Source organism: Actinomycetospora sp. TBRC 11914, from assembly GCF_012933465.1.
Taxonomy (GTDB): domain Bacteria; phylum Actinomycetota; class Actinomycetes; order Mycobacteriales; family Pseudonocardiaceae; genus Actinomycetospora.
The window spans coordinates 1-115,343 of record NZ_JABBND010000018.1; the positions used below are offsets into that span (position 1 = coordinate 1).

Annotated in this window: 97 protein-coding genes, 1 tRNA gene and 1 pseudogene (1 of these 99 running past the window's edge); 69 read left to right on the plus strand and 30 right to left on the minus strand. The window is 74.9% G+C overall.

From position 1 onward, the window contains the following. Window positions 1-105 precede the first annotated feature (105 nt). Complete coding sequence (locus HH311_RS23565) at window positions 106-810, plus strand: hypothetical protein (RefSeq protein WP_169186149.1); 705 nt, start codon at window positions 106-108, stop codon at window positions 808-810. A gap of 134 nt (window positions 811-944) precedes the next feature. Here the strand turns inward: HH311_RS23565 and HH311_RS23570 are convergent, their stop codons facing one another. Then, on the minus strand, window positions 945-3,764 hold the full coding sequence (locus HH311_RS23570) for an aconitate hydratase (RefSeq protein ID WP_169186150.1): 2,820 nt from the start codon (window positions 3,762-3,764) through the stop codon (window positions 945-947). Window positions 3,765-4,268: 504 nt separating this feature from the next. Here HH311_RS23570 and HH311_RS23575 point away from each other — a divergent pair. The 6 genes from HH311_RS23575 to fabI all read left to right on the plus strand — a co-directional run bounded on the left by HH311_RS23575 (window position 4,269) and on the right by fabI (window position 10,566). Next, entirely contained in the window at window positions 4,269-5,624 is a 1,356-nt protein-coding gene (locus HH311_RS23575) for an NlpC/P60 family protein (protein WP_169186151.1), read from the plus strand. A gap of 67 nt (window positions 5,625-5,691) precedes the next feature. Then, on the plus strand, window positions 5,692-6,816 hold the full coding sequence (locus HH311_RS23580) for a MoxR family ATPase (protein ID WP_211190712.1): 1,125 nt from the start codon (window positions 5,692-5,694) through the stop codon (window positions 6,814-6,816). Then, on the plus strand, window positions 6,813-7,949 hold the full coding sequence (locus HH311_RS23585; RefSeq protein ID WP_312030358.1) for a DUF58 domain-containing protein: 1,137 nt from the start codon (window positions 6,813-6,815) through the stop codon (window positions 7,947-7,949). The genes HH311_RS23580 and HH311_RS23585 overlap by 4 nt, the downstream gene beginning before the upstream one ends. Before the next feature lie 5 nt (window positions 7,950-7,954). Beyond that, complete coding sequence (locus tag HH311_RS23590) at window positions 7,955-8,923, plus strand: VWA domain-containing protein (protein ID WP_169186153.1); 969 nt, start codon at window positions 7,955-7,957, stop codon at window positions 8,921-8,923. A gap of 73 nt (window positions 8,924-8,996) precedes the next feature. Continuing rightward, on the plus strand, window positions 8,997-9,701 hold the full coding sequence (gene fabG, locus HH311_RS23595; RefSeq protein ID WP_169186154.1) for a beta-ketoacyl-ACP reductase: 705 nt from the start codon (window positions 8,997-8,999) through the stop codon (window positions 9,699-9,701). 97 nt (window positions 9,702-9,798) lie between these two features. Then, window positions 9,799-10,566: an enoyl-ACP reductase FabI gene (fabI, locus tag HH311_RS23600; RefSeq protein WP_169186155.1), complete on the plus strand. Its 768-nt coding sequence runs from the start codon at window positions 9,799-9,801 to the stop codon at window positions 10,564-10,566. 7 nt (window positions 10,567-10,573) lie between these two features. Here fabI and HH311_RS23605 read toward each other — a convergent pair whose 3' ends face one another. Beyond that, entirely contained in the window at window positions 10,574-13,324 is a 2,751-nt protein-coding gene (locus HH311_RS23605; protein WP_169186156.1) for a LuxR family transcriptional regulator, read from the minus strand. Between the two features lie 169 nt (window positions 13,325-13,493). On the opposite strand from HH311_RS23605, the gene HH311_RS23610 reads away from it, so the two are divergent. Beyond that, complete coding sequence (locus tag HH311_RS23610; RefSeq protein ID WP_169186157.1) at window positions 13,494-14,159, plus strand: FAD-binding protein; 666 nt, start codon at window positions 13,494-13,496, stop codon at window positions 14,157-14,159. Window positions 14,160-14,417: 258 nt separating this feature from the next. Here the strand turns inward: HH311_RS23610 and HH311_RS23615 are convergent, their stop codons facing one another. Further along, window positions 14,418-15,119 carry a M50 family metallopeptidase gene (locus tag HH311_RS23615; protein WP_169186158.1) on the minus strand — a complete coding sequence of 234 codons (702 nt, stop codon included), beginning with the start codon at window positions 15,117-15,119 and terminating at the stop codon, window positions 14,418-14,420. A gap of 139 nt (window positions 15,120-15,258) precedes the next feature. Between HH311_RS23615 and HH311_RS23620 the strand changes: the two genes are divergently transcribed. Continuing rightward, complete coding sequence (locus HH311_RS23620) at window positions 15,259-16,347, plus strand: ferrochelatase (RefSeq protein ID WP_169186159.1); 1,089 nt, start codon at window positions 15,259-15,261, stop codon at window positions 16,345-16,347. 229 nt (window positions 16,348-16,576) lie between these two features. On the opposite strand, the gene HH311_RS23625 is transcribed toward HH311_RS23620, so the two are convergent. Beyond that, complete coding sequence (locus HH311_RS23625; RefSeq protein ID WP_211190713.1) at window positions 16,577-17,368, minus strand: hypothetical protein; 792 nt, start codon at window positions 17,366-17,368, stop codon at window positions 16,577-16,579. A gap of 188 nt (window positions 17,369-17,556) precedes the next feature. Between HH311_RS23625 and HH311_RS23630 the strand changes: the two genes are divergently transcribed. The 5 genes from HH311_RS23630 (at window position 17,557) to HH311_RS23650 (ending at window position 22,876) form a co-directional block, all read left to right on the plus strand. Continuing rightward, window positions 17,557-18,408, plus strand: a complete 852-nt coding sequence (locus tag HH311_RS23630; protein WP_169186251.1) for a DUF3097 family protein — start codon at window positions 17,557-17,559, stop codon at window positions 18,406-18,408. A gap of 25 nt (window positions 18,409-18,433) precedes the next feature. Next, window positions 18,434-18,880 carry an NfeD family protein gene (locus tag HH311_RS32825; RefSeq protein ID WP_169186160.1) on the plus strand — a complete coding sequence of 149 codons (447 nt, stop codon included), beginning with the start codon at window positions 18,434-18,436 and terminating at the stop codon, window positions 18,878-18,880. Then, complete coding sequence (locus HH311_RS23640; RefSeq protein ID WP_248293005.1) at window positions 18,880-20,067, plus strand: SPFH domain-containing protein; 1,188 nt, start codon at window positions 18,880-18,882, stop codon at window positions 20,065-20,067. The genes HH311_RS32825 and HH311_RS23640 overlap by 1 nt, the downstream gene beginning before the upstream one ends. A 10-nt stretch (window positions 20,068-20,077) precedes the next feature. After that, window positions 20,078-21,739, plus strand: a complete 1,662-nt coding sequence (locus HH311_RS23645; RefSeq protein ID WP_169186161.1) for a glutamate--tRNA ligase — start codon at window positions 20,078-20,080, stop codon at window positions 21,737-21,739. Between the two features lie 87 nt (window positions 21,740-21,826). After that, window positions 21,827-22,876: a DUF3616 domain-containing protein gene (locus HH311_RS23650; protein WP_211190714.1), complete on the plus strand. Its 1,050-nt coding sequence runs from the start codon at window positions 21,827-21,829 to the stop codon at window positions 22,874-22,876. Between the two features lie 4 nt (window positions 22,877-22,880). Here the strand turns inward: HH311_RS23650 and HH311_RS23655 are convergent, their stop codons facing one another. The 3 genes from HH311_RS23655 to HH311_RS23665 all read right to left on the minus strand — a co-directional run bounded on the left by HH311_RS23655 (window position 22,881) and on the right by HH311_RS23665 (window position 27,331). Beyond that, window positions 22,881-23,609, minus strand: coding sequence for a TSUP family transporter (locus HH311_RS23655; protein ID WP_169186162.1), 729 nt, complete (start codon window positions 23,607-23,609; stop codon window positions 22,881-22,883). 106 nt (window positions 23,610-23,715) lie between these two features. Then, window positions 23,716-25,404, minus strand: a complete 1,689-nt coding sequence (locus HH311_RS23660; protein WP_169186163.1) for a DUF6777 domain-containing protein — start codon at window positions 25,402-25,404, stop codon at window positions 23,716-23,718. A gap of 460 nt (window positions 25,405-25,864) precedes the next feature. Next, window positions 25,865-27,331 (minus strand): NAD-dependent succinate-semialdehyde dehydrogenase, encoded by a 1,467-nt coding sequence (locus tag HH311_RS23665; RefSeq protein ID WP_169186164.1) that lies wholly within the window; start codon window positions 27,329-27,331, stop codon window positions 25,865-25,867. Window positions 27,332-27,469: 138 nt separating this feature from the next. On the opposite strand from HH311_RS23665, the gene HH311_RS23670 reads away from it, so the two are divergent. Both HH311_RS23670 and HH311_RS23675 read left to right on the plus strand, forming a co-directional pair. Continuing rightward, window positions 27,470-28,984 carry an FAD-dependent oxidoreductase gene (locus tag HH311_RS23670; RefSeq protein ID WP_312030359.1) on the plus strand — a complete coding sequence of 505 codons (1,515 nt, stop codon included), beginning with the start codon at window positions 27,470-27,472 and terminating at the stop codon, window positions 28,982-28,984. Window positions 28,985-29,044: 60 nt separating this feature from the next. Then, complete coding sequence (locus tag HH311_RS23675; RefSeq protein ID WP_169186165.1) at window positions 29,045-29,353, plus strand: hypothetical protein; 309 nt, start codon at window positions 29,045-29,047, stop codon at window positions 29,351-29,353. Window positions 29,354-29,415: 62 nt separating this feature from the next. On the opposite strand, the gene HH311_RS23680 is transcribed toward HH311_RS23675, so the two are convergent. Next, on the minus strand, window positions 29,416-30,084 hold the full coding sequence (locus tag HH311_RS23680; protein WP_169186166.1) for a TVP38/TMEM64 family protein: 669 nt from the start codon (window positions 30,082-30,084) through the stop codon (window positions 29,416-29,418). 15 nt (window positions 30,085-30,099) lie between these two features. Further along, on the minus strand, window positions 30,100-30,723 hold the full coding sequence (locus HH311_RS23685) for a putative glycolipid-binding domain-containing protein (protein ID WP_169186167.1): 624 nt from the start codon (window positions 30,721-30,723) through the stop codon (window positions 30,100-30,102). A gap of 77 nt (window positions 30,724-30,800) precedes the next feature. Between HH311_RS23685 and HH311_RS23690 the strand changes: the two genes are divergently transcribed. Genes HH311_RS23690 through HH311_RS23710 form a run of 5 tightly spaced genes read left to right on the plus strand, consistent with a single transcriptional unit; the run spans window position 30,801 to window position 36,142 of the window. Next, window positions 30,801-32,060 (plus strand): hypothetical protein, encoded by a 1,260-nt coding sequence (locus HH311_RS23690; RefSeq protein WP_169186147.1) that lies wholly within the window; start codon window positions 30,801-30,803, stop codon window positions 32,058-32,060. Between the two features lie 32 nt (window positions 32,061-32,092). Beyond that, on the plus strand, window positions 32,093-32,695 hold the full coding sequence (locus tag HH311_RS23695; RefSeq protein WP_169186168.1) for a DUF4129 domain-containing protein: 603 nt from the start codon (window positions 32,093-32,095) through the stop codon (window positions 32,693-32,695). Next, window positions 32,692-33,852 (plus strand): DUF4350 domain-containing protein, encoded by a 1,161-nt coding sequence (locus HH311_RS23700; protein WP_169186169.1) that lies wholly within the window; start codon window positions 32,692-32,694, stop codon window positions 33,850-33,852. The genes HH311_RS23695 and HH311_RS23700 overlap by 4 nt, the downstream gene beginning before the upstream one ends. After that, on the plus strand, window positions 33,849-34,832 hold the full coding sequence (locus tag HH311_RS23705) for a MoxR family ATPase (RefSeq protein WP_169186170.1): 984 nt from the start codon (window positions 33,849-33,851) through the stop codon (window positions 34,830-34,832). Before HH311_RS23700 ends, HH311_RS23705 begins: the two co-directional genes overlap by 4 nt. Continuing rightward, complete coding sequence (locus HH311_RS23710; RefSeq protein WP_169186171.1) at window positions 34,829-36,142, plus strand: DUF58 domain-containing protein; 1,314 nt, start codon at window positions 34,829-34,831, stop codon at window positions 36,140-36,142. The genes HH311_RS23705 and HH311_RS23710 overlap by 4 nt, the downstream gene beginning before the upstream one ends. On the opposite strand, the gene HH311_RS23715 is transcribed toward HH311_RS23710, so the two are convergent. Then, a complete protein-coding gene (locus HH311_RS23715) occupies window positions 36,139-37,089 on the minus strand; it encodes a stage II sporulation protein M (protein WP_169186172.1) in 951 nt (316 codons plus the stop codon). The genes HH311_RS23710 and HH311_RS23715 overlap by 4 nt on opposite strands. 35 nt (window positions 37,090-37,124) lie before the next feature. Here HH311_RS23715 and HH311_RS23720 point away from each other — a divergent pair, with 35 nt between their 5' ends. Further along, window positions 37,125-37,877 (plus strand): RDD family protein, encoded by a 753-nt coding sequence (locus HH311_RS23720; protein WP_169186173.1) that lies wholly within the window; start codon window positions 37,125-37,127, stop codon window positions 37,875-37,877. A 32-nt stretch (window positions 37,878-37,909) separates the two neighbouring features. Here HH311_RS23720 and HH311_RS23725 read toward each other — a convergent pair whose 3' ends face one another. Then, entirely contained in the window at window positions 37,910-40,165 is a 2,256-nt protein-coding gene (locus HH311_RS23725) for a cation-translocating P-type ATPase (RefSeq protein ID WP_169186174.1), read from the minus strand. Between the two features lie 57 nt (window positions 40,166-40,222). On the opposite strand from HH311_RS23725, the gene HH311_RS23730 reads away from it, so the two are divergent. The 3 genes from HH311_RS23730 to HH311_RS23740 are packed head-to-tail and all read left to right on the plus strand — an operon-like array spanning window position 40,223 to window position 43,949. After that, window positions 40,223-40,711, plus strand: coding sequence for a hypothetical protein (locus tag HH311_RS23730; protein ID WP_169186175.1), 489 nt, complete (start codon window positions 40,223-40,225; stop codon window positions 40,709-40,711). Next, entirely contained in the window at window positions 40,708-42,666 is a 1,959-nt protein-coding gene (locus HH311_RS33540; protein WP_169186176.1) for a cytochrome c oxidase assembly protein, read from the plus strand. Before HH311_RS23730 ends, HH311_RS33540 begins: the two co-directional genes overlap by 4 nt. A 59-nt stretch (window positions 42,667-42,725) precedes the next feature. Next, window positions 42,726-43,949, plus strand: a complete 1,224-nt coding sequence (locus HH311_RS23740; protein ID WP_169186177.1) for an MFS transporter — start codon at window positions 42,726-42,728, stop codon at window positions 43,947-43,949. A 155-nt stretch (window positions 43,950-44,104) separates the two neighbouring features. On the opposite strand, the gene ilvA is transcribed toward HH311_RS23740, so the two are convergent. Next, window positions 44,105-45,379, minus strand: a complete 1,275-nt coding sequence (ilvA, locus tag HH311_RS23745; protein ID WP_169186178.1) for a threonine ammonia-lyase IlvA — start codon at window positions 45,377-45,379, stop codon at window positions 44,105-44,107. A 356-nt stretch (window positions 45,380-45,735) separates the two neighbouring features. Between ilvA and htpG the strand changes: the two genes are divergently transcribed. Genes htpG through HH311_RS23765 form a run of 4 tightly spaced genes read left to right on the plus strand, consistent with a single transcriptional unit; the run spans window position 45,736 to window position 50,755 of the window. Next, window positions 45,736-47,652, plus strand: a complete 1,917-nt coding sequence (gene htpG / locus HH311_RS23750; RefSeq protein ID WP_169186179.1) for a molecular chaperone HtpG — start codon at window positions 45,736-45,738, stop codon at window positions 47,650-47,652. Continuing rightward, the gene (locus HH311_RS23755; protein ID WP_169186180.1) at window positions 47,649-48,677 is read left to right on the plus strand and encodes an LLM class flavin-dependent oxidoreductase; all 1,029 of its coding nucleotides are present in this window, start codon (window positions 47,649-47,651) and stop codon (window positions 48,675-48,677) included. Before htpG ends, HH311_RS23755 begins: the two co-directional genes overlap by 4 nt. Further along, entirely contained in the window at window positions 48,670-49,893 is a 1,224-nt protein-coding gene (locus tag HH311_RS23760) for an amidase (protein ID WP_169186181.1), read from the plus strand. The genes HH311_RS23755 and HH311_RS23760 overlap by 8 nt, the downstream gene beginning before the upstream one ends. 4 nt (window positions 49,894-49,897) lie before the next feature. Further along, entirely contained in the window at window positions 49,898-50,755 is an 858-nt protein-coding gene (locus HH311_RS23765; RefSeq protein WP_211190715.1) for an NUDIX hydrolase, read from the plus strand. A gap of 7 nt (window positions 50,756-50,762) precedes the next feature. On the opposite strand, the gene HH311_RS23770 is transcribed toward HH311_RS23765, so the two are convergent. From HH311_RS23770 to HH311_RS23780, 3 genes are read right to left on the minus strand one after another with little or no spacing between them, the layout of a single operon-like run. Then, the gene (locus HH311_RS23770; protein WP_312030360.1) at window positions 50,763-52,010 is read right to left on the minus strand and encodes a cytochrome P450; all 1,248 of its coding nucleotides are present in this window, start codon (window positions 52,008-52,010) and stop codon (window positions 50,763-50,765) included. 49 nt (window positions 52,011-52,059) lie between these two features. After that, entirely contained in the window at window positions 52,060-52,851 is a 792-nt protein-coding gene (locus HH311_RS23775; RefSeq protein ID WP_248293006.1) for an enoyl-CoA hydratase/isomerase family protein, read from the minus strand. Window positions 52,852-52,888: 37 nt separating this feature from the next. Continuing rightward, complete coding sequence (locus HH311_RS23780; RefSeq protein WP_169186182.1) at window positions 52,889-53,992, minus strand: cation diffusion facilitator family transporter; 1,104 nt, start codon at window positions 53,990-53,992, stop codon at window positions 52,889-52,891. A gap of 161 nt (window positions 53,993-54,153) precedes the next feature. On the opposite strand from HH311_RS23780, the gene HH311_RS23785 reads away from it, so the two are divergent. The 3 genes and pseudogenes from HH311_RS23785 to HH311_RS32145 all read left to right on the plus strand — a co-directional run. Then, a complete protein-coding gene (locus HH311_RS23785) occupies window positions 54,154-54,594 on the plus strand; it encodes an SRPBCC domain-containing protein (RefSeq protein WP_169186183.1) in 441 nt (146 codons plus the stop codon). Further along, window positions 54,584-54,967: a helix-turn-helix transcriptional regulator gene (locus tag HH311_RS23790; protein ID WP_169186184.1), complete on the plus strand. Its 384-nt coding sequence runs from the start codon at window positions 54,584-54,586 to the stop codon at window positions 54,965-54,967. The genes HH311_RS23785 and HH311_RS23790 overlap by 11 nt, the downstream gene beginning before the upstream one ends. After that, window positions 54,964-55,485 (plus strand): annotated as a pseudogene (locus HH311_RS32145) (DUF899 family protein); the annotation flags it as partial. The gene HH311_RS23790 and the pseudogene HH311_RS32145, both read left to right, overlap by 4 nt. 34 nt (window positions 55,486-55,519) lie before the next feature. On the opposite strand, the gene HH311_RS23795 reads toward HH311_RS32145, so the two are convergent. After that, entirely contained in the window at window positions 55,520-56,338 is an 819-nt protein-coding gene (locus HH311_RS23795) for a TIGR02206 family membrane protein (protein WP_312030361.1), read from the minus strand. A 122-nt stretch (window positions 56,339-56,460) separates the two neighbouring features. Here HH311_RS23795 and HH311_RS23800 point away from each other — a divergent pair, with 122 nt between their 5' ends. Continuing rightward, window positions 56,461-58,662, plus strand: a complete 2,202-nt coding sequence (locus HH311_RS23800) for an HNH endonuclease signature motif containing protein (RefSeq protein WP_169186186.1) — start codon at window positions 56,461-56,463, stop codon at window positions 58,660-58,662. A 19-nt stretch (window positions 58,663-58,681) separates the two neighbouring features. Here HH311_RS23800 and HH311_RS23805 read toward each other — a convergent pair whose 3' ends face one another. The 4 genes from HH311_RS23805 to HH311_RS23820 are packed head-to-tail and all read right to left on the minus strand — an operon-like array spanning window position 58,682 to window position 64,095. Continuing rightward, on the minus strand, window positions 58,682-59,815 hold the full coding sequence (locus HH311_RS23805; RefSeq protein WP_169186187.1) for a hypothetical protein: 1,134 nt from the start codon (window positions 59,813-59,815) through the stop codon (window positions 58,682-58,684). A 58-nt stretch (window positions 59,816-59,873) separates the two neighbouring features. Next, entirely contained in the window at window positions 59,874-61,022 is a 1,149-nt protein-coding gene (locus HH311_RS23810) for a hypothetical protein (RefSeq protein ID WP_169186188.1), read from the minus strand. Then, entirely contained in the window at window positions 61,019-62,272 is a 1,254-nt protein-coding gene (locus HH311_RS23815; protein WP_169186189.1) for a cytochrome P450, read from the minus strand. The genes HH311_RS23810 and HH311_RS23815 overlap by 4 nt, the downstream gene beginning before the upstream one ends. Continuing rightward, window positions 62,269-64,095: a non-ribosomal peptide synthetase gene (locus HH311_RS23820; RefSeq protein WP_169186190.1), complete on the minus strand. Its 1,827-nt coding sequence runs from the start codon at window positions 64,093-64,095 to the stop codon at window positions 62,269-62,271. Before HH311_RS23820 ends, HH311_RS23815 begins: the two co-directional genes overlap by 4 nt. Before the next feature lie 356 nt (window positions 64,096-64,451). On the opposite strand from HH311_RS23820, the gene HH311_RS23825 reads away from it, so the two are divergent. The 7 genes from HH311_RS23825 (at window position 64,452) to HH311_RS23855 (ending at window position 71,581) form a co-directional block, all read left to right on the plus strand. After that, window positions 64,452-66,446 carry a glycosyltransferase gene (locus HH311_RS23825; protein ID WP_169186191.1) on the plus strand — a complete coding sequence of 665 codons (1,995 nt, stop codon included), beginning with the start codon at window positions 64,452-64,454 and terminating at the stop codon, window positions 66,444-66,446. A gap of 145 nt (window positions 66,447-66,591) precedes the next feature. Beyond that, window positions 66,592-67,437 (plus strand): aldo/keto reductase, encoded by an 846-nt coding sequence (locus HH311_RS23830; RefSeq protein ID WP_169186192.1) that lies wholly within the window; start codon window positions 66,592-66,594, stop codon window positions 67,435-67,437. Between the two features lie 115 nt (window positions 67,438-67,552). Beyond that, window positions 67,553-69,025, plus strand: a complete 1,473-nt coding sequence (gene zwf / locus HH311_RS23835; RefSeq protein WP_169186193.1) for a glucose-6-phosphate dehydrogenase — start codon at window positions 67,553-67,555, stop codon at window positions 69,023-69,025. A gap of 157 nt (window positions 69,026-69,182) precedes the next feature. Then, the gene (locus HH311_RS23840; protein ID WP_169186194.1) at window positions 69,183-70,070 is read left to right on the plus strand and encodes a PrsW family intramembrane metalloprotease; all 888 of its coding nucleotides are present in this window, start codon (window positions 69,183-69,185) and stop codon (window positions 70,068-70,070) included. Beyond that, on the plus strand, window positions 70,063-70,704 hold the full coding sequence (locus tag HH311_RS23845; protein WP_169186195.1) for a hypothetical protein: 642 nt from the start codon (window positions 70,063-70,065) through the stop codon (window positions 70,702-70,704). Before HH311_RS23840 ends, HH311_RS23845 begins: the two co-directional genes overlap by 8 nt. A 25-nt stretch (window positions 70,705-70,729) precedes the next feature. Beyond that, a complete protein-coding gene (locus tag HH311_RS23850; protein WP_169186196.1) occupies window positions 70,730-71,188 on the plus strand; it encodes a GreA/GreB family elongation factor in 459 nt (152 codons plus the stop codon). Between the two features lie 222 nt (window positions 71,189-71,410). Next, a complete protein-coding gene (locus HH311_RS23855) occupies window positions 71,411-71,581 on the plus strand; it encodes a hypothetical protein (protein ID WP_169186197.1) in 171 nt (56 codons plus the stop codon). 49 nt (window positions 71,582-71,630) lie between these two features. Here HH311_RS23855 and HH311_RS23860 read toward each other — a convergent pair. Continuing rightward, window positions 71,631-71,714 (minus strand) — tRNA-Leu (locus tag HH311_RS23860). Between the two features lie 82 nt (window positions 71,715-71,796). On the opposite strand from HH311_RS23860, the gene HH311_RS23865 reads away from it, so the two are divergent. Genes HH311_RS23865 through HH311_RS23875 form a run of 3 tightly spaced genes read left to right on the plus strand, consistent with a single transcriptional unit; the run spans window position 71,797 to window position 74,840 of the window. Next, window positions 71,797-73,113, plus strand: coding sequence for a M20/M25/M40 family metallo-hydrolase (locus HH311_RS23865; RefSeq protein ID WP_211190716.1), 1,317 nt, complete (start codon window positions 71,797-71,799; stop codon window positions 73,111-73,113). Further along, window positions 73,107-73,877 carry an SDR family oxidoreductase gene (locus HH311_RS23870; RefSeq protein WP_169186199.1) on the plus strand — a complete coding sequence of 257 codons (771 nt, stop codon included), beginning with the start codon at window positions 73,107-73,109 and terminating at the stop codon, window positions 73,875-73,877. The genes HH311_RS23865 and HH311_RS23870 overlap by 7 nt, the downstream gene beginning before the upstream one ends. A gap of 3 nt (window positions 73,878-73,880) precedes the next feature. After that, the gene (locus tag HH311_RS23875) at window positions 73,881-74,840 is read left to right on the plus strand and encodes an NADPH:quinone oxidoreductase family protein (protein WP_169186200.1); all 960 of its coding nucleotides are present in this window, start codon (window positions 73,881-73,883) and stop codon (window positions 74,838-74,840) included. Between the two features lie 591 nt (window positions 74,841-75,431). On the opposite strand, the gene HH311_RS23880 is transcribed toward HH311_RS23875, so the two are convergent. Continuing rightward, window positions 75,432-75,683, minus strand: a complete 252-nt coding sequence (locus HH311_RS23880) for a DUF5703 family protein (RefSeq protein ID WP_312030362.1) — start codon at window positions 75,681-75,683, stop codon at window positions 75,432-75,434. A gap of 69 nt (window positions 75,684-75,752) precedes the next feature. Beyond that, the gene (locus tag HH311_RS23885) at window positions 75,753-76,757 is read right to left on the minus strand and encodes an aldo/keto reductase (protein WP_169186201.1); all 1,005 of its coding nucleotides are present in this window, start codon (window positions 76,755-76,757) and stop codon (window positions 75,753-75,755) included. A gap of 146 nt (window positions 76,758-76,903) precedes the next feature. Between HH311_RS23885 and HH311_RS23890 the strand changes: the two genes are divergently transcribed. From HH311_RS23890 to HH311_RS23915, 6 genes are all read left to right on the plus strand, one after another. Next, on the plus strand, window positions 76,904-77,734 hold the full coding sequence (locus HH311_RS23890; protein ID WP_169186257.1) for an undecaprenyl-diphosphate phosphatase: 831 nt from the start codon (window positions 76,904-76,906) through the stop codon (window positions 77,732-77,734). 24 nt (window positions 77,735-77,758) lie between these two features. Continuing rightward, window positions 77,759-78,490, plus strand: a complete 732-nt coding sequence (locus tag HH311_RS23895) for a histidine phosphatase family protein (RefSeq protein WP_169186202.1) — start codon at window positions 77,759-77,761, stop codon at window positions 78,488-78,490. A 68-nt stretch (window positions 78,491-78,558) separates the two neighbouring features. Continuing rightward, complete coding sequence (locus tag HH311_RS23900) at window positions 78,559-79,128, plus strand: DUF3090 domain-containing protein (RefSeq protein WP_169186203.1); 570 nt, start codon at window positions 78,559-78,561, stop codon at window positions 79,126-79,128. A gap of 82 nt (window positions 79,129-79,210) precedes the next feature. Then, a complete protein-coding gene (locus HH311_RS23905) occupies window positions 79,211-80,026 on the plus strand; it encodes an SCO1664 family protein (protein WP_211190737.1) in 816 nt (271 codons plus the stop codon). Next, the gene (locus HH311_RS23910) at window positions 80,011-81,000 is read left to right on the plus strand and encodes an MBL fold metallo-hydrolase (protein WP_312030363.1); all 990 of its coding nucleotides are present in this window, start codon (window positions 80,011-80,013) and stop codon (window positions 80,998-81,000) included. The genes HH311_RS23905 and HH311_RS23910 overlap by 16 nt, the downstream gene beginning before the upstream one ends. A 24-nt stretch (window positions 81,001-81,024) precedes the next feature. Continuing rightward, on the plus strand, window positions 81,025-82,281 hold the full coding sequence (locus tag HH311_RS23915) for a nitrate/nitrite transporter (protein ID WP_169186204.1): 1,257 nt from the start codon (window positions 81,025-81,027) through the stop codon (window positions 82,279-82,281). 115 nt (window positions 82,282-82,396) lie between these two features. Here HH311_RS23915 and HH311_RS31100 read toward each other — a convergent pair whose 3' ends face one another. From HH311_RS31100 to HH311_RS23930, 3 genes are all read right to left on the minus strand, one after another. After that, the gene (locus tag HH311_RS31100; protein WP_211190718.1) at window positions 82,397-82,864 is read right to left on the minus strand and encodes an excalibur calcium-binding domain-containing protein; all 468 of its coding nucleotides are present in this window, start codon (window positions 82,862-82,864) and stop codon (window positions 82,397-82,399) included. A gap of 31 nt (window positions 82,865-82,895) precedes the next feature. Further along, on the minus strand, window positions 82,896-83,579 hold the full coding sequence (locus HH311_RS23925; RefSeq protein WP_169186205.1) for a class F sortase: 684 nt from the start codon (window positions 83,577-83,579) through the stop codon (window positions 82,896-82,898). 82 nt (window positions 83,580-83,661) lie between these two features. Then, a complete protein-coding gene (locus HH311_RS23930; protein ID WP_169186148.1) occupies window positions 83,662-84,384 on the minus strand; it encodes a hypothetical protein in 723 nt (240 codons plus the stop codon). A gap of 196 nt (window positions 84,385-84,580) precedes the next feature. Here HH311_RS23930 and HH311_RS23935 point away from each other — a divergent pair, with 196 nt between their 5' ends. The 4 genes from HH311_RS23935 (at window position 84,581) to eccB (ending at window position 91,092) form a co-directional block, all read left to right on the plus strand. Next, window positions 84,581-86,038 carry an ATP-binding protein gene (locus HH311_RS23935; protein WP_169186206.1) on the plus strand — a complete coding sequence of 486 codons (1,458 nt, stop codon included), beginning with the start codon at window positions 84,581-84,583 and terminating at the stop codon, window positions 86,036-86,038. Further along, on the plus strand, window positions 86,028-88,028 hold the full coding sequence (locus HH311_RS23940) for a VWA domain-containing protein (RefSeq protein WP_211190719.1): 2,001 nt from the start codon (window positions 86,028-86,030) through the stop codon (window positions 88,026-88,028). Before HH311_RS23935 ends, HH311_RS23940 begins: the two co-directional genes overlap by 11 nt. A gap of 318 nt (window positions 88,029-88,346) precedes the next feature. Further along, a complete protein-coding gene (gene mshC / locus HH311_RS23945; protein WP_169186207.1) occupies window positions 88,347-89,597 on the plus strand; it encodes a cysteine--1-D-myo-inosityl 2-amino-2-deoxy-alpha-D-glucopyranoside ligase in 1,251 nt (416 codons plus the stop codon). A gap of 73 nt (window positions 89,598-89,670) precedes the next feature. Beyond that, window positions 89,671-91,092 (plus strand): type VII secretion protein EccB, encoded by a 1,422-nt coding sequence (gene eccB / locus HH311_RS23950; RefSeq protein ID WP_169186208.1) that lies wholly within the window; start codon window positions 89,671-89,673, stop codon window positions 91,090-91,092. Window positions 91,093-91,103: 11 nt separating this feature from the next. Here the strand turns inward: eccB and HH311_RS23955 are convergent, their stop codons facing one another. Further along, window positions 91,104-91,964: a PAC2 family protein gene (locus HH311_RS23955; protein WP_248293027.1), complete on the minus strand. Its 861-nt coding sequence runs from the start codon at window positions 91,962-91,964 to the stop codon at window positions 91,104-91,106. A gap of 126 nt (window positions 91,965-92,090) precedes the next feature. Here HH311_RS23955 and metH point away from each other — a divergent pair, with 126 nt between their 5' ends. The 4 genes from metH to hisG all read left to right on the plus strand — a co-directional run bounded on the left by metH (window position 92,091) and on the right by hisG (window position 97,755). Beyond that, window positions 92,091-95,636, plus strand: coding sequence for a methionine synthase (gene metH, locus HH311_RS23960; protein WP_169186209.1), 3,546 nt, complete (start codon window positions 92,091-92,093; stop codon window positions 95,634-95,636). Next, window positions 95,633-96,325 carry an HAD family phosphatase gene (locus HH311_RS23965; protein WP_169186210.1) on the plus strand — a complete coding sequence of 231 codons (693 nt, stop codon included), beginning with the start codon at window positions 95,633-95,635 and terminating at the stop codon, window positions 96,323-96,325. Before metH ends, HH311_RS23965 begins: the two co-directional genes overlap by 4 nt. A 122-nt stretch (window positions 96,326-96,447) precedes the next feature. Continuing rightward, window positions 96,448-96,711, plus strand: coding sequence for a phosphoribosyl-ATP diphosphatase (locus tag HH311_RS23970; RefSeq protein WP_169186211.1), 264 nt, complete (start codon window positions 96,448-96,450; stop codon window positions 96,709-96,711). Between the two features lie 63 nt (window positions 96,712-96,774). After that, window positions 96,775-97,755: an ATP phosphoribosyltransferase gene (gene hisG, locus HH311_RS23975; RefSeq protein ID WP_169186212.1), complete on the plus strand. Its 981-nt coding sequence runs from the start codon at window positions 96,775-96,777 to the stop codon at window positions 97,753-97,755. Window positions 97,756-97,764: 9 nt separating this feature from the next. Here the strand turns inward: hisG and HH311_RS23980 are convergent, their stop codons facing one another. Together HH311_RS23980 and HH311_RS23985 are read right to left on the minus strand one after the other, a co-directional pair. Next, entirely contained in the window at window positions 97,765-98,604 is an 840-nt protein-coding gene (locus HH311_RS23980; RefSeq protein WP_312030364.1) for a thioesterase family protein, read from the minus strand. Beyond that, window positions 98,601-99,518 (minus strand): PD-(D/E)XK nuclease family protein, encoded by a 918-nt coding sequence (locus tag HH311_RS23985; RefSeq protein ID WP_169186213.1) that lies wholly within the window; start codon window positions 99,516-99,518, stop codon window positions 98,601-98,603. Before HH311_RS23985 ends, HH311_RS23980 begins: the two co-directional genes overlap by 4 nt. A 507-nt stretch (window positions 99,519-100,025) precedes the next feature. Between HH311_RS23985 and HH311_RS23990 the strand changes: the two genes are divergently transcribed. From HH311_RS23990 to prcA, 8 genes are all read left to right on the plus strand, one after another. Next, window positions 100,026-100,829, plus strand: coding sequence for a tRNA (adenine-N1)-methyltransferase (locus HH311_RS23990; protein ID WP_169186262.1), 804 nt, complete (start codon window positions 100,026-100,028; stop codon window positions 100,827-100,829). A gap of 168 nt (window positions 100,830-100,997) precedes the next feature. Further along, complete coding sequence (gene arc, locus HH311_RS23995; RefSeq protein ID WP_169186263.1) at window positions 100,998-102,785, plus strand: proteasome ATPase; 1,788 nt, start codon at window positions 100,998-101,000, stop codon at window positions 102,783-102,785. Between the two features lie 20 nt (window positions 102,786-102,805). Next, a complete protein-coding gene (locus tag HH311_RS24000) occupies window positions 102,806-104,116 on the plus strand; it encodes a triacylglycerol lipase (protein ID WP_169186214.1) in 1,311 nt (436 codons plus the stop codon). Beyond that, window positions 104,113-105,405 carry a multidrug effflux MFS transporter gene (locus HH311_RS24005; protein WP_169186215.1) on the plus strand — a complete coding sequence of 431 codons (1,293 nt, stop codon included), beginning with the start codon at window positions 104,113-104,115 and terminating at the stop codon, window positions 105,403-105,405. The genes HH311_RS24000 and HH311_RS24005 overlap by 4 nt, the downstream gene beginning before the upstream one ends. Window positions 105,406-105,415: 10 nt before the next feature. Further along, window positions 105,416-106,933 carry a depupylase/deamidase Dop gene (gene dop / locus HH311_RS24010; RefSeq protein ID WP_169186216.1) on the plus strand — a complete coding sequence of 506 codons (1,518 nt, stop codon included), beginning with the start codon at window positions 105,416-105,418 and terminating at the stop codon, window positions 106,931-106,933. Between the two features lie 88 nt (window positions 106,934-107,021). Continuing rightward, window positions 107,022-107,216, plus strand: a complete 195-nt coding sequence (locus HH311_RS24015) for a ubiquitin-like protein Pup (RefSeq protein ID WP_169186217.1) — start codon at window positions 107,022-107,024, stop codon at window positions 107,214-107,216. Between the two features lie 142 nt (window positions 107,217-107,358). Further along, the gene (gene prcB / locus HH311_RS24020; protein WP_169186218.1) at window positions 107,359-108,207 is read left to right on the plus strand and encodes a proteasome subunit beta; all 849 of its coding nucleotides are present in this window, start codon (window positions 107,359-107,361) and stop codon (window positions 108,205-108,207) included. Between the two features lie 61 nt (window positions 108,208-108,268). Further along, window positions 108,269-109,063, plus strand: coding sequence for a proteasome subunit alpha (gene prcA / locus HH311_RS24025; RefSeq protein ID WP_169186219.1), 795 nt, complete (start codon window positions 108,269-108,271; stop codon window positions 109,061-109,063). A 107-nt stretch (window positions 109,064-109,170) separates the two neighbouring features. On the opposite strand, the gene HH311_RS24030 is transcribed toward prcA, so the two are convergent. Further along, complete coding sequence (locus tag HH311_RS24030; protein WP_211190720.1) at window positions 109,171-110,781, minus strand: bifunctional phosphatase PAP2/diacylglycerol kinase family protein; 1,611 nt, start codon at window positions 110,779-110,781, stop codon at window positions 109,171-109,173. A gap of 101 nt (window positions 110,782-110,882) precedes the next feature. Here HH311_RS24030 and pafA point away from each other — a divergent pair, with 101 nt between their 5' ends. The 4 genes from pafA to HH311_RS24050 form a co-directional block, all read left to right on the plus strand. Beyond that, window positions 110,883-112,241 (plus strand): Pup--protein ligase, encoded by a 1,359-nt coding sequence (pafA, locus tag HH311_RS24035; protein WP_169186220.1) that lies wholly within the window; start codon window positions 110,883-110,885, stop codon window positions 112,239-112,241. Between the two features lie 112 nt (window positions 112,242-112,353). Next, a complete protein-coding gene (locus HH311_RS24040; RefSeq protein ID WP_169186221.1) occupies window positions 112,354-114,144 on the plus strand; it encodes a serine/threonine-protein kinase in 1,791 nt (596 codons plus the stop codon). 91 nt (window positions 114,145-114,235) lie between these two features. Then, complete coding sequence (locus HH311_RS24045; RefSeq protein WP_169186222.1) at window positions 114,236-115,228, plus strand: YafY family protein; 993 nt, start codon at window positions 114,236-114,238, stop codon at window positions 115,226-115,228. Continuing rightward, window positions 115,225-115,343 carry the start of a YafY family protein gene (locus HH311_RS24050; protein ID WP_169186223.1) on the plus strand. 865 nt of this gene lie beyond the right edge of the window, so 119 of the gene's 984 nt are visible here — the first part of the coding sequence; it begins with the start codon at window positions 115,225-115,227; its stop codon lies off the right edge, out of view. The genes HH311_RS24045 and HH311_RS24050 overlap by 4 nt, the downstream gene beginning before the upstream one ends.

The following is a 115,343-nucleotide window of genomic DNA, read 5'->3' on the forward strand; positions in this document are numbered from 1 at the left end:
TCCGGGCCGGAGGACCAGGTCGCCGCGGAGGCGCTCGCCGAACGCCCGACACCCACAGGGGGGACCCGCCGGGCCCGGGCGGAAACGGCTTGCGATCCTTCACGCATGCGGGACCTGCTCTGGTCGACCTTCCTGCCCTGGGTCCGCGTGCCGGGCACGCCGACCTACCGTCGGCTGGCCGCCGAGGGCGTGCCGCCGGACCTGCCCGGGTACCGGCTGCACGACGCCGGGCACGAGCCGCCGGGCGCGACCGCCGACGAGACCCGGGCACGGTCGGTGTCGACGCGCATCCTCGCGGCCGAACAGGCCCGGGTCGCTGAGATCACCGCCCTGCTCGACCGGCTCGGGCTCGACCACGGTCCCGACGGCGAGGCCTGGGACGCCATCGGCGCGTGGCTCGCCGGCCGGCCCGCCGACCACGCCACGCCCTCGCTGCAGCTCGACCTCGGGCTGCTCCTCGGCCGGCGCCTCATCGAGGCCCGTCCCGGCGCGGCGTGGGAGGCCGACGACCTCGGCGTCCAGGCCTACCCGTGGGTGGTCCTCGGCACCGAGGTGATCGCGGTGCCGCTGCAGGCCGTCGAGCGCGGCGGCACCGAGCCCGGCGTCGCCCTGCGCCACGCCCTCGACGCGCAGCGGGCCGACCCGGAGGCGGAGTTCGTCGCCCACCTGCGCGAGGTCCTCGACGGCGGGGGAGAGCCCACCGCCGAGGACCTGGAGTGGATGCTCGCCGAGAGCGGGCTGGAGTCGCTGCCCGACCTCCCCGACGACGTCCGTGACCGGCTCCCGGTGCCCGTCGACCCGCCGTCGTGACCCGGCCCGGCATCTGACCCGGCCGGCACCCGACCCCGGAACGCACGAACGGCCGGTTCATGACCATCGAAGGTCACGAACCGGCCGTTCGTGCGGAGCGGAGCTCAGCCCACCACCGGTCAGCCCAGCACTGGTCAGCCCAGCATCTTGCGCAGCACGAACGGCAGGATGCCGCCGTTGAGGTAGTACTGCGCCTCACCGGGAGTGTCGATCCGGAGCCGGGCGTCGAACTCGACCGGGTCGCCGTCGCCGGTGGCCGTCACGTGCACGGTGTCCGGCACGCCGCCGTCGTTGAGCGCCTCGACCCCGGTGATGTCGAAGGTCTCGGTCCCGGTCAGGCCCAGCGAGTCGGCGTTCTGGCCCTCGGGGAACTGCAGCGGCAGCACGCCCATCCCGACGAGGTTCGAGCGGTGGATGCGCTCGTAGCTCTCGGCGATCACGGCGCGGACGCCGAGCAGCGTCGTGCCCTTCGCCGCCCAGTCACGCGACGAGCCGGAGCCGTACTCCTTGCCCGCCAGCACCACCAGCGGGGTGCCCTCGGCGGCGTAGTGCTGCGCCGCGTCGTACACCGCGGCCTGCTTGCCGCCGTCGGTGTAGTCGGCGGTGAAGCCGCCCTGCTCGAGCGAGCCGCCGTCGCCGGTCGGCAGCAGGTTGCGCAGCCGGATGTTGGCGAAGGTGCCGCGGATCATCACCTCGTGGTTCCCGCGCCGGGAGCCGTAGGAGTTGAAGTCCTTGCGGTCGACGCCGTGCTCCTGCAGGTAGCGCCCGGCGGGGGAGTCGGCCTTGATGGAGCCGGCGGGGGAGATGTGGTCGGTGGTGACCGAGTCCCCGAGCTTGAGCAGCACGCGCGCCCCGGAGATGTCCGAGACCGCGGACGGCTCCCGGTCCATGCCCTCGAAGTACGGGGGCTTCCGGACGTAGGTGGAGTCCTCGTCCCAGGTGAAGGTCTCGCCCTCGGGGGTGGGCAGCGAGGTCCACCGCTCGTCCCCGGCGAAGACCTCGGCGTAGCGCGAGGTGAACTGCTCGGCCGACAGCGAGGACTCGATGACCTCCTGGATCTCCTGGGGCGAGGGCCAGATGTCGGCCAGCGTCACCGGGTTGCCCTGGGCGTCGTGGCCGAGCGGCTCGGTGGTGAGGTCGAGGTCCATCGTCCCGGCGAGCGCGTAGGCCACCACGAGGGGCGGGCTGGCCAGGTAGTTCATCTTGACGTCGGGGTTGATGCGGCCCTCGAAGTTCCGGTTGCCCGAGAGGACCGCGGTGACCGCGAGGTCGTTGTCGTTGACCGCGGCGCTGATCTCCTCGGGCAGCGGGCCCGAGTTGCCGATGCACGTGGTGCAGCCGTAGCCGACCAGGTTGAACCCGAGCTTCTCCAGGTAGGGGAGCAGCCCGGAGCGCTCGTAGTAGTCCATGACGACCTTCGAGCCGGGGGCCAGGGAGGTCTTCACCCACGGCCGGCGCTCGAGGCCCTTGTCGACGGCGTTGCGGGCCAGCAGGGCCGCCCCGATCATCACCGACGGGTTCGACGTGTTGGTGCACGAGGTGATCGCGGCGATGGTGACGGCGCCGTGGTCGAGCTCGAGCCGCGTGCCGTCCTCCAGCGTGACCGGCACCGGGTTCGTCGCGCGGCCGCCCGGGTCGGTCGGCTGGCGGTGGACCACGGGCTTGTCGGCGTCGCCGTTGGGGTGCTCGGCGGGCGGGTCGGAGGCCGGGAACGACTCGACGTCGGACTCCTCGGACTGCGACCGCGCGGACCCGTCGTCGTCGACGTAGTCCGGCAGTGACGCGCGGAAGGACTCCTTGGCGGAGTCGAGCTGGATGCGGTCCTGCGGGCGCTTCGGCCCGGCGATGCTCGGCACCACCGTGGACAGGTCCAGCGAGAGCGTCTCGGAGTAGTCGGCCTCGTGCGCCGGGTCGTGCCAGAGGCCCTGCTCCTTGCAGTAGGCCTCGACGAGCGCGACCTGCTCCTCGTCGCGGCCGGTGAAGCGCAGGTAGGTCAGCGTCTCGTCGTCGATCGGGAAGATCGCGCAGGTGGAGCCGAACTCCGGGCTCATGTTGCCGATCGTGGCGCGGTTGGCGAGCGGCACCGCGCCGACGCCCTCGCCGTAGAACTCGACGAACTTCCCGACGACGCCGTGCTCGCGCAGCATCTCGGTGATCGTCAGGACCAGGTCGGTGGCGGTGGCGCCCGCGGGGAGCTCCCCGGAGAGCTGGAAGCCCACGACCTTCGGGATCAGCATCGACACCGGCTGGCCGAGCATCGCGGCCTCGGCCTCGATGCCGCCGACGCCCCAGCCGAGCACACCGAGGCCGTTCACCATCGTGGTGTGGGAGTCGGTCCCGACCAGCGTGTCCGGGTAGGCCTGGCCGCCCCGGGTCATGACGACGCGGGCCAGGTGCTCGATGTTGACCTGGTGGACGATGCCGGTGCCCGGCGGGACGACCTTGAACTCGTTGAACGCGGTCTGGCCCCAGCGCAGGAACTTGTAGCGCTCCTCGTTGCGCTGGTACTCCAGCTCCACGTTGCGCTCGAACGCGTCCGGGGTGCCGAAGAGGTCGGCGACGACGGAGTGGTCGATGACCAGCTCGGCGGGCGCGAGCGGGTTGACGCTGGTCGCGTCGCCGCCGAGCTCGGTGACGGCCTCGCGCATCGTGGCGAGGTCGACGATGCAGGGCACGCCGGTGAAGTCCTGCATCACCACGCGGCCGGGCACGTACTGGATCTCGGAGTCCGGCTCGGCCTGCGGGTCCCAGTGCGCGAGCGCGTTGATCGACTCCTGGGTGGTGACCAGGCCGTCCTCGGTGCGCAGCAGGTTCTCGAGGAGCACCTTGAGGCTGAACGGCAGGCGCTGCGAGCCCTCCACGGCGTCCAGCCGGTAGATCTCGTAGCTGGTCCCGCCGACCTCGAGGGTCCCGCGGGCCCCGAAGCTGTCGACGCTGCTGGCCTCTTCGCTCACGCCTGTCCTCCCTGGTGGGGCGGACCCGTGGTGGGGGCCCGGCCCGCGGCTGCGGTCGGCCCGTGCGTCGTGGGCCGATTCGGGTGTGGGCCGACCGGGGGGTGGTGGTGCGCCGACCGGTCGGTCCGCGGTGCGGGACCGACACCGGGGGTGGCCTTGGTGGTGCACCCTCGCGCGCCGGCTCGCAGCGTGGCCCGCCGGTGCGTCGCGCCGCCGTACCGCGCGGTGACGATCCCGTCCTGCGGGGAGTCTCGCGCACGGCCACCGCTAGCGCACTCGCACCCCCGGACCTGCACCTTCCAGGTTACGACGATCACGTCGCCGGGTCGGGGTGCCGCCGCTCACCCCGGGGCCGGCCCGTCGGTCCGTCGGGGAGCCGCCCCACGGGCCCCTCACGACCCATCCGCCCCGAGGACACGCCCACGCCGGAGTGGTGCCACCGCTGCCGCCGCCCGGGGTGATCCACTCCGGGCGACCGGGCCCACGTCGACGAGGGGGGACGCGGTGGCGCGAGCGGTCGGCCGGACCGTCGCCGGCCTCGTCGTGTGCGTCCTGGCGCTGACGGTGCCGACCGGGGTGCCCGCGCTCGCCCAGACCGCCCCGCCCCCGCCCCCGCCGTCGGGCGCGACGGCGGGGGCGGGGGCCGAGGTCGGCCGGCTCGTCGCCCAGCTCTCGACGCTGCAGAGCCAGCTCGACGACCTCGCCGACCAGGCCGGGGAGCGCCAGGAGCTCGCGAACCGCGCCGTGGCGGACGACTCCGCCGCCCGGGCCCGCGTCGAACGGACCCGCCGCGACGCGGCCGCTGCCCGCGCGTCCGCCGACACCGTCGCCGCGAACGCCGAGGCCGCCCGCACCCGCGTCGACGACTGGGTGGCCGCCCAGTACCAGCAGGCCGACGCCTCGAGCATCGCCGCCGCGCTCGCCGGGACCCACGGGCCGCAGGACGTCGCGGACCGGCTGCAGCTGCAGGGCCTCGTCTCGGCCCAGCAGTCCGTCGCCCTCGAGGGCTACGAGCGCGCCCGGGTCGACGCCGCCAACGCCGACTCGCGGGCCCGCGCCGCCGCGGCGCAGGCCGCCGACGCCGCCGCCAGGGCGTCCGCCGCCCGCGACGCGGCCGCCCGGGCGCTCGCCACGGCCCGCGCCGCCGTCGCGTCGCGCCAGCAGCAGATCGCCACCGTCACCGCCCAGCGCACCGCGGCCCAGGCGCGGCTGAGCCGGCTGGAGGCCTCGGACGCGGCGCTCGCGGCCCAGCGCCGCCGGGCCGAGGCCGCGCAGGCCGCCCAGCAGCAGGCCGCGGCCGCCTCCGACGCGGCGGCGCGTGACGCGGCCCGGGCGCGGCTGGCCAAGGCGCCCGCGCCCGCCGTCAGCACCCCCTCGCCGTCGCCCTCGCCGTCGCCGCCCTCGTCGTCGAGCCCGGGGCAGGCGCCGTCGGGGGACCGCGTCCAGACCGTCATCGACCGGGCGCTCTCCGAGCTGGGCACCACCTACGCGTGGGGCGGGGGCGACGCCGACGGACCCACGCAGGGCATCCACGACGGCGGGGTCGCGGACGCGTTCGGCGACTACGACAAGGTCGGTTTCGACTGCTCCGGGCTGATGGTCTACGCGTTCGCGGGGGTCGGGGTGTCGCTGCCGCACTACAGCGGCTACCAGGTCGACGCCGGCCCGAAGTTCCCGCTCCAGGCGCGCCGGCCCGGCGACCTGCTGTTCTGGGCCGACGGCGACGGGGTCCACCACGTGGCGCTCTACCTCGGCGACGACCAGATGGTGGAGGCGCCGGAGTCGGGGAAGGTCGTGCGGATCGCCCCGGTCCGCTTCGACGACGAGATCCTCCCGACGGTGACCCGGCCGGTCTCGTGAGGCGCCCTCACCGGGGTCTCACCTCGCCGTCCCTCTCCTTGGCGGGGCACGCACGGTGTCGGGCCCGATGGGTACGGTCACGGCCGACAGCGGACACGGATGCGGAGGGCACTCGGTGAGCGAGCAGCAGGCGCCGGACACCCCGGCACACGACGCCGAGCAGCTCGAGCGGACGGTGCTCGAGGTCAAGCGGGTGATCGTCGGGCAGGAGCGCCTGGTCGAGCGGATGCTCGTCGGTCTCCTCGCGCGCGGGCACCTGCTGCTGGAGGGTGTGCCGGGCGTGGCGAAGACGCTCGCCGTCGAGACGTTCGCGCGGGTGGTCGGCGGGTCCTTCGCGCGCATCCAGTTCACGCCGGACCTGGTGCCCTCGGACATCCTCGGCACGCGCATCTACCGGCAGGGCCGCGAGGCGTTCGACGTCGAGCTCGGCCCCGTCGTCTCGAACTTCGTGCTGGCCGACGAGATCAACCGCGCGCCGGCCAAGGTGCAGTCGGCGATGCTCGAGGTGATGGCCGAGCGGCACGTGTCGATCGGCGGCGTGAGCCACCCGATGCCCGACCCGTTCCTCGTGCTCGCCACGCAGAACCCGATCGAGAACGAGGGCGTCTACCCGCTGCCCGAGGCCCAGCGCGACCGGTTCCTCTTCAAGATCCTCGTCGAGTACCCCACGGCCGACGAGGAGCGCGAGATCGTCTACCGGATGGGTGTGCACCCGCCGGAGCCGCACACGGTGCTGGACCCGGCGGAGCTGCGCCGCCTCCAGGAGGTCGCCTCCCAGGTGTTCGTGCACCACGCCCTGGTCGACTACGTGGTGCGCCTGGTCGTCGCCACCCGGGCGCCCGCCGAGCACGGGATGTCCGACGTCGCCGGCTGGGTCGCCTACGGCGCCTCGCCCCGCGCGTCGCTGGGCATCATCTCCGGCGCCCGGGCGCTGGCGCTCGTGCGCGGGCGGGACTACGTACTGCCCCAGGACGTCGTCGACATCGCGCCGGACGTGCTGCGCCACCGTCTCGTGCTGTCCTACGACGCGCTGGCCGACGGGGTACCGGTCGACCACGTGGTCACCCGGCTGCTGCAGACGGTGCCGCTCCCGCAGGTCAGCGCCCGTCCCGTCGCGGTCTCCGGCCCGGCCGGCCAGGCCCCGCAGCACGCCGGCCCGGCGCCCGGGCGCCAGGCGGCGGCCGGCTCGTGAGCAGCGAGGAGCCCCCGGCGCGGACGTCGTGGTGGCCGCGGCTGCTCGGGCGCCTGGGGGTGGCCGAGGACGCTGAACAGGGTGACGACGACGGGTCGGTACGTGCCGGCGCCGCCGGCCCGCCGGGGGATCCCGACGGGGCACCGCGCCGCCCGCCCCGCGAGGGCCGCGGCGCCGAGCCCTTCCCGCCGAGCCTCGCGCCCGGCAGCGAGCACCTCGACGCGGCCCTGCGCACGCTGGAGCTCACCGTGCGGCGGCGCCTCGACGGCCTGCTGCAGGGCAACCACCTCGGACTCGTCCCCGGCCCGGGGTCGGAAGCCGGCGACGCGCGGGTCTACCAGCCGGGCGACGACGTGCGGCGCATGGACTGGTCGGTCACGGCGCGGACCTCCGAGCCCCACATCCGCGAGACGATCGCCGACCGGGAGCTGGAGACCTGGCTCGTCGTCGACCTCTCGCCGAGCCTCGACTTCGGCACCGGCGGCTGCGAGAAGCGGGACCTGGCGGTGGCGGCGTGCGCGGCGGTCGTGCACCTCACCCGCGGCGGCGGCAACCGGGTCGGCGCGATCGTGGCCACCGGACAGGACCTGGTGCGCCTCCCGGCGCGCGGCGGGACCGTCCACGCGCACGCGCTGATGCGCCGCATCGCGGGGACCCCGCGGGCCCCCGAGGGCACCCGGGGCGACCTGCTCGGCGCGCTCGAGGCGCTGCGCAACCCGCCGCGCCGGCGCGGCCTCGCCGTCGTGGTCTCGGACTTCCTCGGCGACGTCGACTGGGACCGGGCGCTGCGCGGGCTGGCGATGCGCCACGACGTCCTCGCGATCGAGGTGGGCGACCGGCGCGACGAGGAGCTGCCCGACGTCGGCACCGTCGTGCTCGCCGACCCGGAGTCCGGGCACTCGCGGGAGGTCACCACCACCCCGACGCTGCGCCGCCGGTTCGCCGCCGAGGCCGCGGCCCACCAGGAGCAGGTCGCCACGGCGCTGCGCGCCGCCGGGGCCGGCCACCTGCGGCTGCGGACCGACCGCGACTGGATCGCCGACGTGGTGCGCTTCGTCGTCGCGCGCAAGCGGGGCTGGTCGGGGCAGGGCTCTGCCCCGGTGCTGACCAGCACCCCGGCCGGGAGGAGCTGACCGCGATGTTCTCGCACCCGTGGTGGTTGCTCGCCCTGCTCGTCGTCGCCGTGCTCGCCGCGGCCTACGTGTGGAACGAGCGCCGCCGGCGTCGCAACACCATGCGCTTCACCAACCTCGGCGTGCTGGAGAAGATCGCGCCGAAGCGCCCGGGCCGGCTGCGGCACGCGCCGGTGGCGCTGATCCTGGTGGCGCTGACCTGCCTCGTCGTCGCCCTCGCCGGGCCGCTGGCCACCGAGCAGGTGCCGCGCAACCGGGCGACGGTGATGCTCGCGATCGACGTGTCGCTCTCCATGCGCGCCACCGACGTGAGCCCCACCCGGCTCCAGACCGCCGAGCAGGCCGCCACCGAGTTCGTCGACCAGCTCCCGCCCGGGATCAACCTCGGGCTGGTCTCGTTCGCGGGCACCGCCACGGTGCTGGTGTCGCCCACGCGCGACCGCGACACCGTCAAGCGCGCCATCTCGACGCTGCAGCTCGCCGAGTCGACGGCCACGGGCGAGGCGATCCAGGCCTGCCTGGCGGCCATCCGGTCGGTGGCCAGCCAGATCCAGGGCCCGGAGCAGCCCCCACCGGGCCGGATCATCCTGCTGTCGGACGGCAAGCAGACCATCCCGTCCGACCTGGAGGCCCCCCGCGGCGCGTTCACCGCGGCCGACCAGGCCAAGCAGCAGGGCGTGCCGATCTCGGCGATCTCGTTCGGCACCGACTACGGCGAGATCGAGATCGAGGGGCGCCCGGTCCCGGTCGCCGTCGCCGACTCCGACATGCAGGAGATCGCCCGCCGTTCCGGCGGCGACTTCTCCAAGGCCGCGAGCCAGCAGGACCTGCGCGCCACCTACGACACGCTGCGCGAGCAGATCGGGTACGAGTCCCAGGAGGTCGACACCGGCGGGGACTGGCTCATGGCCGGCACGATCCTCGTCGTCATCGGTCTGGGTGCCGCGTTCGCCCTCGGTGCCCGGTTGCCGTAAGCCCGACCACTCACTCGCCGCTACCTGTCGGTAGCCGATAGCGTGCGCCCGCCGCCGACGTTGGAGGAGATGCGTGAGCCGGGTCGTGCTCGTGACCGGAGGCAACCGGGGCATCGGCCTCGCCGTCGCACGGGAGCTCGCCACGGCGGGCCACACCGTCGTCGTGACCCACCGCAGCGGTGAACCGCCCGAGGGGCTGCCCGGGGTGCACTGCGACGTGACCGACTCGGCCTCCGTGGACGCCGCCTTCAGCCAGGTGGAGAGCGAGCACGGGCCGGTCGAGGTGGTCGTCGCCAACGCCGGCATCACCCAGGACGGGCTGCTCATGCGCATGCCCGAGGACGCCTTCACCGGCGTGCTCGACGCCAACCTCACGGGCGCCTTCCGGGTCACCCAGCGCGCGACCCGCGGGATGATGAAGGCCCGCTTCGGCCGCCTGATCTACATCTCGAGCGTCGTCGGGCTCATGGGCGCGCCCGGCCAGGTGAACTACGCCGCCTCGAAGGCCGGGCTGGTCGGGCTGGCCCGCTCGGTCGCGCGCGAGCTCGGCGGGCGCGGGGTCACGGCCAACGTCGTCGCCCCCGGCTACGTCGACACCGACATGACCGCCGACCTGTCCGACAAACGGCGCGAGGAGATCCTGGCCGCCGTCCCGGTCGGCCGGACGGCGAAGCCCGAGGAGATCGCCAAGGCCGTCGCGTTCCTCGCCTCCGACGACGCCGCCTACATCACCGGCGCCGTGCTGCCCGTCGACGGCGGCGTCGGCATGGGCCACTAGGTGCGCTTCGCGCTCGTGAGCACTCAAGGTCGGTATAGCGACCATTAGTGCTCACGGGCCCGGAGGGCACCTCACCACCGAACCGGAAGGAACCCCCGTGGGACTGCTCGACGGCAAGCGCATCCTGGTCACCGGGATCATCACCGACGCGTCGATCGCGTTCCACGTCGCCAAGGCGGCGCAGGAGGCCGGGGCGACGGTGGTGCTCACCGGGTTCGGCCGGCTCTCGCTGGTCAAGCGGGTCGCGCAGCGGCTGCCGCAGGAGGCGCCGGTGATCGAGCTCGACGTGCAGAACCAGGAGCACCTCGACGGCCTCGCCGACCAGGTCCGTGAGCACGTCGACGGCCTCGACGGCGTGCTGCACTCGATCGCGTTCGCCCCGGCGGGCGCGCTGGGGGAGGGCGCCTTCCTCTCCGCGCCCTGGTCCGACGTCTCGACGGCGATCGAGGTGTCGGCCTACTCGCTGAAGTCGCTCGCCGTCGCGTGCCGCCCGCTGCTGACCCGCGGGTCGTCGATCGTCGGGATGGACTTCGACAACACCGTCGCCTGGCCCGCCTACGACTGGATGGGCGTCGCGAAGTCCGCCCTCGAGTCGACCACCCGCTACCTCGCCCGGGACCTCGGCCCCGACGGCATCCGGGTCAACCTCGTCGCCGCCGGCCCGCTCAAGACGATGGCCGCGAAGTCGATCCCCGGGTTCCAGTCGTTCGAGCAGGCCTGGACCGATCGCGCACCGCTCGGGTGGGACCTCTCCGACCCCACCCCGGTCGCGAAGACCGCCTGCGCGCTGCTCTCCGACTGGCTCCCGACGACGACCGGCGAGATGCTCCACGCCGACGGCGGGTTCCACGCGGTCGGCGTCTGAGCGACCCTCACGAGCTCGCCACGAGCCGGGCCAGCTGGGCCCGGCTCGTGACCCCGAGCTTCCGGAAGACGTTGCCGAGGTGGTACTCGACGGTCTTGCGGGACAGGAACAGCGCCGCACCGACCTCCTTGTTCGACGCGCCGTCGGCGACGGCCAGGCAGATCTGCAGTTCCCGGTCGGTGAGCGCACCGAGGTCCGGGGCGGCCGGGGCCGCCGCCCGGCCGCCCGCGGCGCGCAGCTCGGCCTCCGCGCGGCGCGCCCACGGCACCACCCCGAGCCCGGCGAACGTGGCGGCGGCCGCCGCGAGGGGTTCGCGGGCGTCGCGGACGCGTCCCCGCCGGCGTCGGTGCTCACCCAGGAAGAGCTGCGTCCGGGCCTGCTCCAGCGGCATCCCGGCCTGGGCGTCCACGGCCTGTGCGAGCAGGTCGTCGGCCCGGTCATCGGGGGCGACGCGCGCCTCGGTGCCGAGCGCGACCGCGCGGGACCAGGCGCTGTCGCAGCGTTCCGCGTCCGCCACGAGCCCGGCGGAGACCGCCGCCGCCTCGGCGTGCCGGCCGGCCCCGAGCAGGGCCTCCACGTGGTCGGCGTGCCACGGGACGATCTTGGGGTGCTGGGATCCGAGGTCGGCGGCGGTCGCCCGCACGAGGTCGAGGTGTCGCGCCGCGTCCTCGGGGCGGCCGAGCCCGAGCTCGAGGAGCCCGAGGGTGTGGTGGGCGTAGAGCAGGATCGGCCGCAGGCCGCTCGACCGCGCGGTCTCCAGCGCCGACTCCGCCTCGCCGCGGGCCAGCGGCTCGTCGCCCTCGAGCGCCGCGGCCCGCCCGTGCATCGCGTGCGCGTAGCCGGCGAGCACGCCCTGGCCCGTCTCCTCGCAGAGCCCGATCGCCTCGGTCAGGTCGGCCCGGGCGCGGGCCACCTCCCCGGTCTCGAAGCGGAGGTCGGCCCGGAGCATCAGCGGATGGGGGAGCAGCGTCGTCGCCATCCGACGCCTGAGGAACGCGACCTGCTCGTCGACCTCGCGGAGGCCGGCCGCGCCGTGATCGGCGAGACGCCACCAGTGGTGGAGCCCGGTGTAGTACAGGGGGAACCGCCGCAGGAGCTCGTCGCGGTGGGCCGCGGGGTCGGTGCGCCGCAGTAGCTCGCGGGTCGGGCCGGGATCGCCCGCGCTGAGGGTGAAGAGCGCGCACGCGAAGTCCGCGAGGTGACGGATGGCCGGGTCGGTGATCGGGAGCTCCCGGACGCGTCGGGCCAGCCCGGTGCCCGACCGGATCTGCCCGGTGCTCCACATCGCGACGACGAGCTGCACCCCGAGGAGGGCCGCCAGGTCCGGCGCCGGTCCGACGAGCCGCTCGATGACCGGCATGACGACGAGGTGGGCCTCGCCCGCCTCGACGGTCCACACCCGCAGCGACGCGTCGAGGGCGAGTGCCTGGTCGCGGAGGCCGGCGACGACCCCGGAGTCCGGCTCCTCGGCCAGCACCGCCGTGACGAGCTCGTGGGCGAGGTCGCGGCGCCCGGCCAGGTAGGCGGCCTCGGCCGCCCGCAGCCGTCGTCGGGCGCGCTCGGTCGGCTCCGGCGAGAACTGGGCGGCCCGCACGAGGGCATCCACCCCGGCGGCCACGCCGCCGCGCTCGACCGCGACGTCGGCCGCCCGTTCGAGCGTGGCCGCGACCTCCTCCGACACCCCGACCGTCGCCCCCGCGAGGTGGTGGGCTCGCCGCACCACCGGGACGCCCTCGAGGCCCGCCCAGGCCGCGTGAGCCCGCCGTCGTGCCTGCGGGCCGGCCTGGGTGACCACGGCCGAGCGCAGCAACGGGTGGACGAAGCGGGGGAGCCCGGCCTCCCAGCGGACGACGCCCCGGCGCTCGGCGTCCTCGAGCGCCGTCGGGTCGAGCCCGCGAGCGGCCAGGGCTCGGGCGTGGTCGGGCAGCTCGCCCTCCCCGGCCACGGCGAGGACGGCGAGGGCCTCGAGGTCGCCGGGTGCGAGCTCCGCCAGCCGTCGCCCCGCCGCGGCCGTCCCCCGGGGACCGAGGGGCACCGGGTCGGGCAGCGCGGCCGCGCCCGTCCGCTGCTCCGCCGAGAGGCCGCGCACGACCTCGAGGAGCGCCAACGGGTTCCCGCCGCAGGCCGTGCAGAGCGTCGTGGCGACGTCGGGCGTCACGTCGTGCCCGGCCAGGAGCCGGACCGCCTGGTCCGGCTCGAGCCCACCGAGCTCGGTCCAGGACCAGCTCCCCGGGATCGGACAGGGCCGGTCGTCCGCGCCCTGCGGGTCGCGGCAGGCCAGGACCACCGCGACGGCGTCGCGCGCCAGCCGCCGGAACGCGAAGGCCATGGCGTGGCCCGAGACCTCGTCGACCCACTGCGCGTCGTCGACGACGACGAGGACCGGTTCCTTCTCGGCGGCGACGGCGAGCAGCGCGAGGCAGGTGGCGCCGAGGGTGAACGGGTCGGCGCCGTCCTGCGTGCCGACGCCGTCGAGCAGGGCCCGGGCGACGGCGCGGGGGGCGTCCGGGAGGTCGTCCACGCGGTCGTCGAGGGGGCGCAGGAGCGCGAGGAGCGCCGCCAGCGGGAGGTCGCGCTCGCTCTCGGTCCCGCACACGACGAGCACCGTCATGCCGGTGGCGGCGTCGATCGCGTCGTCACACAGCGTCGTCTTCCCCGAGCCCGCGGACCCGCGGAGGCCGAGGACGCCGGCGCGGGAGTCGCGGGCCGCGTCGAGCAGACGACGGACCTCCCGGCGCTCGTCCTCGCGTCCCTCCACGCGCCACCATCCTAGGTGCTCCCCTGCCGCCCGGACCCGGGGATTCCCCGGATCCCCCACGTGTCGCACGCGGTGATCCTCGTGGCCGGGCACAGATCGGGACGGACCACCGTCCCGGCCCGGGCAGGGGGGACCGCGCGATGCCACGACAGCGTCCGGGGTGGACGGCATGACCGTCACGACGGAGCTGTGGGCGCGGGGCGCGGCGATCACGCGGAGTCTGGTCCCGCGGCCCCGCGCCGAGCACGGACGGTCGCCGTCGGTCGTCGGCGGCGTCCCGCCAGCGGCGATCGTCCGGTGCCGGAGCGTCGAGCAGGTCGTCACGGGCCTGGGGATCGCACGGCGGTCGGGCCTGCGCGTCCGGGTCGGCTGTGCGGGCCATGGCGACGGTGGGGTCGCGTCGCGTGGTGCGGGGCCGCTGGTGATCGATCTGTGCGCCGTGGGGGAGGTGGCCGTCGACGCGCGCGCACGGACGGCGCGGGTGGGGGCGGCCGCGTCGTTCGCCGCCGTCGACGCCGCCACGGCCGCGCACGGACTCGGCGAGCCCCGGCTGGTCGGTGCCGAGATCGTCACGGCCGACGGCCTGGTCCGCCGGGTCGGCCCGGAGTCCGATCCCGACCTGTTCGCAGCGCTGCTCGGGGGAGGGACCGGGCTCGGGACCGTGACACGGGTCGACCTGGCGCTGCGTCCGCGCCGGGTGGGCCGCCGGCCCCACCCGGGCCTCGACGTGCTCACCGCCGTGGCGGATCGCCGCGCCCTCACCGGACGCGAGCGGGAGCGTCGGGAGATCGTCCGGCGCGCGTACGACCCCGAGGGGTTGTTCGCGCCGGTCTAGACGTCGGGGGACGGGACCGGTCCGGCCGGGGCGGGGGGCGTCGGCCGGGCCGGTTCGGGTTTTCTCGCGACCGCACGGACGGGCGCGCCCGGCCACCGACGGCGGCGTCGGGCCGGCTCGACGGTGCCGGCACGACCGAGTCGCGAGGACCCGGTCGTCCCGGGGTCGTGACGACGAGGCCGACCAGGTCCTCGGAGCGGTCACGCTCCGCCGTGACCGAGTCACGGGGACCCGGTCACGACGCGGTGGTGCCCCGATTCAGGCGGGCCCGTCGAAGGGCCAGACCCCGGCGGGCCACGCGGTGCCGGTGAACAGCAGCCGCCCGCCGGCGTAGAGGCAGACGAGCGCGACCGTGATCCAGAACGACTTCCAGACGATCGTCGGGATCCACGTGCTGCGGGACAGCCGTCCCGCGTCGGACGTGGGGCTGCGGCCCATGATCACGGCGGAGCGCACGCCCCCAATCAGGAGCCACCAGACGACGGCGGCGGCGAGCGTGATCTGCACCAGCGGACCGCCGAGCCAGAGGACGAGGACGACCGTCGTGAGGGCGACGAGGGTCACGACGAAGGCGAGTGCGTTCTCGCTGTAGAGGAAGGCGACGAACAGGAGCACGACGGAGGCGGCCAAGATCGCCCAGGCGTTGCCGTGCACGAGGATGGCGGCGCCTCCGAGGCCGAGCAGGGGCGGGGTCAGATAGCCCACCACCACGGTGAGCAGATAGCCGATGCCCCAGCTCTGGTCCTTGACGGAGGTGCCGCCTCCCCCACCGTCGGCCAGCCCGAAGCCGTCGAAGCCGCGGAAGGTCACGACGGACATGAACATGTGCCCGCCCTCGTGGGCGACCGTCACGATCGAGCCCGCCCACGACCCGGTGAACACCACGAGCAGGAGGGCGAGGAACCCGGCTGCGTACACCACGGGCTGCCCGACCACGGGCACACCGATGAGATCGTCCATCCCGCATCCCCCCAACGGCGCAGAGCCCCCTCGCGCCGTGAAGGAAAGGTAAAGCCGATCACTCGCCCGAGCGATCGGCCGTTCGGAGCAGTTCGGGGTCACAGGTGGCAGGTGGGCCCGGGCGGGGAACCATGACCGGGTGAGCACGAACCCTGCCGGACCCGTCGACGCGGTCCTGCTCCTGTCCTTCGGCGGACCGGAGGCCCCGGACGAGGTCCGGCCCTTCCTCGAGAACGTCACCCGCGGTCGCGGCGTCCCGCCCGAGCGGCTCGACGCCGTCGAGGAGCACTACCACCACTTCGGCGGCCGCTCGCCCATCAACGACCTCAACCGCGAGATCATCGCCGCGCTCCGCCGCGAGCTCGCGGCCGCCGGGTACGACCTCCCGGTCTACTTCGGCAACCGCAACTGGCACCCGTTCGCCGAGGACACCGTCACCGAGATGGCCCGCGACGGCGTCCGGAACGCGCTGGTGTTCGCGACCAGCGCCTACGGCGGCTACTCGGCCTGCCGGCAGTACCACGACGACATCGCCCGGGCCCGGGCCGCGGCCGCCGAGCGCCTGGGCGACGAGGCCCTGGTCCCGGACCTGACCAAGCTGCGGCACTTCTACGACCACCCGCTGTTCGTCGAGGCGGTCGCCGACGGGGCGCGGGCCGCGAGGGAGACCCTCGACGCCGGGCACGACGCCCGTCTGGTCTTCACCGCGCACTCGATCCCCGTGTCGGCCGACGAGACGGCCGGGCCGCCCGAGGAGGGCGGGCACCGCTACTCGCGGCAGGTCGGCGAGGCGGCGCGGCTCGTGGCGGCGGAGCTCGGGGTCGCCGAGCACGACCAGGTGTGGCAGTCGCGGTCCGGGCCGCCGCAGATCCCGTGGCTGGACCCCCAGATCGAGGACCACCTCGACGCGCTGGCCGTGGCGGGCGTCGAGGACGTCGTGGTCAGCCCCGTCGGGTTCGTCTCCGACCACATCGAGGTGGTCTTCGACCTCGACACCGAGCTCGCCGAGCAGGCCGACAAGCTCGGCGTCCGGATGGCGCGCGCCGCCACCGCCGGGTCCGACCCCCGCTTCATCCGCATGATCGTCGAGCTGATCGCCGAGCAGGTGGAGGGCGCGGCGCCGCGGGAGCTGGGGAACGGCCCGCGGGGTGGGGTCGGCTGCAACGGGTCGTTGTGCGCCCCCGGCTGCTGCGAGCCCCCGGCCCGCCGTCGATCCGCGTCCTCCTGAGTCGGTCCGAGCGGCCCCCGCCCCGGTGATCAGGAGCACGTGGGGCAGGTCTCGCGGCTGGTCCGGGTGCGCGATGTGCCCCTCGTCGTCGGCGCGGCCGGCTCGGCCCGCGCCCCCGCGCACCACCCCGGGAGCACGAGCGGCCGGTTCGTGACCATCGAAGGTCATCAACCGGCCGTTCGTCCGTTCCAGGGACGGGTCCACTGCCGCCCGCGACGCCACGGGCCGGTCAGGCCGCCGTCAGGACCCGCACCGTCTCGGCGACCGCCGCCACCCGCGCCGCCCGCACCGCCGTCGCGAGCGGGCGCAGCGCGTCGGTCCGCGCCAGGGCGGCCGCCGAGGTGAGCGCGCCGCCGGGGTCGTCACCGGAGGCCGCGAGGAGGATCGCCTCGACCTCGTCGGCGTGCTGCAGCACCCGCAGCGGACGCCCGGGCGTCCCGGCGGGCCAGGACGGCTGGGGGCGACGACGCAGCGACGCGGCGATCTCCTCCCGGACCCCGGCCCGCGGCCGCGCGACGTCCATCTCCGCCAGCGTGGTCGCCGCGTCCCGGACGCCGGTCCGCAGGTCGTGCTCGGCGTCGGCGAGGCTCGGGTGCGCCTGCGGCGGGACCTCCCCGACGACGTGGGCGGTCCAGCGCAGCACGCCGTCGGCCACCACCGCGGGGACCACCGCCAGCCCCGCCCCCGGGAAGACCGCGCACTCGCCCGCCGCCATCGCCGCCGTCCGCAGCGCGTCGGGCCCCGGCAGCCCCCGGACGTCCCCGGCCACGGGGAGCACCACCCGGGCGTCGAGGTCGCCGCCGGCGTCCCGCTGCCGCAGCAGCACCAGCAGCGCGGCGAGACCGGCACCGGCGCGGTCGGGCGTCGGCAGGTCGGTCTCCGCGGCGACGCCCGCGTCGGCCGCGACCACGTCGTGGGCCTCCGACCACGGGGCGAGCGCGTCGAGGACGTCGTCGGCGGCGGCCGCACCGGCGATCCACGCCGCGCTCCACACCGCCAGGGACGCGCTCGCAGCAGGCATGTTCTCCAGCCTAGGCAGACGTTCCGCGGGCCCACCAACGCGGCCGGGGCAGCGCGCGTGTCGGAGCCCCGTCCGGCCACGGATCGCCACTACCGTCGTCGGGCGTGGCGAGGACGCAGGGCCGCGGCATGAACGGCTCCTCCGGGGAGGCCGGGTTCCGGACGACGGGCGGGCTCGGTCGTCCGTCGATGGGGGCGCGGTCCGGCGGGCCGTCGAGCGGCGCGGGCCGCTCCGGCGGGCTCCCGGGCCTGACGAGCCACCGGCCCACCCAGGAGATCCTGACCGTCGAGGCCGAGCCCGGCCTCGTCGTCGAGGACGCGACCGGCTCCTTCTGCGGCGCGGTGATCCGCGCCGACGTCCGGGAGGTCGTGCTCGAGGACGCCGCCGGCCGTCGTCGGCTCTTCCCGATGAAGCCCGCGTCGTTCCTGTTCGAGGGCCGTCTCGCCACGCTCACGCCGCCCCGGCCGCGGGAGAGCCCGGAGCAGCAGCGCTCGGCGTCGGGCTCCGTGCGCGGCGACGACCGGCGGGCGAAGGTCGCGAGCCCGCACCGCATCTGGGTCGAGGGCGTGCACGACGCCGCCATCGTCGAGCGGGTCTGGGGTCACGACCTGCGGGTCGAGGGCGTCGTCGTCGAGCCGCTGCACGGCGCGGACGTGCTCGTCGAGGCCGCGCACGAGTTCGGGCCCGGCCCGGACCGCAAGCTCGGCGTCCTCGTCGACCACCTGGTCACCGGCTCGAAGGAGACCCGGATCGCCGAGGGCCTGCGCCGCGACCTCGGGCCGGCGAGCGAGCACGTGCTGGTCCTCGGCCACCCCTACGTCGACATCTGGGAGGCCGTGAAGCCGGCCGCGGTCGGCATCCGGGAGTGGCCGACGGTGCCGCGCGGGATCGAGTGGAAGAAGGGCGTGTGCGCCGCGCTCGGGTGGGGCGACGAGCGCGACGGCGCCCGCCGCGTGCTCGGTGCGGTCTCGACCTGGAACGACCTGCAGACCCCGCTGATCACCGCGATGGAGCAGCTGATCGATTTCGTCACCACGTGACACCCGGCGGGGGCACACTGGTCGTGTGATCCCGCTCATCTGGGCGATCGCGGGAGTGGTGCTCGTCGTCGCCGAGGTCCTCACCGGTGGCCTCGTGCTGCTCATGCTCGGGGCGGCCGCCCTCGGCACCGCGGCGGTCGCCGCGGCCGGGGCCCCCCTCGGCCCCGACCTGGCGGTCTTCGCCCTGCTCGCGGGGCTGTTCGTCCTGGTCGCGCGGCCCGCCGTCCGTCGGCGGATGCAGATCCACGACCCGGTGAACACCGGTACGCGGGGGCTGCTCGGGTCCCGCGGCGAGGTCGTCGAGCCCGTGGGCGTGGGCGCGGGGACGGTGCGGCTGGCCGGGTCGTTGTGGTCCGCGCGCTCGCTGCACGAGGACGACCTCCCGGCCGGGACGCCGGTCGTCGTCGTCGAGATCTCCGGGGCGACCGCCGTCGTCACCGCGACCGGGTCCGTCAACCCAGTGGAGGAGTGATGGACGTGTCCATCGTCGTCACCGTGCTCGCCGTGCTCGTGGTGATCCTCGTGGTCACCACGATCGCGAAGAGCGTCACGGTCGTCCGCCAGGCCGAGGCCGCCGTCATCGAGCGCCTCGGCCGCTACCAGCGCACGGCCGAACCGGGCCTGACGCTGCTCGTGCCGTTCATCGACCGCATCCGCGAGCGGGTGGCGCTCTGGGAGCAGGTCGTCTCGTTCCCGCCCCAGCCCGTGATCACCCAGGACAACCTCACGGTGTCCATCGACACCGTCGTCTACTACCAGGTCACCGAGCCCCGCAACGCCGTCTACGAGATCAACGACTACATCAACGGCGTCCAGCAGCTCACCACGACCACCCTGCGCGACGTCGTCGGCGGCATGAGCCTCGAGCAGGCGCTGACCTCGCGGGAGACCATCAACACCGGCCTGCGGCGCGCCCTCGACGACGCCACGGGTCCCTGGGGCCTGCGGGTGGTCCGGGTGGAGCTCAAGGCGATCGACCCGCCCCCGTCGATCCAGGACTCCATGGAGAAGCAGATGCGCGCCGACCGGGAGAAGCGCGCGATGATCCTCACCGCCGAGGGGCACCGCGAGGCGTCGGTGGCCGAGGCGCAGGGCAACAAGCAGGCCGCGATCCTCAACGCCGAGGGCGCCAAGCAGGCGGCGATCCTGTCCGCCGAGGCCGACCGCCAGTCCCGGATGCTGCGGGCGCAGGGCGAGCGGGCGGCGCGCTTCTACCAGGCGCAGGGCCAGGCCAAGGCGATCGAGAAGGTCTTCGCCGCGATCAAGGCGGGCAAGCCGACCCCGGAGCTGCTGGCCTACCAGTACCTGCAGACGCTGCCGCAGATGGCGCAGGGCGACGCCAACAAGATGTGGGTGGTGCCCAGCGACTTCGGCAAGGCCCTCGAGGGCTTCACGCGCATGCTCGGCGCCCCCGGCGAGGACGGCGTCTTCCGCTTCCAGCCCTCGCCGGTCGACGACGAGGTCGTGGCCCGGCGCCCGGGCGACCCCGACGACGACGTCGCCGACTGGTTCGACACCTCGACCGACCCCGAGATCGCGAAGGCGGTCGCGCACGCGGAGTCGATCGCCACCCAGGGGGTCGCGGACGCGGCGCCCGGCGCGGGCCCGGGCTCCAACGGCGCCGGGCGGCACGCCGGGGGAGAGGACGGTCCCTCGTAGGATCGGGTCCGTGCTGGATCGCGCCGCCGTCGACTCGCTGTTCCCCTCCGACCTGCCCGAGACCGAGGAGTGGGAGCAGCGGTACCCGGCGCGTGACGTGCCGGACGGGGCGTTCGTGACCCGCTTCGGGCCCAGCCCCACCGGGTTCGTACACATCGGCGGGATCTACACGGCGATGGTGTCGCGCGACCTCGCGCACTCCTCGGGCGGCGTGTACTACCTGCGCATCGAGGACACCGACCAGGCGCGGGAGGTCGCCGGGGCGGACGCGCAGTTCGCCCGCGCCTTCGACGCGTTCGACCTCCGTCCCGACGAGGGCCCTACCTCCTCGACCGGCGACGGCGGGCCGTACGCCCCCTACCGCCAGTCCGAGCGCAGCACGATCTACCTCTCGTACGTCCGTGAGCTGATGCGCCGGGGCCGCGCCTACCCGGACTTCGCTACCAAGGACGAGCTCGCCGAGATCTCCGAGCGCCAGCGCACCCTCAAGCTGCCCACCGGCTACTACGGCCGCTGGGCCCCGTGGCGGGACGCCGACGACGCCGAGGTGCTCCGCCGGCTCGAGGCCGGCGACCCGTACGTGGTCCGGCTCCGCTCGGAGGGGAAGGTCGGCGAGCGGGTCGGGTTCACCGACCGGCTGCGCGGGCGCGTCGAGGCCGAGGACAACCACAACGACGTCGTGATCCTCAAGACCTCGGCCACCGAACCGCGGCTGCCCACCTACCACTTCGCCCACGCCGTCGACGACCACCTGATGCGGACCTCGCTGGTGGTGCGCGGCGACGAGTGGCTCTCCTCGGTCCCGACCCACCTGCAGCTCTTCGCCGCGCTCGGCTTCTCCCAGGTCGAGTACGCCCACCTCGCCCCGCTGATGAAGCAGGAGGGCAGCTCGCGGCGCAAGCTCTCCAAGCGCAAGGACGCCGAGGCCTCCGTCGACTTCTACCTCGAGGCCGGCTACCCCACCCCCGCCGTGCTGGCCTACCTGCGCGGGCTGGCGAACTCGCCGCTGGCCGAGCTCGGAGTCCCCGAGGCCCTGACGACCCCGCTGCGCCTCGACGAGTTCCAGTCGGCGGGCCCGCTGGTCGACACCGTCAAGCTCGCCGACATCTGCGCGGACCACGTCGCCACGCTCCCGGCGCCCGAGGTGCTCGCCGGCGTGCGCGCGTGGGCGCGGACCTACGACCCCGAGCTCGTCGAGGTGCTCGACGAGCACGAGGCGCTCGCGCTGGCCGCGATCGACGTCGAGCGGGTCGGGGTGGAGAACCCGCGCAAGGACCTCGCGCGCTGGTCGGACTTCCGGACCGCGTACGGCTTCTTCTTCCCGGCGCTGTTCACCGATGTCACCGACCCCGCCGACGAGCGCTTCGGCGGCCTCGCGCCCGAGATCGTGTACGCGCTCGCCGCCGACCTCGCGGCGGTCTACACCCACGAGGGCGACCAGCCCACCTGGTTCCAGCAGATCCGCGACCTCGCCGAGCGGCACGGGTTCGCGCCCAACCCGAAGACGTACAAGAAGGACCCCGACGCCTACGCGGGCATGCTGCGCGACGCCGCGAACGTCGTGCGGGTCCTCGTCACGGGCGCGCAGCGCAGCCCCGACCTCTACGAGGTGACCCGGGTGCTCGGCGCGGAGGAGGTCGTGCGGCGCCTGGAGGCACTGGAGCGCCCGTGAGCAGCGCCGCTTCGTGACGGGCCGCTTCGTGACGGATGTCCCCGATGACCGGATGATGGGGTTCCGGACGTCACGAGGGGATCCGCCGTGCCCACGACCCGCACCACGCTGCACCTCGCCGAGCACACCCACACCTACGGGCTGAGCCTCTCCGGGCTCGCCGTCTCCGGCGACACCATGCTGCTCGCCCCCGACGAGGGCGCCGCGCTGGTCCGCCTCACCCGCCTCGCCGACGGCAGCTGGGGCGACCCGGTGGAGCTGCCGCTGGCCGACGCCGTGGACCTCCCGGGGGATCCCGACGACGAGGTCGACGTCGAGGGGATCGACGTCCAGGGCTCGCTGCGCGACGGACTGCTGTGGGTCACCGGCTCGCACTCGGTTCGGCGGAAGCGGGTCAAGCGGCACACGCCCCCGTCGGAGGTGCTGGACCGCCTGGCCCGGCTCTCCGCCGAGAAGCCCCGCCGGGTGCTCGCGCGGCTGCCGATCGCCGACGGGCGCCCGGTACTCGGGGCGGGCGCGCGCCTGCCGTCGGGGAAGCGCGGCCTGGTCGGGGCCCTCGCCGACGACGAGCACCTCGGTCCCTTCCTGCGCATCCCCGGCAAGGACAACGGGTTCGACGTCGAGGGGCTCGCCGCCCTGGGCGACCCGGCGGAGGTCACGACGGTGCTGCTGGGCCTGCGGGGCCCCGTCCTGCGGGGCTGGGCGGTGCTCCTGCGGCTCGAGCTCGGCCCGGGGGAGGACCCGGGGGAGCTCGCGCTGCGCTCCGTCGCCAAGCACGTGGTCGACCTCGGCGGGCTCGGCGTCCGCGACCTGGCCCGCGACGGCGACGACCTGCTCGTGCTGGCCGGACCGACGATGGTCCTCTCCCGGCCCGCCCGGGTGCTCCGGCTCCGCGGCGCCGCCGTCCCCGGCGCGCTGCCCGAGGTCGTGTTCGCCCGCGACCTCGACACCGTGTGCGAGCTCGCGCCCGGCGACGGTGAGGACCACCCGGAGGCGATCGCGATCGTCGGGGAGGACTCGCTGCTGGTCCTGCACGACAGCCCGGCCCCGGACCGGGTCGGGGCCCACTCGGTGCAGGGGGACCTGCTGACCGGGCTGGGGCGCGGCGCGGCGCCGGCCGCCCGCTTCGTCGTGTGAGGTCTCAGAGCGTCAGCAGCCCGCGCACCACGGTCGCCGCCGCGCCCGCCGTCGCGACCGCGAGCAGGAGGCGCCGCCCGGCCACCGGCCCGAGCCGACGCGAGACCGGACCGCCGGCCGCCACGCCGATCACCAGTGCGGCCGCGCCCACGGTCCAGGTCGCGGCGTCGAGGTCCGGGAGGCCCTTGAGCAGCAGCGAGACGACGTTGATCGCCAGCAGCACCACCTGGGCGGTGGGGACGAGCACCGTGCGGTCCCACTGCTGCGCGATGCCGTAGGCCGAGACGAGCGGCCCGCCGACCCCGGCCGCGGCGTTGACGAAGCCCGCCGCGAGCCCCGAACCGACCGCGCCCGGGAACCCCCGCAGCACCGCACCGGCCTGCGGCAGCACCGCGAGCCCGATGCCGACCAGGGCGAGCAGCCCGACGACGATCTCCAGGGGCGCGGCGGGCAGAGCATCGACGAGCAGCGCGCCCGCCGGCACGCCGACCGCGGCGCCGAGCAGGAGCGCGCCCGCCGCGCCCCACCGGGTGGCCCGCCAGGTCCCGGCGAGCACCAGGAGGCAGAGCACGGTCTGCAGCGCGTTCCCGAAGGAGACCCCGTCCTGCGGTCCGAGCGCCGCGACGAGGAACGGGGCGCCGACGAGGGCCAGGCCGAGCCCGGTGGTGCGCTGCAGGGCCGCCCCACCGGCGACCGGGATCCCGACCAGCAGGGCGGTCAGGACCGGGTTCACGCCCGGCATCGTCCCGTGCGCCGCGCACACGGGTTGGACCCGGGGACGACGACGGCCCCCGGCACCGCCGCGGGTGCCGAGGGCCGTCGGGGCCGGATCGCCTGTGTCAGCCGCCGGAGGTCGAGCTCCCGCTGCCGGAACCGCTGCCCGAGCTGCTCCCGGAGCCCGACGAGCCGCCCGACGAGCCGCTGCTCCCGGTCGAGCCGCTGCCGGTCGAGCCGCTGCCGCCGCCGCTCGTGCTGGTCCCGGTGCCCGAGCTCGTGGACGAGCCCTCGGTCGACGTGCCGGTCGTGCCGGTTCCCTCCTTCGGCGCCGGGCACGCCGGGGTCACCGGGTCACCGGGCTTGCAGACCGTCACGTTCGACGCCGGCGGGCAGGCGTTGTCGGCGACCGCGCCGGCGGGGACGGCGCAGTTCGGCTGGCCCGGCTGGCCGGGCTGCCCCGGCTGGGCCGGCGTGCCCTGGCCGGTCTGGCCCTGACCCGTCGTGCCGGTCTGACCCGTCTGGCCGTTCTGCGCCACCTCGCCGCCGACCGTGCCGTTCGCGTTCTTGAACGTCTCGTCGATCTTGGCGTCCGGCGGTGGCGTGTTGTTGCCGTTCTGGTCGACCTTCCCGCCGTTCGGCAGGGGGACGTCGCCGCGCGGCGTGCCGTTCGGGTTGAACACCTGGGTGCTCGGCGGCTGGGTGAACGACCCGTCCGGCCCGACGACGGCGCCCGGCGGGATCGTCGTGGTGGACCGCGGCGTCCCGTTCGGGTTCAGGATCTGGACCTTGCCGTTCTGTCCCGGCGTCACGAGGGTCACGGAGCCGTCGTAGTTGAAGACGACCAGCTGCCCGTTGTTGAGCACCTTCGTCTGGCCGTCCACCACCTGACCGTTGATGACGATCGGGGTCCGCGTGGTGCCGTCGACGTTGAGGATCGTGCCGTTGGGCAGCTTGTGCCCGCCGTCGGGCAACGTCTGCGTGCCCGGCGGCAGCTGCGCCACCACCTTCGGCGGGACGACCTTGCCGTTGGCGTCGATGATGCGGCCGTCGGAGAGAGTGACCGTGCCGTCGTAGTTGCGCGTGCCGGTCAGGACCAGCTGGCCGCCCTCGGTCGTCGGCGGGCCCGGGTTCTTCTTCGGGTCCGGGTTCGGCGGCATCGGCTTCGGGCCCGGGGTGTTCGTGCCGGGGTTGACCACGACGATCTGGGTGATCGGCGCCGGGGCCGGTGTCACGATGATCGTGCGCTCCTTGGCCCAGCCGTTCCACGGGACGCCGACATAGGAGCCCGAGTCGTTCGACGCGGTCGGCGCGCCCAGCGGGTCGCCGTTGTAGCACTTGACCGTCGGCTCGCCGTAGCTGTTGACCAGCGTCGCGGTGCCCGCCTGAAGCACCGCGGGGTAGGGCTGGAACTGCCCGTCGGCGTACCCGTACTCGGTCACCGCGGTGTCGGCGCGCAGCGTGACCGCGGCGAGGGTGTTGACGAACCCGCCGATGCCGCCCGCGTCGATGCCCAGCGGCTTCGCCCACGCCGAAGCCCGGGCCGGGTCGGCGGTGAGCTGGTTGACCAGCGAGGCGGTGTCACACGAGGCCTTCGCCGGGTCCTGGGCGTAGAGGCCGCCGGTGTTGCCGGGCTGCGTGCCCTGGGCGTTGGCCGGGGCGACCACGCCGGCGGTGTCCTGGCCCACCGGCGCCGTGAACGGCGAGGGACCGGCCGTGGAGGTCGCCTCGAGCTGCACCTGGGCGGCCTGGGCGCTGGAGGTCCCGGCCAGCGCGAACCAGGCGACCCCGCCGACGACCAGCAGCGCGACCACGCCGACGGCGATCCAGATCCGCGTCCGCGACGACCCCGACCGCGGGCGCTTCCCACCGAGCGACGGGGGAGGGGAGCCCGCGCCCGGGGGCGGCGGGACCCCGGGCCCCCCGGGACCCGGGAACCCGCCGCTCGGCGGTCCCCACTGCTGGGGGACCGGCGGGGCGGAGTGCGGGGCAGTGGCCGAGGACGCCGAGCCGAACCCCCCGGTCGTCGGGGGTGGCGTCGGTGCCCCGCCGCCCCCCAGCGGCGAGTACCTCGGCGTCCATCCCGACGGATCCACCCCGCCCGGCGACGAGTCCTGACCCATCCCGGCCCTCCCCACGCTGCTCCGGCGCCAGGTGACACACGTCACCGGTCGCCGCGCAGGATGCCGGTCCGGTTCGTCCCCGTATGCCGTAGTGGACTACTGCACTTCGGAGTGGATCACCGTGACCACGCAGCGTGATCGGTTGGGACGGCTACACGTTCATCGCGACGTACTTGATCTCGAGGTACTCGTCGATCCCGACGTCGCCGCCCTCGCGGCCGAGGCCGGACTGCTTCCAGCCGCCGAACGGGGCGCCCGCGTTGGAGACCATGCCCTGGTTGAGGCCCACCATGCCCGCCTCGAGGCGCTCGGAGAGCCGGACCGCCCGCTGCAGGTCCCTGGTGTAGAGGTAGCTGACCAGCCCGAACTCGGTGTCGTTGGCCGCGCGCACCGCCTCGTCGTCGTCGGTGAAGGTGAACACGGGCGCCACCGGCCCGAAGATCTCCTCCTTCACCAGGCGGGCCGAGGTGGGCACGTCGGCGAGCACCGTGGGCGGGTAGAAGTAGCCCGCGCCCGAGGGCACCTCGCCGCCGGTGCGGACCTTCGCGCCCTTCTGCACGGCGTCGTCGACGAGCTCGGCGACCTTGTCGCGCTGGTCGGCCTCCACGAGCGGACCGACCTCCACCCCCTCGTCCACGCCGCGGCCGATCGTCATCGACCCCATGCGGTCGGTCAGCTTCTTGGTGAACTCCTCGGCGACGTCGGAGTGCACGTAGAACCGGTTGGCCGCGGTGCAGGCCTCGCCGATGTTGCGCATCTTGGCGAGCATCGCGCCCTCGACCGCAGCGTCCACGTCGGCGTCCGCGCACACGATGAAGGGCGCGTTCCCGCCGAGCTCCATGGAGGTCTTCAGCACCTGCTGCGCCGACTGCTCGATGAGCTTCCGGCCCACCTCGGTGGAGCCGGTGAACGACAGCTTGCGGATGCGGCCGTCGGCGATCAGCGGGCCCATGACCTTGCCGGTCGACTTCGTCGTGATGACGTTGAGGACGCCCTCGGGGAGGCCCGCCTGGGCGAGGATGTCGGCGAGCTTGAGGATCGTCAGCGGGGTGAGGGCCGCCGGCTTGATCACCATGGTGCAGCCGGCCGCGATCGCCGGGCCGATCTTGCGGGTGCCCATCGCCAGCGGGAAGTTCCACGGGGTGATCAGCAGGCACGGCCCGATCGGCTGGCGCATGACCAGCACCCGGCCGTTGCCGGTCGCGTTGACCTTCCACTCGCCGGAGATCCGCACGGCCTCCTCGGAGAACCAGCGGAAGAACTCGGCGGCGTAGGTGATCTCGGCCTTCGACTCCGCGAGCGGCTTGCCCATCTCCAGGGTCATGAGCACCGCGATGTCGTCGGCCTGCTCGGTGATCATCTCGAAGGCGCGCCGGAGGATCTCGCCGCGCTCGCGGGGGGCCGTGGCGGCCCAGTCGGCCTGGGCCTTCTGCGCCGCGTCCAGGGCGGCCATGCCGTCGTCGGGGGAGGCGTCGGCCACGTCGCAGAGGATCTCGCCGGTGGACGGGTCCTCGACCGGGAAGGTCCTGCCCTCCGCCGCGTCACGCTCCCGGCCGCCGATCAGCAGCTTCTTCGGGACGTCCTCGATGATGCGGCGCTCCCGTGCGGCGTCAGCCATGGCGTGCTCCAGCTCCCCTCGACCGCCCCCGGCCCGCCCGGGGCGTCCGGCCGGTGAGGTGCCCCGTCGGCCGGTCCTCCACACCGGGCCGGGGCCGCGCGGCGCGCCGATCCCGCGGGTCCTGCCTAGGCTCGGCGGGTGTTCTCCCCGCGCGTCGTCGTCCCTGGCCGCCCCGACCTGCCCTCCCGTGTCCCCGAGGACGCCGGGACGGCCGTCGTCGTCGGGGGCGGGATCGCGGGGATCAGCGCGGCGCTGGTGCTGGCCGAGCGCGGCGTGCCCGTGGAGATCCTCGAGGCCGCGCCGGCGCTGGGTGGCCGGTTGGGGACGTGGCCGCGGACCCTGCCCGACGGCACCACGGTCACCGTCGAGCACGGGTACCACGGGTTCTTCCGGCAGTACTACAACCTCCGGGCGATCCTGCGCCGGCTCGACCCCGAGCTCGGCTTCCTGCGCGACGTCGGCGGCTACCCCATCGAGGGCCGGGACCCGGAGTGGGCGCCGGAGGACTTCACCGACCTGCCCCGGGTGCCGCTGGCGAACCTCGCCGCCCTGGTGTGGCGCTCGCCGAGCTTCCGGCTGCGCGACCTGCGCCGGGTCGACGGCCGGGAGGCGCTCGAGATGCTGCGCTACGACCCGGTGACGACCTTCGCGAAGCACGACCACCGCACCACCGCCGACCTCCTGGACTCCCTCGGCTTCTCCGAGCGCGGCCGGGCGATGCTCTTCGAGGTCTTCGCGCACTCCTTCTTCAACACCGAGCAGCGCTACTCGGCGGCCGAGTTCCTCGCGATGTGCCACTTCTACTTCACGGGCAACCCCGAGGGCCTCGCGATGGACGCCCCCCGCGACCAGTACGCGACCACGCTCTGGGAACCCTTCACCCGCCTGCTCGAGAAGCACGGGGTGACGGTCACGACGGGGGCCCGCGCGACCGTCGTCGTCAGCGGCCCGTCCGGATGGTCGGTCGGGGTCGAGGGAGGCCCGACGCGGACCGCGCGCCACCTCGTCGTCGCCACCGACGTGCCGGGCACGCGGGCGCTGTTCGAGCGCTCGCCGGGCTTCCCGACGACGGCGCCCCGCCTCGCCGGGCAGGTGGCCGAGCTGCCGGGCGGCGAGCCGTACGTGGTGGCGCGGCTGTGGTGCCGCGGCGACGTCGACGCCTCGCACGCCCCGTTCACCGGCGTGACCCGCGAGCGGGTGCTCGACTCGGTGACGCTGTTCCACCGGCTCGAGGCCGAGTCCGCGGCGTGGGCGCGGGAGGCGGGCGGGTCGGTCATCGAGCTGCACTCCTACGCGTGCCCCCCGGAGGCGTCGCTGGAGGAGCTCGTCGCGGCCATGCGCACCGAGCTCACCGCGCTGTGGCCCGAGTTCGCGGGCCTCGAGGTGCTCGACGTCGACACCCACCGCTATACCAACGCGCCCGGCTTCGACCCGGGGTTCCACCCGCGGCGGCCCGGGGTGCTCACCGATGCCCGCGGTCTGCGCCTCGCCGGGGACTGGGTGGCCAGCGACGTGCCGTCCGCGCTCATGGAGCGGGCGGCCCTCACCGGGGTGCTGGCCGCGAACGACGTCCTGCGCGAGGAGGGCGCCGGCCCGGAACCGGTGTGGTCGATCGCGCCACGCGGCATCCTTGCGGGACGCACCCGGACGTGATCACCACCAGGCGCTAGGGTGCTCGCGCACCGGCGGACGAGCGACGAGGAGAGAACTGGCGTGCGAACCCGACGGACGGTGTCCTGGGCCAGGGCGGGAGCCGCGGCGGTCGTGGCGGCCGCGGCGGCCACCGTGCTCGCGGGCTGCACCTACTCGGCCGAGCCGGCGCCGGACCAGCCGTCGAGCCCGGCCGGCTACTCCACGTCCGGTTTCCCGGCGCCCGGCCCCGCCCCGGTGCCCGGCCGGATCACCCCGGCCCCGGTGGCGCCGCCCCAGCCGGCGAACCTGCCGAAGCCGGCGTCGGTCCCGGAGCCCACGCGCGGCCCGGCCGAGACCGGCACCCCCGCCCCGGAGCCCTCGGGCGGCTGATCAGGCCTGAGGGTCACGAGCCCGACCCGGGCGGGCGCAGGCGCGGCCTGACGTGCTGACGATCATCCGGGCGCGTCGGGCTCGGGCGCCTCGTCCGGACCGGGCGTCCGGCGGCGTCCGCGCGCCGAGACGATGACGCCGATCGCCCCCAGGGTCCCCGTCACCAGCAGGATCACGATCATCGCGGGCGACGTTCCGCCGGTGACCGCGTCGCCGAGCAGCACGACGACGGCCGTCCCCGGTACGAGCCCGACGAGCGTGCCGACCACGTAGGCCGGCCAGCCGACGCTCGTCACGCCCAGGGTGTAGTTCAGCGGCGCGAACGGGATCCCGACCAACCGGGTCGAGGTCACCGTCAGCAGCTCCCGCTCGCAGAGCCGTTCCTCCAGTGCCCGGACCCGGTGCGGGCCGAGCCGGGCGATCGCCCGGCCGCCGAGCCGGCGGGCGATCGCGAAGCCGAGCAGCGCGGACACCAACGACGCCCCGACGGCGAGCGCCAGCCCCCACACCGGCCCGAACATCAGGCCCGCCGCGAGCGTGAAGGCGGTGCGGGGGACGGGGGTCGTGGTGATGATCGCGTGGGCGAGGAAGAACACCAGCGGCGCGGTCGGCCCGAGCCGGACCGCCCAGTCCCGGAGCTCGAGCGGCGAGGGCAGCGGGACGGTGAAGGCGACGACGAGGGCAGCCGCCAGCACCGCGAGCAACAGCAGCGCGCGCGTCCGGTTCCGCACGTGGAGCCAGCCTAGTCAGGCGACCCGGGCGAACAGGCCCTGGTACTCACGGACGATGCCGCGTGGATCGACGGTGAACAGGAAGGAACCGTAGGTCGGGTCGGCGTACACGTACCGCTGGCCGGCGTCGTCGTCGGGCTCGCGCCGGTAGGTCTGGGTGACCCGCGCGACCGCGAGGGACGGGACGTCGAGCCAGGCGACGTCCACGCTGCGCTCCTCGCCGACGTCGAGCCCGAGGCGCGCCACGACCAGGGTGTTCGTCAGCGGGGAGATGGAGACGTCGACGTCGACACAGCCCTCGAGGTCGGCCCAGTCCCGCCCGTCGAGCGTCCAGTGGCCCAGGGCGTCCGCGGTGAGGGTCACCCGGTCGAGACCGTCGGCGCCGAGGACCTCCACGAAGCAGGAACGGGTCTGCCACCGGGAGTCGACCACCACGGAGAAGCGGGTCGACCACGGCCGCGGCGCCTCCTGCTCGCCGATCGGACCCGTGTCCTCCCCGGCGTCCGTCCCGATCGCCGCGCCGTCGAGGAGGAAGGCGCCGTCGGGGTGGTCCGGGGTGGGCTCGAGCTCGGAGATCGCGCCGTGGACGAGGCCGTGGGGTTCGTCGAGGCGGCGCCACAGTGCGGAGATCGGGGCCACCGCGACATGGTGGCACGATCGGGACGGGGCCAGACGCGCACCGGCGACCACGGGCGCGGGGACAGGAAGGTGGCGTGGTGAGCGAGCCGGAGGACCGTCGTCGCGACGACGGGGGCACCGACCCGGAGCCCGGTGCGGTACCGCCCTGGGACCCGTCCCGGGGCAGGGGCGCCCCCGCGAGCGGGCCCGCGTCCGGCGGTTGGCAGAGCCCCGGCTCCGTCCCGAGCAGCCCGAACGGCCCCAGCGGCCCGACCGGCCCCAGCGGCCCGACCGGCCCCAGCGGCCCGACCGGCTCCGGCGGCCTGACCGGCCCGTCCGGTCCGCCTCCCGGAGGGCCAGCCCACCGACCCGGCCGGCCCGGCGACCCGTGGGGCTTCGGCGGCCCGTTGGCCGCGCCCCGCCCCGGGATCGTGCCGCTGCGGCCCCTCGCCCTCGGCGAGCTCCTCGACGGCGCCTTCCAGTACATCCGGGCGCACCCGCGGGTCGTGCTCGGCATCGCCGCCGTCGTCGCCGTCGTCACGGTGCTGATCCAGGCGCCGTTCCAGGCCTCCTTCGGGAGCTCGCTCGAGGCGTTCGTGGCCACGAACGGGAACAGCGCCCCCGACCTCGACCAGCTCGGCGGGGTGCTGGGCGGGGCCGTCACCCTCGCCGGCATCGGGGTGCTGATCAGCCTGCTGGCGAACACGGTGCTGACCGGGCTGCTCGTCGTCGTGCTCTCCCGGTCGGTGCTCGGCGCGCCGATCGTCGCGCGCGACTGCTGGGAGGCGGCCCGCCCGCGGCTGCCGGGCCTGCTCGGCGTCGTCGTCCTCGTGGCGCTGGCGACCGTGCTCGCGTTCCTCGTCCCGCTGGTGCCCGCCGGGCTGCTGGCGCTCTTCGGCGCCCCGGCCGGGCTGGCGGCGGGGCTCGCCGTCCTCGGGCTGCTCGTCGGGATCGTCCTGGCCGTCGTCGTGGCGGTCGGGCTGGCGCTCGCCGCGCCCGCCTACGTGCTCGAGGGCGTCGGGGTGGTCGCGGCGCTGCGGCGGTCGCGCTCGCTCGTGACCGGGCGGTTCTGGCCCGTCCTGGGGATCCTGGTGCTCAGCGCGATCATCGTCACGGTGGTCGCCGGGCTCGTCGGGATCCCGTTCAGCCTGGTCGCGACCGGGGTCGGTCGGGCCATCGGCGAACCCAACCCCTACGCGCCGCTGCCGCTGCTGATCACCTCGATCGGCACCGTCGTCGGCGCGACCCTCACCACGCCGTTCCAGGCCGGGGTCACCGGCCTGCTCTACATCGACCAGCGGATGCGCCGCGAGGGCTTCGACCTCGAGCTGCAGCGGGCCGCCCGCGAGCAGGGCTAGGCCCGGTGCCCCCCGTGCCACCCGGGCCACCGGTGACGGTGGGGGCCGACGAGGCCCGTCGGCTCGCCGCGCAGGAACTGGCGAAGCCCGCTTACCGGGCGGCCGAGCCGGGCGTCCTCGCGCGGGCGGGACGGTGGCTGCTCGACCGCGTCGGGGACCTCGTCGCGCTGCTCACCGGCACCCGTGCCGGCGGGGCGGGCGGGGTGCTCGTCGTGGTGGCCCTCGTCGTCGTGCTGGTGCTCGTCGTCCGGTGGCGCCTGGGACGGGCCGCCCGGACGGCCCGCCGTCGCGCCGCCCCGCTCGACCCGACCGGGACCAGCGCCGAGGCCCACCGCCGCCGCGCGGCCGAGCACGAGGCGGCCGGCAGGCCCGACGACGCCGTCCGCGAGTGGATGCGCGCCCTCGTCCGGGGCCTCGAGGAGCGCGACCTGCTCGCCGCCCGCGCCGGGTGCACCGCCGGGGAGGCCGCCCGCGAGGTCACGACGACGCTGCCCGGCGCGGCCGGGGCCGTCACCGACGCGGCCCGCTGCTTCGACGAGGTCGTCTACGGCGGCCGCGCCGCCGACCCCGACGCCGTGGCCCGGATACGGGGCGCGGACGAGGCCGCGCGGGCCACCCGCCCGGTGGCCGCGTGAGGGCAGCCCTCGCGACCCGCCTGCGCCGGGCCCGCGCGCCGCTGGCCGTCGCCGCGCTGGTGCTCGCGGCCGCCGTGGTGCTCACCGTGCTCGGCACCCGCGCCGACCGGGGCCTGCTCGACCCCGACTCCGCCGACCCCGCGGGCTCGGCCGCCCTCGCGGCGCTGCTGCGCGGGCAGGGGGTCACGGTCACCCCGGCCGACCGCCCGGAGGCGCTCGGCACGCTCGACGCCGCCAGCACCGTGCTCGTCACCGTCCCGGACCGGCTGCGCCGCGCCGACCTCGCCACGCTCGCCCGCTCGGGGGCGCGCGTGGTGCTCGTCGCGCCCGGACCGGCGGCGCTCGAGGCGCTGGCGCCCGGTGTCCGGCCGGGCGAGGCGCCGCCGGGCCTGCTCGACACCGAGACCCCGCCGCCCGCCTGCGGGATCCCCGCGGCCCTCGCCGCCGGCCCCGTCGACCTCGACGGCGCCGTCTACACGACCACCCCGCCGGCCGTCGGCTGCTACCCGCGCGGGACGACGACCGGTCTGGCGGTGAGTGGGCGCACCACCGTCGTCGGGGCCGCCACCCCGTTCACCAACGAGGCACTGGACCGCGCCGGGAACGCCGCCCTGACCCTGCAGCTCCTCGGCGCGACGCCCCGGCTGCTCTGGTACGTGCCGCCGGTGCTGCCCGACGCCGGCGGGACGACGCCGCTCGTGCGCCTCGTCCCGCCCGGCTGGCTCTGGGGCGCGGTGACCCTGCTGCTCGCCGGCGTCGTGACCGCGTGGTGGCGCGGCCGGCGGCTCGGCCCGCCGGTGGCCGAGCGGCTCCCCGTGCGGGTGCCCGCCGCGGAGACCACCCGGGGCCGCGCCGGGCTCTACCGCCGGCTCGGCGCGCGGGGACGGGCCGCGGACGTGCTCCGCGACGACGCCCGCCGGCGGCTGGCGGCCCGACTCGGGCTCGGACCGGGCGGGTCGGGGGACGCCCTGGTCGCCGCGGTCGCGGGCGCAGCGCCCGGATACGACCCGGCCGCCGTCGCCGACCTGCTCCACGGCGCGGCGCCCGTCGACGACGCCGCCCTCGTCGCGCTCGCCGACGCGCTCGACGCGCTGCGGGCCGCCGTCGGGACCACGTCGGGCCGGGTGCCGGCCGGGGGAGAGGGGGATCCGGGGTGAGCAGCGAGCAGGCGCCCGGCGGCGTCGGTCCGCAGGAGGCGCGCGCGGCCCTGACCGCGCTGCGCGGGGAGGTGGCCAAGGCCGTCGTCGGGCACGACGCGGCCGTCACCGGGCTGGTCATCGCGCTGCTCTGCCGGCGGCACGTGCTGCTCGAGGGCGTGCCCGGCGTCGCGAAGACCCTGCTGGTCCGCGCGGTCGCCGCGGCGTCGTCGCTGGAGGACCGCCGGGTGCAGTTCACGCCCGACCTGATGCCCGGCGACGTCACCGGCTCCCTCGTCTACGACGCCCGCACCGCCGCGTTCGACTTCCGCCCGGGCCCGGTGTTCACCAACCTGCTGCTCGCCGACGAGATCAACCGGACCCCGCCCAAGACGCAAGCGTCGCTGCTGGAGGCCATGGAGGAGTTCCAGGTCTCGGTCGACGGGACGCCGCGCCCGCTGCCGGACCCGTTCGTCGTCGCCGCCACCCAGAACCCGGTCGAGTACGAGGGCACCTACCCGCTGCCCGAGGCCCAGCTCGACCGGTTCCTGCTCAAGCTCGTCCTGCCGCTGCCCCCGCGCGACGACGAGATCGCGGTGCTCGTCCGGCACGCGTCCGGCTTCGACCCGCGGGACCTCGCGGCGGCGGGGGTGCGCCCGGTCGCGGGCGCCGAGCACCTGGCGGCGGGGCGCGCGGCGGTGGCCGCGGTGTCGGCGCGCCCCGAGGTCCTGGCCTACGTGGTCGACGTGTGCCGGGCGACGCGGTCGTCGCCGTCGGTCTCGCTCGGCGCCTCCCCACGGGGTGCGACGGCGCTGCTGCTCGCCGCCCGCGCGTGGGCGTGGCTCTCGGGCCGGGACTACGTGACCCCCGACGACGTCAAGGCCCTCGCCCTGCCCGTGCTGCGCCACCGGCTGGCGCTGCGTCCCGAGGCGGAGCTCGAGGGCGTGACCGCCGACGGCGTCGTGTCCGGGGTGCTCGACACGGTGCCGGTGCCGCGGTGAGGGCCCCGGCCGTCGGCGGGCGCCTCGCGCTGCTGACGGTCGCGAGTGCGGTGCTCGTCGGGCTGCTCGCGCCCAGCGCGGTCGGGGTGCTGGGCGTGGTCGCCGTCCTGCTCGTCGGCGTCGGGGTGGACCTCGCGCGGGCCGGTTCCCCGCGGGCGCTGCAGATCACCCGCGCCGAGGACGTGGTCCAGGGCCGGCTGGGGGAGCCCGTCGAGGTCGGCCTGCGCGTGGTGAACGGCAGCGCCCGGCGGGTCCGCGGGGTGCTGCGGGACGCGTGGCCCCCGTCGTGCGCGGCGACGCCGGAGACGTCGGCGCTCGACGTGCCGGCCGGCGAGGGACGGCGGGTGACGACGACGCTGGTGCCCTCCCGGCGCGGCGAGCAGGCGGCGGACCGGGTGACCGTGCGCTCGTGGGGGCCGTGGGGGCTGGCCGCCCGGCAGTGCTCGGTGGACGTCGGGGGCCGGGTGCGGGTCCTCCCCGCGTTCGCCTCCCGCCGCCACCTGCCGTCGCGCCTGGCCCGGCTGCGCGAGCTCGACGGCCGGCGGGCGGTGCAGGTGCGCGGCGCCGGCACCGAGTTCGACTCGCTGCGGGAGTACGTCGACGGCGACGACGTGCGCTCGATCGACTGGCGGGCCTCGGCGCGCTCGACGGCGACGGTGGTCCGCACCTGGCGGCCCGAGCGCGACCGGCACGTGCTGATCGTCCTCGACACCGGCCGGACGGCGGCCGGGCTCGTGGGGAGCGGCGCGGAGGCGGTGCCGCGGCTGGACGCCGCCCTCGACGCGGCCCTGCTTCTCGCGGCGCTGGCCACCCGCGGCGGCGACCGGGTGGACCTGCTCGCCCACGACCGGGTGCCGCGGGCCTCCGTGTTCGGCGCCCGCGACCCGCTGCCGGCGATGACCACCGCCGTGTCCGGGGTGGAGGCCGCGCTGGTCGAGACCGACATGCGGGCCCTGACGGCGACGGTGCTGCGGCGCGCGTCGCGGCGCTCGCTGGTGGTGCTGCTCACCGGGCTCGACGAGGCCGTGCTCGCCGAGGGCCTCGACCCGGTGCTCGGCCCGCTGCTGCACCGGCACACGCTGCTCGTGGCCGGGGTCGCCGACCCGGAGGTGGCCGCCATGGCCGCCGGCCGGGGCGACGCGGCGGCGGTGTACGACGCGGCCGCGGCCGGGGTGGCGCTGGCGGAGCGGCGGGAGGTCGCGGCCCGGCTGGCCCGGCGGGGGGTGGAGGTCGTGGACGCCGGGCCCGACGAGCTCGCCCCGGCGCTCGCCGACCGCTACCTCGCCCTCAAGGCCCGCGGTCGGCTCTAGCGGGGGCGTCCCCGACGACGGAGGACCCGGCGGCCGTGCAGGACGTAGGCGACGAAGCCGAGCTCGGCGAGCACCCCGAGCCCGATCCGCGCCCACGTCGGGAGCCCGGACGGCGTCACGAACGCCTCGATCACCCCCGACACCAGCAGGACACCGGCGAGACCGAGCGCCAGGCCCGCCGTCGTCCGGCCCTGCCGCGCCAGCGCCTGCGCGCGGGTCTCCCGCCCGGGGTCGATCCACGTCCAACCCAGGCGCAGCCCGGCGCCCGCCGCGACGAACACCGCGGTGAGCTCGAGCAGCCCGTGCGGGACGATCAGCCCCAGGAAGAGGTCCAGCCGCCCGTTGGCGGTGAGGATCCCGCCGACGACGGCGACGTTCGCGACGTTCTGCAGCAGCACCCAGAGCACCGGCAGCAGCAGCACCCCGGTGACGAGGCAGGTGGCGGCGACCAGCGCGTTGTTCGTCCAGACCTGGGCGGCGAAGGAGCCCGCCGGGTTCGACGAGTAGTACGACGCGAACTCCTGGTCCACCAGCCGCCGCGTCTGCTCGGGGGTGGAGATCGCGGCGGCCACGCCCGGCGTCGTCGCGACCCACCACCCGAGGACCACCATCACCACCAGCGAGCACAGCGCCGTCGTCACCCACCACCGCGCCGAGGCGGCGAGCGCCGCGGGGAACTCCTCGGTGACGAACCGCAGGGGGTCGCGCCAGGACCAGGTCGGGGCCCCGGTGACCGCGGCCCGCGCCCGGGCCACCAGCGACGACAGCCGCGAGACCAGCGCCGGGTCGGGCGTCGAGGAGCGGACCACCGAGAGGGCGGTGGCGGCGCGGCGGTAGAGCACCAGGGCCTCGTCGGCCTCCTCGACGCTCCAGCGGCGGCGCCGCAGCAGCGCCTCGAGGCGCTCCCAGTCGGCCCGGTGGGCGTCGGACCAGGCGTCGACGTCCACGCGGTGCCCTCACCTCCCTGGCAGCATGGCCGGCCGTGACCCCCTCGCAGCGCGACCCGGGCGTCGTCGTCGGCGAGGCGGTCGAGCTGGAGCTGGTGCCCGCCAAGCTACCGACGCGGGCGCTGGCGTTCGCCCTGGACGCGGTGCTCGTCGGGCTGCTGCTGGTGGCCGTGGTCGTCGTCGTGGTGGTCGCCGGCGTGGAGATCGACCCGGCGCTGGCGACGGCGCTGACGGTCGTGCTGGTGGTGCTCGGGCTGGTGGCGTGGCCGACGGCCTGGGAGACGACGACGCGGGGCCGCAGCCCGGGCAAGGCCGCGTTCGGGCTGCGGGTGGTGCGCGACGACGGTGGCCCGATCCGGTTCCGGCACGCGCTGGTCCGGGCGCTCGCCGGTCTGTTCGTCGACTTCGGGCTGCTCTCCGGGGTGGTCGCGATGGTGGTCTCGGCGTGCTCCCCGCGGGCGCAGCGGGTGGGCGACCTGCTCGCGGGCACGATCGTGCTGCGCGAGCGGATGCCGCGCTCGACCCGCGCCCGGGACCTGCCGCCGCCGGACCCGGCGCTGGCCGGGTGGGCGTCGTCGCTGCAGCTCGCGGCGCTGCCCGACGACCTCGCGCTGGCCGCGCGGCAGTTCCTCGGACGGACCCGCGAGCTCGACCCGGCCGTCCGGCGCTCGCTGGGGGAGCGGCTGGCCTCCGACGTGGCCGCGCGGGTGGCCCCGCCGCCGCCGCCCGGCGTCACCGCCGAGGCCTACCTCACCGCCGTGCTGGCGGAGCGCCGCCGGCGCACGTGAACAGTTGTGGTCGCCGGGACGACCACATCCGTTCACATGCGGCGCAGCCGCACGCTCGACGACACCACCAGCACGCTCGACAGCGCCATCGCCAGCCCGGAGATGAGCGGGCTGAGCAGGCCGAACGCGGCCAGCGGGATCGCGGCGACGTTGTAGCCGAAGGCCCAGGCGAGGTTGCGCCGGATCGTGGTGGCGGTCCGGCGGGCGAGCTCGAGGGCGTCGGGGACCGCGGCGAGGTCGTCGCGCACGAGGATGACGTCGGCCGCCTCCAGCGCCACGTCGGTACCGGCGCCGACGGCGAGGCCGAGGTCGGCGGCCGCGAGGGCGGGACCGTCGTTGATGCCGTCGCCGACCATCGCGACGCGCGCGCCGCCCGCCTGCCGCTCGGTGATCGCGGCGACCTTGTCGGCCGGGAGGACCTCGGCGACGACCTCGTCCACTCCGATCGCCGCGCCGACGGCCCGGGCCGCGCCGGCGCGGTCGCCCGACAGCAGCACCGTCCGCAGCCCGGCCGCGCGCAGCCGGGCGACGGCGGGCGCCGCGGAAGGCTTGACCTCGTCGGCGAGCTCGAGGACCGCCACCGCCACGTCGTCGGTCTCGACCACCACGAGCGTCGAGTCCGCCGCCGGCTCCGGCGCCCACCCCGGCAGGTCACCGGAGGGCCGGCCGAGCCGCACGACCACCCCCTCGACGGTGCCGCGGGCCCCCAGGCCCGGCAGCGCCGCGAAGTCGCCGACCTCGGGCAGCACGCCGACCTCGTCGCGGGCCCGGGCCGCGACCGCCCGCGCGACCGCGTGCTCCGAGGAGTCCTCCACCGCGCCGGCGAGCCGCAGCACCCGCGCCCGGTCCGCCTCGGGGGCCACGTGCACCGTGCGCACGGTCATCGCGCCGGTGGTGACGGTGCCGGTCTTGTCGAGCACGACGGTGTCGACGGTGCGGCTGGACTCGAGTGCCTGGTGGCTCTTGAGGAAGATGCCCTCACGGGCGCCGCGGCCGGAGGCGACGAGCATCGCCGTCGGGGTCGCGAGACCGAGCGCGCAGGGGCAGGCGATGACCAGCACCGACAGCGACGCGGAGAAGACCGCGCCGGCGTCGCCGCCCGCCAGCCACCAGCCGAGCGCGGTGAGCACCGCGAGCCCGATCACCACCGGGACGAACACCGAGGAGATGCGGTCGACGAGCCGCTGCACCGACGCCTTCGACGCCTGCGCCGACTCGACCAGCCGGATCATCCCGGCGAGCTGGGTGGCCGAGCCGACCGCGCTCGCCGTCACCACCAGGCGTCCGCCGGTGGCGACGGTGCCGCCGGTGACGGGGTCCCCGGCCGCGACCTCGACGGGCACCGTCTCCCCGGTGAGCATCGACCGGTCGACCGCGGACGTCCCGGACTCGACGACGCCGTCGGTCGCGATCTTCTCCCCGGGCCGCACCACGAAGCGGGTCCCGACGGCGAGGGCGGACGCCGGCACGCGGGTCTCGGTGCCGTCGGGGAGCAGGACGGCGACGTCGCGGGCGGCGAGCGCGGCGAGGGCCGCCAGCGCGTCGCCGGCGGAGCGCTTGGCGCGGGCCTCGACGTAGCGCCCGGCGAGCACGAACGTCGTCACCGCCGCGGCGACCTCGAGGTAGAGCGGGCCCACCGGGTCGAGGAACACCGACAGGGCGCCGCCGGCGGCCGGATCCGGCAGGTGACCCAGCAGGATCGAGCCGAGCGACCACACCGTCGCGGCCGTGATGCCGAGCGAGATCAGCGTGTCCATCGACGACGCGCCGTGCCGGGCGTTGATCACCGCCGCCCGGTGCAGCGGCCAGGCCGACCACCCGACGACGGGCGCCGCGAGCGCCACGACCACCCACTCCCAGCCGGGGAACCGGGCGGCGGGCAGCACCGAGAGCACCAGGGGCAGGTCGACCAGCGGGATGAACAGCACCGCGGCGACCACGAGGCGGCGCCAGAGGTCGGCGACGCGGTCGTCGCGGGACGGGACCCGGGCCGTGTCGTCGGGGTCGTGGGGACCCTCCTCCGGCGCGCGCAGCGGCGTGGCGCCGTAGCCGAGCTTCGCGACGACGTCGACGACGGTGCGCCGGTCCACCGCGGGGTCGCGGAGCACCGTGGCCCGCTCGGTGGCGTAGTTGACCGTGGCCGTGACGCCCTCGACCTTGTTGAGCCGGCGCTCGATGCGGGAGGCGCACGCTGCACAGGTCATGCCGGTGAGCAGGAAGTCCTCGCCCGCTCCGTGCCCGTCCGCACGGTCCTCGGCGGCGACGGCGATCGCCGTCGAATCGGTCATGCCCCGATGGTGCGCCCCCGGCGCGGGTGCGCGCACAGCGGGTGTCACCATCGAGCCGTGACCAGCACCAGCGCGTCGGGGTCGGGAGGGACGTCCCCGGTCGAGTCGGAGGAGCCCGCCGAGGTTCCCGCACCGGGTCACGACGACGAGGCCCCGTCCCCCGCCGGGGCCACCGGCGCGGCGACGTTCGCGCTGGTCGTCGCGGTGATGGCGCTGGTCAGCTCCTGGACCGGCTGGGGCGGGATGGTCCTCGGCCTGGTCGCGCTCGTCGCGGCGCTGGTGGCCCTCATGCGGGTGCGCTCGGGCCGCGCGGTGGGCCGGGCGAAGCCGGTCGCGGCGCTCGTCGTCGCGCTCGTGGCGTTCGTCATCGGCACCGCGGTGGAGTGGCCGACGCTGGAGAGCGCGGTGACCTACCTGCACGCCTCGCAGGCCCGGACGCTCGACGAGTGCATGCGCCAGGCCATCAACGAGAAGGAACAGCACGTCTGCAAGACCCAGCACCTCGCCGAGTACCGGGCCCGGTACCCCGGACGCCTCGACCCGTGATCCGCCGGCTCGTCCCTGCGGGGGTCGCGGGCGCGGTGACGGTGCTGATGGCGGCGCTCCTGCTGGGGCGCTCGGCCTACCCGGTCCTGGGGCTGGCCGACCCCGGCGAGCTGGTCCGGCTCGGGCTGCCCGTGGTGCGGGTGGCGGCGGCGGGCGCGGCGGCGGTGGCCCTCGGGGTGCTGACCCGCGCGGTGGTGCTGGCCGACGGCGCGGACGGCCCCTCGGCGGGGGAGCGGTCGGCCGGGTCCGCGGCGGCGTGGACGTGGGCGGTGCTGTCGCTGGCCGCGGCCGTGCTGACGGTCGCCGACGTGTCCGGGGGCCTCGCCGCGCCGGGGCCGGACCTGGTGGTGCAGCTCGTGGTGCGCGCCGCGCCGGTGGGCTGGCTCGCGACGGCGGCGGGCGCCGCGGTCGTCGCGGTGTGGGTGCGCGAGGCCCGGTCGTGGTCCTCGACGCTCGGGGCGGGGCTCCTCGCGTGTGTGGCGCTGCTCGGTCCGGTGGTGACCGGGCACGCGATCGACGGGGTCGGCAAGGACCTCGGCACCCCCGCCGTCGGGCTGCACGTGGTGGCGGCGACGGTGTGGCTGGGGACGATCGGGGCGCTGCTGGTGGCGGTTCCCGACGACGAGGCCGTCCGAGCCCGGTTCGTCGCGCGGGCCGGGGCGGTGGCGACGGTATGCGCGGTGGTCACGGTGCTGAGCGGGGTGCTCGCGGCCGCGGTCCTGGTGCCGTCGGTCGGGGAGCTGGCCACCGCCTACGGGGTGCTGGTGCTCCTCGCGGCGGCGGTGACGGTAGTGGTGCTCGGGGTGCTGGTCCGGCGCCGGCTGGCGATTCGACGACGCGGCTTTCCTGCCACTGGATGCACGCCCTATCGGCGTGCTCCCCTTGATCGCTCCGCTGGCACGTACGCCTCGCTCGAGCTCGTCCTGCTCGCCGTCGTCACCGGGCTCTCGGTGGCCATGACCCGCGCCGTCCCGCCGGTGCAGGCGCCGTTCCACACGACGCCGACGGAGGCCGTGCTGGGGTTCGGCATCCCCGACCAGCCCTCGGTGGGCACCCTGGTCGGCGCGTGGCGGCCCGACGTCGTGCTCGTGACCCTCGCCGTCGTGCTCGCGGGGGTCTACGGACGGTGGCTGCGGCGGGTCGCGGGCTGGCCGACGGGGCGCGCGGTCGCGTGGTTCGCGGGGTGCGCCGTGCTCGTCCTCGCCAGCTCGTCCGGGCTCGGCCGCTACGCCGACGCCCTGTTCAGCGCGCACGTCGCCGAGCACATGCTGCTGAGCATCGTCGTGCCGGTCCTGCTCGTGCTCGGCGGTCCCGTGACGCTGGCCCGCCGCGCGCTGCCGGAGGAGGGGGACACGCAGCGGAGCGGAGCATCGAGACAGGACGCCCGCGACCGGCTCGAGGCCCTGCTCGACGCCCCCGCCCTGCGGCTGCTGGCCCACCCCGCCGTCGCCGCGGTGCTCGTCGTCGGCTCGCCGTTCCTGCTCTACCTCACGCCGGCGTTCTCGCTGCTGCAGCCGCTGGGCTGGCTGATGCCGGCGATCTCGCTGTGGTTCCTCGGCGTGGGGTACCTCTTCTTCTGGGTGCTCGTCGGCGTCGACCCGGCGCCCGGGCCCCGGCTGCCGCACGTGGCGCGGCTGGCCGTGCTCGTCGCGTCGATGCCGTTCCACGCCCTGTTCGGTGTGATCCTGCTCGCCGCGGACCGGCCGGTGGCCCAGATCCCGTCGACGCTCGCCGCCGACGGCGGGGGCGGCCAGGTGTTCGTCACCGACTTCTACTCCCACCTGCGCCTGCCCTGGGCGGTCGACCTGCTCGCCGACCAGCACGTCGCCGCCCTGCTCGCGTGGGGGATGGGCGACGTGCCGTTGCTCGCCGTCGTCGTCGTGCTGCTCGTGCAGTGGCACCGCGAGGGCGCCGCCGAGGATGCCGCGACCCGGGATCTGCTGGCCCGGACCTGATTCTCACGATGTGGGACGTGTCTCGCATTCTGGCGGCTCCTGAGGCATGCTGACGACTCGTGAGCGCCGACCCGGACACCGACGAGGCCCCTCCCGCCGCGAGCCGCCCCCGCCGCCGGTGGGCGATCCTCGCCGTCGGGGTCCTGGCCCAGACCGCGGCGTCGTCGTTCGTCTACGGCGTCCCGTTCCTCGTCCCGACGCTGCGTGACGAGCGGGGCCTCTCGCTGGCGCAGGTCGGGGTGCTCGTCGCCGCCCCGACGACGGGCCTGCTGCTGACGCTGGTCGCGTGGGGGTTCGTGGTGGACCGCGTGGGGGAGCGGTTCCCGATGGCGGTCGGTCTCGGGCTGGCCGGCGTCGTCGTGGGTGGGGTGGCGCTGTCCCCGCCGTCGTCGCTGGTCGCGATCGCCCTGCTGCTCGGGGTCGGCGGGATGGGCGCGGCGTCGGTGAACGCGGCGAGCGGACGGCTGATCATGGGCTGGTTCGCCGTCGACGAGCGCGGTGTCGCCATGGGCATCCGCCAGACCGCGCAGCCGCTCGGGGTGGCCGTCGCCGCGCTGGTCCTGCCGGTGCTCGCGGGCGTCGAGGGCCCGTTCGTCGCCCTGGGCTGGACCGGGCTGGCGTGTCTCGGGGCCGCGGTGCTCGTCGTCCTCGTCGCCCAGGACGCGCCCCGCCGCGCGCCGGCCGCGCACGAGCCGACCGGCAACCCCTACCGCGTCCCCACGCTCTACCGTCTGCACGCCGCATCGGCGCTGCTGGTGCTCCCGCAGTTCGCGATCTCGGCGTTCGCGCTGGAGTACCTGGTGCGCGAACAGCACTGGCAGGCCGGGATCGCGGGGGTGTTCGTCGCGGTCGCCCAGATCCTCGGCGCGGCCGGGCGGATCGCGACGGGCTGGTGGTCGGACCGGGTGGGCTCGCGGCTGCGCCCGATGCGCCAGCTCGCGGTCGGCTCGGCGGTGGTGATGCTGGGGTTCGCGCTCGGGTCGGCGTGGGTGCCCCTGATCGCGGTGGCGGCGATCGTGGTCGGGGCGATCGTGACCGTGGCCGACAACGGGCTCGCGTTCACCTCGACCGCCGAGATCGCCGGTCAGGCGTGGTCGGGCCGGGCCCTCGGCGTGCAGAACACCACCCAGAACGTGGTCGCCTCGGCGGCGCCGCCGGTGCTGGGCGCGCTGATCGGCGGGACCAGCTACGCGATCGGGTTCACGGTCGCGGCGCTGGCCCCGCTGCTCGCCGTGGTCGTCACCCCGGTCCGCGCCGAGGGGCCTCCGGCCCGGGAGCGGTGACAGGGGCTCCGAGTGGGCCTCCACGGCTCGCGCGGCAGCCCTCCGGGTCCACTCGGCAGGGGTCGAGGCCGGGGACCGGCGGCGTCGAGTGGGCCTCCACGGCTCGCGCGGCAGCTCTGGTGGTCCACTCGGTGCGTGCGCGGGGCCGCGGCGTCCTACACGAGGAACCGGAACGCCGGCGAGCCCGGCTCGAGCGCCTCGATCTGCAGCGGGGAGCGGGCCATCCGCTCCAGCAGCGGCTCGTAGTCCTCGCGCTGTCCGATCTCGACCCCGACGAGCGCCGGGCCGGACTCGCGGTTGTCGCGCTTGACGTACTCGAAGCGCGTGATGTCGTCGTCGGGGCCGAGGACCTCGTCGAGGAACCGGCGCAGCGCCCCGGGCTCCTGCGGGAACTCGACGAGGAAGTAGTGCTTCAGCCCCTGGTGGCGCAGCGAGCGCTCGATGACCTCGGCGTAGCGGGAGACGTCGTTGTTGCCGCCGGAGAGGATCGCGACGACGGTCTCGCCCGGCGTCAGGTCGAGCTCCGGGCCGTCCGCGCGCAGCGCCGCGCCGGCCAGCGCGCCCGCGGGCTCGGCGATGATCCCCTCGGTCTGGTAGAGCGCCAGCATCTCGGTGCAGACCAGGCCCTCGTCGACCGCGATGAGCTGTGCGCCCGACCGCCGGATCAGCGGGAACGTCACGGCGCCCGCCTTGCGGACCGCGGCACCGTCGACGAAGCGGTCGAACCCGTCCTCCTCGAGCACCACCGGGCTGCCCGCGTGGAGGGCGGCGGCGACGTTGCGCGCCCCGGCCGGCTCCACCCCGATCACCCGGGTGCGGGGGTAGGCGGACTGCAGCCAGGTGGCCGTCCCCGCCAGCAGCCCGCCCCCGCCGACCGGCACGACGACGACGTCGGGCGCGTGCCCGAGCTGCTCCACGACCTCCGCGATCACCGTGGCCTGCCCGGCGACGGTGCGGCTGTCGTCGAAGGCGGGCACGAGCGTCGCGCCGGTCTCCTCGGCGAACGCGGTGGCCGCCGCGGAGGCCTCGTCGTAGGTGTCGCCCTGCACCACGAGGTCGACCACCTCGCCGCCGAGCGCCGCGATCCGCTCCCGCTTCTGCCGCGGGGTGGTGCTCGGGATGAGGACCCGGCCGCGCACACCGTGGGCCCGGCAGGCGAACGCGAACCCCTGGGCGTGGTTGCCGGCGCTCGCGCAGACCACCCCGGCCGCGCGGGCCTCGTCGTCGAGCTGGGAGATGAGGTTGTAGGCGCCGCGCAGCTTGTAGGAGCGGCCGACCTGCAGGTCCTCCCGCTTGAACCACACGTTGGTGCCGGAGGCGGCCGAGAGGCGGGGGTTCTGCTGGAGCGGGGTCAGTTCGGCGATGCCGGTGAGACGCTCCGCGGCCTCGAGCACCTGCTTCTCGAACGCCGTCCCGTCCCCGCCCGCCATCGCGCCGCTCCCTGCTGATCCCGATCGTCTGGTCCGAACGGCTCATGGTAGGTGGCCGGACTCGAGGGCGGTCCGAGCGCCCCGTCCAGGGGGCAGGGAGAACCGGACGAACGGGACCCGAGGCTGATCGATTTCCTGGCGATGGTCGCGGCCGACTGTCCGATCGGGGTGATCGTCGAGCGACGGCTGGACGTGCTGCAGGTGCGGTCGCTGCCCGTGAGCTGCCGGGATGAGCGGGGCCGGAGGGGAACGCCCTCGAGAAGTGGTCGCCACGGTCGTCCGAGAGGGCTGTCGGCGGTCCCGTTTATCGTGGTGCCCGGACCCGCCGACCGCACGCGAGAGGACGCAGTTCTGCGATGACCGAGACGATCGAGTTCCAGGCCGAGGCCCGTCAGCTGCTCCAGCTGATGATCCACTCGATCTATTCCGACAAGGACGTGTTCCTGCGGGAGCTGATCTCCAACGCCTCGGACGCGCTGGACAAGCTGCGGATGGAGTCCTACCGGGACAAGGACCTCGGGGTCGACACCTCGGACCTGCACGTCGAGCTGCGCACCGACGCCACGAACCGGTCGCTGACGATCACCGACAACGGCATCGGGATGAGCCGTGACGACGTCGTGAGCCTGATCGGCACCATCGCGAAGTCGGGCACCGCCGAGACGCTGGCCAAGCTCCGGGACGCGCAGGCCGCGGGGAGCGAGGAGGTCACCGCGGAGCTGATCGGCCAGTTCGGCATCGGCTTCTACTCCAGCTTCATGGTGGCCGACCGGGTCGAGATGACCACCCGGCGCGCGGGCACCGAGGGCGGGGTGCACTGGGAGTCGGCCGGCGAGGGCACCTACGAGCTCTCCGAGGTCCCCGACGCGCCGCAGGGCACCAGCATCACGGTGCACCTCAAGGCCGAGGACGCCGAGGACGCCCTGCACGACTACGCCGACCCGGCCGTCGTGAAGCGCATCGTCAAGCGCTACTCGGACTTCATCACCTGGCCGATCCTGCTGAACCCCGGCGACGGCACCGTGGTGGAGGGCGCCGAGGAGGAGTCCGAGCCGGAGTCCTCGAACGAGCCCATCAACTCCCGCAAGGCGCTCTGGGCGCGGCCGCGCTCCGAGGTGACCGACGAGGAGTACGCCGAGTTCTACCGCCACGTCTCGCACGACTGGCAGGAGCCGCTCGAGACGATGCGGTTCACCGGCGAGGGCACCTTCGAGTACCAGGCGCTGCTGTTCCTCCCGAGCCACGCGCCGATGGACCTCTACTACCGCGACGCGAAGCGCGGCGTGCAGCTCTACGTCAAGCGCGTGTTCGTCATGGAGGACTGCGAGGCGCTCGTCCCCGAGTACCTGCGGTTCGTCAAGGGCGTCGTGGACGCGCAGGACCTCTCGCTCAACGTCTCCCGCGAGATCCTCCAGCAGGACCGCCAGATCCAGCTGATCCGCAAGCGCCTGGTCAAGCGGGTGCTGCAGACGATCACGACGATGCGCGGCGAGAGCCCGGAGAAGTACGACACCTTCTGGTCCGAGTGCGGCCGGGCGCTCAAGGAGGGGCTGCTCACCGACGCCGAGAACGCCCAGGCGGTCCTCGAGGCGTCGGTCTTCCCCTCCACGCACGACCCGGAGAAGCCGACCACGCTGGCCGACTACGTCGCGCGGATGCCGGAGGGCCAGGAGTCGATCTACTACGTCACCGGGGACTCGCGGGCGAGCGTGGAGAACTCGCCGCACCTCGAGGCGTTCCGCGCCAAGGGCTACGAGGTCCTGCTGCTCACCGACCAGGTCGACGAGGTCTGGGTCGGCGTGGTCCCGTCGTACGGCACGGGGGACGACGCGACGCCGTTCGCCTCGGTGTCGCAGGGCGACGTCGACCTCTCCGACTCCGCCGACAAGCCCGAGGGGTTCGACGACCTGCTCTCCTGGATGACGACGACGCTCGCCGACGACGTCGCGGAGGTCCGGCTCTCGACCCGCCTGACCACCTCGCCGGCCTGTCTCGTGGGCGAGGTCGGGGCCATCCCGCCGCAGCTCGAGCAGATGATGCGGCAGATGGGTCAGGAGATCCCGGTCCAGAAGCGGACGCTCGAGCTCAACCCCGGGCACCCGCTGGTGGAGAACCTCCGGGCCGCCCACGAGGCGAAGCCCGACGACGCCGGGGTCGCCGAGACCGCCTCCCTGCTCTACGACATGGCGCTGATCGCCGAGGGCGGGGAGCTCAAGGAGCCCTCGGCCTTCGTCGGGAAGCTCGCCCAGCGGCTGGCGGCGACCCTCTCGTGAAGATCGGCGTCGACAGCTTCGTCGCCAAGGTCACCGACCCCGACACCGAGCGGGTCGTCGGGCCGGTCGAGCGCTTCGCCCAGCTGCTCGAGGAGATCGAGACGGCCGACCGGGCCGGGCTCTACTCCTACGGCATCGGCGAGCACCACCGCAGCGAGTACTACGACGCGGCACCCGCGGTGATCCTCGCGGCGGCCGCCGCCCGCACCGAGCGGATCCGGATGCGCTCGGCCGTCACGGTGCTGTCCGCGGCCGACCCGGTGCGGGTGTTCCAGGAGTACGCGACCGTCGACCTCATCAGCGGCGGGCGGGTGGAGCTCGTCGTCGGGCGCGGGTCGTTCATCGAGGCGTTCCCGCTGTTCGGGCTCGCGTTCGAGGACTACGACGAGCTCTTCACCGAGAAGCTCGACCTGCTCCTGGCGATCCGCGACCACGAGCGGGTCACGTGGTCGGGGAAGCACCGCCCGGCCCTGCGCGACCAGCCGGTCTACCCGCGGCCGGCGCAGGACCCGTTCCCGATCTGGGTCGGGGTCGGGGGCTCGCCGGAGTCGTTCGTGCGGGCGGGGGTGCTCGGCCTGCCGCTCATGGTCGCGATCATCGGCGGGGAGCCCCGGCAGTTCGCGCCGCTGATCGACCTCTACCGGCGGGCGGGGCGGGAGGCGGGCCACGACCCGGAGCAGCTGAAGGTCGGCCTGCACTGCTTCGGTTTCCTCGGCGACGACGTCGCGAAGGCCACCAACGCGTTCTGGCCCGGCTGGCAGGACATGTTCACGACGATCGCCGCCGAGCGCGGCGGCATGCCGCCGACCCGGCGGCAGTTCGACGCGACCCGCGGGCCGGACGGCGCGTACTTCGTCGGGGATCCCGACACCGTCGTCGCGAAGGCCCGACGGGTGTCCGAGCAGCTCGGCGGGGTCGACCGCATCAACCTGCAGATGACCAACCCGCGGCTGCGCCACGCCGACCTGCTGCACTCCATCGAGCTGCTCGGCACCGAGGTGGCGCCCAAGCTGGCCGATGCCTGAGCTGCACGCGGTCGTCACCGCGCTCGACGAGCGCCCGGGCACGACGGGGCCGCTCGCCGGGTGGCGGGTCGGCGTCAAGGACAACGTCGCGGTCGCGGGGGTCCGCTCCACCCGGGCGTCGGCGTTCTTCGCCGAGCACGTCGCGGCGGCCGACGCCACGGTGGTGACGCGGCTCCGTGCCGCCGGGGCGGCGATCACCGCGACGCTGAACATGGCCGAGTTCGCGCTCGGGGTGACGTCGCAGAACTCGGTGCACGGCGGCGTGGTCAACCCGTGGGACCCGGACCGGATCCCCGGTGGGTCGAGCGGCGGGTCGGGTGCCGCGGTGGCGGCCGGCCTCGTCGACGCGGCGCTGGGCACCGACACCGGCGGCTCGGTGCGGCTCCCGGCGTCGATGTGCGGCGTCACCGGGCTGCGCCCGACCTACGGCACCGTGCCCGAGGACGGCGTCTTCCCGTGCTGCCCGGAGACCGACGCCACCGGCCCGCTGACCCGCACCGCCCGCGACGCCGCGCTGGTCACCGCGGTCCTCGCCGGGCGGGAGCCGGTCGCCCCGGAGCCGCACCGGCCCGCCGTCGTCGGGATCCTCACCCTGCCCGGTGACGTCGACCCGGCGGTCACGGCGAGCGTCGAGGCGGCCGTCCGGGTCTTCGCCGACGGCGGCGCAACGCTTTGGGAGGTCACGGTGCCGCGGCTCGGGGAGGTCCGCGAGGATCTCTACACGGTCGTCTACCACGACCTCGCGGCCCGGCACGCGCAGCGGCTGCGCGAGGCCCCGGAGCGCTTCCACCCGGACACGCTCACCCGGCTGCGTCTCGGGCTCGGGCTCACCACCGACGACCGCGAGCGGGCGCTCGAGCGGCTCGCCACGTTCCGCGCGGGGGTGGAGGACGCGCTGGCCGGGGCCGACGTCCTCGTGTCCCCGACGGTGCCGGTCGACGTGCCCCGGGTCGGCGCCGAGCCCGACGTCGTCGCCCTGACCAAGCGGGTCGGCGAGCTGACCGCGCCGTGGGCGGTCCACCGCGGGCCGACGCTCTCGGTCCCGGTGGGGCCGCACCCGGCGTCGGGCATGCCGGTCGGGATGCAGCTCACCGGCCGGCCGGGCGCCGACGACGCGGTGTGTGCGGCGGGGGCGTGGTTCCAGGAGCGCACCGACTGGCACGCGCAGCGTCCACCGTCACTCCCGTCGACGCCCTCGGCCGGGTCGGCGGTGTGATCAGATGGGGTCCGTGATGGACCCGACCGCCCTGCCCCCGGGCTTCGCCGACCAGCTGGCGGACTACACCGCGCGGGCCGCCGCACCGGTCGAGGCGAAGGTCGCGGCGTCGACGATCCTGCTGCGCGACGGCGCGGCCGGCGTCGAGGCCTTCCTGCTGCGCCGGCGCACGCAGATGGCGTTCGCGGGCGGGATGGTCGTCTTCCCCGGCGGCGGGGTGGACCCCCGCGACGCGACCGACGACGTCGGGTGGGCCGGCCCGCCGCCGTCGACGTGGGCGCAGCGCCTGGGTCTCGACGACGCCGCGGCCCGCGCCGTGGTGTGCGCGGCGATCCGGGAGACGTTCGAGGAGTCCGGGGTGCTGCTCGCCGGGCCGGACGAGGCCTCCGTCGTCGACGACACCTCCGGGGACGCCTGGGCCGAGGCCCGGCGGGCGCTGGAGGCGCGGGAGACCGCGTTCACCGACGTGCTGCGCGACCGGTCGCTGGTCCTGCGCACCGACCTGCTCCGGCCGTGGACCTGCTGGATCACCCCGGAGTTCGAGCCGCGGCGCTACCGCACCTTCTTCTTCGTGACGGCGAGCCCGGCCGGGCAGCACGCCGTGGCCGGCTCCACCGAGTCGGACGCGGCCGGGTGGCTGGGGGTCGGGGAGGCGCTCGACTCCGCGGGCGAGAGCGTCGCGATGCTCCCGCCGCAGTACTGCACGTTCCTCGAGCTCGGGCAGTACGCGACGGTGAGCGACGTCCTCGACGCGGCGGACCGGCCGATCCCCGACCCCGTCATGCCCGGCCTGGACACCGCGGCCGAGCCGGTCCGGCTGCTCCTGCCCGAGCGCTACGCCGCGCTGAACCGGACGGCCTGACCCCTCCTCACCACGTCACGGGCAACGTCTCCACGCCGTGGATCAGCGCGTCGTGGCGGTACTCGAGCTCGGCCGGGTCCGCCGCGAGCGCGAGGTCCGGGAAGCGCCGCAGCAGCGCCGAGAACGCGATCCGCAGCTCGATGCGGGCGAGCGGGGCGCCGAGGCAGTGGTGGATGCCGTAGCCGAACGCGACGTGGGGGAGCGGCTCCCGGGCCAGGTCGAGGTGCTCCAGGTCGCCCGCCGCCAGCGCGGGGTCGCGGTTGGCGGCGCACAGCGACGCGGTCACCATCGTGCCGGCCGGAATCTCGTGGGTCCCGACGACGACGTCGCGGGTCGCCATCCGCGGGAACCCGGCGGACACCGGGGAGACCAGCCGCAGCAGTTCCTCGACCGCCCGGGACAGCGGTGCCGGGTCCGGGGCGTCGACGGCGGCGCGCATCAGGGCCATCTGGGCCGGGTCGCGCAGCAGTTCGAGGGCGCCGAGGGCGATGACGTTGGACGTGGTCTCGTGGCCGGCCACCAGGAGCAGGTTGGCGAGCCCGGCGAGCTCCTCGTCGTCGATGCCGCCCTCGGCCGCGGGCCGGTCGCCGTGCTCGCGGACGAGCATCCCGATGAGGTCGTCGCCGGGGTCGCGCCGGGCCCGTGCCACCAGCGTCCCCATGTAGGCCCGGGAGGCGATGATGACCTCGGAGCGCTCGGTGGGGGTGAGGTCGGAGCGCAGCGTGCGGAACGCCCGCTCCTGGAACCCGTCGCGGTCGGCGTAGGGCACGCCGAGCAGCTCGCAGATCACCAGCGACGGGACCGGCAGGGCGAAGCCGGCGACGAGGTCCGCCGGGGGACCGACGGCCGCCATGGCGGTGAGGGCGTCGTCGACGATCGCCGTGACCCGCGGTTCGAGCGCCCGCATCGCCCGCACCGTGAACCGGCGGGTGAGCATGCGGCGCAGCCGGGTGTGGTCCGGCGGGTCGAGCGCGAGCAGCATCCCGCTGCGTCGCCGGTGCATCTCGGCGGGGGTGAGCTCCGCGGCGAAGCCGGGCGGCGGTGGCACCGCCTCGAAGCCGAAGGCGGGGTCGCCGTGGACGGCGCGGGCGTCCTCGAACCCCGCGACCAGCTGGGCCCGGTGACCGGCGAGCGTCGTCACCGGGCAGACGTCGTCGTGCTCCCGCAGGGCCGTGACCGCCGGGTCCGGGTCGAGCCCGTCCCGGCGCAGGCCGAGCGGGGGCGGGGCGGGGGCGACGTCCGGCTCGGTGGTCACCCCGCGACCCTGCTCCATCCACCCCGGGGAACGGAAGAGCACTCCCGGCTCATGCTCCCCGGAAGACGGGACGGCGCTTCTCGAAGAACGCGTCGTTGCCCTCGGCGAAGTCGGCGGTCTCGAAGAGCCCGACCTGGACGGCCTCCTCGGCGTGCAGGGTGTCGGCCAGGGTCGCCGGCGGGTCCGCCAGCAGCCGCTTGGTGGCCGCCAGCGCCAGCGGCGCGGCGGTGGCGAGCTCCGCGGCCACCGCGTGGGCCGCCGCGAGGGCCCCGCCGTCGTCGGCGAGCTCGTCGACGAGCCCGAGGGCGTGGGCCTCCTCGGCGCCGACGAGGGCGCCCCGCAGCAGCAGGCGGCGGGCCGGTCCCGGCCCGACCCGGCGGGGGAGCGTCCAGTGCAGGCCCGAGTCGGCCACCAGGCCGATGCGCCCGAAGATCGCCCCGAACCGCGCGGAGCGACCCGCGACGACGTAGTCGCAGGCCGCCGCGAGCGAGGTGCCGGCGCCGACCGCGGCACCCTCGACGGCGGCCACCACCGGCAGCGGGCCCTCGACGAGCAGCGAGATGACGTCCGCGACGAGGTGGAGCCGGTCGCGGGCGTCGGCCCGGTCGTTCCGCGGCATCGAGGCCAGGTCACCGCCCGAGCTGAAGGCCGTCCCGGCACCGGTGACGACGAGCGCGCGGCACGTCGGGTCGGCGTGGGCGGCCTCGAGGGCGGCCCGCAGCTCGCGACGCAGCGGCACACTCAGCGGGTTGCGCCGGCCCGGCTCGTTGAGCGTGAACGTCCGGACCGGGCCGTCGTCGTCGACGAGGACGAACGGGCCGGACGGCATGCGGTCGGTCATGGCGTCATCATCGCGCCCGTCCCGATCTCCGGCCCGGTCACTCGGGAGCGCTGCGGCCCTCCCGCAGGTGCTCGAGCGAGGTGCCGTAGCGCTCCAGCACGGCCGCCCGGACGTCCGGGTCGTTGCGGGGCACCGGCTCGATGAAGACCTGGTCCAGGTCGTGGAAACGGTCGTGCAGTTCGTTGTCGAGGCGCACGCAGGCACGCTCCAGGTCGCCGGCCGACAGGTCGTCGACGAAGTCGACCCGGGCGCAGAGCAGCACCGAGTCGGTGCCGGTGAGCATGGACTGCAGATCCACGACGGACACCACCTCCGGGGCGGAGTCGAGGTGGTCGAACACCGCGCGCAGCACCCGCGGCTCCGCGGAGCGCCCGATGAGCAGCGCCTTGTTGGAGCTGCCCAGCGAGTAGGCGACCCCGGCCAGCAGCAGCCCGATCATGATGGAGGCGATGCCGTCCCACACCGACGAGCCGGTCATCCGGTGCAGCGCGACCCCGATCGCCGCGAACGCCAGGCCGATGAGGGCCGCGCTGTCCTCGAAGAGCACGCTCTTGACGGTGGGGTCGTCGGAGAGCGCGAGGTAGCGGCGCAGCGAGAGTCGCAGCTCCCGCTTCTCCCGCCACACCTGACGGACCGCCTGTTGCCAGGAGGTGCCCTCGATCAGCGCCGAGAGCCCGAGGACCGCGAACGCCACCCACGCGTACTGCTCCTCGGCCGGGTCCGGCGGGTTCTCGATGATCGTCCGGATGCCCTCGTAGATCGAGTAGGTGGCGCCGGTGACGAAGACCGAGACCGCGGCGATCATCGACCAGAAGAAGCGCTCCTTGCCGTAGCCGAAGGGGTGCGCGCGGTCGGGACGGCGCACCGAGCGGCGCAGCGCGGTGAACAGGAGCACCTCGGTGGTGCAGTCCGCCACCGAGTGCGCGGCCTCGGCGAGCATCGCCGACGACCCCGTGAGCAGCCCCGCCACGAGCTTGAGCGCGCCGACCAGGGCGTTGGCGGCGAAGGCGAGGACGACCGAGAGGGTGCTCTGCCCCGACGACGACTCCTCCTCGTCGCGACCCTCGTCGGTGGGGTCCTCCGGCTCGGGCCCGGTGGTGGCCTCCTCGTCGGTCTGGGACTTCGGGGGGCCGACGGCCATGGGTGTTCTCCTCCTGTCCGGGGCGTTCGTCCGCGGAGACCGCTCTACCCGTTGCCGGCGGGGCGCACGCGGCCGCGAGGAAACGTCTCGGTCGGCCTTGACGCAACCGCACGGTTGCCATAATTTGAGTAGCAACCCGATAGTTGCTACCGGAGGTTCTGATGGGGTTCCCCGACCGGATCGAACGGACGATGGAGCTCGCCCATCCGCCATCGCGGGTGTGGGCCGCGCTGACCACCGCCGAGGGCCTCGCCGCCTGGTTCGGGGACCGGGCCGAGATCGACCTGCGCCCCGGCGGCGCGGGCACCCTGACCTGGACCGCCGAGGGCCACCGCCAGGACCTGCGGATCGAGCGGGTCGAGGAGCCCCGGGTCTTCGGCTTCACGTGGCGCATCGACGGCCTGCCCGAGGACGACCCGCGGCGGACCTACGTCGAGTTCGTCCTCGAGCCGACCCCGACCGGCACCCGGCTTCACCTCACCGAGAGCGGCTTCGCCCAGCTCGGTCCCGACGAGCACGGCGCGCACGCGGGCAACACCCGGGGCTGGGCCCACGAGCTCGGCGAGCTCGCCGCGCACCTCGACGCCGTCCATGCCGCCTGAGCCGACCGACCACGGCGGGTCCGGCGACGGCGAGGCGCTCGCCGCCGCGGTCTTCGCCGCGCTCGCCGACCCTACGCGGCGCGCCATTCTCGCCGACCTCGCCGTCCACGGTCCGTCGACGGCCACCGACCTCGCCGGTCGTCTCCCGATCTCCCGCCAGGCGGTGACCAAGCACCTCGACCGGCTGGCGGAGACCGGCCTCGTCACCGTCGAGCCGGGGGAGCGCCGCCGGATCCGCCACCGCGTCGACTCGCGCCCGATGCGGGTCGCCCAGCGCTGGCTCGCCGCGCTCGCCCGCGACTGGGACGGCCCGCTCGCCGCCCTGTCCGACCACCTCGACCAGACCCACCATCTCGACCAGGAGGAGCCATGACCCTGCCGATCGTCGTCGACGCCGCCGAGTGGGAACGCGCCCGCGCCGACCTGCTCGCCGCCGAGAAGGAGCTCACCCGGGCCCGCGACGCGCTCGCCGCCCGACGTCGTCGCCTCCCGATGACGCCGTTCCCCGCCCACCAGGTCTTCACCACGCCGGACGGTCCGCGGACGCTGGTCGACCTCTTCGAGGGCCGGGGGATCCTGGTCGTCTACCAGTTCATGGACCGGGGGCCCGACCGGTACTGCGGGGGCTGCACCTGGTTCACCGACAACGTCCCCGCCAGTGCCCCCCGGCTGCTGGCCGAGCACGACGCCACCTGGTGGCACATCACCGACATGCCCCTCGAGCAGGCGCAGCACTACTGGCGGGAGCGGGGCTGGACGCTCCCGGTGGCGTCGTCGCGGGGCACGTCCTTCTCGGCCGACACCGGGGCCGGCGAGGGCTTCGGCTTCTCGGTGTTCGTGCGCGACGGCGACGCGGTGTACCGCAGCTACGCGACCACCGGGCGGGGCATCGAGCACCTCGCGTTCGTGACGAGCCTGCTCGACCTCACCCCGAACGGCCGTGGGGAGGACTGGGAGGACTCGCCGCCGGGTCGTCCGCAGGTCCCGGCGGTGGTGATGCCGAACGTGCTGACGACCGACGACGTGGCGACCAGCTTCGGCCGCTTCCGGCGGGCGGGCGCACCCACGGGAGCGTGATCAGCGCCCACACCCCGACGACGAGGGCCGCCTCGGCGAGCAGGTACCAGGGCCACGGCCCGAGCAGGTCGAGCAGCGACGCCGTCTCGGGCTTGTGGTCCAGGTAGCCGTAGTTCGCGCCGGCGAGCACGTTGACGACCTGGGCCGGCACCGCCCAGCACACCGTCGCGAGCAGCGCGAACCGGTAGTCGTGCCACGTCGGGTGCCGCCGCAGGCCCCAGGTCAGGAGGACCGCGATCCACACGACGAGGACGTGGTCGGCGAAGAACACCAGGAACGACGGCGCCGGGAAGTCGCCGCCGCCCAGGGCCGGCGTGAGCAGGGCCTGGACGGAGAGCGTGAGCCCCCAGTAGTAGGTCAGCGCCGTCGCCCACCGGTGCCCGGAGACGACCGCCCACGCCGCGGCGTAGGGCGCGAGATCCGAGAGCTGCAGCGGCAGGGTGGTGCCCGGGTGGGCCGGGTCGAACGCCACGACCTGGTAGCCGAGGGTCACGAGCGCGAGCGCCCCGGCGAGGACGAGCCCGGACGCCCGGACCGTCCGCGCGTCGCCGCGGCGAGCGAGCTCGACGAGGCCGATCGCGCCGAGGACCGTCAGGGTCAGGACGGTCAGGTGCGAGGTCCCCCACGGCAGGAAGACGCTGGTGGCAGGGGGCACGGCGGCGTGCACACGGGGCATCGTCCTCGCCCCGCGCCCCCGAGGGGAAGGCGGCCGAGTTTCACTCGTCCGGCCCAGTGCCGGATGTCTGGATCCGGCCGTGACTGTCGGGGGGTCGAACTAGTGTTCGATGCATGGCGGTGGTGGTGGACGAAGCGGTGCTCGGCGGGCTCGACGCCCTGCCGGCCGGCCCCGCGCTGGCCGCCGAGGTCGGCGCGGCCGACCCCGCCGCGCTGACCGGGGACGAGGCCGCGGCGTGGCTGCGGGCCGGGTTCCGACAGCGCAACCACGCCGACTGGCAGCTGCTGGTCGCGCTGCGCGAGGCCTGCTCCGCGCGGGCCGGGACCACGGTGCGGGTCGGTCTCGACGAGTTCGCCCCGAAGATCGCCGCGGCCAACCTGGGCTGGTCTCCCGCCGCGGCCGGTCGCAAGCTCGACCTCGCGGTCGGGGTCCTGGAGCGGATGCCCGCGCTCGGGGAGCGGATGCGCCGCGGGAGCCTGGAGCTGGCCAAGGCCGCCGCGTTCGTCACCGGCCTGGACGGGCTCACCGACGCCCAGTGCGCCGAGGTCCTCGACAAGCTGCTCGACGAGGCGGCCGAGCTGCCGTTGGGGCAGTTACGCGACCGGATCCTGGCCGCCGGGTACGCGGTGGACCCGGTGTGGGGCGCCAACCGGCTCGCCGCGGCCACCGCCCGGGCCCGGGTCTCGACCGAGACCAACCCCTCCGGGGCGGTGAACGTGTGCGGCCGCGATCTGGATCCGGCGCTGGCCCAGGACGCCGCGCGCCGGCTGCGAACCCTCGCGCTCGCCGTCCGGCGCCGGCTGCGCTCCGCGGGATGCCGCCGGGCGCTGGGGTTCATCGAGGCCCGGGTGTTCATCCGGCTCCTCGACGGCACCCTCGCCGCCGCCGACGACACCACGCTCATCGACGCCCTCACCACCGAACTCACCCACCTCCCCGACCACCCCAGCCACCCCGACGACGACGGCCCGGACGACCGCGGCCCGGACGACCGCGGCCCCTCGGATGCCGGCGACCCCTGGGATGACGGCGGCCCGGACGACCGCGGCCCGAACGACCGCGGTCCCTCGGATGACGGCCCGTGGGATGACGGCGGCCCCTCGGATGACGGCCCCTCGGATGAGGGTGGCCCGGACGACCGCGGCCCGGACGACCGCGGGCCGGACGGGAGCGGGCCGGACGACGACGGCCCGGATGACGACGGCCCGGACGACGGCGGCCCGGATGACCGCGGCCCGGACGACGGCGGCCCCTGGGATGACGGCGGCCGGCCGCCATCGGGCGACGGCCGCGACGACGGCGTCCTTGGCTGCCGCTGGGACGGCGACCATGCCGACGGTGGCTCCGGGGTCGGGCGCGGTGCTGCCTGCGGTTCGGGGTCGTCGGTGGTGTTCGTCCCCGGGATCGCGGTCCGCCTCGAGCTGTCCACCCTGCTGGGCCTCGACGAGCACCCCGGGGTGCTGCCCGGGCTCGGCCCGGTTCCCGCCGCCACCGCCCGTCGCGCCGCACTGGCCCGGGGTGCGGCGCAGTGGCAGGTCCTGGTCCACGACCGTGACGGGCACCTGACCCACCTGCTGACCCTGCGGGCCCCACCGCAGGCCGTCCGCGACCCCCGCCACCGCCGCCAGAGCGTGCAGATCACGGCCCCGGCGGCGCTGCTGGGTGCCCTCGACCCGAGCGGGGAGGCAGCTCTCGAGCTCCCGGGGGTCGGGCCGGTGGTGCTCGACGCGGCCACCACCGCGTGGCTGCGCCGCGCCCGCGACGCCCTGATCGCCTCCCGGACCGCCGATCCCGAGGCCCACCCGGCCAGCACCACCCGCGAGCGCGATCGCCGCTTCCCCAGCGCCCGCCTCGCGGCGTGGGTCCAGGCTCGCGACCAGACCTGCGTGGCGCCCGGCTGCCCCCGCCCGGCCGAGACCTGCGACGTCGACCACACCCTCGACTGGCTGCTCGGAGGCCGCACCGAAGCCCGGGGCCTCGAGGCGCTGTGCCGCCACGACCACCGCGCCAAACACGAAGGCGGCTGGCACTACCAGCAACCCGAACCCGGCCAGTTCGTGATCACCGACCCCACCGGCACCCGCCACCGGGTGGAGAGCCGCGTGGTCCACCCCCTGCCCGACCCCGTCGAGCCCGGCCACGGGATCGCCCCCGACCCCGGCCCACCACCCGCTCCCGGCGACTGGGCGATCCGGCGCACCCCCGACGGACGCATCACCCCGAAAGCCCGCGACACCGCAGCCCAGCTCGCCACCCGCGACGGGGCCCACCGACGGCAGCCACCCAGCCGCTACGACCACGACCCCGACTTCTGACCACGGACGATCACCGGGCTCAGGCGGCCAGCGGGACCGGGTCCTCCCCGCGTGGCGCGGTCGACGGCACCGGGACGCCCGCCACCACCGCCCACGCCGCGAACGGCACGGCGACCGCCCCGAGGGTGAGGTCGGCGCCCCAGACCGCGCCGGTCTCGAACAGCGCCCGGGCCAGCGAGAGCAGCGACGGTGCCGCCAGCACCGCGGCGCAGAACCAGCCCACCGCGATATCCGACGTCGGCCGCACCCGCCACAGGGCGGCGCCGAGCAGTACGGCGGCCACCAGCGCGATCGCGACGATGGCGGGCGAGAGCCCCCGCTCGTCGGTCACCTTGGCCGCCACGTGCAACGGCGAGAAGCGGGCGGACCCGCCCAGCAGGAACGGCACGATCAGCACCACCCACGCCGTCGCCGCGACACCGCCGACCAGCAGCCCCCGGTTCCGTCCCGCCCGCAGTCCGACGGCCGCCGCGACGATCACGACGACGAGGGCGAGGTGCGGTCGGGTGCAGGTCGTCACCCCGAGGGCGACCGCGGCCGCGGTCAGGACCCGCACCGACCCGCCGTCGTCGGGACGGGCGGCGCGCAGCGTCCAGATGACCGCGGCGAGGGCCGGCACGGCGCCGCTGACGAGGTCGTCGCCGACGAGGAACTCGCGCCACACCTCGAGCCCACCGGCGACGGTGAGCAGCCACAGCAGCGTCGGGCCCGCCCGCAGCCGCCACCCCCCGTTCAGCAGGGGCAGCAGCAGCGCGGTCCACACCACGTTCTGCCAGGCCGCCGTCCCCGCCAGGAACCGGAACGGGGCGGCGAGCAGCAACGCGCCCGGCAGCGGGGTGATCGGGTTCCCGAGGTAGGTGGTCGCGGTGTAGGGGTAGCGGCCCGCCGCGAGTTCGCCCAGGGCCACGTCGAGGGCGTTCGCGCGGTCGCTCCCGACGCCGAGGACCAGGTCGGCGCTCCTCGGGACGCCGACGACGAACACCACCGTGAGCGTCGCCAGGCACGCGACGGCGACGGCGGGCAGCACCCAGGACGGGGTGCGCTCCAGCAGCCCGATCGCCGGCGGGAGCAGCAGCGCCACCACCCCCGCCGCCATCGCGTACGCGACGACGGCGGGCGGCCCGCCGAGGTTCATCGCCGTGTGGACGGACACGACCACGAGGAGGGTGGCGAAGGCGGCGGCCGCGACGACGCCGAGGCCGCCCGCCGTCCTACATGAAGCTCGCGTCACCGTCGTACTCGGACGGGTCCCAGACGTCCGGGTGCGCCAACGTGTCGGCGAGGTCCGGGTCGGTGGTCCGGTAGTAGAAGGACCAGGCGGCCTTGGTGATCCGGTAGGGAGCCACCTCGTCGAACCCGGCCATCTTCGGGATGTCGCAGCCGTTGTGCTCGAGCATCCCGATGCGGGCCCCCGCGCAGCGGGCGGCCGCCGCGCGGGCGAGGCCGGGCAGCAGGTCGACCGAGGGCTCGACGCTCTGGAAGTCCACGATCTTCATGCTGCGCATCCCCGACGGGCGCGTGTACTCCCGCACCACGCAGAACGCTCGGATCCGCCCGCCCTGCTCGGCGGTGTAGACCCACAGCCGCCCGGCCCGCAGCGGGATGCCGTAGTGCCACTCGAGGGTGGCACGGTCCCGCACGGCCAGGAGCACGTCGGGCTGCTGGGCGCGCAGCTCCTCCCAGAACGCGTCGAACCGGTCGTCGAACCCGCGACCCTTGACGACCTCGAAGCCCTCCGGGGCCGGGGCGAGCTTCCGGGAGGTGAACCCCTCCTTCACCGCGAGCCCCGCCGCACCGGGCACGGCGAGGGCCCCGGCCAGCGGGATGCCCTTCATCGCCAGCACCTCGCGGGTGAACGAGCGGCGGTTGGTGACCACGTAGGCGGCCCGGGCCCAGTCCCCGCGCGGCACCCGGGTGCCGTAGGCCTGCCAGATCGTGGTGGCGCCGACCCCGACGTTGGAGCTGATGACGAAGTCGGCCTCGTCCTGCTCGAAGTACTCGTCCATGAGCAGCGCCGCGTAGCCGCGGTGCTCCTCGGTGACCGCCCAGGCCAGGCCGTTGCCGGCGATCTTCTCCTCGCCGTGCAGGACGTAGGGCGACGGGACGTTGGTGACCGCGCCGACGATCGACCCGTCGCCGTCCTCGAGGACCCAGCCCACCGTCCAGCGGTCGGCCAGCCGGGGCCAGAGCGGGTTCTCCTCGAACAGCGCCCGCCGCTGGTCGGGCGTGAAGATGTTCGTCAGGAACCGCGACTCCAGGCGGTGCATGGCCGGGAAGTCGTCGAAGGTCGCCGGCCGCAGCTCGGGCGGCTCGACGAAGGCCGCCGGCGCGGCCGCCGTCGGGGTGGACTCCGCGCTCACGTGCCGGACACCTGCAGCGGGAGTGCGGTGAGGCCGCGCAGGCCGAGGTTCTCGCGCCAGGTCAGCGGCTCGTCGACGAGCTCGATGGTGGGCAGACGCCGCAGCAGGGTCCCGAAGCCGATGCGGCCCTCGAGGCGGGCCAGGGGGGCGCCGAAGCAGAAGTGCGCGCCCCAGGCGAAGGCGACGTGGCGGTTGTCCTGGCGGGCGATGTCGAGCCGGTCGGGGTCGTGGAAGCGCTGCGGGTCGCGGTTGGCCGACCCCATCACCGCGATCACGGCCTGCTTCTGCCCGATCTGCTTCCCGCCGAGCTCCAGGTCCTTGGGCGCGAGGCGGGCGGTGTGCTGGCTCGGGCTCTCGAAGCGCAGCAGCTCCTCGACCGCGGAGTCCATCAGCTCGGGGTGGGCGCGCAGCCGGGCCAGGGCCTCCGGGTCGCGCAGCAGCGCGAGCAGGCCGTTGCCGAACAGGTTGGTCGTGGTCTCCAGACCGCCGACCATGGTGACGATGCAGTTGGCGACGATCTCCTCGGTGGTGAACCGGTCGCCGTCGACCTCGGCGTTGATGTAGGCCGAGACGAGCCCGTCGACCGGCTTCTCGCGCTGCGCCTCGACCTCCTTGGTGAAGTAGGAGACGAGGTTCTGCACGGCCTCGAGCACGCCGCCGAGCCGCTCGGGGTTGTGCTGGAAGTTGCCCAGCATCTCCGCGAACGTCGTCGACCACCGCTTGAGGTCCATGTGGTCCTCGACCGGGACGCCGAGCAGGTCGGTGGTGACCATGGCCGGCAGCGGGTCGGCGAAGTCCGCCATGAGGTCCATGCGGCCGTCGCCGCGGGCCAGGACGGCGTCGATCAGCTGCTCGCCGATCTCGGCGATGCGCTGGTCGAGCACCGCCACCCGCCCGGGGGTGAACGCCGCGCTGGCCAGCCGGCGGACCCGGGGGTGCTCCGGCGCGTCCATGAACAGCATCATCCGGACCATCAGCTCGGCGACCGGCGCGACCTCGGGGACCCCGAGCAGCTCGAAGTACTCCGGGGGCGGGGTGCGCCGCGCCGAGAAGCGCTTCAGCACCGTCGTCACGTCGTCGTAGCCGGTGACGATCCACGCGTGCAGGTACGGGTCCCAGTGCACCGGGTCGGTGGTGCGCAGGTTCTTGTACAGCGGGTACGGGTCGGCCAGGACCTCGGGGTCGAGCAGCTCGGCGTAGCTGCGCGTCTCCTCCTCGAGCTCCGGGTCGACGGTGCTCTGCTCGGTCATGCGCTCGCCTCCTGCTGCTGCTGCGCGACCTCGGCGGCGATCGCCGAGACCGTGGGGCCGCGGAAGAGCTGCCGCAGCGTCATCTTGACCCCGTAGCGCTGCCGGACCCTCGAGACCACCTGCATGGCCAGCATGGAGTGGCCGCCGAGCAGGAAGATATTGTCGTCCTCGCCGACCTGCGGGAGGTTGAGCAGCTCGGCGATCAGCGCACCGAGCCAGACCTTGACGTCGTCGGTGCTCTCGCCCGCCGGGGACGCCGCGGGCGCCTCGGCGACGACGGGCCGGGGGAGGGCGGCCCGGTCGAGCTTGCCGTTGGGGGTCGTGGGCAGCGCGTCGAGGGTGACGACGTGGGCCGGGACCATGTACTCGGGCAGCTGCGCGGCCAGGAAGGCCCGCACGTCCGCCGCGGCCGGGGCCTCGTTGCCCGACGGGACGACGTAGGCGACCAGCTCGCGCTCGCCCTCCCCGGACTCGTCGCCGACGACGGTGACGGTGCCGGCGCCGACGCCCGGGGCCTGGGTGAGCCAGCTGGTGATCTCGGCCGGCTCGATGCGGTAGCCGCGGACCTTGACCTGGTCGTCGAGGCGGCCGAGGAAGAGCAGCCGGCCGTCGTCGAGGCGGCGCACGCGGTCGCCGGTGCGGTAGGCGCGCACCGGGACGTCGTCCTCGGTGCGCACGGCGACGAACCGCTCGGAGGTGCGCTTCGGGTCCCCCCGGTAGCCGCGGCCGACGTGCGGGCCGGCGAGCACGAGCTCGCCCGGCTCGCCCTCACGGACCGGGCGCAGGGCCTCGTCGAGCACCAGGGCCACGGTGCCCGGCAGTGGCCGGCCGATCGAGGGCGGGCCGGGGTGGTCGCCCTCCGGGGCCACCTCACCGGAGGTGGCGACGACGGTGCACTCGGTCGGGCCGTAGTTGTTGACCAGGGTGAACGGGAGCCCGGGCAGCGGCCGGCGGTTCAGCCGCTCCGCGCCCGTCAGCAGGGTGCGCAGCGCGGTGCCGGCCGGCCACTCGGCCGCCATGAGCTGCTCGGCGAGCAGCGTGGGCGCGAACGCGACCGTGATCTGCTTCTCGACCAGCCAGTCCTGCAGCAGCTGCGGCGAGCGGTGGGTCGCGTCGTCGGCGACGTGCAGCGCGGCGCCGGCGGCCAGCGGCGGCCAGATCTCCCAGACCGCCGCGTCGAACCCGAGCCCGGCGACCTGCGAGCTGCGGTCGGCGGCGGTGAGGCCGAACGCGTCGTTGTGCCAGTCGACGAGCGACGCGAGGTTGCCGTGGGTGATCTCGACGCCCTTCGGGCGGCCGGTGGACCCCGAGGTGTAGATGACGTAGGCGAGGCTGTCGGCGTCGGTGCGCGGGTCCGACGGCGTCTGCGGGGCCGGGGTGAGGCTGCGCGGCTCGTCGAGGTCGAGCACCGTCCAGGGGCCCCGCGGGACCGCGCCGGCCCGGGACGCGTCGGTCAGCACGACCGCCGTCCGGGAGTCGCCGAGGATGTACTCGACCCGGTCGGGCGGGGTGGCGGGGTCGAGCGGCAGGTAGGCCGCGCCGGCCTTCATCACCGCGGCGGCCGCGAGGACGTAGCGGGCCGACCGCGGGAGCATGACGGCCACGCACGACCCGGGGCCGGCGCCGGCGGCCTGCAGGGCCGCCGCGAGCCGGTCCGCCCGGTCGTCGAGCTCCCCGTAGGTCAACGTCACGTCCGGGCCCGCGACCGCGACGCGGTCGGCGGCGCTCGCGCCGTGGGCGGCGATGCGCGTGGGCACCGGGACGAACGTGGCGGGCGCCGGTGCCCCCGAGCGGGCCGGCGGCTCGACGGTGTCTGCCCTCATCAGTCTCCGATCACACAGGTCGGTCCGAGTGCGTGGCGGGCCCGATCACGGTCGGCGGCACCGCCGACGGCAAGGGCACCCGCTCGGATGAATCGATCCAGGGGTGCAAGGTGGAGACGGTGTGCGGGGGAACCCTCTGCTCCCGCTGTTGACACGCCTACTCCTTTTGACCAACCCGAACTCTAACAACGTGACGTGTGGCCCCCGTCCGAGGTTGTCCCGATGCGACGGGGTCGTTCCCGGGCCGGTGGCGCACTCCCCATCACCAACGGCGCCGGCCCCACCGGGACACGGGGCGACATCCGACCGTGCCACGATGCTCCCGGCATGGTCGTCGAACCGAGGAGCCGCGAAGCGTGTCCACGGGCCCCCGTGAGCCGGCGGTACTGATCGTCTCGCACCGTCGGGTGGATGCCCTCGACCGGGCCCTGGCGAGCGTCGAGAAATGGCTGCCCGAGGCACCCGTCCTGGTCTGGGACAACCGGTCCCCGCAGTCGCCGGCGGTGGCCGAGCTCGCCGCCCGCCGGCCGGGCGTGCAGTGGACGCTCTCCGAGTCCAACGTCGGGTACGCGATCGCGGTGAACCGGCTCGTGGCGCAGGTCCCCGGCCGCGACCTCCTGCTGCTCCACCCCGACGCCGAGCTGCTCGGCCCGCTGACCCGCGCCCGGGAGGTGCTCGCCGAGCCCGGCGTCGCGGTCGTCGCCCCGACGGCGGAGGACCTCGGGGAGCCCTGGGACGCCGCGCGCCGCGCCCAGACCGTGGTGCGCGACCTGACCACCGTCGCGGGCCTCGAGGCGACGCTGCGGGGTCGCGCGCCGAGCGACCTCTACCCCGCCGCGCCCCGGGAGGTCGACGGCTACCTGACCGGGGGCTGCCTGCTGCTGGCCCGCCGCGCGTGGGAGGCCGTCGGCGAGCTCGACGACTGGTTCTTCGCCGGGGGCGAGGACGCGGCGTGGCAGCGCGAGGCCCGGGCGGCCGGGTGGTCGCTGCGCCTCGTCGACGACGACGGGCCGCAGGTCCGGCGCACCGTCACCGCGCCCACGGTGGACGACCCCTGGGAGGGGAGGCGCGAGGACCTGCGCCGCGCGTCCCAGGCGCTCGTGCTGGGCACCGGCGCCGACCACGGGCCCGGGGGCAACTTCGGGCGGGGCCGGGTGTTCTCGGCCGGCGCGCTGACCCTCGACCGGCTCCAGGCCGCCCGGCGGGGACGGCGCCGTGAGCGCCGGGCCGTGGAGGCCCGCCGCGCCGAGGGCCGCCCGACGATCGTCGTCGCCACGAACGGTGTCGCGCTCGGCGGCGCCGAGCGCCAGCGCGTCCAGCTCGCCAACGAGCTGGTCGCCCGCGGGCACCCCGTCGTCGTCGTGTGCATGCAGCACCTCGGGATCCTCCTCGGCGAGCTCGATCCGCGGGTGCGCCTGGTGTTCCAGCCGTTCTGGCAGCCGGTGGTCGACGTCGGGACCGACGACGCGATCGTGATCGCCGGCGGCACCCGCACCGAGATCGCGTTCGCGCTTGGGTGGCGGGCCCAGGCCCGCGTCGCCGGGGGGCGGCGGTGGTGGCTGCCGGCGCTGCACGACCCGGCGGAGCCCGACCGGCCGACGTTCTCCGACCTCCAGGCCCGGGCGCTGCGCTCCGCGGACGCGATGCTCGTGCTCTCCGCGCAGCACCACCGCGACCTGACCCGCCACCAGCGCCTGCACGACACGGTGATGGTCGCGCCGAACGGCCTCCCCGCCGCCCCGGCGCTGCCGTTCCGCGCCGATCCTGCGGGCCCGCTGCGATTCGGGATGCTGTCGCGGATCAAGGAGTACAAGAACCCGATGCTGCTGATCCACGCGCTCGACGCGCTGGGCGCCGGGCGGCGGCGGGAGTGGACGCTCGACATCTTCGGGGAGGGCCCCGACCGGGAACGGCTCACCGCGGAGACCCCCGAGCACCTGCGCGACCGGGTGCGCTGGCGCGGCCCGTCGCCGGGGCCGGACCACGCGTTCGCGGAGTTCGACGTGCTGTGCCTGCCCAGCGGCTTCGAGGCCTTCCCGCTGGCGATCGTGGAGGCGATGCTGCGCGGCATGCCGGTGATGGCGTCGGCGAGCGGCAGCGTCGCCGAGATGCTCGACCACGGCCGGGCCGGCGTCGTCGTCGACCCGGTCACCCGGGAGGCGTGGACGGCCGCGCTCGAGGGCGTGCTCGCCGACCGCGACCGCACCGCGGCGCTCGGTGAACAGGGGCGGCGGTGGGCGCAGGAGCACTACACCGTCTCGGCGATGACCGATGCGTACCAGCGGGCGTTCGCGCGGGTGCTCGGGCGACCGATCCCGGGAGGCCCGGAGGGCGCCGCCGCGGTGCTGTGACCCCGCGAGGGATCGCAGGGCTGCCGCACCGTCCTCCGGGGCCCAGCCTTGCGGTGCCGCTTCGCGTGCCGGGGTCCGTGCCGGGGGCGGGCACGCCGCGGAGGATCGAGCGGCAGACGTTCCCGTCCCGATCTCCGAGGTTCCCATGGCCAGCACGTCGTGCCGCGTGACCCTCCCGTCCGGCGAGGCCGTCCCCGCACTGGGTCAGGGCACATGGCACCTCGCCGAGAAGCCCGCTCGCCGCTCCGACGAGATCGCCGCGCTCCGACTCGGGCTCGACCTCGAGCTGACCCTGGTCGACACCGCCGAGATGTACGCCGACGGGGCGGCCGAAGTGCTGGTGGGCGAGGCGATCGCGGGCCGTCGTGACGAGGTGTTCCTCGTCGACAAGGTGCTTCCGCACCACGCGACGCGCAGCGGCACCGTCCGGGCCTGCCAGGCCAGCCTCGCGCGGCTGGCCGTCGACCACATCGACCTCTACCTGCTGCACTGGCGCGGCCGGGTCCCGCTGGCCGAGACCGTCGCGGGCTTCGCCGACCTGCAGGCCGCAGGGCTGATCCGCCACTGGGGGGTGAGCAACCTCGACGTCGACGACCTGATCGAGCTGACCGCCCTGCCGGGCGGGGACCAGGTGCAGACCGACCAGATCCTCTACAACCTCGTCCGTCGCGGACCGGAGTACGCCCTGCTGCCGTGGCTCTCCGCCCGCCGCATCCCCGCGATGGCGTACTCGCCGATCGAGCAGGGCCGTCTGCTGCGCCACCCGGCGCTCATCGAGGTCGCGCAGCGGCACTCCGCCACGGCCGCCCAGATCGCACTGGCATGGGTACTGGCCCACGACGGTGTCAGCGCCATCCCGCGCACCGGAGAACCCGACCACGTCCGGGTCAACGCCGAGGCGCGGGGGATCGGTCTCGGCGGCGACGACCTCTCCCTGCTCGACCAGGCGTTCCCGCCGCCGGTCCGGCCGCGCAGGCTGGAAACGCTCTGACCGGGGGCTGCGCCGTCGGGCCGAGTCCGATCCGTCGATTTCAGCCCCCCGGACCGGGGATCGACGCGGGCGACACGGCCGAGAGTGGAGTCCCGGACGTCAGTGGGAGGGGCGCATGACTCCTGTGGTCGATCCGTGTGCGCCCGGCCCGCACGTCCTGGTCGTCCTCGGGGCGACGGGCGACCTGGCGCGGCGCAAGCTCTTCCCCGCGCTCTATCGCCTCCACCAGCTCGACCTGCTCCCGCGAGGCTTCCGCATGGTGTGCTCGGGGCGCACCGCGCCGGACACCACGGGTGAGTTCCTCGGAACGGTGCGCGTGGCGGTCGAGCGGCGCCACGGCCCGGTCGACCCGCAGACGTGGGTCGGCTTCGAACAGCGGATCACGTTCGTGCCCGTGTCCGAGGACCGGGGCGCGGCGCTCGAGGAGGCCGTTGCCTCCGCCGCCGCTGCACTCGGCTCGAACGTCCAGCGCTGCTACTACCTCGCAGTACCGCCTGCCGCGACTGAATCCGTCGTTCGCATGCTCGGGTCCTTCACGGTGGGCCGACCGTCGAAGATCGTTCTGGAGAAGCCGTTCGGACGCGACCTGGCCTCGGCCCGGCGGTTGAACGCCGTCCTGCACTCGGTCGTCGACGAGCGGCACATCTACCGGATCGACCACTTCCTGGGCAAGGAGGCGGTGCAGAACATCCTGGCCTTCCGCTTCGCCAACGGACTCTTCGAACCGGTCTGGAACCACCGGCACGTGTGCTACGTGCAGATCGACGTGCCGGAGGAGATCGACATCCAGGGACGGTCGGAGTTCATGGAGTCGACGGGGACGCTCCGCGACATGATCTCGACGCACCTGTTCCAGCTGCTCGGGCTCGTGGCCATCGAGCCCCCGTCGCGCATGGACGGCGACTCCCTCAACCACGAGATGACGAAGGTCTTCCGCGCTGTCCGCCCCGTGGATCCGGACCGCGTGGTGTTCGGGCAGTACGAGGGCTACCGCGAGGAGCCTGGTGTGGACCGGGGGTCGGAGGTGGAGACGTTCGTCGCGATGGAGGTCTACGTCGACGACTGGACGTGGATCGGTGTGCCCTTCTACCTGCGGACCGGCAAGGCGCTCGCCGAAGGCAGACGCACCATCACGATCGGCTTCCGCGAGCCGCCGCTCAAGGTCTTCCCCGGCGACGTCGACGACACCTGCAACGAGCTGGTGATCGAGCTGAGCGAGGACCCGCGGATCTTCGCCGACGTCCGGTCCAAGGTCCCCGGCCCCGACTTCCGGCTGGCCCGCGCCCGGATGCGACTCGACCTGTTGGAGTCCTTCCCCGAGGCCGAGCCGCTCGAGGCCTACGAGCGGCTGCTGCTCGACGTCCTCCGGGGCGACACCACCCTGTTCCTGCAGACGGAGGCGACGGAGCTGCTCTGGCGGCTGTTCGACCCGCTGCTCCGCCATCCGCCGGAGACGATCCCCTATCCCCGGCATTCCTGGGGGCCCAGCGAGGCCGTGCGCCTCCCCGGCCGGCGCGGCTGGCGGCTGCCGGAGACGAACGCTGGGACAGACGGGGAGACCGACGCGAAGGGCGACGGCGGAGCCTGATCGAGCCGCGAGGACACGTCGGCCGGAACCGGGGCGCCTGGACCGCCCGACCGGGTCGACACCTCATCACCGTGCCCTGGGAGACCGAGCGGTGGCGGGTCGATTCACGCTGCGGAGCCGAAGCCGACAGAGGTGCCGGCGGGCGAGCGTGGACACCATGACGACGGCGCAGGCCACCAGACGACGACACGGAACGTGGAGGAGGATCCTCGGATCGGGTCTGCTGCTCTGGGTCCTCGCGGCGTTCGTCACCGCGATCACGGCGAACCCGCTCCTCGTGCCCACGCTCGTCATGTTGGGCAGCTTCCTGGTCCCGGTCACCTTCGTCGCGTGGGCCTTCGAACGCCGGCGTTCGGATCAGGTCACGACGGAGCTGCTGTTCAGGACGTTCGTCGTCGGCGGCGTCCTCGGCGTGCTCGCCGCGTCGGTCGCCGAGAGCTACCTGCTCCAGCCCTCGCCCTGGATGTTCTTCGGGGTCGGCCTCCTCGAGGAGGCGGCCAAGCTCGGTGCGCTGGCCTACTGCACCCGGCACCTGAGCGTCCGGTCCGCCCAGGACGGCGCCATCCTCGGTGCCACGGTCGGTCTCGGCTTCGCAGCCTTCGAGTCCGCGGGATACGCGCTGGTGGCTTCGCTCACCGTGCACGGACTGTCCTTGACCGACCTGGTCGAGACGGAGCTGCTGCGGGGGCTGCTCAGCCCCTTCGGCCACGGCGTGTGGACGGCCATCCTCGGCGCCGTGCTGTTCTCCACGGCAGGCCGCAGCGGATTCCGGGTGACCGGTCGACTCGTCGGCGCCTACCTCGGCGTGTCGATCCTGCACGGGCTGTGGGACTCCATGGACAGCATCGCCGTGACGGTGACGTACCTGCTCACGGGCCAGACGTGGCGCTACCGGCTCCTCGACGAGGGCTACCTCCCGGAGCCGACGGCGATTCAGGTGCAGTTCTTCACGATCCTCAGCTGGACGGGCCTCCTCGTGATCGCCGTGACGGGCGTGGTGTTCCTCGTGCTGCTCCTGCGCAGGCGGGCGGCGGAGCATGGATGAGGTCCCGGGTACCGCCTTCGATCTCGATCCGGACCTGGTGGCGGCATTCTGCGCGGGCACGCTCGACGTCGAGGAGGTCGCGCGCCTGGCCGACCAGGTCTCCCGCGTGCTGCCCTTCGGCCGCGAACTGCCGATCCCGCTCGCGGCGAGCCTGGTCCGCGTGGCCGAGTGCGTCGGTGGGGACGAGGCGCTGCTGCCGTGGCTGGACGGCTTTCCCGGACGGCCACGTCTCACCGCACGGCTGTTCCGGGTGATCGATGTCCTGGACCGCTACTCGGCCGCGGCCGGCGTCCTCGAGGCGCTCGGCGAGCTACGAGCCCGCGACCCGTTCCCGCACGGGCTCGCGGGGCACCTCGTGCCGGACACCGCGTCGTACACGTTGTCGAGCCTCGGTGAGGAGATCCAGGAACTGCTCGGGCGGGACCGACTCGCGGACGCCGGGAACCTGGCGCTCCGGGCACTGGCCCTGCTGTCGGACATCGCGCCTCGGGCGGCCGAGCTCGATCGGCATGCGGCAGATCTCGGGCCCGCGGTCCGGAACCTGTGGGATCGACTCCGCCCCCTCGTCGAGCCTGACCGACCCGTGGGGACGGTGTCTCCTGATCACCTCGACGACGGAGGGCGCGCGGGGTGAGGGCCGTGGAGAGAACGGGCTGCACATGACCAGCCACGACGAGCGGCACGCGCTCCTGGACGAGCTGGACCTCCTCCGGGCCCGCCGGGCGGAGCTGGAGGCGACCTTCGCCGCCGACGACCATCCGCACGACATGGGTGAGCAGTCCGAGGCGACCCAGCGCCGGGACGAGCTGACCTGGGTCGACGGCAGGATCCGCGACATCACGTACCTGCTCGATGCCGCGGCTCGGGCAGGCAACGGCCTGCCGGGCCGGGTCTGCGTCGGCAGCGTGGTGGCGCTCCGCTACCCGGACGGGCGATCCGAGCGCCTCAAGGTCACCCGCGTCCCGGACGACGACTTCCCCACCGTCACGCCCGAGAGCCCACTCGGGCGCGCGCTCCTCGGCGCGGGCGTCGGCGACGAGATCGAGTGGGCGGCGCCGGAGGGTCGGTTGCGCGCCCGCGTGGAGAGCGTCGACTCCGACGTCGGCGGGGAGCGGTGACGGATCGACCGCACCGTCCGCGCAGCGCCCGGTCCACCCCGACGGGCCGAGGCCGATGCGGCACGTCCCGCCCCGCGGGCCGATCCGGGCCGGCGGCGGGCTTGTCAGGGTGGAGCCGGAGGAGGGCGGCACGGCCCATCCCCGCCGGGCTCGTCCCGCGGCACGCGGCCTGCGGGGTCGCCACCGCTCCCGGCTGATCCCGCCGACCAGGAAGGCATCACGATGACTGCTCAGCCCGACGTCCCGACGAAGGAGCGCGACCTGATCGCGCGATGCGTGGCCGAGGCGTACGAGACGCTGGATCTCATTCCCGGCGTGGACCCGAACGGACCTGCTCTGGTCTGGCTGGCCGAGCAGTACCGGCAGCTTCGTACCGCGACATCGGACGGCTGACCCCTGCGCGGACCCACCGCGCGTCGAACGGCCCTGCGTCGATGGAGTGTGTCCGAGGGGGGACTTGAACCCCCACCCCCTACTCGGGGACTAGCACCTCAAGCTAGCGCGTCTGCCATTCCGCCACTCGGACCTGCGGGGACACAGCTTACGCGACCCGTCCACCGACGATCACACGGGGTGCGGGTCCGGGCCCGGGTGGCAGGATGCGCCGCATGGGTGCCGCCGAGGACGAGGTCGTGCAGCTCACGAGCGAGCTGATCCAGATCGACAGCAGCAACACCGGCGAGCTCGAGACCACCACGGGGGAGGCCGAGGCCGCCGCGTACGTCGACGCCAAGCTCCGCGAGGCGGGCTACGAGACCGAGGTCGTCGAGTCCGGGGCGCCGGGCCGGCAGAACGTCTTCGCGCGGCTCGCGGGCGCCGACCCGAGCCGCCCGCCGCTGCTCGTCCACGGCCACCTCGACGTCGTGCCGTTCACCGCCGAGGACTGGTCGGTGCACCCGCTCTCGGGCGCGGTGCAGGACGGCTACGTGTGGGGCCGCGGCGCGGTCGACATGAAGGACATGGACGCGATGATCCTGGCGCTCGCGCGCCAGTTCCGCCGGGAGGGCACCGTCCCGCCGCGCGACCTCGTGTTCGCATTCCTCGCCGACGAGGAGGCCGGCGGCGCCTACGGCTCGCACTGGCTCGCCGAGCACCGCCCGGACCTCTTCGCGGGCTGCACCGAGGCGCTGGGCGAGGTCGGCGGGTTCTCGGTCACCCTCGGCGAGGACGTCCGCGTCTACCCGGTGATGACCGCGGAGAAGTCGATCGCCTGGATGAAGCTGCGGGTGCGCTCCCGCCCCGGGCACGGCTCGATGGTCCACGACGAGAACGCCGTGACCGTCCTCTCCGAGGCGGTCGCCCGCCTGGGGCGCCACCGGTTCCCGCTGGTGCTGACCGAGTCGGTCCAGGGGTTCTTCTCCGAGATCACCGAGCTCACCGGGATCGAGTTCCCGACCGACTCGGCGGCGGCGCTCGACGGCGCGGTCCAGAAGCTGGGTGGGGTGGCCCGCGTCGTGGGGGCGACCACCCGCGACACCGCCAACCCGACGATGCTCACCGCGGGCTACAAGGCCAACGTCATCCCCGCGGTCGCGGAGGCCACCGTCGACTGCCGGGTGCTGCCCGGGCGCCAGGAGGCGTTCGAGCGCGAGCTCGACGAGATCCTCGGTCCCGACGTCGAGCGGGAGTGGATCCGCAACCTGCCCGCGGTGGAGACGGACTTCTCCGGCGACCTGGTCGACACGATGACGGCGGCGGTCCAGGCCGAGGACCCGGGCTCCCACACGCTGCCCTACATGATGTCCGGCGGCACCGACGCCAAGGCGTTCGAGAAGCTCGGGATGCGCTGCTTCGGGTTCGCGCCGCTGCGCCTGCCCCCGGACCTCGACTTCACGGCGCTCTTCCACGGCACCGACGAGCGGGTGCCGGTGGACGCGCTGCACTTCGGCACCCGCGTGCTCGAGAGGATCTTCCGGACGTGCTGATCACGGAGAACACCGTCGCCCTGGTGACCGGCGGTGCCTCGGGCATCGGGGAGGCCGTGGCCCGCCGGCTGGCGGGGGCCGGTGCCAAGGTGGCCGTCGTCGACCGGGACGCGGCCGCGGCCACGCGGGTCGCCGACGAGCTGCGGGGCCTGGCCGTCGCCTGCGACGTCACGTCCGACACCGCGATGGGCGCCGCCGTCGCCGAGGCCGAGACCTGGGGCGGGCGCCTCGACGTCGTGCACCTCAACGCCGGGTCGGTCGGCGGGCAGTCCGGGATCACCGACCTCGACGTCGCGGCCTACCGCCGCGTCGTCGGGGTCAACGTCGACCACGTCGTGTTCGGCCTGACGGCGGCCGTGCCCGCGCTGCGCCGCGCCGGCGGCGGGACGGTCATCGCGACGTCGTCGCTGGCCGGGCTCGTGCCGCTGCCCGGCGACGCGATCTACACCCTCACCAAGCACGCCGTCGTCGGCTACGTCCGCTCGGCGGCGGCGACGCTCGCCACCGAGGACATCCGGGTGATGGCGCTGTGCCCCGGCTTCGCCGACACCGCGCTGATCGCCCACCTGCGCGAGCAGTTCGCCGGGTTCCCGCTGCTGACCGCCGAGGACGTGGCCGACGGGGTGGAACGGATGCTCGCCGACGGCGCGCCCGGGGAGTGCTGGTACGTCCAGCCCGGGCGCGAGCCGGGTCCCTACGGCTTCCGCGGGGTCCCCGGCCCGAAGGGCGGCGAGGCCCCGCCGCGACTGGCCTGGGAGGGCTGAGGAGTGCGCGGCTGGACGGTGCCGCGGTTCGGCGAGCCGCGCGACGTGCTGGAGCTCACCGAGCTGCCCGAGCCGGTGGCCGGCGACGGCCGGCGGGTGGTCCGCGTCGAGGCCGCCTCGGTGAACTTCGCGGACATCCTGTACTGCCGCGGGACCTACCAGGAGAAGCCCCCGCTGCCGTTCACCCCGGGCCTGGAGGTCGCCGGGACCGACGTCCTGACCGGCGAGCGGGTGTTCGGTCCGGCCGTGGTGCCGCACGGCGGGTACGCGGAGCAGGCCGTCGTCGGGACGTCGTACCCGTGGCCCGACGGCATGACGCCCGCGCAGGCCTCCGGGTTCTTCGTCGCCTACCAGACCGGGTGGTGCGCGCTGCACCACCGGACGTCGCTGCGCAGCGGGGAGACGCTGCTCGTGCACGCCGCGGCGGGTGGGGTCGGAGCGGCCGCGGTGCAGCTGGGGCTCGCGGCCGGGGCGCGGGTGATCGCGACGGTCGGGTCGGCGGACAAGGCCGCGGTCGCCCGTCGCCTGGGCGCGCACGAGGTGATCGTGTTGGACGGCCCGGTGGCCGACGTGCTGGTCCCGGCGGTCAAGGAGCTGACCGACGGGCGCGGCGCCGACGTCGTCTACGACCCCGTCGGCGGCGACACCTTCGACGCCTCCCGGCGCGTGACCGCCTGGGAGGGGCGCCTCCTCGTCATCGGCTTCGCCGGGGGACGGATCGCCGACGCGCCCACGAACCACGCGCTGGTGAAGAACTACGACGTCGTCGGCGTGCACTGGGCGGCGTACCGGCAGCGGGCGCCGGAGCTGGTCGAGGCCTGGCAGCGCGAGCTCGAGGCGCTGTGGGCGCGGCGGCTCATCGACCCGCTGGTCGGGGCGGAGTACGCGCTCGCGGATCTGCCGGACGCCCTCGACGCCATCGCGGCCCGCACGACGACGGGGCGCGTGGTCGTCACGCCCTGACCGGTCGCGCCGATCGCCGCGTCGCGCACCCACTCCGGCGGCGCGGGCGGTCGGTCCGGGCGGGACCGGCGCGTCGCGCACACGCTCCGGCACCGCGCCGATCCGACCCCGGAGAGACCGACGCGCGGCGCACACACTCCGACAGCCGGCGCATCCGGTCCGTCTGGACCGACGCGTCGCGCACACATCCGGGTGCGCTCTCGACGCGAGGGAGTCAGTGCGCCTCGAGCGGATCTCCGTCTACCGCGCAGGGGCTCCTTGATCATGCTCCACCCCGGACCCGGCGCCGGCCCAGCCGTGCGCCCGCCCGCGACGTGTGCGCTGCGGTCACCGGCGCTGGTGTGCATGCCGGGGCGGCCGGCGTCGACGCAGGTCGCCCGCGAGACCGGGCAGCTCTGACCCGGAGTGTGTGCGGCGCGCGTCGGTCTCCCCAGAGGCCTACCGTCGTGGCGGCGGAGTGTGTGCGGCGCGCGTCGGTCTCCCCAGGGACCCACCGGCGTGGCGGCGGAGTGTGTGCGGCGCGCGTCGGTCTCCCCAGGGACCTACCGGTGTGGCGGCGGGGTGTGCGCCGCGCGCACGACGTCGCGCGGCTCAGACCGCGATGGTCTCCCGCATCCGCGAGATCTTGCGCCGCAGCCACACCTTGCGGGTGCCGTCGGCGTAGAGCAGCGTCCGCGCGAGCTCCCACCCGCCGAACTGCGAGCGCAGTCCGAGCTCCGCGCTCGCCGAGAGGCGGGACACGTCCGGGGGCAGACGCACCGGCTGGTACTCCCAGTCGCCCTCGACCACACCGGGCTCGAGGGCGGGCACGTGTTCGGGATCGGGCGCCGTCGCGTCGCTCACCGGCAACCTCCTGGTCGCAGTCCGGCAACCACCGTACGTCGTCTCCGCCCCCGCGTCAGGCTCCGTGAGTCAGGTCCACGGCGCGGGTTCGTCGTCGATCACGACCCCGTCCGGCCCCACGGCGGTCGGCACCGGCACGAGGGGGGAGGAGGAGACGTCGTCGAGGGCCCCACGGATCGCCGGCGGGAGGGTCAGCTCCTCCGCGGCCAGGGAGCCCAGCAGTTGGGCGCCGTCGCGGGCGCCCACCACCGGGGCCACCACGCCGGGCCGGTCGCGCACCCACGCGAGCGCGACCGCGAGCGGCGAGGTGCCGAGCCCGTGCGCGGCGGTGACGACGGCCTGCACGATCCGGGCGGCCCGGTCGGTGCGGTGGTGCCCGACGTAGGCGCCGAGGTGGGCCGACGCGCCCCGGGAGTCGTGCGGGGTGCCGTCGCGGTACTTGCCGGTGAGCACACCGCGCCCGAGCGGGCCCCACGGCAGCAGCCCCATCCCGTGGTACGACGCGGCCGGCAGCACCTCGTCCTCGACGCCCCGGTCGAGCAGCGAGTACTCGGACTGGACGCTCACCAGCGGCAGGCCCGCCGAGCGGGCGGCCGCCGCGACCTGCCAGCCGGCGTAGTTCGCGACCCCGGCGTAGCGCACGCGCCCGGAGGACACCGCGAGGTCCACCGCTGAGAGGGTCTCGTCGAGCGGCACCTCGGGATCCCAGGCATGGAGCTGCCAGAGGTCGACGTAGTCGGTGCCCATCCGCTCCAGCGAGGCGTCGAGCGAGGCGAGCAGTGACGAGCGGGAGGCCCCGCCGCCGAACGGGCCGTCCTCGCGGCGCGCCCCGGCCTTCGTCGCGAGCACGACCTCGGTGCGGGGGATCACGTCGGCGAAGAGCCCGCCGAGGATCGCCTCGGCCTCGCCGTCGGCGTAGACGTCGGCGGTGTCGACGAGCGTGCCGCCGGCGTCGAGGAAGGCCAGCAGCGACGCGCCCGCCTCGTCGGCGTCGGTGTCCCGACCCCAGGTCATCGTGCCGAGCGCGAGGCGCGAGACCCGCAGCCCGCTGGCACCGACGCGTCGCTGTTCCACGGCAGGTCAGGATAGGGGGCGCCGCCGCGCCGACCGTGGACGCCGGGCCGCGCCGGGCCGCGACCCACCCGGTCCGGGCACCCGAACCGCCACCCCGGCGCAACCGCGACGTACCGGTCATCGCGTAGCGTGCCGTCCCCGTGCAGATGAGCTGGCTCGAGGCCCTCGTCCTCGGACTCGTCCAGGGCCTGACCGAGTTCCTGCCCATCTCCTCCTCGGCGCACCTGCGGATCGTCGCCGGGGTGTTCTTCGGCAACGACGCCGGCGCCCCGTTCACCGCGGTCACCCAGCTGGGCACCGAGGCCGCCGTCCTCATCTACTTCTGGCCCGACATCTGGCGGCTGGTGACGGCCTGGGTCCTGGGCCTCCTGGGACGGCGCGAACGCGGCCTGGACTACCGCCTCGCCTGGTACGTGATCATCGGCACGCTGCCGATCAGCATCCTCGGCGTGCTGTTCAAGGACGCGATCGAGGGGCCCGCCCGCAACCTGTGGCTCATCGGCGCGTCGCTGGTGCTCTTCGGCGTGGTCCTCGGGGCCGCCGAGAAGTACGGCCGCCAGCGCCGCCCGGTCGAGGACCTGACCCTGCGCGACGGCGTGCTCATGGGCTGCGCACAGGCGCTCGCCCTGCTGCCCGGGGTGTCCCGCTCGGGCGGCACCGTCTCGGCCGGGCTCTTCCTCGGCCTGCAGCGCCCGGCCGCGGTCCGCTTCAGCTTCCTGCTGGCCATCCCGGCCGTCACGGCCGCGGGACTGTTCTCGCTGCCCGACATCGCCGACACCTCGGGCCCGGGCGCCCAGCCCTCGCCGGCGCAGATGGTGGTGGCGACGCTCGTCGCCTTCGCCGTCGGGTACGCCTCGATCGCCTGGCTGCTGCGCTACGTCGAGCAGCACACCGTGTACCTCTTCGTCTGGTACCGCGTGATCCTCGGGCTGCTGGTGCTGCTCGCGGTGTCCGGAGGGATGATCTCCGCGACCTGAGCGGGCCGGTTAGGGTGGGCGGACGTGACGACGGTGATCCTCCTGCGGCACGGCCGCTCGACCGCGAACGTGTCGCGTGTGCTGGCCGGCCGATCCGAGGGCGTCGGTCTCGACGACCACGGCCGCACCCAGGCCAAGGGCCTCGTCGACCGGCTCGCCGCCCTGCCGCTCGCCGCCGTGGTCCGCTCGCCGCTGCAGCGCTGCGAGGAGACCGTCGCCCCGCTGCTCGAGGCGCGGGGCCTGGAGGCCGTCGTCGAGGACGACCTGTCCGAGGTCGACTACGGCGACTGGACGGGCAAGACCCTCGGCGAGCTCGGCAAGGAGGACCTCTGGAAGGTCGTCCAGGCCCACCCGTCGGCCGCCGTCTTCCCCGGCGGCGAGGGGCTGGCGTCCATGCAGCACCGCAGCGTCGCGGCCGTCCGCCGGCACGCCGCGCGGATCACCGAGGAGCACGGACCGAAGGCGCTGTGGGTGGTGTGCAGCCACGGCGACGTGATCAAGTCCGTGGTCGCCGACGCGCTCGGTCTGCACCTCGACTCGTTCCAGCGCATCTCGGTCGACCCCTGCTCGATCAGTGTGATCAGCTACACCCCGACCCGGCCGTTCGTCGTGCGGGTCAACGACACCGGCGGGGACCTGTCGTCGCTGGTCCCGAAGCCGGACGAGGAGAAGCCCGAGGGTGAGGGGGAGGACGCCACCGACGCCGCGGGGGACGGCTCCGAGGCGGTGGTCGGAGGGTCGACCGGCGTAAACTGAGCCGGTCATCAGTCCCGTCGGGGGCCGCGTGCCTCCCGGCCCGAACAGCACGACACGATCGAGGGGCCATGCCCAGGGTGATCCACGTCTTCCGCCAGCCCGACCGGTTCGTCGCCGGCACGGTCGGCGAGCCCGGCGACCGCTCGTTCTACCTGCAGGCCAGCGAGTCGGCCCGCCGCGTGTCGGTGCTGCTCGAGAAGCAGCAGGTGTCGGTGCTCTCGGAGCGCATCGGGACGCTGCTCGAAGAGGTCTCCCGCCGGTTCGGCGCCGACGTCCCGCCGTCCACCCCGGAGAACGACGTCGACACCTCGCCGCTCGAGGTCCCGGTGGAGGAGGAGTTCCGCGTCGGGACGATGGGCCTCGGCTGGGACGCCGAGTCTCGCAGCGTCGTCGTCGAGCTCCTCGCCGTCACCGAGGAGGAGGTCGACGAGTCGGTGGTCCTCGACGACACCGACGAGGGCCCCGACGCGCTGCGCGTGTTCCTCTCCCCGGAGCGGGCCCGCGCGTTCGCCACCCGCGCCGAGCGGGTCGTCTCCGCCGGCCGCCGCCTGTGCCCGCTGTGCACCCAGCCCCTGGACGCCGCCGGGCACGTGTGCCCGCGGCAGAACGGGTTCCGCCGGGTCGCCGCGGAGTCGTGAGAGGGGATCGACGCCGCGCGTGACCAGTCCCGGGAAGCACGAGGACACGGCAGACGACGACGGCACCGACGCTGTCGCGGACCTGACCATCGACCAGGTCGAGGACCTGCTCCGGCGCGGCACCCTCGAGGTGCAGGGGCGCATCACCGAGGCGTCCAACGCGACGCTGCTCTGCACGGTGGCCCTCGACGGCGTCGAGGGGCTCTGCGTCTACAAGCCGGTGCGCGGCGAGCGCCCGCTGTGGGACTTCCCGGACGGCACGCTGGCCGGCCGTGAGGTCGCGACCTACCTGATCAGCAAGGCGGCCGGCTTCGACGTCGTGCCGGCGACGGTGCTGCGCGACGGCCCTTTCGGGCCGGGCATGGTCCAGCGCTGGATCGAGCTCGACGAGGAGCGCGAGCTCGTCGACATCCTGGCGCCGAAGGACGTCGGCCCGCACTGGCGCACGGTGCTGCGCGCCCGCGGCGACGACGGCGAGCCGGCGCTGCTCGTGCACGCGGACGACCCCGCGCTGCGGGCGATGGCCGCCCTCGACGTCGTCGCGAACAACGCCGACCGCAAGGGCGGGCACGTGCTGGCCGGCGCCGACGGCCGCGTCTACGGCGTCGACCACGGCATCTGCCTGCACCAGGAGACCAAGCTGCGCACCGTGCTCTGGGGCTGGGTGGGCGAGGCGCTCGACGAGCAGGTGACGTCGGGCCTGCAGCGGCTGCGCGCGGCGCTGTCGCCGGGGAACCGCGCCGGATCTCGTGGGCCTGCGCTCGCCGACGAGCTCGACGACCACGTGACCCGCTCCGAGGTCAAGGCGCTGCGCTCGCGGGTCGACCGCCTGCTGCACGCCGGGGAGCTGCCGGCGCCGACGGGCGGCTGGCCGCCGATCCCGTGGCCCGCCTTCTGAGCGGGCGGTCGGGGGAGCGCGCGCCCGCGGACTTCCGTCACCGGCTCGACTCGCACCTGCTCGGCCCGCTCGGGGCCCTGCAGCTGTGGTGGTCGTTCCCGCGCGACGAGGTCGCGCGCCGCGACGCGCTCGGCGTCCCCATCACCCCGGGCGCGCCGTTGCCCGAGCCGGCGGCCGGGACCCTCGGGGTCACCTGGCTCGGGCACGCGTCGGCGCTGCTGTGGGTGGACGGGGTCACGGTGCTCGTCGACCCGGTGCTCTCGGCCGGCATCCCGGGCGCTGCGAAGCGGCTGACCCCACCGGGACGCGCCGTCGACGAGCTGCCCGCCCTCGACGCGGTGCTGCTGTCCCACGACCACTACGACCACCTCGACGTGCGCACCCTCGCCCGGCTCCCGCGCGGCACCCGGGTGCTCGCGGGGCTGAACACGGGGCCGTTCCTGCGCGCCCGCGGGTTCACCGACGTCACCGAGCTCGACTGGTGGGAGTCGGTGACGCTGCCGGGACGCTCCGGCCCGGTGTCGGTCGAGTTCGTCCCGGCCCGGCACTGGTCGCGCCGGACGGCGACCGACACCTGCCGTCGGCTCTGGGGCGGCTGGGTGCTGACGGCGGCCGACGGCCGGGCCGTGTACCACGCCGGCGACACCGCCACCGGGCCGTTCCTGCACCGCATCGCCGCCCGCCACCGGCGCCTCGAGATCGCGGCGCTGCCGGTCGGCGCCTACCGGCCCCGGTCGCTCCTGCGCAGCGTCCACATGGACCCGACGGAGGCCGTGCGCGCCGCCGAGACCCTCGGGGCGCGGCGGATGGTGCCGGTGCACTGGGGCACGTTCGTGCTGTCCGGCGAGCCGGTGCTCGAGCCGCTGGAGCAGACCCGGCGGGAGTGGCGGCGCACCGGGCGCGACCGCGCCGACCTGTGGGATCTGCCGATCGGGGGCTCCCGGCTCCTCGGCCCCACCGATCCCTCGGACTGATCCCCTGACGTAGCCTTCCGTCAAGTGGTGCGGCTGCTCGTGTGGGGAACCGCGGTCGTCGCGTACGTGCTGGCCGTGGTGGGGCGCTCGGCCCTCGCGGCCACGGGCGTGACGGCCGCCCAGCGCTTCGACGTCTCGGCGGCGACGCTCTCGTTGCTCGCCGTCCTCTCCCTCGCCGTCTACGCGGCGCTCCAGATCCCCGCGGGCGTGCTCGTCGACCGCTTCGGCGCGCGGCGGCTCATCGCCGGCGGAGCGGTGCTGGTCGCGGTCGGCCAGGCCGTGCTCGCGCTGGCGCCCACGTTCCCGCTCGCCGTGTGCGGCCGCGTCCTCGCCGGCGCCGGGGACGCGGTGACGTTCGTCAGCATCCTGCGCCTGGTCCCGACGTGGTTCGCCCCCCGACGGGTGCCGCTGGTCAACCAGCTCTCCGGGATCCTCGGCCAGCTCGGGCAGGCGGTCTCGGCGATCCCGCTCGCGGCGCTCGTGGTCTCCGACGGCTGGACCGCCGCCTACCTCTCCGCGGCCGGCGTCACCGGGCTGGTCGCGGCGACGGCGGCCCTGGTCCTGCGCGACGGACCGCGGGCGGTGCCGCCCGCCCCGGACGAGGGCTCGGCCGGGCTCGGCGACGTCGTGCGCTCGCCCGGGGCGCGGCTCGGGTTCTGGTGCCACCTCGCGTCGCCGTTCGGGGGCAACGTGTTCGGCCTGCTGTGGGGCTTCCCGTTCCTCGCGGCGGCCGAGCACGTCCCCGGCGGGGTGGCCCGGGTGCTGACCAGCGGCGTCGTCGTCGTGAACGTCGTCATCGGGCCGGTCTTCGGGCTGCTCTCCGGACGGTTCCCGCACCGCCGCGTCGCGCTGATCGCCGGGTCGGTGACGGCGCAGGTCGTGGCGTGGGTGGTCGTGCTGTCCTGGCCGGGCGACGTGCCGTGGGCGGTCCTCGTGGCGCTGGTGGTGGTGCTTGGCAGCGGGGGTTCGGCGTCGTTGGTCGCCTTCGACGTGGCCCGCTCGGCGGTGGCCCCGTCGCAGGTTGGGCGGGCGTCGGGGGTGGTGAACGTCGGCGGGTTCACCTCGTCGCTGCTGGTGGTGGCCCTCGTCGGGATCCTGCTCGACGCGCAGGGCGCGGGTGCCCCGGCGGACTGGACGACGACGGCATTCCGGGTCGCGATGGCGGTGCACGTGCCGGTGGCGCTCGTGGGGCTGGCGGGGATGTGGTTCGCGGCGCGGCGGGTGCGTGCCGCGGGCGGTTCGGCGGTCGGGGCCGAGCTCCTGGCGGCCCGTTCGAGCTGAAACGGGCGGACACCGTCGCCGAACGACCGGGTCGCGGCGACCCGGTCGTCTCGAGGCGGATCCGGGTGGTCGGTACCCGGATCCGCCCGGGAGGGCGACGAGGTCGCCCGGCGACTCAGCGCCGGGCGGCCGAGCGCCCGCGGCGCGCCACGCCCAGGCCGGCGAGGGCCGCGAAGCCCGCGAGGAGCCCGCCGCCGACCCACCACCAGGGGTGGCCCGCGGTGCTGCCGTCGCCGGTCTCGGCGCCGCCCTGCGGCACCACCGCGACCTGATCGGACGACGAGCCCGCGGCGTTGCTCGAGGTGTCGGACGAATCCGAGGAATTCGAGCTGCTCGTGTCGTCGGACCCCTGGCTGCTCCCGATCGTCCCGCTGCCGCCGTGCACCTCGCAGGCCACGCCGTCGTGGTCCTCGTCGAGGGCGGGGCGGTAGCCGGGCTCGCCGCGGTGGATGTTCGACGCGCCGGCGGCCTCGGCCGCGGTGCAGTTCGGGTAGTAGGTGGCGGCGGTGGCGGTGCCCGCCACGGCGACCGGGGCGAGCAGGACGGCCGCGGTGAGGGTGACGGCGGTCGCGGTGCGCTTCATGGGTGGGTCTCCTCCGGTGGTGGACGGGCGATCAGGGACGGGTCGGCGACCAGCCGTCGTACGTCGCGAAGACGATGACGTTGTCCTGGTAGCGGTGGGCGCTGCGGTCGAGCGCGCCGCCGCAGGTGATGAGCCGGAGCTCGGCGTCGGGCGTGTTGCCGTAGACGGCCGTCGTCGGGAAGGCGTCCTTGTCGGCCTGGACCACCTGCGAGACGGTGAAGAACGCGGTCCGGCCGTCGCGCCGGGACACCGCGACCCGGTCCCCGGCCCCGACGTCGTCGAGGTCGGCGAAGACGCCCTCCTGCCCGTCGCCGTTGATGTGCCCGACGACGACCGCCGGGCCGAGCGCGCCCGGCGTGGGCCCGAGGCGGTACCAGCCCGCCTGCTGCGGCGTGTGCACCGACGGCACCGCGATGCGCCGCTCGTCGTCCAGCCCGACGGGCAGCAGGGTCGAGCACGCGTCGATCGAGCCGACGGTCAGCGCGACCGGGTCGGACGCGGGCAGGGGAGTGCGGTCGGGGTACTGCGGGGTCGCCACCGGCGCGCAGTGCGGCGTGGCCGGTGGCCGCACGACGACGACGGCGAGACCCAGCAGCACGGCGGCGACCAGCGCGAGCACGATCGTCGCCCGCGGCGGCGGGGTCGCCACGACGGCGTCGACGGTCCGGAGCAGCCGCTCGGTCGGCCGGGGCGGGGTCTCCTGCAGGAGGGTCACGACGGTCCCTGGGTGGTCGGAGGGACACCGGCCGGGTGCCGCCCGTGGTCCTCACGGGGCGGCACCCGGCAGCGGTGCGGGATCAGGGACGCGAGGTCGCCCGGCGGACCCAGACGGCGAGGCCGCCCAGCAGCGCCAGCACCGCGCCGCCCGCGAGCGCCGTCCCGGTCACGGTCCCGGCGGTGCTGCCGTCGCCGGTCTCCGCGCCGCCCTGCGGCACCACCGCGACCTGCGACGACGCGTCGACCTCGTCCACCTGGCCGTCGCCGTCGTCGTCGACGCCGTCGGCCTTCTCCGGCTGCCCGTCGCCGTCCTCGTCCGTGTAGCCGCTCCCGGGCTCCAGCGCCGCCGAGCAGTCGTCCGCCGCCTGCGGCAGCGCGGCCCGACCGGCGGCGAACTGCCGGTTCCCGGGACGCGTGGCCGACCCCGAGGGCGCGGATCCGGTGGTGGTCGTCGTCCCCGTCGTCGGCTGCGGCGAGGTGGTGCCGCCCGGCCGGCCGTGCCCGGACTGGCCGTCGTGGCTCCCGGACGGGTCGTGCTGGCCGGAGTCGCCGTGCTGCCCGTTCTGCCCGTGCTGACCGGACTGCCCGTGCTGACCGGACTGCCCGTGGTGCCCGGACTGGTCGTCGCTGCCCGTCGTGTCGACCGGGTCGGCGTGCGACCCGCCGTCGGGATCCGTCGCGCAGGACCCGTCCGCCGTCACGAGCCCCGTCGGGACCTCCTCCACCAGGCTCGCCGCCGACGCGCTGCCCGGCACCACCACCAACGCCACCGCCACACCCGCGGCCGCCAGAGTCCTCTTCATCCGTTCCCCCCGGAACTCGTCCTGCCCGGCCCGTACGGCCGGGTAGGGGAGTCAACTCGTGTGGGTGTCGAGGGTCGGAGATCTTCGGGGTCGGCACGCCGCACACGTCCGGGTGGTCCGTCCGGGCGAGAGCCGGGGACCGCTGGTCCCACGATCGGGGCGGCACGACCGAGGATGCCGTCGTAGCGTGGCGGAGGTGAGCTCTCCTCGTTCCACCCCGGCAGCCGCCCACACCGCAGGCACCCCGGCCCCGCCGGAGGGCCTCCCCACGACACTCGGTGAGCTCCGCGCGAGCGACCACCCCGCGAGGACCGCGCGCGGCGTCCGCGACGAGCTGCGCGACAACCTGCTGGCCACGCTGCGGGCCGGCGAGAACCCCTGGCCCGGCATCGTCGGGTTCGAGCGCACCGTGCTCCCGCAGTTCGAGCGGGCGATCCTCGCCGGCCACGACGTCGTCCTGCTCGGCGAGCGGGGTCAGGGCAAGACCCGCCTGCTGCGCAGCCTCGTCGCGCTGCTCGACGAGTGGACCCCGGTGATCGCGGGCTCCGAGCTCGGCGAGCACCCCGAGCAGCCGATCATCCCCGCGAGCATCCGCCGCGCCGCCGTCGAGGGGGATTCCCTCCCGGTCGCCTGGCGGCACCGCTCCGAGCGCTACGCCGAGAAGCTCGCGACGCCGGACACGTCGGTCGCGGACCTCATCGGCGACGTCGACCCCGTCAAGGTCGCCGAGGGCCGCAGCCTCGGTGACCCGGAGACGATCCACTACGGGCTCGTCCCGCGGGCGCACCGCGGCATCGTCACCGTCAACGAGCTGCCCGACCTCGCCGAGCGGATCCAGGTCGCGCTGCTGAACGTGATGGAGGAGCGGGACATCCAGGTCCGCGGCTACACGCTGCGCCTCCCGCTCGACATCCTCCTGGTCGCGAGCGCGAACCCGGAGGACTACACCAACCGCGGGCGGATCATCACCCCGCTCAAGGACCGGTTCGGCGCCGAGGTGCGCACCCACTACCCGCTGGAGGTCGCCGGCGAGGTCGCGCTGGTCCGCCAGGAGGCGCACACCGTGGCCGAGGTGCCCGACCACCTCGTCGAGGTCATCGCCCGGTTCACCCGCAATCTGCGGGGCGCCTCGGCGATCGACCAGCGCTCCGGTGTCTCCGCGCGCTTCTCCGTGGCCGCCGCCGAGACGGTGGCCGCCGCGGCGCTGCGCCGGGCCGCCGTCACCGGCGAGGACGCGCCGGTCGCCCGGCCGGTCGACCTCGAGGCGGTGCCGCCGGTGCTGCGCGGCAAGCTCGAGTTCGAGTCCGGCGAGGAGGGGCGCGAGGAGGAGCTGCTGACCCACCTGCTGCGCCGCGCGATCGCCGAGACCGCCCGCAAGCGGCTCGCCGGGGTCGACCTCGGCCCGCTCGCGGACGCCGTCGCCGAGGGGCGCCGGGTGGTGACGGGCGAGCGCGTGCCGGCCCGCGAGGTCGTCGCGACGCTGCCCCCGGTCCCGGTGGTTCGTGCGGTCGCCGAGCGGCTCGGCGCGGGCGACACCGAGGCGCCCGGCCCGCTGGCCAGCGCCGTCGAGCTGGCGCTCGAGCACCTCTACCTGACGCGCAAGCTCGCGAAGGACGACGACGAGGATGCCGGGACGGTGGCCTATGGCGGCTGACGAGGGTGGGATCGGGGACGCTGGTGGCGCGCGCGGCCCCGTCGGCCCCCGCTCCGGGCGGTACACCTACGGCCGGTTCTACGACGGGCCGGACCCGCTCGCGCCGCCGTTCGACGTCCGCGAGGCGATGGACGCCCTCGGGCGCGACGTCATGGAGGGCACCAGCCCGCGGCAGGCGATGCGCGAGCTGATGCGCCGCGGGCTGCGCGACCAGCAGGGTCTCGACGACCTGCAGCGTCGCCTGCACGAGCAGCGGCGCCGGCTGCAGCGCGAGAACCGGATCGACGGGACGCTGCAGGAGATCCGGGAGCTGCTCGACCAGGCCCTCGAGGCCGAGCGGAACTCGCTGCAGGCCGAGGACTCCGACGACGCCCGCTTCCGGGAGATGAGCCTCGACGCGCTGCCGGACTCGACGGCGGGCGCGGTCAACGAGCTGGCGAACTACGACTGGCGCAACGCCGACGCGCGCCAGGCCTACCAGCAAATCCAGGACCTCATGGGCCGGGAGGCGCTCGACCAGCGCTTCCAGGGCATGAAGGAGGCGATGGAGAACGCGACGCCCGAGGACGTCGAGCGGGTCCGCGAGATGCTCTCCGACCTCAACGACCTCCTCGACGCCCACGGTCGCGGCGAGGACACCACCGAGCAGTTCTCGCAGTTCATGGAGAAGCACGGCGACTACTTCCCGGAGAACCCGGGCAACGTCGAGGAACTGATCGACATCCTCGCGCAACGGTCCGCGGCCGCTCAGCGGATGATGAACTCGCTCTCGGCCGAGCAGCGCGCCGAGCTCGAGGGCCTCATGCAGTCCGCGTTCGGGGACCCGCGCCTGGCCGAGCAGCTCGCCCGCCTGGACTCCCAGCTGCAGGCCATGCGGCCGGGGGAGGACTGGGACGGCGAGGGCCGCTTCCGCGGCGAGAACCCGATGGGCATGGGCGAGGCGACGCGGGCCATGGAACAGCTCGCCCAGCTCGACTCGCTCTCCGAGCAGCTCTCCCAGAGCTATCCCGGCGCGCGCATGGAGGACATCGACTTCGAGGCCCTCGAGGCGTCGCTCGGCCGGCAGGCGCGCGTCGACGCGCAGCGGCTCGCGGAGCTCGAGCGCGAGCTCGAGAACCAGGGCGTGTTCGAGCGTGGGCCCGACGGGTCGCTGATGCTCTCGCCGAAGGCGCTGCGCCAGCTCGGGCAGTCCGCGCTGCGCGACGTCGTCGGATCGTTGTCGACCCGCCGGGGCGAGCGCGAGACCCAGCGGGCCGGCGCGGCGGGGGAGGCGAGCGGCGCGACACGGCCGTGGGCGTTCGGGGACACCGAGCGCTGGGACGTGTCCCGGACGCTGCTCAACGCCGAGATGCGGCACGCGTCGGGGGACGAGCGGACCCTCGACGTCACCGACGTGGAGATCGTCGAGACCGAGCAGCGCACCCGCGCGGCGGTGGCGCTATGTGTGGACACGTCGTGGTCGATGGTCGCCGACGGCCGGTGGGTGCCGATGAAGCGCACGGCGCTGGCGCTGCACCACCTCGTCTCGACCCGCTTCCGCGGCGACGCGCTGCAGATCATCACCTTCGGGCGGCACGCGAAGACGGTGGAGCTCGGGGAGCTCACCGGGCTCGAGGGCGCCTGGGAGCAGGGCACCAACCTGCACCACGCCCTGCTGCTCGCCGGCCGGCACCTCCGGAAGAACTCCGACGCCGCGCCCGTGGTGCTCGTCGTCACCGACGGGGAGCCGACCGCGCACCTCGAGCCGGACGGGCACGCCGTCTTCGACTACCCGCCGAGCCCGGAGACCCTCCGGGCGACGCTGAACGAGGTCGACGCGATCGCCCGGCTCAAGGCGGCGCTGACGGTGTTCATGCTCGGGGAGGACCCGCGGCTCGAGGAGTTCGTCGACCTGGTCGCCCGTCGCAGCGGCGGCCGGGTGGTGGCGCCGGACCTCGACGGGCTGGGGGCCGCGGTGGTGAGCGACTACCTCTCCAGCCGACGGCGCTGAATTCAACGATGAGACATTCGATCTTCTCGTGGCTCAGCGTGATCGCTGTGCGGGAACAAACCGTCCCCCAGCGGCGTGATCCACCCGAACGGAGCTAGCGGTGCGTTACTCTGGGCGTAGGCCGGAGTCGAACCCCCCGCGACTCCTGCCGCCCCGGCCGGGCCCTTCCGCTACGAACGGGGCCGTCGTGCTCGCCCGCGACGGCTCCGTGGCAGGACCCGGCCGGGTCCCACAGGGGGTTTCGCTCCGGGCGGAGAACCGGTTCGGTGCGCCACGGTTCGCCTCCTGAGGGGCACCCCGGGGGCTTAGGGTCGGGGCATGCGCTCGTGGTCTTCGGTCGAGGTCCCCCAGGTGCCCGGCACCCCGCCACCGTTGCGGCTCTTCGACACCTCGAGCGGTGAGGTCCGGCCCACCGCGCCGGGCGTCGACGGCGCCAAGATGTACGTCTGCGGCATCACGCCCTACGACGCCACCCACCTCGGGCACGCCGCGACCTACCTCGCCTTCGACCTCATCAACCGCAGCTGGCGCGACGCGGGCCACGACGTCCACTACGTCCAGAACGTCACCGACATCGACGACCCACTGCTCGAGCGCGCCGAGCGCGACTCGTTCGACTGGGTGGTCCTGGGGATGCGGGAGACCGCGCTCTTCCGCGAGGACATGGAGTCGCTGCGGGTGCTGGCGCCGCGCGACTACATCGGCGCCGTCGAGGCGGTCGACGAGATCTCCGAGCTCGTCGGGAAGCTCCTCGCCTCCGGCGCGGCCTACCGGGCCGACGACCCCGAGTTCCCCGACGTGTACTTCGACCACACCGCCACCGCCGACTTCGGGTACGTCTCGCGCTACTCCGAGGCGCAGATGATCGAGGTGTTCCCCGAGCGGGGCGGCGACCCCGACCGGCGCGGCAAGCGCCACCCGCTCGACGCGCTGCTGTGGCGGATGGCGCGCGAGGGGGAGCCGTCGTGGCCCTCCGACCTCGGCGACGGTCGCCCCGGCTGGCACGTCGAGTGCACCGCGATCGCGCTGAACCGGCTCGGGGACACCTACGACGTGCAGGGCGGCGGTTCGGACCTCGCCTTCCCCCACCACGAGTTCGGGTCGGCCCACGGCGAGGCGCTGACCGGGGCCCACCCGATGGCGCGGCACTACTGCCACGCCGGGATGATCGGGCTCGACGGCGAGAAGATGTCGAAGTCGAAGGGCAACCTCGTCTTCGTCTCCCGGCTGCGCGGCGACCGCGTGGACCCGATGGCCGTCCGCCTGGCCCTGCTCTCCGGGCACTGGCGCACCGACCGCTCCTGGACCGCGGACCTGCTCACCACCGGGCAGGCCCGGCTGCACCGCTGGCGCGAGGCCGCCGCGCTCGGCTCCGGGCCGGATCCGGCCGACCTCGTCGACCGCGTGCGGCTCCACCTCGCCGACGACCTCGACAGCCCCGGCGCGCTCGCCGCGGTGGACGCGTGGGCCGACGAGGCGCTCCGGCGCCCGGGCTCGGGCACCGTCGCCGACGCCGGGGCGCAGGTGGCGACGGCGGTCGACGCCCTGCTCGGCGTGACCCTGCGCTGAGCCCCGGGCCGGCACGGGCATGGGCGCGCGGGGCGAAGGCGGACTGCGGGCCGCTCCGCCGACCCCGTCGCGGGTGCACGCCCAACGGGTCGTCACCCGGCGCCTGGAGTCCGCGCTCGTCGGCCGCGACCCGCACGCCGACCCCGCGGGCGGCGACCCGGGGCGGACCCGGCGCCGGGCCCTCGTCGTCGGGGCCCTGCTCGGGGCACTCGCCCTCGGGGCGGCCGCGGTCGTCGGGCTGGTGCGCGGCGACACCGACTGGCGGGCGGCCGCGATCGTGCGCGGCACCCCGTCGGGGACGCTCTACGTCGTCGCCCACGGCCCGGACCGGCTGGTCCCGACGACGGACCTCGCCTCGGCCCGGCTGCTCGCCGCCGGGGTCGACCCGGCCCGCGCCGACCCGTCGTCGGGCGAGGGTCCGGTGACCCCGACGCCCGTGCGCGACGACGCCCTCCTCGCCGCCCCGCGCACCGCCCCGGCCGGCCTCGCGGGCGCCCCGGCGGAGCTGCCGGACACCGATGCGGCGCCTGTCGCCGACGCCTGGGCGGTCTGCGACGCGGTGCGCGGACCGGGCGACCCGCAGGCCGGTCGGCGCGCGACGGCGGTGCTGGGTGGCTTCCCCGCGCTCGGCCGGCCGCTCGCGGGGGAGGAGGCGGTGCTGGCGCGCGGCGACGACGGCGTGACCTGGCTCGTCACCGACGGTCACCGCGCGGCGCTCGACCCCGGCCAGGGCGCGGTGGTGCGCGCCCTGGGCATCGCCGGCGAGCCCGCCCGCCCCGCGGGGGCCGCACTGCTCGGCAGCCTCCCGCTCGGCGCCCCGCTCGTCCCGCCGCGGGTGCCCGGGGCCGGCCTGTCGCCGACCGACCCGGCGACCCGCGCGATGGGCCTCGCCGTCGGGTCGGTGGCCACGGTGGCGCCGGGCGGGCGGTCGGTCCTCGTCCTCGACCGCGGGGTCCAGGAGGTCCCCGACGTCGTCGCGCAGCTGGTGCGGTTCGCGGACCCGACCCCGGGCGCCGACCCGGGGATCGCGACGATCCCGGCGTCCACCCTCGACCGGCTGCCCCGCGCGGTGGGGGTCGACCTCGCGGCCTACCCGCGGGCGTTCCCGCGGCTGCTGGGCGTGGACGAGGCGCCGGTGGTGTGCGCGCGCCCGTCGGCGCAGGGCGGCGGCACCGCGGTCACCGTCGCGGGCACGCTGCCCACCCCGGTCCCGCCGACCCCGGCGTCCGACCCGACGATCCCCGGACCCCGGGCCGTCGATGCCGTGCGGATCGCCGGGTCGGGGGCCTACGTCGTCCCGGTCGGGCCGGGGGAGGCGCCCGACGCGGGCCGCGGCGTCGTCGTCGACCCGGTCGGGCGGGTGTTCGCCGTCCCGGGGGTGCGCGCCGCGACCGCGCTCGGGCTCGGCGCGCCCCGGCCGGCGCCCCGCAGCGTCGTCGGGCTGCTCCCGCGCGGGCCCGCGCTCGACCTGGATGCGGCCCGGACGCTGCGGTGAGCCCGGCGCGCCTACCGCTCCCAGGGACCGCCGAGGTTCGGGCCGCCCGCGATGCCGCCGGGACCGCTGCCCGGGTCGCGCCGCCGCAGGTAGCGCTCGAAGTCGGCGGCGATCTCCTCGCCGCTGGCCTCGGTGAGGTCGCTCTCGGCGTCGCCGGCCTCCTCGAGGGCCTTGACGTACTCACGGACCTCGTCGTCCTCGTCGGCCATCTCCGAGACGGTGCGCTCCCACTTCTCGGCCTGGTCGGGCAGCCCGCCGAGCGGGACCTCGACGTCGAGGACCTCCTCGACCCGCTGCAGCAGCGCGATCGTCGCCTTCGGCGCCGGCGGCTGCGACACGTAGTGCGGGACCGCGGCCCAGAACGAGATCGCCGGGATACCGGCCTGCACGCACGCGTCCTGCAGCACCCCCGTGATGCCGGTCGGGCCCTGGTAGCGGGACCGGGAGAGGCCGTAGCGGGCGGCCGACGACTTGTCGAACGACGAACCGGTCACCGGTACCGGGCGGGTGTGGGGGGTGTCGGCGAGCAGCGCGCCGAGGGTGATCACCGTGGTGACGCCGAGCTCCTCGGCCTTCGCGATGATCTCGGCGACGAAGCCGCGCCAGCGCATGTTGGGCTCGATCCCGCGCACGAGCACGAGGTCGCGCTCGGACCCGGGCGGGCGGCAGAGGGTGAAGCGGGTGGTCGGCCAGTCGATCGCGCGGCTGATGCCGTCGACGAGACGGACCGTCGGGCGCGAGACCTGGAAGTCGTAGTAGTCCTCGGGGTCGATCGCGCCCAGCTCGCTCGCGTCCCAGTTCAGGGCGAGGTGCTCCACGGCGGTGCTGGCCGCGTCACCAGCGTCGTTCCAGCCCTCGAACGCGCAGAGCATGACCGGGTCGGACAGCTCGCGCGGGGGGTCGAGGTGATCGGAGTCGGACACCTGCGCCAGCTTACGGGTCGTGACGAGGCTCGCAGGAGAACCGGTTGACCACGCCCGTCACGTTACGATCGTGTGATGGCAACCGAGAGTGAGTCACCGTTCCTGACCGCACTCCACGAGCGTGTCCTCATCGGCGATGGTGCCATGGGCACCGCGCTGCAGGACCAGGACCTCACCCTCGACGACTTCGAGAACCTCGAGGGTTGCAACGAGATCCTGAACGTCTCCCGTCCCGACGCCGTGCTCGCCGTGCACCACGGGCACCTCGACGCCGGCGCGGACGTCATCGAGACGAACACCTTCGGCACCAACTGGCCGAACCTCAACGAGTACGACATCGCGGACCGCATCCGCGAGCTGTCGCTCGAGGGCACCAAGATCGCCCGCCGGGCCGCCGACGAGTACTCCACCCCGGAGCGTCCGCGCTTCGTCTTCGGGTCCAACGGGCCGGGGACGAAGCTGCCGACCCTGGGGCACGCGCCCTACGCGAAGCTGCGCGACGCCTACATCGAGTCCGTGCTCGGGCAGCTCGAGGGCGGCGCCGACGCGATCCTCGTCGAGACGTGCCAGGACCTGCTGCAGTCGAAGGCCGCGATCCTGGGCGCCTACCGCGCCATGGAGCAGTATGGGCGCCGCGTCCCCGTCATCTGCCACGTGACCGTCGAGCTGACCGGCACGATGCTGGTCGGCTCCGAGATCACGGCGGCGCTCACGGCGCTGGAGCCGCTGGGCATCGACGGCATCGGCCTGAACTGCGCGACCGGCCCGGCCGAGATGAGCGAGCACCTGCGCGCCCTCTCCCGCCAGTCGCGCATCCCGGTCACCGTCATGCCCAACGCCGGCCTGCCCGAGCTCGGCCCGAACGGTCCCGAGTACCCGCTGCAGCCCGACGAGCTGGCGGACTACTGCGCCTCGTTCATCACCGACTACGGGCTCCAGCTCGTCGGCGGCTGCTGCGGCACCACGAACGACCACGTGCGCGCGCTCGCCGAGAAGTGCCGCGACCTCACCCCGGCGCAGCGGAACCCGCAGCCGGAGCCGGGCATCTCCTCGATGTACCAGTCGGTGCCGTTCCGCCAGGACGTCGGCCTGCTGATGATCGGCGAGCGCTCGAACGCCAACGGCTCGAAGGCGTTCCGCGAGGCGATGGTCGAGGACGACTACGAGAAGTGCGTCGACATCGCCAAGGCGCAGACCCGCGAGGGCGCGCACTGGATGGACCTGTGCATCGACTACGTCGGGCGTGACGGCACCGCGGACATGGACCGCCTGGCCCACGACGTGTCGACCGCCTCGACGCTGCCCGTGGTGCTCGACTCGACCGAGCCCGAGGTGCTGCAGACCGGCCTCGAGCAGCTCGGCGGGCGCTGCGCGATCAACTCGGTGAACTACGAGGACGGCGACGGGCCGGACTCGCGGTTCCAGAAGATCATGCGGATCGCGAAGGAGCACGGCGCCGCCGTCGTCGGGCTCTGCATCGACGAGGAGGGCCAGGCCCGCACCGCGGAGTGGAAGACCCGGGTGGCCTTCCGCCTCATCGAGGACCTCACCGAGAACTGGGGCATGCGGGTCGAGGACATCATCATCGACTGCCTGACCTTCCCGATCTCCACCGGCCAGGAGGAGGTCCGCAAGGACGGCATCGAGACGATCAACGCGATCAAGCAGCTCAAGGAGCGCTACCCCGAGGTCCAGACCACGCTCGGGCTCTCGAACATCTCGTTCGGCCTCAACCCGGCCGCCCGCCAGGTCCTCAACTCGGTGTTCCTCAACGAGTGCGTCGACGCCGGCCTCGACACCGCGATCCTGAACGCCTCGAAGATCCTGCCGTTCTCGCAGATCGACGAGGAGCAGCGCGAGGCCGCCCTCGACCTGGTCTACGACCGGCGGGAGGAGCACGACCCGCTGCAGCACTTCATGAACCTCTTCGAGGGCGTGTCGGCGCAGTCGTCGAAGGACCAGCGCGCCGAGGAGCTCGCGGCCATGCCGCTGTTCGAGCGCCTCGCGCAGCGCATCGTCGACGGCAACCGCAACGGCCTCGAGGAGGACCTCGACGCGGGCATGCAGGAGAAGGACCCGCTCGAGATCATCAACACCGACCTCCTCGGCGGCATGAAGACCGTCGGTGAGCTCTTCGGCGCCGGCAAGATGCAGCTGCCGTTCGTGCTCGCCTCGGCCGAGGTCATGAAGGCCGCGGTGGCCCACCTCGAGCCGCACATGGAGGCGACCGAGAACTCCGGCAAGGGCAAGATCCTGCTGGCGACGGTCAAGGGCGACGTCCACGACATCGGCAAGAACCTCGTCGACATCATCCTGTCCAACAACGGCTACGACGTGGTCAACATCGGCATCAAGCAGCCGATCAACGCCATCCTCGAGGCGGCCGACGAGAACAAGGTCGACGCGATCGGGATGTCCGGGCTGCTGGTGAAGTCCACCGTGGTCATGAAGGACAACCTGCAGGAGATGAACGACCGCGGCGTCGCCGACAAGTACCCGGTGCTCCTCGGCGGCGCGGCGCTGACCCGCTCCTTCGTCGAGAACGACCTCGGCGAGCTCTACCAGGGCGACGTCCGGTACGCGAAGGACGCGTTCGAGGGGCTGCGGCTCATGGACTCGGTGATGACCGGGGAGGGCCCCTCGGAGGAGGAGAAGGAGAAGGCCGCCGAGCGGAAGGAGCGCCGGGAGCGCTCCGAGCGCATCAAGGCCAAGCGCGAGGCTGAAAGCGAGGCGGCGGGCGACGTTCCGGACCCCGACGCGATCTCCGACGTCGCCCGGCGTATCGAGGTCCCGGCGCCCCCGTTCTGGGGCACCCGCGTGGTGCGCGGCATCCGGCTGGCCGACTTCGCGTCGCTGCTCGACGAGCGCGCGACGTTCTTCGGGCAGTGGGGCCTGCGCGGCTCCAAGGGCGGCGACGGCCCCTCCTACGAGGAGCTCGTCGAGACCGAGGGCCGGCCGCGGCTGCGCTACTGGCTCGACCGGCTGCAGTCCGAGGGCATCCTCGCGCACGCCGCGGTGGTCGCCGGCTACTTCCCGGTGATCTCCGAGGGCCAGGACGTCGTCGTGCTCGACGAGGCCAAGCCGGACGCGAACGAGCTGCACCGCTTCTCGTTCCCGCGCCAGAAGCGCGACCGGCGCCTGTGCCTCGCGGACTTCTTCCGCACCCGCGACGAGGCCCGCGAGCTCGGCGGGGTCGACGTCATGCCGATGAACCTCGTGACGATGGGTCAGCCGATCGCCGACTTCGCCAACACGCTGTTCGCGGACAACGCCTACCGGGACTACCTCGAGGTGCACGGTCTGGGCGTGCAGCTCACCGAGGCGCTGGCCGAGTACTGGCACCGCCGCGTCCGCGAGGAGCTGACGTTCGCGGACGGGTCGTGCATGGCCGACCAGGACCCGGCCGACGTGCACGAGTACTTCAAGCTCGGCTACCGGGGCGCCCGGTACTCGCTGGGCTACGGGGCCTGCCCGAACGTCGAGGACCGCGCGAAGATCGTGGAGCTGCTCGACCCGAGCCGCATCGGCGTCGAGCTCTCCGACGAGGACCAGCTCCACCCGGAGCAGTCCACCGACGCGATGGTCGTGCACCACCCGGAGGCGAAGTACTTCAACGCATGACGTCCTCGGGGCCGGTCGGTCTGTCGGCCGTCCTGTGGGACATGGACGGCACCCTGGTCGACTCGGAGAGCCTCTGGTCGATCTCGATGGCCGAGCTCGCCGCCCACCTGGGCGGCGAGCTCTCGGCCCCGACCCGCGAGGCGCTCACCGGGTCCAGCCTGCGGCGCACCGTCGTGACGGTGCGCCGCGAGGTCGGCTGCGCGGACCCGGAGGACGCCGACGGGGTGGCCCGGGACGGCCGCTGGCTGCTCGACCGCACCTTCACACTGTTCGCGGCCGGGCTCCCGTGGCGTCCCGGCGCCCGGGAGGCCCTCCGGGAGGTCCGCGCGGCCGGGCTGCGCACCGCGCTGGTGACCAGCACGTACCGCGAGCTCACCGAGGTCGCGCTGGACACCATCGGACGGGACTTCTTCGACGTCACCGTCTGCGGCGACGAGGTGGCGGCCACCAAGCCGGACCCGGCGCCCTACCTGCGGGCGGCGGAGCTGCTCGGCGTCGAGCCGTCCCGCTGTGTCGCGGTCGAGGACTCGGCGGCCGGGTCGGCGTCGGCCGCCGCGGCCGGGGCGACGGTGCTCGTGGTGCCGGCGGGCGTCGAGGTCCCGCCGGGGGAGCGGCGCACCTTCCGGGACACGCTCGAGGGGTTGCGGGTCGACGACCTGAGAACGCTCGTCTCCCCGCGCGCGGCTTAGCCCGTTCGGCCCAGCGTTCGGCCGCCGGGCGCGTTGCGCCTACCGACCGCCGCCGACCGCTTGCGGCGCGATGACCCGATCGGCGCGCGCGTCCGACACCCGTGGTGCGACCATCATGTGACGTGAAGACGTTCGACGGGCTCTTCGAGGAGCTCAGCACCAAGGCACGGGAGCGGCCGGCGGGATCGGGCACGGTCGCCGCGCTCGATGCCGGTGTGCACGCGCAGGGCAAGAAGGTGCTCGAGGAGGCTGGTGAAGTGTGGCTGGCCGCCGAGCACGAGACCGACGACAAGCTCGCGGAGGAGATATCCCAGCTCCTCTACCGGCTCCAGGTGATCATGCTCGGCCGCGGGCTCTCGCTCGCGGACGTCTACGAGTACCTCTGACCGTTATCCACCACCCGTGACTGCCGGGCGCGAGCCTGATCGCGTCCACCAGGAGAGAGAGCCATGCTCCGCGTCGCCGTCCCGAACAAGGGATCCCTCGCCGAGGAGGCGTCGCGCATGCTGCGCGACGCCGGCTACCGGCAGCGGTCGGACAACCGCGACCTGTCCCTGACCGACGAGGCCAACGGGGTGCAGTTCTTCTACCTGCGCCCCAAGGACATCGCGACCTACGTCTCCGAGGGCCAGCTGCACCTCGGCATCACCGGTCACGACCTGACCGAGGAGTCCTCGGCCTCGGTGAACGAGGTGCTCCAACTCGGGTTCGGGCAGTCGCAGTTCCGCTACGCCGCGCCGGCGGGCAACGCCTGGACCATCCAGGACCTGGCCGGCAAGCGGATCGCCACGTCGTTCCCGCGGCTGGTGCGGGCGAACCTCGCCCAGCAGCGGATCGCCGCCAAGGACGTGATCCGCCTCGACGGGGCCGTGGAGGTCTCGATCGAGCTGGAGGTGGCCGACGCGATCGCCGACGTCGTGTCCACCGGGCGCACCCTGGCCCAGCACGGTCTGGAGACGATCGGTGACCCGATCCTCGCCTCGCAGGCCGTGGTGGTGGACCGCAACGCGAAGTTCGACCAGCAACCCGACCCGGAGGACATCACCAAGGCCAAGTACCGCTTCGTGGAGCGGCTGCGCGGCGTGGTGTTCGCCCGGCAGTACGTGATGCTCGACTACGACTGCCCGGAGGCCGTCCAGGACGCCGCGGTCGAGGTGACCCCGGGCGTGCAGTCCCCGACCGTGGCGCCGTTGTCCCTCGACGGCTGGGTCGCGGTGCGGTCCATGGTGCGCCGCAGCCGCGTCAACGACGTGATGGACGAGCTCGCCGACCTCGGCTGCACCGGCATCGTCACCTCGTCGCTGCAGTCGTGCCGGGCGGTGCTTCCCGGGCACGGCGGGGTCAGCTCCCTCCCGGGGGCGACGCCGCCGCCCGCGGAGGCGCCGTCGTCCGGCTCGTCGACGGGCCGGCTGGGCGTCGCGGGGCGCTGAGGCCCTGCGTCAGCGGGGGCGCACCGTGAGGGCCTGCGCGGCCCGCCCGACGGGGCCCGCCTCGTCGTGCAGGACCGAGTACGCCGTCCCGGTGCCCTCCGGGCCGATGACGCTGTCGGCGTCGAGTCCCGTCCACTCGCCCCGCGGGGCGCGGTGGAGGTGCAGCGTCAGGTCGGTGTTGACGAACAGCCACTGCCGCAGGTCGAGGCGGGACGCGGCCCCGTTGGTGGAGTCGGCGACCGCGGCCAGCCGCTGGACCGGCGACGGCTCCTCGCCGGCCACGACCTGGGTGAGCACGCGACCCCACGCCCGCCCGGGCCCGAGCTCGTCGAGCCCGCCGTCGACCCAGCGCCAGTCGACCGAGGTCAGGTAGCCGGGCAGCCAGCCCTCCGGGATCGCCCGGGGACGCCCCTCCTCACGGCCGGGGAGGGCCGGCATGGTCGCGCCCGGGACGGTGGCCACGCCGGCGGTGTCGACCACGCCGTGGAACCAGCCCGTCGCCCGGGCCACGGCGCGGGTGGCCCCGGAGGCGGGGTCGGGCGCGGCGAGCTCGGCGGTGACGAGCTCGATGGTGCGGCCCGCGCGGGCGACCCGGGAGCGCAGCTCCAGGGAGCCGACCGGCACCTTGCCGAGCACTTCGACGGTCACCCGGGCGAGCCGGACGTCGTCGCGCCCGGACTCGTTCTCCAGCGCGCGGACCAGGAGCGCGCTCGGCGGGCCCATGTGCTGGGCGTCGGGGAACCACGGGCCCGCGGTGGACCCGGAGGCCTCGACGCGGGTGACGGACCCGTCCTGGTCCTTGTCCTCCTCGACGACGCGGAAGTACGGCTCGGGTGCGGGGGAGCTCACGGGTCCGCAGTCTCCCCCGGCGCGGGCGCCGGATCACCGTGACGCTCGTCGGGCCAGCCGGGGTAGGCCGGCGGGGTGCCGCCGAAGGCCGGGCAGGCCGCCTGGTGGGAGCACCAGGCGCACATCCGGCCGGGGCTCGGGCGGAAGTCGCCGGTCGGCGCCGCGCGCAGCACCGCCTGCCACAGCGCCACGAGGGTGCGCTCGAACCGCTCCAGCTCCTCCCGCCCGGGGCGCAGGCTCAGGCTCTCGCCGTCGCCGAGGTACATCAGCCGCAGCTGGTCGGGCAGGACGCCGCGGCTGCGCAGCAGGACGAGCGCGTAGAACTTCAGCTGGAAGAGCGCCCGGGCCTCGAACACGGCGCGGGGCGCGGCCCCGGTCTTGTAGTCCACGATCCGCACCTCGCCGCCGGCCCCGACGTCGAGCCGGTCGACGTAGCCGCGCAGCCCGACCCCGGACTCCAGCTCGGCCTCCAGGAACACCTCGCAGGCCTCGGGGGACAGCCGCGTCGGGTCCTCCATCGCGAAGTAGGCATCGACGAGCCGCGCTGCGTCGGCCGTGTCGAGCAGCGCGCGGTCCTCCGCCGTGAGCTCGGCGGCGACCTCGGCGAGCAGCGCGTGGGCACGGGCCGGGACCCGGTCCGTGGCGGGGAGCCCGAAGAGCCGCTCGAGCACCGCGTGCACGACGATGCCGCGGACCTGGGCGGGCGAGCGCTGCTCGGGCAGCCGGTCGACCACGCGGAACCGGTAGAGCAGCGGGCACTGCTTGAAGTCGGCCGCGCGGGACGGCGAGAGGGCCGGCCGGCGGCGTGGGCGCTCCTCGTCGAGCCGGCGCGGGGTGACCGGCCGCGACCCGTCCGGGGCCGGCCGGGGGAGGGGCACCGCGAGCTGCCCGGCGCCGTGCTCGGTCTCGATCATGTCCGGGACGCTACGACGACCCCCCGACAGCCACGGCCCGGTTCGCGCCGGCCGGCGTCGAGGGGTACGTGGGGCAGGGGAACGCGCCCGTGGGGCTGCCTGGTGTGCCTTTCGTGATCCGGTGGGACGGTCGGCCGGCGTCGAGGGGTACGTGGGGCAGGGAAACGCGCCCGTGGGGCTGCCTGGTGTGCCTCTCGTGATCCGGTGGGACGGTCGGCCGGCGTCGAGGGGTACGTGGGGCAGGAGAACCCGCCCGCGGGGCTGCCTGGTGTGCCCTTCGTGATCCCGCCGGACGGCGGGGGACCGGGCGCGCGGCGACCACGGGTGTCCCGCCTAGGCTAGCCCGCCGTGCAGGACGAGGTGACCGGCCCCCAGGACGCGGCCGACGCGACCGACGCGGACGCGACCGAGCTGCCGGCCGACGCCCCGTCGCCAGTCGTACCCCACGGCCCGACCCCCGACGACCACGACGACGTCCCCCGCGGCCCCGCCCGCAGCGGGCCGTTCCTGCCGGGCGACCGGGTGCAGCTCACCGACCCGAAGGGCCGCCACTTCAGCCTCGTCCTCGAGCCCGGGCAGACCTACCACACCCACCGCGGCGCGATCGCCCACGACAAGCTCATCGGCGCCCCCGAGGGGTCCGTCGTCCACTCCGCCGCCAACACCCCGTACCTGGCGCTGCGCCCGCTCCTGCCCGACTACGTGCTCGCCATGCCCCGCGGCGCGCAGGTGATCTACCCGAAGGACGCCGCCCAGATCGTGACCTGGGGCGACGTCTTCCCCGGCGCGCGGGTGCTCGAGGCGGGCGCCGGGTCCGGCGCGCTCACCCTGAGCCTGCTGCGGGCGGTCGGGCCGGAGGGCACGGTCACGTCGTACGAGATCCGCGACGACCACCTCGACCACGCCGAGCGCAACGTGGAGCGCTTCCTCGGCGAGCACCCCCCGAACTGGACGCTGCACCTCGGGGACGTCCAGGCCGCCGAGGGCACCTACGACCGCGTCGTGCTCGACATGCTCTCCCCGTGGGAGGTGCTCGGGACGGTGCGCCGGGTGCTCGTGCCCGGCGGGGTCCTCGTCGGCTACGTCGCCACCACCACCCAGCTCTCGACCCTCACCGAGGCGCTGCGCGAGCAGGCCTGCTGGACCGAGCCGCAGGCGTGGGAGTCGCTGGTGCGGCCGTGGCACAGCGTGGGCCTCGCGGTGCGCCCGGAGCACCGGATGATCGCCCACACCGCGTTCCTGGTGACCGCTCGGCGCTTGGCCGACGGCGTCGTCCCACCCCGGGTGCAGCGCCGGCCCAGCCGCGGATAGCGACTGGTCAGACACCCTGAGTGATCATCTTGACAGGTAAGAACCACCGCCGGTGACCTGGCGCAAGTACGCGTCGCGAGAAGTCCGTCACCGGCTCGCTACTCCACGGACACCCGGATCGCCGGGTACGGTTGCGCCACGGAGTAGCGGGAGGAGGGCGCCGTGAGCATGAACGACGACCCCAGGGGCCGATCCGACCAGGGCCGCGACCGAGGCGCGGCGGACACGGCGGCACAGGTGCGGTTCCTCGAAGAAGAGGTCGCCCTGCTGCGTCGCAAGCTGACCGAGTCACCGCGCCACACCAGGATCCTCGAGCAGCGGCTCGCGGACTCCGCGGCGCGGGTGTCCCAACTGACCGAGCGCAACGACAAGCTCACCGAGACCCTCAAGGAGGCGCGGGCGCAGCTCGTGTCGCTCCGCGAGGAGGTGGACCGTCTCGCGCAGCCGCCGTCGAGCTACGGCGTCTTCCTGACCGTGCACGAGGACCAGACCGTCGACGTCTTCACGTCGGGCCGCCGCATGCGGGTCGCCGTGTCGCCGGCGGTCGAGGCCGCTGACCTCACCCGTGGCCAGTCGGTGCGTCTCAACGAGGCCCTGACCGTCGTCGAGGCCGGCGAGTACGAGCGCATCGGCGAGGTCTGCTCGCTGCGGGAGGTGCTCGTCGACGAGGACGGGACCCGCAACCGGGCCCTGATCATCGGGCACGCCGACGAGGAACGGGTCATCCACCTGGCCGACTCGCTGCTCGACGAGAACGCCCCGGAGCTCAAGCCGGGCGACTCGCTGATGGTCGACACCAAGGTGGGCTACGCCTACGAGAAGGTGCCGAAGGCCGAGGTCGAGGAGCTCGTCCTCGAGGAGGTCCCCGACGTCGCCTACACCGACATCGGCGGCCTCTCGCGGCAGATCGACTCCATCCGCGACGCGGTGGAGCTGCCGTTCCTGCACGCGGACCTGTTCCGCACCTACCAGCTGCGCCCGCCGAAGGGCGTCCTGCTCTACGGCCCGCCCGGCTGCGGCAAGACGCTCATCGCCAAGGCGGTCGCGAACTCGCTGGCGAAGAAGGTCGCGGAGACCCGCGGCGAGGACAGCCGCGACGTCAAGGCGCACTTCCTCAACATCAAGGGCCCGGAGCTGCTCAACAAGTTCGTCGGCGAGACCGAGCGGCACATCCGGATGATCTTCCAGCGGGCGCGCGAGAAGGCGTCCGAGGGCACCCCGGTGATCGTGTTCTTCGACGAGATGGACTCGATCTTCCGCACCCGCGGGTCCGGCGTGTCCAGCGACGTCGAGACGACGATCGTGCCCCAGCTGCTCAGCGAGATCGACGGCGTCGAGGGGCTCGAGAACGTCATCGTCATCGGCGCGTCGAACCGCGAGGACATGATCGACCCGGCGATCCTGCGCCCGGGCCGCCTCGACGTGAAGATCAAGATCGAGCGCCCCGACGCCGAGGCCGCGATCGACATCTTCGGCAAGTACCTCATCGACGGGCTGCCCGTGAACGAGGAGGACGTCGAGGAGTTCGGCGGCAACCGCCAGGCGTGCCTGGACGGCATGATCGAGCGGGTCGTCGAGCGGATGTACGCCGAGACCGACGAGAACCGCTTCCTCGAGGTCACCTACGCCAACGGGGACAAGGAGGTCCTGTACTTCAAGGACTTCAACTCCGGCGCGGTGATTGAGAACATCGTGGGCCGGGCCAAGAAGGCGGCGATCAAGTCCCACCTGGAGACCAAGCAGTCCGGTCTCCGCGTCCAGCACCTGCTCGACGCCGTGGTGGACGAGTTCGCCGAGTCCGAGGACCTGCCGAACACGACCAACCCCGACGACTGGGCCCGCATCTCGGGCAAGAAGGGCGAGCGGATCGTCTACATCCGCACGCTCGTCACCGGCAAGGGGTCGACCCAGGGCAAGGAGATCGACACCGCGTCCAACACGGGTCAGTACCTGTAGTACCGGGTACCGTCGGCGGCATGACCGCCGACGAGGCCCCCGACGACCACCGGCCGTCCCCCGCTCCTCGCAACGAGGTCCGGGGGGCGGCCGGTGTCGCGTCCGAGGCCGTCGACATCGTGTCGCGCCCCGTCGAGGGCACCCACCGCGCGATCTCCGACGCGGTCTTCGCCGCGCTGCGCAAGGTGGGCCTGGGCCCGGCGTCGAGACCCGTGCAGGTGGTCCACGACGGCATCGCCGGCGGGGTCTACACCGCGGTGCGCGGGATCGGGCACGCCGCGGGCACCGGGGCGGGCCTGGCCGCCGAGCTGTACCGCACCGCGTCCGGGCGCGCCGACTGGACGCCCATCACGTCGCGTCCCGCCGGAGCGGTGCTCACGGGGGCGGTGAACGGCCTGGTCGGCGACCACATGGTCGCGCTGCACAACGACCTCGCCGTCCCGATGGCGCTCTACACCTCGACGACCGACGCCGAGGGCGAGGCCCGCCACGCCGAGCTCCCGATCGCGTCGACGGCGGCCATCCGCGCGCTCGTCGCCGACCACCCCGAGCGCGACCTGGGCCACGTCGTGCTCTTCGTCCACGGCCTCGGCGAGACCGAGCACGCGTGGCGGCTGGCCGACTCCGACAGCGCGGGGGAGGGCTACGCCGAGCGCATCGCCTCGAGCGTCGGCGCCGTGCCCCTGCTGCTGCGCTACAACACCGGCATGCGGATCGCCCACAACGGCGCCGCGCTGTCGGTCCTGCTGGCCGAGCTCGCCGAGCGCTGGCCGGTGCCGATCCGGCGGCTCGACCTCGTCGGGCACTCCATGGGCGGGCTGGTGCTCCGCCACGCCTGCCACGCCGCGGTGGTGGCCGGCGAGCCGTGGGTGCACACGGTCCGCCGCATGGTCTACCTCGGCTCGCCCCACCGCGGCGCGCCGCTGGCCCACCGGGTCGACCAGCTGGCGACCCGGCTCGCGAAGTACGCGCAGTCGCGCACGTGGGGCGAGTTCCTCGACCGCCGCTCGGCCGGCATCCGCGACCTCGTCGCCGGCGTCGCCGACACCGACGTGCCGCTGCTCGCGCACTCCACCCACCACGGCGTCGCCGCCTCGGTGACCGCCAGCGAGCACCACCCGCTGGCGAACATCCTCGGCGACCTGCTGGTGCCGGTGGACTCGGCGCGGGGTGCGGTCACCGACGTCGAGACGCTCCCCTCGTCGCACCACTTCCACCTGCTCAACGACCCCCGCATCCACGCCCACCTGCTGCGGTGGCTGGCCCCCGACGAGCCCGGCGACGAGCACGACGAGAAGCCCCTCGACGACGCGCACGACGGCGAGGGGTGAGCGGCCCGCCCGGACGCCTGCGGCGGGTCGCCCGCACGGCGGTGCTGGGCGGCCTGACCGGCGTCGCCCCGCTCTCGATCGACACCTACCTGCCCGCGCTGCCGGGCGTCACCCGTGACCTGCGCGCCTCCGCGCCGCTGGTCGCGCTCACCCTGACCGCGGTCGTCGTCGGGCTCGCCGTCGGCCAGCTCGTCGCGGGGCCGCTCTCGGACGTCCTCGGGCGCCGCGGCCCGCTGCTGGCCGGCGCGGTCGGGTTCGCCGTCCTGTCGGGAGCGTGTGCCCTGGCGCCCGACGTCGGGACCCTGGTCGTGCTGCGGCTCGGCCAGGGACTGCTCGGGGCGGTCGGGATCGTGCTGGCCCGGGCCGTCGTCCGGGACCTCTACGACGGCCCGGCGGCCGCGCGGGGGTTCGCGGCGCTGATGCTCGTCTCCGGGGTCGCGCCGATCGTCGCGCCGGTGGTCGGCGGCCAGCTGCTGCGCGTCACGTCCTGGCGCGGGGTCTTCGTCGTGCTCGCCGTGCTCGGCGCGGTGCTCGCCGTCGGGGTGCTCGCCGCGGTGCCCGAGACGCTGCCGCGCGCGGCGCGGGCGCGCGGGGACGGGGCCGGGGGAGCGGCGGCGGGGCTGCGGACCACGGCGACGGCGTTCCGGATCCTGCTCGCCGACCGGCGCGTCCTGGCGTGCGTGTCCGCCGCCGGGCTCGGCTTCGCCGCCATGTTCGCCTACATCTCGGGCTCCACCTTCGTCCTGCAGGGCCTCTACGGGCTGAGCCCGCAGGCGTTCAGCGGGGTGTTCGCGGTGAACTCGGTGGGGATCGTCGCGGCCACCCAGGTCGCGGGGCGCCTCGTCGCCGCCGGGCGGCTCGCCCCGGCGCGGGCGGTCGCGATCGGCCTGGTCACGGCGTGTACCGGCTCGACCGCCGTCCTCGTCGGCGCGCTGACCCCCGCCGGGCCGTGGGCGCTGGTCCCGGGCCTGTTCGTCACCGTGTGCGGGGTCGGGTTCGTGCTGCCCTCCGCGACGACCCTCGCGCTCGCCGGGCACCCGTCGCGCGCCGGGAGCGCGTCGGCGCTGCTCGGGACCTCGCAGTTCCTGGTGGGCGGGTTCACCTCGCCGCTGGTCGGCATCGGCGGCGGGCGCAGCGCGGTCCCGATGGGCACGACGATGGTCGTGGCCGCCGTGCTCGGGCTCGTGGTGTTCGCGCTGGTGTGGCGGCGGGCACCGTCCGTCGATCCCGACGCACCCGATCCCGCCGGGTCCGCCCGGGCCACGGCGGTGCAACCCTCCGACAACTAGGGTCGAGGGCATGACTGCGCGCCGCATCATGGGCACCGAGATCGAGTACGGGATCTCCGTCCCGGGTGACCCGACGGCGAACCCCGTCATCACCTCCACGCAGGTCGTCCTGGCCTACGCCGCGGCGGCCGAGGTCCCGCGCGCCCGGCGGGCCCGCTGGGACTACGAGGTGGAGTCGCCGCTGCGAGACGCGCGGGGCTTCGACCTGGGCCCCAGCGCCGGCCCGCCGCCGGACACCGGGGACCTCGACGACCTCGGGGCCGCCAACGTCATCCTCACCAACGGGGCCCGGCTCTACGTCGACCACGCGCACCCGGAGTTCTCCGCGCCCGAGGTCACCACCCCGCGCGGCGCCGTCATCTGGGACAAGGCCGGCGAGCGGGTGATGGAGGACGCCGCCGAGCGCGCGGCCACCGTCCCGGGCACCGGCCGCATCCAGCTCTACAAGAACAACATCGACGGCAAGGGCGCCTCGTACGGCTCCCACGAGAACTACCTGTGCGCCCGCCAGACGCCGTTCCCGGCGATCATCACGGGGCTCACGCCGTTCTTCGTCTCGCGCCAGGTCGTGACGGGCGCCGGCCGCGTCGGCCTGGGCGCCTCCGGCGACGAGCCCGGCTACCAGCTCTCGCAGCGCGCGGACTACATCGAGGTCGAGGTCGGCCTGGAGACCACGCTCAAGCGCGGCATCATCAACACCCGCGACGAGCCGCACGCCGACGCCGACAAGTACCGGCGCCTGCACGTCATCATCGGCGACGCCAACCTCTCCGAGTACTCGACGTTCCTCAAGGTGGGGACGACGGCGCTGGTGCTCTCGATGATCGAGGACGGCATCCGCTTCGACGACCTGCGCCTGCTCGAGCCGGTGCGCTCGGTGCACCGCATCAGCCACGACCCGACCCTGCAGACCACGGTCGAGCTGGCGAACGGCAGCACGATGACCGCCCTGGAGCTCCAGCGGCAGTACTTCGAGCGCGCCTGGAAGCACGAGGAGGAGACCCAGGGCGGCGAGGTCGACGAGATGACCCGGGAGGTCCTCGACGTCTGGGGCCAGGCCCTCGACGACCTCGAGCAGGACCCGATGCGCTGCGCCGACCGGCTGGACTGGGTGGCCAAGCTCAAGCTCCTGCAGAGCTACCGCGACCGCGACAACCTGCCCTGGGACTCGCCGAAGCTCTCGCTGATCGACCTGCAGTACTCCGACGTGCGGCAGGCCAAGGGGCTCTACAACCGGCTGGTCACCCGCGGGTCGATCAAGCGGCTGGTCAGCGAGGACGACGTCCGCGCGGCGGTCACGGAGCCGCCGGAGGACACCCGGGCCTACTTCCGCGGCCGCTGCCTGGAGCGCTACCCGACCGAGGTCGCGGCCGCGTCGTGGGACTCGGTCATCTTCGACCTCGGGCGGGAGTCGCTGGTGCGGATCCCCACCCTGGAGCCGTTGCGCGGCACCCGGCGCCACGTCGGGGAGCTCATCGACAACTCCTCGAACGCGACCGCCCTCGTCGAGGCCCTCACCCGGGGCTGACGCGGACCCGGTGATGTTCGTCCCGCGACGCGGGCCCACGGCCGGGTAGGGTTCTACACGGCAACACCTTGCACACCGGGAGGCAGCCATGGCGCAGGAACAGACCCAGCGGCAGGGCGGTGGCGACGACGGCGACGGCGGCGAGGACACCACCGCCGCCGGCCAGGAGCGCCGGGAGAAGCTCGGCGAGGACACCGACACGATCCTCGACGAGATCGACGACGTGCTCGAGGAGAACGCCGAGGACTTCGTGCGTGCCTACGTGCAGAAGGGTGGGCAGTGACCCCACTCCCCGCGCCCTGACGGCGCGGTGAGTCGGCAGTGCGGGCGCGGCGGGCCGGGACTAGGGTTCCGGCCCGCCGTGTCTCGTCGGGGCACGTCCACCGCAGGACTGGTCTTCACGAGAAGAGGAGCGACGACCGCCGATGGAGCACTCGACGTCCCGGCTCAGCCCGGGGCTCCCCGCCGCGTACTTCGACGCCGGCACGTCGTCGTTCGTCGACTTCCTCTCGTCGGTCCGGCCCGACCTGCTGCCCTCCTCGGACGGGCGCGGGCTGACCCCGGAGGGCGTCGCCACGGTGCCCCACGGCACCACGATCGTCGCGGCCGTCTACTCCGGCGGCGTCGTCATCGCCGGTGACCGGCGCGCCACCATGGGCAACCTGATTTCCCAGCGCGACATGGAGAAGGTCTACGTCACCGACGACTGGTCCGCGGCCGGGATCGCCGGCACCGCGGGCCTGGCCGTCGACGCGATCCGGCTCTTCACCGTCGAGCTGCAGCACTACGAGAAGCTCGAGGGCGTCCCGCTCACCTTCGACGGCAAGTCGAACAAGCTGGCCTCGATGATCCGCGGCAACCTCGGCGCCGCGATGCAGGGTCTGTCGTTCGTGCCGCTGTTCGCGGGCTACGACCCCGACGCGACCGACCCGGCGCGGGCCGGCCGGATCGTGTCGTTCGACGTGGTCGGCGGGCGGTACGAGGAGCACGACGGGTACGCCTCGGTCGGCTCCGGGTCGCTGTTCGCGCGGTCGTCGCTGAAGAAGGTGCACGACCCGGACGGCGACCGCGACGCGTGCGTGCGCGCCGTCGTCGAGTCGCTCTACGACGCCGCCGACGACGACTCCGCGACGGGCGGGCCGGACTCGGTGCGCCACATCTACCCCATCGTCGTCGCCATCGACGCCGAGGGCGCCGTGCGGCTGCCGCACGAGGAGGTCCAGACGGTCGCCGAGGCCGTCATCGCCGGCCGTCGTGAGCGCCGCGGCGGCTGACGCCCGACGCACCGCACCCCACCCGACACCCGCACCACCTCGGCAGAGGAGCCCGCCCGCCATGACGATGCCGTTCTACGCGTCGGTCGACCAGCTGATGCGCGACCGCTCGGAGCTCGCCCGCAAGGGCATCTCCCGCGGGCGCAGCGTGGTGGTGCTGACGTGCGCCGACGGCGTGCTGTTCGTCGCGGAGAACCGCTCGAAGTCGCTGCGCAAGGTCTCCGAGATCTACGACCAGCTCGGGTTCGCCGCGGTCGGGCGCTACAACGAGTTCGAGAACCTCCGCCGCGCCGGCATCCGCTACGCCGACGTGCAGGGCTACTCCTACGACCGGCGCGACGTCTCCGGCCGCGCCCTGGCCAACGCCTACGCCCAGATCCTCGGCGCGAGCTTCATCGAGCAGCAGAAGCCCTTCGAGGTGGAGCTGTGCGTCGCGGCGGTCGGGGAGACCCCGGACCGCGACCAGCTCTTCCGCATCACCTACGACGGCTCGATCTCCGACGAGCCGCAGTTCGTGGTAATGGGCGGGACCACCGAGCCGGTCTCGGCCGCGCTGCGCTCGTCCTACGAGGACGGGCTGGACACCCGCGCCGCCCTGCGGATCGCCCTCGACGCCCTGCAGGCCCAGAACGGCTCGTCCTCGTCGTCCGAGGAGCGCAACCTCGGCGTCGACGCCCTCGAGGTCGCGCTGCTCGACCGGACCCGGCGCCCGCGGCGGGCCTTCCGCCGGCTCTCCGGGACCGCGCTCGCCGACCTGCTGCCCGACGGTGCCGCCGCGGCGGACGCGTCGGAGGCCCCGGCCGAGGACACCGGCGCGGGCGACGAGGTGTCGGGCGCCGGCGGCGCGGACGCCTGACGCCCGGGGGCGTTCCCGGCCCCGCGCGGGAGCAATGGCGCATTCCTGCCGTCGAGCGCGAGGACGGCGCCGTTCGCCCACCGAGCGGGCCGGCCCCCGCCCCGCGGTCACCAGGCGGCGGTGCGGTCCGGCCAGCGGGTCTCGTCGCGCCGGTAGACCGGCACCGGGTGCTGGGCCACCGAGAAGCACAGTCGCTCGCCGGAGACCATCACCTCGCCGTCGGTCGCGACCTCGACCGGGCCCTCGAGCAGCTCGACGTCGAGCGTGGTCGCGGTGTGCTCGACGTAGGTCCGGATGTGGCCGAGGGTGCCCAGCAGCAGCCCGACGATCGCCCGGGCCCGCGAGAAGCGGCGGTCGGCGCGCAGGTAGCGGACCTCGAGCAGCCCGGTGTCCAGGCGCGGCCGGTAGGACGGCGTCATGCCCGACGGGGCGTAGGGCCCGTTGCCGACGAAGAGCATCCACACCGGGGTCTCGACGCCGTCGATGCGGCACCGGATCGGCCGGGCGCGCCACAGCGTGAGGATCAGCGCGGCCGACGCGGCGGGCCACTTGCCCCAGCGGTCCTGCCACTGCTCGCGCAGCCGGACCATCTCGGGGTAGCCGCCGAAGGACGCCGTGTTGACGAACACGGTGCGCTCGCCGCCGTCGGGGCCGGTGGACGCCGAGTAGGCGTGCAGCTCGGCGATGTCGACCGCGACCGCCTCCCCGGCGCCGGTGGCGTCGACGACCTCCTGCAGGTCGTACACCCCGACGTCCCGGCCGAAGTGATTGAGCGTCCCGGCCGGCATGACGGCCAGCGGGAGGTCGAGGTCCTCGGCGATCCGGGCCGCGGCGGCCACCGACCCGTCGCCCCCGGCGATGCCGAGCGCCCGGGTGTCGGGGTGGCCGGCCGCCTCCTTGAGCAGGGCGATGAGGTCGTCGCCCGGGTCGAGGCGGACCAGGTGGGCCTTCGGGAGCCGGTCGGCGATCTCCTCGACCGGGTCGGTGCCCGGGCGCCCGGACCCGGAGTTGACGACCATCGAGAGCCCCTCGCCGTCGACCAGCTCCGGGGCGTCGGCCCACGGCCGGGCGACCGCCTCGTCGATCGGGCGCCGGGGCAGCCAGCGCTGGGTGACCAGGGCGACGCCGGCACCGAGCGCCGAGCCCACCGCGACGTCGCTGGTCCAGTGCACCCCGACGTGGATCCGGGAGTACGCGACGGTGGCCGCGAGAGGCGCGAGCACGGCTCCGGTCTTCGGGCTCTCCAGCGCCACCCCGACGGCGAAGGCCATCGCCGAGGCCGAGTGCCCGGAGGGGAACGACGACGAGGTGGGCCGGTCCGGGAGGGCGCGCACCGAGGGCAGCAGGTCCGCGGCCGGGCGGCGGCGGGGCACCAGCGGCTTGAGGACGACGTTCGCGGCCAGGCTCGCCAGGCCGATCCCCATCACCCCGCGGGTGGCCCCGCGACGGGTGCGGCGGGTGCCGGCGGCGAGCACACAGGCCGTCGCGAACCACAGCCAGCTGTGGTTGGCCGAGCGGGTGAGGGCGAGCAGCGCGTCGTCGGCGGCGGTGGGGGGCAGGCGGCCGATCGCGGTGGTGATGCGGCGGTCGAGCCGGCCGACCGGGCGCAGCGTCCGGCGGCTGCGTCGCAGTCCGGCGCGCGCCCCGGCCGTGATGGTCTGGGGGAGGACCGCCTCGGCGGCCCCCCGCGCGCGGCGCACGCGCCGCCCTCGAAGCATGTGACGGCACCCTAGACCCCGGTGTCCGGTTCACCGACGCACCGTCGTCGAGGCTGCGCGAAGGGGCTCACGAACGCCGTCGGTCGCTTAGGCTGGAGGGCATGCAGCGGCGGATCTACGGGGTCGAGACCGAGTTCGGGGTGACCTGCACCTTCCACGGTCAGCGTCGCCTCTCGCCGGACGAGGTGGCCCGCTACCTGTTCCGGCGGGTGGTCTCCTGGGGTCGTTCGTCCAACGTGTTCCTGCGCAACGGCTCGCGGCTCTACCTCGACGTGGGCTCGCACCCGGAGTACGCCACCGCGGAGTGCGACTCGCTCGAGCAGCTCGTGGCGCACGACAAGGCGGGGGAGCGGATCCTCGAGGACCTGCTCCTCGACGCCGAGCGGCGCCTGGCCGACGAGGGCATCGGCGGCGACATCTTCCTGTTCAAGAACAACACCGACTCGGCGGGCAACTCCTACGGCTGCCACGAGAACTACCTCGTCGGGCGCTCCGGCGAGTTCTCCCGCATCGCGGACGTGCTGCTGCCGTTCCTGGTCACCCGCCAGCTCATCGCCGGCGCCGGGAAGGTGCTCCAGACCCCGCGCGGCGCGGTCTACTGCCTGTCCCAGCGCGCCGAGCACATCTGGGAGGGCGTCTCCTCCGCGACCACCCGCAGCCGCCCGATCATCAACACCCGCGACGAGCCGCACGCCGACGCCGAGCGCTACCGCCGCCTGCACGTCATCGTCGGCGACTCGAACATGTCCGAGGTGACGACGCTGCTCAAGGTCGGCACCACGCACCTCGTGCTCGAGATGATCGAGCAGGGCATCCAGTTCCGGGACTTCACCCTGGACAACCCGATCCGCGCGATCCGCGAGATCAGCCACGACCTCACCGGCCGCCGCCCGGTGCGCCTCGCGGGCGGCCGCGAGGCCGGGGCGCTCGACATCCAGCGCGAGTACCACGCGCGGGCCGTCGAGCACGTCGCCCGGCGGGGGAGCGACCCGGTGACCGACCGGGTGCTCGAGCTGTGGGGCCGCACGCTCGACGCCGTCGAGCGCCAGGACCTCTCGCTCATCGACCGCGAGATCGACTGGGCGATCAAGCACAAGCTCGTCGAGCGCTACCGATCCCGCAGCGACCTCGGCCTCTCCAGCCCCCGCATCGCCCAGCTCGACCTCGCCTACCACGACATCCGCCGCGGCCGGGGCGTGTTCGACCTGCTGCAGCGCAAGGACCTGGTGGACCGGGTGACCGACGACGGCGAGATCGAGGCGGCCAAGGACACCCCGCCGCAGACCACCCGCGCGAAGCTGCGGGGCGACTTCATCGCCGCGGCCCAGAACGCCGGTCGCGATTTCACCGTGGATTGGGTCCACCTCAAACTGAACGACCAGGCCCAGCGAACCGTCCTGTGCAAGGACCCCTTCCGTGCGGTGGACGAACGGGTGGACCGGCTGATCGCGACGCTGTAGCGATCGTCACGCCGTCGGTGTGATCGGCCGGTCCGTCGGGGACCCGGCGTCGCGGATCTCCTCCGGACGTCGACCACTGCAGGATCCGAGCACCGAGGACGGCACCAGCACCATGGACCACCAGGACCGGACGTCCCGGGTGTCCCCTCCGGGACCCCCGGGCGGACCGTCGAGCACCCTCCACGACCGCGAGCCGGCCGAGCCGGACCCGCGGGTCGAGGGCACGCTGCTCGGCGGGCGCTACCGGGTGCAGGAGTGCATCGGTGCGGGCGCCATGGGCGTGGTCTGGACGGCGTGGGACCGGCGGCTGGCCCGCACGGTCGCGGTCAAGCAGCTGACCCCGCCGCGCGACGGCGACCCGGTCGAGGTCCGCACGGCCCGCAGCCGGGCGATGCGCGAGGGCCGGATCGCGGCCCGCGTCGTGCACCCGCGCGCCATCGCGGTGTTCGACGTCGTGATCCACAGCTCGATGCCCTGGCTGGTCATGGAGTACCTGCCGTCGCGGTCGCTCGCCGCCGTCCTGGCTGAGCGCGGCCCGCTGCCGCCGCCCGAGGTGGCCCGCATCGGCGCGCAGATCGCCGACGCGCTCTCCGCGGTCCACGAGGCGGGGATCGTCCACGGCGACGTCAAGCCCGGCAACGTGCTGCTCACCGACGACGGCGTCGCCAAGCTCACCGACTTCGGCGTCTCCCGGGCCTCCTGGGACACCTCGGCGACCGGCGGGGGCGTCGTCGCGGGCACCCCCGGCTATTTCGCGCCCGAGGTCGCCCGCGGCGGGGACCCGACGCCCGCCTCCGACGTGTTCTCCCTGGGCGCCACGCTCTACGCCGCGGTGGAGAACGAGCTGGTCTGCGGCCGGATGGACAACACCCTCGCCGTGCTCCACGCGATGGCCGAGGGGCGGCTGCGGCCCGCGACCCGGGCGGGGGTGCTCGGCCGCCCGCTCTCGGCGATGCTGCGCCTCGACCCCTCGCACCGGCCCGACACCGCCCTCGTGCGCGCCGCGCTGGAGGCCCGCGCGGCGCGCGGTGCCCCGACGGCGGGCGTCGGCGCGGTCCCGCCCGCCGTCGCGAGCCCGGACACCCCGGCCACGAGCACCCCGGCCGCCGACGCGGCGCCCGACGACCCCTCCACCGCCGACGTCCGCGGCCCGGCGGTGACGTCGGGCCCCCCGACCGCCCCGTGGGTGGGCGTCGCCGGCGGCCCGGCCGACGAGGCGGCCGACCCGCCCCACGACCCCGAGGACGACCTCGTCCCCGGTGGGCTGCGCGCCGCGGCCCCCACCCCGGGGCCCGGCGCCCGCCGACGGCGCCGCCGCGTGCTGGCCGTGGCGGCCGCGTCCGCCGTCGTGCTCGCCGCCGGGGTCGGCGCCGCGGTCGCCGCGGTCGACCCACCCCACGCGGACCGCGCCGCCCTCAACGCCGCGGCGCCCCCACCCGACCTGGTGCCGACCACGGCCGCGCCGCCGCCGACGGCCGTACCGTCCGAGACCGTCCCGCCGGTCGCCGGGGCACCGCTGTCCCCGGGCAGCTCGACCAGCGCCGCGCCCGACGGCCTCGACGGGGCTCCTGGCGACCCGGTCAGCGAGGACGACGTGCGCCGCACCGTCTCGACCTACTACGGGAGCCTCCCCGGGGACATCCCCGGCGCGTGGACGCTGCTCTCCGGCGACGCCCAGGACGCGTCCGGCGGCTACGACGGCTACCAGCGGTTCTGGAGCGGGATCACCTCGGTGAGCGCCGACGACGTGCAGGTCGACGGCAGCTCGGCGCGGGCCGACCTCCGGTTCGTCACCACGAGCGGGCGCACCTCGCACGAGGCCTACACGTTCGAGGTCGACCGCAACGCCCAGGGCCGACTGGAGATCCGGTCGGCGTCGCGGGGCGGCGCCGACTCGGCCTGACGCGCCGGAGATCCGGGATGTCGAACACCCGGTCGATCGCGCGGCCCCGACATCCCCCGTCGCTCCGCTCGCCCCCAGTACCCTCGCGTCTGTGCCGCCCCCGACCGCGCGCGCCGAGCGCCTGGTGAACCTCGTGCTGGCGCTGCTCTCGACGCGACAGTTCCTCACCGCCGAGCGCATCCGCACCACGGTCGCCGGCTACGAGGAGGCCCGCACCGACGACGCCTTCTACCGCATGTTCGAGCGGGACAAGGCCGAGCTGCGCGAGCTCGGCGTCCCGCTGGAGACCGGGAAGCAGTCGGTGTTCGACGTCGTCGACGGCTACCGGATCGCCCGGGGCGACTACGAGCTGGCCGCCGTCGACCTCGCGCCCGACGAGGCCACCGCGGTGGCCCTCGCCGCCCGCCTCTGGGACTCCCCGCAGCTCGCGGGTGCGGCGCGCACCGCGGTGACGAAGCTGCGGGCCGCCGGGGTGGAGGTGGACCCGGCGGCGGCGTCGGAGGTCCAGCCCCGGGTGCGCACCACCGAGCCGGCGTTCGCCCCGCTGCTCGCGGCCGCGCGGGCCGGGCGGGTGGTGCGGTTCTCCCACCGCTCGCACCCGGCCGCCGAGGCCCGCACCCGCACCGTCGAGCCCTGGGGGGTCGTGTCCTACCGCGGCCGCTGGTACCTGGTGGGCCACGACCGCGACCGCGACGATGTCCGCTGCTTCCGGCTCTCGCGCATCGCCGACGACGTCACCGCCGTCGGCCCGCGCGGCGCGGTGACCCGCCCGGCCGACGTCGACCTGCTCGAGCTCGTGGCCCGCTCGGCGGGGCCGCCGCCCGCCACCGGCACCGCTCGCGTGCGCCTCGAGCCCGGCCGCGCCGCCGGGCTGCGCCGGGCCGGGCGACCCGACCCGCAGGGCGAGGAGGACGTCGTCGAGCTCGACCTCTCCCGCGTCGACCAGGCCGCCCGCTGGATCGCCGGCCACGGCCCGGACGCGGTGGTGCTCTCCCCGCCGGAGCTGCGCGACGCCGTCGTCGCGATCCTGCGCGCCGCCCGCGACACCGACACCGCCGGCGCGTCGGCGGGGGTGGCGCGGTGACCACCGAGGGCGTCACCGACCGGCTGCCGCGCCTGCTGACCCTGGTGCCCTGGCTCCTGGCGCGCCCGGGGGTGCCGGTGGCCGAGGCGGCCGCGGAGTTCGGGATCACCGAGAC

What these genes read in the sequence shown, in the direction of transcription:
- HH311_RS23565 (WP_169186149.1), top strand. Translation starts at nt 106, where the DNA reads ATGCGGGACCTGCTCTGGTCGACCTTCCTGCCCTGGGTCCGCGTGCCG.
- HH311_RS23580 (WP_211190712.1), top strand. Translation starts at nt 5,692, where the DNA reads ATGGGTACGGTCACGGCCGACAGCGGACACGGATGCGGAGGGCACTCG.
- HH311_RS23590 (WP_169186153.1), top strand. Translation starts at nt 7,955, where the DNA reads ATGTTCTCGCACCCGTGGTGGTTGCTCGCCCTGCTCGTCGTCGCCGTG.
- HH311_RS23610 (WP_169186157.1), top strand. Translation starts at nt 13,494, where the DNA reads ATGACCGTCACGACGGAGCTGTGGGCGCGGGGCGCGGCGATCACGCGG.
- HH311_RS23615 (WP_169186158.1), bottom strand. Translation starts at nt 15,119, where the DNA reads ATGGACGATCTCATCGGTGTGCCCGTGGTCGGGCAGCCCGTGGTGTAC.
- HH311_RS23625 (WP_211190713.1), bottom strand. Translation starts at nt 17,368, where the DNA reads ATGCCTGCTGCGAGCGCGTCCCTGGCGGTGTGGAGCGCGGCGTGGATC.
- HH311_RS23630 (WP_169186251.1), top strand. Translation starts at nt 17,557, where the DNA reads ATGGGGGCGCGGTCCGGCGGGCCGTCGAGCGGCGCGGGCCGCTCCGGC.
- HH311_RS23640 (WP_248293005.1), top strand. Translation starts at nt 18,880, where the DNA reads ATGGACGTGTCCATCGTCGTCACCGTGCTCGCCGTGCTCGTGGTGATC.
- HH311_RS23665 (WP_169186164.1), bottom strand. Translation starts at nt 27,331, where the DNA reads ATGGCTGACGCCGCACGGGAGCGCCGCATCATCGAGGACGTCCCGAAG.
- HH311_RS23725 (WP_169186174.1), bottom strand. Translation starts at nt 40,165, where the DNA reads ATGACCGATTCGACGGCGATCGCCGTCGCCGCCGAGGACCGTGCGGAC.
- ilvA (WP_169186178.1), bottom strand. Translation starts at nt 45,379, where the DNA reads ATGGCGGGCGGGGACGGGACGGCGTTCGAGAAGCAGGTGCTCGAGGCC.
- htpG (WP_169186179.1), top strand. Translation starts at nt 45,736, where the DNA reads ATGACCGAGACGATCGAGTTCCAGGCCGAGGCCCGTCAGCTGCTCCAG.
- HH311_RS23760 (WP_169186181.1), top strand. Translation starts at nt 48,670, where the DNA reads ATGCCTGAGCTGCACGCGGTCGTCACCGCGCTCGACGAGCGCCCGGGC.
- HH311_RS23765 (WP_211190715.1), top strand. Translation starts at nt 49,898, where the DNA reads ATGGGGTCCGTGATGGACCCGACCGCCCTGCCCCCGGGCTTCGCCGAC.
- HH311_RS23775 (WP_248293006.1), bottom strand. Translation starts at nt 52,851, where the DNA reads ATGACCGACCGCATGCCGTCCGGCCCGTTCGTCCTCGTCGACGACGAC.
- HH311_RS23780 (WP_169186182.1), bottom strand. Translation starts at nt 53,992, where the DNA reads ATGGCCGTCGGCCCCCCGAAGTCCCAGACCGACGAGGAGGCCACCACC.
- HH311_RS23785 (WP_169186183.1), top strand. Translation starts at nt 54,154, where the DNA reads ATGGGGTTCCCCGACCGGATCGAACGGACGATGGAGCTCGCCCATCCG.
- HH311_RS23790 (WP_169186184.1), top strand. Translation starts at nt 54,584, where the DNA reads ATGCCGCCTGAGCCGACCGACCACGGCGGGTCCGGCGACGGCGAGGCG.
- HH311_RS23800 (WP_169186186.1), top strand. Translation starts at nt 56,461, where the DNA reads ATGGCGGTGGTGGTGGACGAAGCGGTGCTCGGCGGGCTCGACGCCCTG.
- HH311_RS23815 (WP_169186189.1), bottom strand. Translation starts at nt 62,272, where the DNA reads ATGACCGAGCAGAGCACCGTCGACCCGGAGCTCGAGGAGGAGACGCGC.
- HH311_RS23820 (WP_169186190.1), bottom strand. Translation starts at nt 64,095, where the DNA reads ATGAGGGCAGACACCGTCGAGCCGCCGGCCCGCTCGGGGGCACCGGCG.
- HH311_RS23830 (WP_169186192.1), top strand. Translation starts at nt 66,592, where the DNA reads ATGGCCAGCACGTCGTGCCGCGTGACCCTCCCGTCCGGCGAGGCCGTC.
- zwf (WP_169186193.1), top strand. Translation starts at nt 67,553, where the DNA reads ATGACTCCTGTGGTCGATCCGTGTGCGCCCGGCCCGCACGTCCTGGTC.
- HH311_RS23840 (WP_169186194.1), top strand. Translation starts at nt 69,183, where the DNA reads ATGACGACGGCGCAGGCCACCAGACGACGACACGGAACGTGGAGGAGG.
- HH311_RS23845 (WP_169186195.1), top strand. Translation starts at nt 70,063, where the DNA reads ATGGATGAGGTCCCGGGTACCGCCTTCGATCTCGATCCGGACCTGGTG.
- HH311_RS23850 (WP_169186196.1), top strand. Translation starts at nt 70,730, where the DNA reads ATGACCAGCCACGACGAGCGGCACGCGCTCCTGGACGAGCTGGACCTC.
- HH311_RS23855 (WP_169186197.1), top strand. Translation starts at nt 71,411, where the DNA reads ATGACTGCTCAGCCCGACGTCCCGACGAAGGAGCGCGACCTGATCGCG.
- HH311_RS23865 (WP_211190716.1), top strand. Translation starts at nt 71,797, where the DNA reads ATGGGTGCCGCCGAGGACGAGGTCGTGCAGCTCACGAGCGAGCTGATC.
- HH311_RS23890 (WP_169186257.1), top strand. Translation starts at nt 76,904, where the DNA reads ATGAGCTGGCTCGAGGCCCTCGTCCTCGGACTCGTCCAGGGCCTGACC.
- HH311_RS23900 (WP_169186203.1), top strand. Translation starts at nt 78,559, where the DNA reads ATGCCCAGGGTGATCCACGTCTTCCGCCAGCCCGACCGGTTCGTCGCC.
- HH311_RS31100 (WP_211190718.1), bottom strand. Translation starts at nt 82,864, where the DNA reads ATGAAGCGCACCGCGACCGCCGTCACCCTCACCGCGGCCGTCCTGCTC.
- HH311_RS23930 (WP_169186148.1), bottom strand. Translation starts at nt 84,384, where the DNA reads ATGAAGAGGACTCTGGCGGCCGCGGGTGTGGCGGTGGCGTTGGTGGTG.
- HH311_RS23940 (WP_211190719.1), top strand. Translation starts at nt 86,028, where the DNA reads ATGGCGGCTGACGAGGGTGGGATCGGGGACGCTGGTGGCGCGCGCGGC.
- mshC (WP_169186207.1), top strand. Translation starts at nt 88,347, where the DNA reads ATGCGCTCGTGGTCTTCGGTCGAGGTCCCCCAGGTGCCCGGCACCCCG.
- HH311_RS23955 (WP_248293027.1), bottom strand. Translation starts at nt 91,964, where the DNA reads ATGCTCTGCGCGTTCGAGGGCTGGAACGACGCTGGTGACGCGGCCAGC.
- metH (WP_169186209.1), top strand. Translation starts at nt 92,091, where the DNA reads ATGGCAACCGAGAGTGAGTCACCGTTCCTGACCGCACTCCACGAGCGT.
- HH311_RS23965 (WP_169186210.1), top strand. Translation starts at nt 95,633, where the DNA reads ATGACGTCCTCGGGGCCGGTCGGTCTGTCGGCCGTCCTGTGGGACATG.
- hisG (WP_169186212.1), top strand. Translation starts at nt 96,775, where the DNA reads ATGCTCCGCGTCGCCGTCCCGAACAAGGGATCCCTCGCCGAGGAGGCG.
- HH311_RS23985 (WP_169186213.1), bottom strand. Translation starts at nt 99,518, where the DNA reads ATGATCGAGACCGAGCACGGCGCCGGGCAGCTCGCGGTGCCCCTCCCC.
- arc (WP_169186263.1), top strand. Translation starts at nt 100,998, where the DNA reads ATGAACGACGACCCCAGGGGCCGATCCGACCAGGGCCGCGACCGAGGC.
- HH311_RS24000 (WP_169186214.1), top strand. Translation starts at nt 102,806, where the DNA reads ATGACCGCCGACGAGGCCCCCGACGACCACCGGCCGTCCCCCGCTCCT.
- dop (WP_169186216.1), top strand. Translation starts at nt 105,416, where the DNA reads ATGACTGCGCGCCGCATCATGGGCACCGAGATCGAGTACGGGATCTCC.
- HH311_RS24015 (WP_169186217.1), top strand. Translation starts at nt 107,022, where the DNA reads ATGGCGCAGGAACAGACCCAGCGGCAGGGCGGTGGCGACGACGGCGAC.
- prcB (WP_169186218.1), top strand. Translation starts at nt 107,359, where the DNA reads ATGGAGCACTCGACGTCCCGGCTCAGCCCGGGGCTCCCCGCCGCGTAC.
- prcA (WP_169186219.1), top strand. Translation starts at nt 108,269, where the DNA reads ATGACGATGCCGTTCTACGCGTCGGTCGACCAGCTGATGCGCGACCGC.
- HH311_RS24030 (WP_211190720.1), bottom strand. Translation starts at nt 110,781, where the DNA reads ATGCTTCGAGGGCGGCGCGTGCGCCGCGCGCGGGGGGCCGCCGAGGCG.
- pafA (WP_169186220.1), top strand. Translation starts at nt 110,883, where the DNA reads ATGCAGCGGCGGATCTACGGGGTCGAGACCGAGTTCGGGGTGACCTGC.
- HH311_RS24040 (WP_169186221.1), top strand. Translation starts at nt 112,354, where the DNA reads ATGGACCACCAGGACCGGACGTCCCGGGTGTCCCCTCCGGGACCCCCG.